The 115,343-nt window shown below is 72.6% G+C and carries 79 protein-coding genes, 2 pseudogenes and 1 riboswitch (1 of these 82 only partly in view); of the genes and pseudogenes, 35 read left to right on the forward strand and 46 right to left on the reverse strand.

Annotated features, from left to right (window positions below):
- A protein-coding gene (gene eccCa, locus ACFV6E_RS08530; protein WP_385460071.1) for a type VII secretion protein EccCa crosses the window boundary here: on the reverse strand, positions 1 to 229 show its start. Its footprint begins 3,761 nt before the window's first position; only the first 229 of its 3,990 coding nucleotides appear in the window; the start codon lies at positions 227 to 229; its stop codon lies off the left edge, out of view.
- 488 nt (positions 230 to 717) lie between these two features.
- On the opposite strand from eccCa, the gene eccD reads away from it, so the two are divergent.
- The 13 genes from eccD (at position 718) to ACFV6E_RS08595 (ending at position 47,544) form a co-directional block, all read left to right on the forward strand.
- Positions 718 to 2,124 carry a type VII secretion integral membrane protein EccD gene (gene eccD, locus ACFV6E_RS08535; RefSeq protein WP_385161800.1) on the forward strand — a complete coding sequence of 469 codons (1,407 nt, stop codon included), beginning with the start codon at positions 718 to 720 and terminating at the stop codon, positions 2,122 to 2,124.
- Between the two features lie 100 nt (positions 2,125 to 2,224).
- A complete protein-coding gene (gene eccB, locus ACFV6E_RS08540) occupies positions 2,225 to 3,892 on the forward strand; it encodes a type VII secretion protein EccB (RefSeq protein ID WP_385460073.1) in 1,668 nt (555 codons plus the stop codon).
- 468 nt (positions 3,893 to 4,360) lie between these two features.
- A complete protein-coding gene (locus ACFV6E_RS08545) occupies positions 4,361 to 4,696 on the forward strand; it encodes a hypothetical protein (protein ID WP_385161796.1) in 336 nt (111 codons plus the stop codon).
- A 103-nt stretch (positions 4,697 to 4,799) separates the two neighbouring features.
- Positions 4,800 to 5,108, forward strand: coding sequence for a WXG100 family type VII secretion target (locus ACFV6E_RS08550; RefSeq protein ID WP_385161794.1), 309 nt, complete (start codon positions 4,800 to 4,802; stop codon positions 5,106 to 5,108).
- A gap of 156 nt (positions 5,109 to 5,264) precedes the next feature.
- Positions 5,265 to 5,735 (forward strand): type VII secretion system-associated protein, encoded by a 471-nt coding sequence (locus ACFV6E_RS08555; RefSeq protein WP_385161792.1) that lies wholly within the window; start codon positions 5,265 to 5,267, stop codon positions 5,733 to 5,735.
- A 131-nt stretch (positions 5,736 to 5,866) separates the two neighbouring features.
- On the forward strand, positions 5,867 to 9,544 hold the full coding sequence (locus tag ACFV6E_RS08560) for an AAWKG family protein (protein WP_385460075.1): 3,678 nt from the start codon (positions 5,867 to 5,869) through the stop codon (positions 9,542 to 9,544).
- 205 nt (positions 9,545 to 9,749) lie between these two features.
- Complete coding sequence (locus tag ACFV6E_RS08565; RefSeq protein ID WP_385161788.1) at positions 9,750 to 10,205, forward strand: YbaB/EbfC family nucleoid-associated protein; 456 nt, start codon at positions 9,750 to 9,752, stop codon at positions 10,203 to 10,205.
- Positions 10,206 to 10,207: 2 nt separating this feature from the next.
- Entirely contained in the window at positions 10,208 to 10,597 is a 390-nt protein-coding gene (locus ACFV6E_RS08570; RefSeq protein WP_385161786.1) for a hypothetical protein, read from the forward strand.
- Positions 10,598 to 10,759: 162 nt separating this feature from the next.
- A complete protein-coding gene (locus ACFV6E_RS08575) occupies positions 10,760 to 44,179 on the forward strand; it encodes a lonely Cys domain-containing protein (protein WP_385460077.1) in 33,420 nt (11,139 codons plus the stop codon).
- An 11-nt stretch (positions 44,180 to 44,190) separates the two neighbouring features.
- Positions 44,191 to 44,841, forward strand: coding sequence for a type VII secretion system-associated protein (locus tag ACFV6E_RS08580; protein ID WP_385460079.1), 651 nt, complete (start codon positions 44,191 to 44,193; stop codon positions 44,839 to 44,841).
- 239 nt (positions 44,842 to 45,080) lie between these two features.
- Positions 45,081 to 46,769 carry a cellulase family glycosylhydrolase gene (locus ACFV6E_RS08585; RefSeq protein ID WP_385460082.1) on the forward strand — a complete coding sequence of 563 codons (1,689 nt, stop codon included), beginning with the start codon at positions 45,081 to 45,083 and terminating at the stop codon, positions 46,767 to 46,769.
- A 140-nt stretch (positions 46,770 to 46,909) separates the two neighbouring features.
- Complete coding sequence (locus ACFV6E_RS08590; RefSeq protein ID WP_385460084.1) at positions 46,910 to 47,167, forward strand: hypothetical protein; 258 nt, start codon at positions 46,910 to 46,912, stop codon at positions 47,165 to 47,167.
- Between the two features lie 35 nt (positions 47,168 to 47,202).
- Positions 47,203 to 47,544, forward strand: coding sequence for a hypothetical protein (locus tag ACFV6E_RS08595; protein ID WP_385460173.1), 342 nt, complete (start codon positions 47,203 to 47,205; stop codon positions 47,542 to 47,544).
- 55 nt (positions 47,545 to 47,599) lie between these two features.
- Here the strand turns inward: ACFV6E_RS08595 and ACFV6E_RS08600 are convergent, their stop codons facing one another.
- Positions 47,600 to 47,785, reverse strand: a complete 186-nt coding sequence (locus ACFV6E_RS08600; RefSeq protein WP_385460086.1) for a DUF397 domain-containing protein — start codon at positions 47,783 to 47,785, stop codon at positions 47,600 to 47,602.
- Positions 47,782 to 48,648, reverse strand: a complete 867-nt coding sequence (locus ACFV6E_RS08605; protein ID WP_385460088.1) for a Scr1 family TA system antitoxin-like transcriptional regulator — start codon at positions 48,646 to 48,648, stop codon at positions 47,782 to 47,784. Before ACFV6E_RS08605 ends, ACFV6E_RS08600 begins: the two co-directional genes overlap by 4 nt.
- A gap of 168 nt (positions 48,649 to 48,816) precedes the next feature.
- Here ACFV6E_RS08605 and ACFV6E_RS08610 point away from each other — a divergent pair.
- Positions 48,817 to 49,257, forward strand: a pseudogene (locus ACFV6E_RS08610) (ATP-binding protein); the annotation flags it as partial.
- A gap of 27 nt (positions 49,258 to 49,284) precedes the next feature.
- On the opposite strand, the gene ACFV6E_RS08615 reads toward ACFV6E_RS08610, so the two are convergent.
- The 5 genes from ACFV6E_RS08615 to ACFV6E_RS08635 all read right to left on the reverse strand — a co-directional run bounded on the left by ACFV6E_RS08615 (position 49,285) and on the right by ACFV6E_RS08635 (position 53,571).
- Positions 49,285 to 50,163 (reverse strand): energy-coupling factor ABC transporter ATP-binding protein, encoded by an 879-nt coding sequence (locus tag ACFV6E_RS08615; RefSeq protein WP_385460090.1) that lies wholly within the window; start codon positions 50,161 to 50,163, stop codon positions 49,285 to 49,287.
- Positions 50,160 to 50,909 carry a cobalt ECF transporter T component CbiQ gene (gene cbiQ / locus ACFV6E_RS08620; RefSeq protein WP_385161770.1) on the reverse strand — a complete coding sequence of 250 codons (750 nt, stop codon included), beginning with the start codon at positions 50,907 to 50,909 and terminating at the stop codon, positions 50,160 to 50,162. The genes ACFV6E_RS08615 and cbiQ overlap by 4 nt, the downstream gene beginning before the upstream one ends.
- A 6-nt stretch (positions 50,910 to 50,915) precedes the next feature.
- Positions 50,916 to 51,302 carry an energy-coupling factor ABC transporter substrate-binding protein gene (locus ACFV6E_RS08625; protein ID WP_385161768.1) on the reverse strand — a complete coding sequence of 129 codons (387 nt, stop codon included), beginning with the start codon at positions 51,300 to 51,302 and terminating at the stop codon, positions 50,916 to 50,918.
- Positions 51,299 to 52,042: an energy-coupling factor ABC transporter permease gene (locus tag ACFV6E_RS08630; protein ID WP_385460092.1), complete on the reverse strand. Its 744-nt coding sequence runs from the start codon at positions 52,040 to 52,042 to the stop codon at positions 51,299 to 51,301. Before ACFV6E_RS08630 ends, ACFV6E_RS08625 begins: the two co-directional genes overlap by 4 nt.
- 29 nt (positions 52,043 to 52,071) lie before the next feature.
- Positions 52,072 to 52,277: riboswitch (cobalamin riboswitch) on the reverse strand.
- 115 nt (positions 52,278 to 52,392) lie between these two features.
- Entirely contained in the window at positions 52,393 to 53,571 is a 1,179-nt protein-coding gene (locus ACFV6E_RS08635; RefSeq protein WP_385460094.1) for a cobalt-precorrin-5B (C(1))-methyltransferase, read from the reverse strand.
- A gap of 49 nt (positions 53,572 to 53,620) precedes the next feature.
- On the opposite strand from ACFV6E_RS08635, the gene ACFV6E_RS08640 reads away from it, so the two are divergent.
- Positions 53,621 to 54,385, forward strand: a complete 765-nt coding sequence (locus ACFV6E_RS08640; protein ID WP_385460096.1) for a cobalt-precorrin-6A reductase — start codon at positions 53,621 to 53,623, stop codon at positions 54,383 to 54,385.
- Between the two features lie 49 nt (positions 54,386 to 54,434).
- Here ACFV6E_RS08640 and ACFV6E_RS08645 read toward each other — a convergent pair whose 3' ends face one another.
- From ACFV6E_RS08645 to ACFV6E_RS08655, 3 genes are all read right to left on the reverse strand, one after another.
- Positions 54,435 to 55,061, reverse strand: a complete 627-nt coding sequence (locus tag ACFV6E_RS08645; protein ID WP_385161761.1) for a precorrin-8X methylmutase — start codon at positions 55,059 to 55,061, stop codon at positions 54,435 to 54,437.
- A gap of 69 nt (positions 55,062 to 55,130) precedes the next feature.
- Positions 55,131 to 55,514: a zinc ribbon domain-containing protein gene (locus tag ACFV6E_RS08650; RefSeq protein WP_385161808.1), complete on the reverse strand. Its 384-nt coding sequence runs from the start codon at positions 55,512 to 55,514 to the stop codon at positions 55,131 to 55,133.
- Between the two features lie 184 nt (positions 55,515 to 55,698).
- Positions 55,699 to 56,556, reverse strand: a complete 858-nt coding sequence (locus ACFV6E_RS08655; protein WP_385460098.1) for a TetR family transcriptional regulator — start codon at positions 56,554 to 56,556, stop codon at positions 55,699 to 55,701.
- A gap of 176 nt (positions 56,557 to 56,732) precedes the next feature.
- On the opposite strand from ACFV6E_RS08655, the gene ACFV6E_RS08660 reads away from it, so the two are divergent.
- The 4 genes from ACFV6E_RS08660 (at position 56,733) to ACFV6E_RS08675 (ending at position 59,853) form a co-directional block, all read left to right on the forward strand.
- Complete coding sequence (locus ACFV6E_RS08660; protein WP_385161757.1) at positions 56,733 to 57,122, forward strand: cell division protein SepF; 390 nt, start codon at positions 56,733 to 56,735, stop codon at positions 57,120 to 57,122.
- 348 nt (positions 57,123 to 57,470) lie between these two features.
- On the forward strand, positions 57,471 to 58,676 hold the full coding sequence (locus ACFV6E_RS08665) for an AAA family ATPase (protein ID WP_385460175.1): 1,206 nt from the start codon (positions 57,471 to 57,473) through the stop codon (positions 58,674 to 58,676).
- Positions 58,677 to 58,793: 117 nt separating this feature from the next.
- Positions 58,794 to 59,105 (forward strand): nucleotide pyrophosphohydrolase, encoded by a 312-nt coding sequence (locus ACFV6E_RS08670; protein WP_385161804.1) that lies wholly within the window; start codon positions 58,794 to 58,796, stop codon positions 59,103 to 59,105.
- A 271-nt stretch (positions 59,106 to 59,376) separates the two neighbouring features.
- Positions 59,377 to 59,853: a DUF6099 family protein gene (locus tag ACFV6E_RS08675; protein WP_385161755.1), complete on the forward strand. Its 477-nt coding sequence runs from the start codon at positions 59,377 to 59,379 to the stop codon at positions 59,851 to 59,853.
- Positions 59,854 to 59,882: 29 nt separating this feature from the next.
- On the opposite strand, the gene ACFV6E_RS08680 is transcribed toward ACFV6E_RS08675, so the two are convergent.
- A complete protein-coding gene (locus ACFV6E_RS08680; protein WP_385460100.1) occupies positions 59,883 to 60,260 on the reverse strand; it encodes a hypothetical protein in 378 nt (125 codons plus the stop codon).
- A gap of 190 nt (positions 60,261 to 60,450) precedes the next feature.
- Here ACFV6E_RS08680 and ACFV6E_RS08685 point away from each other — a divergent pair, with 190 nt between their 5' ends.
- The 3 genes from ACFV6E_RS08685 to ACFV6E_RS08695 all read left to right on the forward strand — a co-directional run bounded on the left by ACFV6E_RS08685 (position 60,451) and on the right by ACFV6E_RS08695 (position 65,879).
- On the forward strand, positions 60,451 to 61,374 hold the full coding sequence (locus ACFV6E_RS08685; RefSeq protein WP_385161751.1) for an LLM class F420-dependent oxidoreductase: 924 nt from the start codon (positions 60,451 to 60,453) through the stop codon (positions 61,372 to 61,374).
- Between the two features lie 258 nt (positions 61,375 to 61,632).
- Positions 61,633 to 63,246: a 3' terminal RNA ribose 2'-O-methyltransferase Hen1 gene (locus ACFV6E_RS08690; protein WP_385460102.1), complete on the forward strand. Its 1,614-nt coding sequence runs from the start codon at positions 61,633 to 61,635 to the stop codon at positions 63,244 to 63,246.
- Positions 63,243 to 65,879 carry a polynucleotide kinase-phosphatase gene (locus ACFV6E_RS08695; protein WP_385460104.1) on the forward strand — a complete coding sequence of 879 codons (2,637 nt, stop codon included), beginning with the start codon at positions 63,243 to 63,245 and terminating at the stop codon, positions 65,877 to 65,879. Before ACFV6E_RS08690 ends, ACFV6E_RS08695 begins: the two co-directional genes overlap by 4 nt.
- A gap of 186 nt (positions 65,880 to 66,065) precedes the next feature.
- Here the strand turns inward: ACFV6E_RS08695 and ACFV6E_RS08700 are convergent, their stop codons facing one another.
- Together ACFV6E_RS08700 and ACFV6E_RS08705 are read right to left on the reverse strand one after the other, a co-directional pair.
- On the reverse strand, positions 66,066 to 66,968 hold the full coding sequence (locus ACFV6E_RS08700) for a hypothetical protein (RefSeq protein WP_385460106.1): 903 nt from the start codon (positions 66,966 to 66,968) through the stop codon (positions 66,066 to 66,068).
- The gene (locus ACFV6E_RS08705) at positions 66,965 to 68,236 is read right to left on the reverse strand and encodes an SPFH domain-containing protein (protein ID WP_385460108.1); all 1,272 of its coding nucleotides are present in this window, start codon (positions 68,234 to 68,236) and stop codon (positions 66,965 to 66,967) included. Before ACFV6E_RS08705 ends, ACFV6E_RS08700 begins: the two co-directional genes overlap by 4 nt.
- Before the next feature lie 171 nt (positions 68,237 to 68,407).
- On the opposite strand from ACFV6E_RS08705, the gene ACFV6E_RS08710 reads away from it, so the two are divergent.
- The 3 genes from ACFV6E_RS08710 to ACFV6E_RS08720 all read left to right on the forward strand — a co-directional run bounded on the left by ACFV6E_RS08710 (position 68,408) and on the right by ACFV6E_RS08720 (position 72,307).
- Entirely contained in the window at positions 68,408 to 69,631 is a 1,224-nt protein-coding gene (locus ACFV6E_RS08710; RefSeq protein ID WP_385161741.1) for an arginine deiminase, read from the forward strand.
- Positions 69,632 to 69,692: 61 nt separating this feature from the next.
- On the forward strand, positions 69,693 to 70,700 hold the full coding sequence (gene argF, locus ACFV6E_RS08715) for an ornithine carbamoyltransferase (RefSeq protein ID WP_385460110.1): 1,008 nt from the start codon (positions 69,693 to 69,695) through the stop codon (positions 70,698 to 70,700).
- A 128-nt stretch (positions 70,701 to 70,828) separates the two neighbouring features.
- Entirely contained in the window at positions 70,829 to 72,307 is a 1,479-nt protein-coding gene (locus ACFV6E_RS08720; RefSeq protein WP_385460177.1) for an amino acid permease, read from the forward strand.
- Here ACFV6E_RS08720 and ACFV6E_RS08725 read toward each other — a convergent pair.
- Positions 72,304 to 72,774, reverse strand: coding sequence for an ATP-binding protein (locus ACFV6E_RS08725; RefSeq protein WP_385161735.1), 471 nt, complete (start codon positions 72,772 to 72,774; stop codon positions 72,304 to 72,306). The genes ACFV6E_RS08720 and ACFV6E_RS08725 overlap by 4 nt on opposite strands.
- Positions 72,775 to 73,126: 352 nt before the next feature.
- On the opposite strand from ACFV6E_RS08725, the gene ACFV6E_RS08730 reads away from it, so the two are divergent.
- Together ACFV6E_RS08730 and ACFV6E_RS08735 are read left to right on the forward strand one after the other, a co-directional pair.
- Complete coding sequence (locus tag ACFV6E_RS08730; RefSeq protein WP_385161733.1) at positions 73,127 to 73,954, forward strand: enoyl-CoA hydratase family protein; 828 nt, start codon at positions 73,127 to 73,129, stop codon at positions 73,952 to 73,954.
- Positions 73,951 to 76,269, forward strand: a complete 2,319-nt coding sequence (locus ACFV6E_RS08735) for a bifunctional salicylyl-CoA 5-hydroxylase/oxidoreductase (protein ID WP_385460112.1) — start codon at positions 73,951 to 73,953, stop codon at positions 76,267 to 76,269. The genes ACFV6E_RS08730 and ACFV6E_RS08735 overlap by 4 nt, the downstream gene beginning before the upstream one ends.
- 20 nt (positions 76,270 to 76,289) lie before the next feature.
- On the opposite strand, the gene ACFV6E_RS08740 is transcribed toward ACFV6E_RS08735, so the two are convergent.
- The 9 genes from ACFV6E_RS08740 to ACFV6E_RS08780 all read right to left on the reverse strand — a co-directional run bounded on the left by ACFV6E_RS08740 (position 76,290) and on the right by ACFV6E_RS08780 (position 84,931).
- Positions 76,290 to 77,576 carry a sulfate adenylyltransferase subunit 1 gene (locus ACFV6E_RS08740; RefSeq protein ID WP_385460114.1) on the reverse strand — a complete coding sequence of 429 codons (1,287 nt, stop codon included), beginning with the start codon at positions 77,574 to 77,576 and terminating at the stop codon, positions 76,290 to 76,292.
- A 2-nt stretch (positions 77,577 to 77,578) separates the two neighbouring features.
- Positions 77,579 to 78,526: a sulfate adenylyltransferase subunit CysD gene (gene cysD / locus ACFV6E_RS08745; RefSeq protein WP_385460116.1), complete on the reverse strand. Its 948-nt coding sequence runs from the start codon at positions 78,524 to 78,526 to the stop codon at positions 77,579 to 77,581.
- Entirely contained in the window at positions 78,523 to 79,074 is a 552-nt protein-coding gene (gene cysC, locus ACFV6E_RS08750) for an adenylyl-sulfate kinase (protein WP_385165618.1), read from the reverse strand. Before cysC ends, cysD begins: the two co-directional genes overlap by 4 nt.
- Positions 79,071 to 80,303, reverse strand: a complete 1,233-nt coding sequence (locus ACFV6E_RS08755) for a glycosyltransferase family 4 protein (RefSeq protein ID WP_385165620.1) — start codon at positions 80,301 to 80,303, stop codon at positions 79,071 to 79,073. Before ACFV6E_RS08755 ends, cysC begins: the two co-directional genes overlap by 4 nt.
- On the reverse strand, positions 80,300 to 80,740 hold the full coding sequence (locus ACFV6E_RS08760; protein WP_385460118.1) for a hypothetical protein: 441 nt from the start codon (positions 80,738 to 80,740) through the stop codon (positions 80,300 to 80,302). The genes ACFV6E_RS08755 and ACFV6E_RS08760 overlap by 4 nt, the downstream gene beginning before the upstream one ends.
- The gene (locus ACFV6E_RS08765; RefSeq protein WP_385460120.1) at positions 80,722 to 81,624 is read right to left on the reverse strand and encodes a sulfotransferase family protein; all 903 of its coding nucleotides are present in this window, start codon (positions 81,622 to 81,624) and stop codon (positions 80,722 to 80,724) included. The genes ACFV6E_RS08760 and ACFV6E_RS08765 overlap by 19 nt, the downstream gene beginning before the upstream one ends.
- A 178-nt stretch (positions 81,625 to 81,802) precedes the next feature.
- Positions 81,803 to 82,645 (reverse strand): PaaX family transcriptional regulator C-terminal domain-containing protein, encoded by an 843-nt coding sequence (locus tag ACFV6E_RS08770; RefSeq protein WP_385165626.1) that lies wholly within the window; start codon positions 82,643 to 82,645, stop codon positions 81,803 to 81,805.
- 26 nt (positions 82,646 to 82,671) lie between these two features.
- Positions 82,672 to 84,501 carry an AMP-binding protein gene (locus tag ACFV6E_RS08775; protein WP_385460122.1) on the reverse strand — a complete coding sequence of 610 codons (1,830 nt, stop codon included), beginning with the start codon at positions 84,499 to 84,501 and terminating at the stop codon, positions 82,672 to 82,674.
- Between the two features lie 73 nt (positions 84,502 to 84,574).
- Positions 84,575 to 84,931: a hypothetical protein gene (locus ACFV6E_RS08780; protein ID WP_385460124.1), complete on the reverse strand. Its 357-nt coding sequence runs from the start codon at positions 84,929 to 84,931 to the stop codon at positions 84,575 to 84,577.
- Positions 84,932 to 85,043: 112 nt separating this feature from the next.
- Between ACFV6E_RS08780 and ACFV6E_RS08785 the strand changes: the two are divergent.
- Both ACFV6E_RS08785 and ACFV6E_RS08790 read left to right on the forward strand, forming a co-directional pair.
- Positions 85,044 to 86,237 (forward strand): annotated as a pseudogene (locus ACFV6E_RS08785) (acyl-CoA dehydrogenase family protein); the annotation flags it as partial.
- Positions 86,238 to 86,527: 290 nt separating this feature from the next.
- Positions 86,528 to 86,926, forward strand: coding sequence for a RidA family protein (locus ACFV6E_RS08790; RefSeq protein ID WP_385460126.1), 399 nt, complete (start codon positions 86,528 to 86,530; stop codon positions 86,924 to 86,926).
- Between the two features lie 10 nt (positions 86,927 to 86,936).
- Here ACFV6E_RS08790 and ACFV6E_RS08795 read toward each other — a convergent pair whose 3' ends face one another.
- Entirely contained in the window at positions 86,937 to 87,146 is a 210-nt protein-coding gene (locus ACFV6E_RS08795) for a DUF5999 family protein (RefSeq protein WP_385165634.1), read from the reverse strand.
- A 338-nt stretch (positions 87,147 to 87,484) separates the two neighbouring features.
- Here ACFV6E_RS08795 and ACFV6E_RS08800 point away from each other — a divergent pair, with 338 nt between their 5' ends.
- A complete protein-coding gene (locus tag ACFV6E_RS08800) occupies positions 87,485 to 87,937 on the forward strand; it encodes a DUF6299 family protein (protein ID WP_385460128.1) in 453 nt (150 codons plus the stop codon).
- Between the two features lie 171 nt (positions 87,938 to 88,108).
- Here the strand turns inward: ACFV6E_RS08800 and ACFV6E_RS08805 are convergent, their stop codons facing one another.
- Together ACFV6E_RS08805 and ACFV6E_RS08810 are read right to left on the reverse strand one after the other, a co-directional pair.
- Complete coding sequence (locus ACFV6E_RS08805) at positions 88,109 to 88,402, reverse strand: DUF6087 family protein (protein ID WP_385165638.1); 294 nt, start codon at positions 88,400 to 88,402, stop codon at positions 88,109 to 88,111.
- A 65-nt stretch (positions 88,403 to 88,467) separates the two neighbouring features.
- Entirely contained in the window at positions 88,468 to 88,962 is a 495-nt protein-coding gene (locus tag ACFV6E_RS08810) for an ATP-binding protein (protein WP_385165640.1), read from the reverse strand.
- Between the two features lie 407 nt (positions 88,963 to 89,369).
- Here ACFV6E_RS08810 and ACFV6E_RS08815 point away from each other — a divergent pair, with 407 nt between their 5' ends.
- The 3 genes from ACFV6E_RS08815 (at position 89,370) to ACFV6E_RS08825 (ending at position 91,492) form a co-directional block, all read left to right on the forward strand.
- Complete coding sequence (locus ACFV6E_RS08815) at positions 89,370 to 90,284, forward strand: hypothetical protein (protein ID WP_385460130.1); 915 nt, start codon at positions 89,370 to 89,372, stop codon at positions 90,282 to 90,284.
- A 177-nt stretch (positions 90,285 to 90,461) separates the two neighbouring features.
- Positions 90,462 to 91,301 carry a helix-turn-helix domain-containing protein gene (locus tag ACFV6E_RS08820; RefSeq protein ID WP_385165695.1) on the forward strand — a complete coding sequence of 280 codons (840 nt, stop codon included), beginning with the start codon at positions 90,462 to 90,464 and terminating at the stop codon, positions 91,299 to 91,301.
- A complete protein-coding gene (locus ACFV6E_RS08825) occupies positions 91,298 to 91,492 on the forward strand; it encodes a DUF397 domain-containing protein (protein ID WP_385165643.1) in 195 nt (64 codons plus the stop codon). The genes ACFV6E_RS08820 and ACFV6E_RS08825 overlap by 4 nt, the downstream gene beginning before the upstream one ends.
- A 21-nt stretch (positions 91,493 to 91,513) precedes the next feature.
- Here ACFV6E_RS08825 and ACFV6E_RS08830 read toward each other — a convergent pair whose 3' ends face one another.
- The 3 genes from ACFV6E_RS08830 to eno form a co-directional block, all read right to left on the reverse strand.
- Positions 91,514 to 91,972, reverse strand: a complete 459-nt coding sequence (locus tag ACFV6E_RS08830) for a PaaI family thioesterase (RefSeq protein ID WP_385165645.1) — start codon at positions 91,970 to 91,972, stop codon at positions 91,514 to 91,516.
- The gene (locus ACFV6E_RS08835; protein ID WP_385460132.1) at positions 91,969 to 92,367 is read right to left on the reverse strand and encodes a nuclear transport factor 2 family protein; all 399 of its coding nucleotides are present in this window, start codon (positions 92,365 to 92,367) and stop codon (positions 91,969 to 91,971) included. The genes ACFV6E_RS08830 and ACFV6E_RS08835 overlap by 4 nt, the downstream gene beginning before the upstream one ends.
- A gap of 232 nt (positions 92,368 to 92,599) precedes the next feature.
- Complete coding sequence (gene eno / locus ACFV6E_RS08840; protein WP_385165697.1) at positions 92,600 to 93,880, reverse strand: phosphopyruvate hydratase; 1,281 nt, start codon at positions 93,878 to 93,880, stop codon at positions 92,600 to 92,602.
- Positions 93,881 to 93,957: 77 nt separating this feature from the next.
- On the opposite strand from eno, the gene ACFV6E_RS08845 reads away from it, so the two are divergent.
- Complete coding sequence (locus tag ACFV6E_RS08845; RefSeq protein ID WP_385165649.1) at positions 93,958 to 94,965, forward strand: winged helix-turn-helix transcriptional regulator; 1,008 nt, start codon at positions 93,958 to 93,960, stop codon at positions 94,963 to 94,965.
- Between the two features lie 96 nt (positions 94,966 to 95,061).
- Here the strand turns inward: ACFV6E_RS08845 and ACFV6E_RS08850 are convergent, their stop codons facing one another.
- The 14 genes from ACFV6E_RS08850 to valS form a co-directional block, all read right to left on the reverse strand.
- Complete coding sequence (locus tag ACFV6E_RS08850; protein ID WP_385165650.1) at positions 95,062 to 95,838, reverse strand: hypothetical protein; 777 nt, start codon at positions 95,836 to 95,838, stop codon at positions 95,062 to 95,064.
- On the reverse strand, positions 95,839 to 97,047 hold the full coding sequence (locus ACFV6E_RS08855; protein WP_385165652.1) for a glycosyltransferase family 4 protein: 1,209 nt from the start codon (positions 97,045 to 97,047) through the stop codon (positions 95,839 to 95,841).
- 52 nt (positions 97,048 to 97,099) lie between these two features.
- Positions 97,100 to 97,831, reverse strand: coding sequence for an HAD family hydrolase (locus ACFV6E_RS08860; RefSeq protein WP_385165654.1), 732 nt, complete (start codon positions 97,829 to 97,831; stop codon positions 97,100 to 97,102).
- Entirely contained in the window at positions 97,828 to 98,673 is an 846-nt protein-coding gene (locus ACFV6E_RS08865) for a glycosyltransferase family 2 protein (protein WP_385165656.1), read from the reverse strand. The genes ACFV6E_RS08860 and ACFV6E_RS08865 overlap by 4 nt, the downstream gene beginning before the upstream one ends.
- Positions 98,674 to 98,698: 25 nt before the next feature.
- On the reverse strand, positions 98,699 to 99,436 hold the full coding sequence (locus ACFV6E_RS08870) for an SDR family NAD(P)-dependent oxidoreductase (protein WP_385165657.1): 738 nt from the start codon (positions 99,434 to 99,436) through the stop codon (positions 98,699 to 98,701).
- Positions 99,433 to 100,683 (reverse strand): AMP-binding protein, encoded by a 1,251-nt coding sequence (locus ACFV6E_RS08875; protein WP_385165659.1) that lies wholly within the window; start codon positions 100,681 to 100,683, stop codon positions 99,433 to 99,435. The genes ACFV6E_RS08870 and ACFV6E_RS08875 overlap by 4 nt, the downstream gene beginning before the upstream one ends.
- Complete coding sequence (locus tag ACFV6E_RS08880) at positions 100,680 to 100,994, reverse strand: acyl carrier protein (RefSeq protein ID WP_385460134.1); 315 nt, start codon at positions 100,992 to 100,994, stop codon at positions 100,680 to 100,682. Before ACFV6E_RS08880 ends, ACFV6E_RS08875 begins: the two co-directional genes overlap by 4 nt.
- The gene (locus ACFV6E_RS08885) at positions 100,987 to 102,078 is read right to left on the reverse strand and encodes a hypothetical protein (RefSeq protein WP_385460136.1); all 1,092 of its coding nucleotides are present in this window, start codon (positions 102,076 to 102,078) and stop codon (positions 100,987 to 100,989) included. Before ACFV6E_RS08885 ends, ACFV6E_RS08880 begins: the two co-directional genes overlap by 8 nt.
- 152 nt (positions 102,079 to 102,230) lie before the next feature.
- The gene (locus ACFV6E_RS08890; RefSeq protein ID WP_385165663.1) at positions 102,231 to 103,682 is read right to left on the reverse strand and encodes an alkaline phosphatase family protein; all 1,452 of its coding nucleotides are present in this window, start codon (positions 103,680 to 103,682) and stop codon (positions 102,231 to 102,233) included.
- Between the two features lie 7 nt (positions 103,683 to 103,689).
- Positions 103,690 to 106,308: a pyridoxal-phosphate dependent enzyme gene (locus ACFV6E_RS08895; RefSeq protein WP_385165665.1), complete on the reverse strand. Its 2,619-nt coding sequence runs from the start codon at positions 106,306 to 106,308 to the stop codon at positions 103,690 to 103,692.
- The gene (locus tag ACFV6E_RS08900) at positions 106,305 to 107,177 is read right to left on the reverse strand and encodes a hypothetical protein (RefSeq protein ID WP_385165667.1); all 873 of its coding nucleotides are present in this window, start codon (positions 107,175 to 107,177) and stop codon (positions 106,305 to 106,307) included. The genes ACFV6E_RS08895 and ACFV6E_RS08900 overlap by 4 nt, the downstream gene beginning before the upstream one ends.
- Positions 107,178 to 107,336: 159 nt before the next feature.
- Positions 107,337 to 108,155, reverse strand: coding sequence for a hypothetical protein (locus ACFV6E_RS08905; protein ID WP_385165669.1), 819 nt, complete (start codon positions 108,153 to 108,155; stop codon positions 107,337 to 107,339).
- Positions 108,156 to 108,231: 76 nt separating this feature from the next.
- Positions 108,232 to 109,206: a UDP-glucuronic acid decarboxylase family protein gene (locus tag ACFV6E_RS08910; protein ID WP_385165699.1), complete on the reverse strand. Its 975-nt coding sequence runs from the start codon at positions 109,204 to 109,206 to the stop codon at positions 108,232 to 108,234.
- Between the two features lie 209 nt (positions 109,207 to 109,415).
- Positions 109,416 to 111,989 carry a valine--tRNA ligase gene (valS, locus tag ACFV6E_RS08915; RefSeq protein ID WP_385165671.1) on the reverse strand — a complete coding sequence of 858 codons (2,574 nt, stop codon included), beginning with the start codon at positions 111,987 to 111,989 and terminating at the stop codon, positions 109,416 to 109,418.
- 209 nt (positions 111,990 to 112,198) lie between these two features.
- Between valS and galE the strand changes: the two genes are divergently transcribed.
- Positions 112,199 to 113,167, forward strand: coding sequence for a UDP-glucose 4-epimerase GalE (galE, locus tag ACFV6E_RS08920; protein ID WP_385460138.1), 969 nt, complete (start codon positions 112,199 to 112,201; stop codon positions 113,165 to 113,167).
- A 6-nt stretch (positions 113,168 to 113,173) separates the two neighbouring features.
- Here the strand turns inward: galE and ACFV6E_RS08925 are convergent, their stop codons facing one another.
- Both ACFV6E_RS08925 and ACFV6E_RS08930 read right to left on the reverse strand, forming a co-directional pair.
- The gene (locus ACFV6E_RS08925) at positions 113,174 to 114,703 is read right to left on the reverse strand and encodes a helix-turn-helix domain-containing protein (RefSeq protein ID WP_385165673.1); all 1,530 of its coding nucleotides are present in this window, start codon (positions 114,701 to 114,703) and stop codon (positions 113,174 to 113,176) included.
- 164 nt (positions 114,704 to 114,867) lie between these two features.
- Positions 114,868 to 115,083 (reverse strand): DUF4236 domain-containing protein, encoded by a 216-nt coding sequence (locus tag ACFV6E_RS08930; RefSeq protein WP_385165675.1) that lies wholly within the window; start codon positions 115,081 to 115,083, stop codon positions 114,868 to 114,870.
- Positions 115,084 to 115,343 lie beyond the last annotated feature (260 nt).

Genomic DNA, 115,343 nt, shown 5'->3' on the forward strand with positions numbered 1-115,343 from the left:
CGGAGCGGCGCATCAGCTGGCCAAGGAGCATGGCACCGGCGGACAGCGCCATGACGCCGATCGCCAGGTACATGAGGACGCCGTTGCCGCTGCCGCCGGAGCGCAGGAACATCAGCATCATGGACACCGACATCAGCGCCATCGGCAAATAGGTCCATATCGCCGAGGTGTCCGGCACCGTCTCGGCGAGGACCGGAGGTTCCTGGAGGGTCAATTGCCCTTCGGGCATCTCGGGTCCGCGCCTGCGGGCCGGTCGGCGAAACAGCACGACACTCAAGGAACAGAACCTCCGGTTTCACTGACTTTCCGGCCCGTGCCGAATACCGGCATACCGGCATAGCGGCGGGTCGGTGCTCCCGGCATCGGGAAAGACCGCACCACGCTGATTCTCCGGGCACCGGACGGGGCTGTGAACGCCGCGTGAAAGTTCCAGGGGAAAGCAGGCGACGGGCAACTCCCTGACGTTCAACTCCGTCCCGGACCAGGGGCCAGGGCCGCAGCACGAATCGGTGGGCGCAGGCAGTAGTCTGCATTCACGGAACGCGCCCTGTCCACGCGGGAGAGGCGGTCGCCGTGCGTACGGGCCCCAATTCCCGTACCCGGCCCCCCGTTCCGGCCCGCACGGGTCTTCCGTACTCTTCGCACATCCCCCTGTTCCGGGGAAGTGCCGGAGAAGTCCTCCGGTAAAGCCCCCCACGGAAGACGAGAGTTCAGCTGATGACCGACAGCGCGGTGGCCGAACTGTGCCGCCTGACCGTACGTGCGCCTAGCGTCTCCGTCGATCTGGCCGTGCCCGCCGACGTGCCGGTCGCCGATCTCCTGCCCACGCTGCTGCGCTACGTCGGCGAGGAGGCCGAGGAGGCCGGACTCGACCACGCGGGCTGGGTGCTCCAGCGGCTCGGCGACGCCCCGCTCGACGAGGAGACCACCCTCACCCGCGCCGGGCTCGCCGACGGCGACGTGCTCTACCTGCGCCCGCACACCGAGGCGCTGCCCGAGGCCCGGCTCGACGACCTGGTGGACGGGATAGCCGACACCGCGGCCAGGAAACTGCACACCTGGCACCCGGGGGCCGCCCGCGGACTGCTCCTCGGCACCGCGGTGGCGATCGTGCTCGCCGCCCTCGTACTGCTGCTCTGGCCCGGGGCGCTGGGCTCCGGCTCGGCCCGTGCGGCCTGCGCCGCCGTGATCGGGCTGCTGCTGCTCGCGGGCGCCGGATCGGCCAGCCGCGCGGTCGGCGACCGGCTCTCCGCGACCGTGCTCGGCCTGCTGGTCGCGCCCTGTCTGGCGCTGGCTGGCTGGCTGCTGCCCGGCGGCGACCTGACCGGACCGGACGCGGCCCGGGTCGCGGGCGCGCGGCTGCTCGCCGCGGGCGCGGCCGGCGCGGGCGGCGCGGTCCTCGCGCTCGCCGCCACCGCGGTCGGCGCCCCCGCCCTGCTGGCCACCGCGGTCGTCTCGGTGGCCGCCGCCGTCGCCGGGGTGCTGTTCGGCTACACAGGGCTGACCGTGCCGGCCGCGATGGCGCTGGTCGCGGCGGTGATCGCGCTCGCCGCCGGAGTGGTGGCACCGTTCGCGTTCAAGCTGGCCGGGATGCGGATGCCCGCGCTGCCGTCCTCCGCGGGCCAGCTCCAGGAGGGCATCGAGCCCTACGCGGGCGACGAGGTCGCCGAGCGCACCGAACTGGCCGGACGCTGGGTCACCGCGCTGTTCGCCGCCACCGGCACCGTCACCGCGGCCACCCTGGTCGTCCTCGCCGAACACCCCAGCCTGCCCGAGGTGCTGACCGCCGCCGCGCTCAGCCTGCTGCTGCTCCTGCACAGCCGCGGCCTGGTGCACATCGGCCAGCGGCTGAGCCTGGCCGTGCCCGGCATCTGGGGGCTGCTGCTGCTCGCCCGCGCCTGGATGACGGACAGCACCGGTGACCTGCGCGTGGTGGTGCTCGCGGTGATGCTGGCCGGCGCGGCCGGACTCGTCGTCGCCGCCTGGACGGTCCCGGGCCGCCGGATGCTGCCGTACTGGGGCCGGGCCGCCGAGATCGCGCACACCTTTCTGGCCGTCGCGCTGCTGCCGCTCACCCTGTGGGTGGCGGGCCTGTTCGGCTGGCTGCGCGGCCTGTTCGGCTGAGCGTCTGCGCACAGGCGCGCAGCACATCCGCGCGAACGCCTGCGCACGGGCGCGGCGCGCACCCGCGAGCGGGACATCGGATACGAGTTGAGGAGAGGCCGTGCAGTCCAAGCGGGACCAGGTACACGCCCACACATTCATGATGGGCAGGCTCAGCTCGGGCCTGCTGACGGCCGACCCGGACGCCCCGGAGAGCCCGCTCGGGCGCACCACCCGCGGTGTCGTCTTCGGCGTCCTGGTGACCGTCCTGATCGGCGCGGGCGCCACCGTCTACGGTCTGCTGCGCCCCGGCGGGAACGACGGCTGGCGCGACGGTGAACACCTGGTGGTCAACCGCGACACCGGCGCCCGTTACCTGTGGACCGGCACCGACGGCGTACTGCACCCGGTGCGCAACTTCGCCTCCGCGCGGCTGATCGGCGGCTCGGACCTGGAGACCTCCGACGTCCGCACCGCCTCGCTACAGGGCGTCCCGGTGGGCTCCCCGGTCGGCATCACCGGCGCCCCGGACGCCGTGCCCGAGTCGGGCCAGCTCGACACCGGCGCCTGGCACATGTGCGTCACCGGGCCCGAAGGGGCGCTGCCCGACACCTCGGGCGCCGTGGCCACCAGCGGAGTGGACAAGCCGAAGGCCACCACCGTGGTCGCCGGAGCACCGCTGGACGCCACCGGCGTCGCCGCCGACAAGGGCGTGCTGGTGAGCGGCCCCGACGACACCGAGTACCTGGTCTGGCAGGGCAGCCGGCTGCCGCTGGACGCCGACTCCGACGCCCGCAACGCCCTCGGTTACGGGTCCCAGGAGCCGGTCCCGGTCACGGCGGCCTTCCTGGACGCGCTGGCGCCGGGGCCCGAGCTGAGCCCGCCCGAGGTCGAGGGACGCGGCGACGAGGGCCCCGAGATCGGCGGCGAGGCCAGCCGGATCGGCCAGCTCTTCAAGGTCAGCGTGCCCGGCGGCGACAGCAGCTACCAACTGCTGCGCAAGGACGGCCTGGTGCCGCTGACCCGGCTCGGCGCCGCCCTGGTGCTCGGCGACCCGGCCACCCAGAAGGACGCCTACCAGGGCAAGTCGCCCGAGGTGCGCACGGTCGGCGCGGACGCGCTGCGCGAGCACCGGGCGAAGGACGCGGGCACGGCCGGCTCCGACGAACTGCCGGACGCGCCGCCGGACCCGCAGACCGTGCCGCGCGGCAGCGCGCTGTGCGCGCAGGTGGACGGCGACGACGGCGGCGCCCGGATCAGCTCGGTGCTGGTCCCGCTGACGGATCTCGCGCCGGTCGCGGTGTCGGCGGGCACCGCCGATCCGCTGGTGGACGCCTGCGTCCCCACGGACGCCACGGTCGTACGGCCCGGACACGGCGCCCTGGTCAGGGCCCTGAACGCGAGCGGCGCCGCACATGCGGGCACCACCTACCTGGTGGCCGAGAACGGCGTGAAGTACCGGGTCACCGGCAAGGAGTCGCTGGCGGCGCTCGGTTACACGGCCGAGGACATCGGCTCGGTCCCGGCGCCGCTGCTCGCGGCCCTGCCGACCGGCGCGGACCTGGACCCGGCCGCCGCCACGGGCACGTCGGAGCCCGGGGTGACGGCGCCGAAGTGCGACACCGGCGACGGGAAGGCGGACGAGCCCGGGAAAGCGGACGCACCCGGGAAGGCGGACGCCGTGGGGGCGCCGGGTAGCGCCGGGGAACCGGGTGCGGGCGGAGCCGGCGCCGGGGCGGACAAGGAAGGCGAGGCGGGCAACACGGGCGCAGCGGACACCTCGCGCTGATTCCGGCGAGGAGCGCGAAAGGTGACGAAGAAAAGGTAAAGGGACGGCCTGTGGAATGCCGCTCGCCAACTCGGTGCATACTGAACCGAGTTGGTGTGGTCACCGTGTTCGGATAAGGCGGCGAAACCTCAGGAGAAGCTCAAAGAATGCGGCGGCCGGAGCCCGTCATATCCCGCGAACGGGCCGTACGGACCTGCGTCCGCTAACCGGTGACCGTTCGCAGGCTCCACGCGCCCGTTTCCTGCCCGTGTTGCCCGGCGAACAGTTCGTGCCCCGGGGCCGTCCGCACGGTCGCCGTGTGTTCATCCTGCGGAAACAAACGGACAACTCCGTTGCCGCGGACGAATTCTGAGGTGCCCGCGAAGCTCAAATCTTCCCCAGCACGCGTTGCGTGGAACGCGTGATTCTCTTTAGCCTCATCGGGTAACGGTGCGACGAGATGCGCCTGCTGAACGAAGGGAGCGCGACATGGCGGACAGCGCCGCAAGGAAAGCGGACTATGCCAAGGGCTTGGGAGGTGTCTCCTCACTGGAGACGGCCCGGGACCAGGTCGAGAAAATCCAGAACAACGTCTCCGAGATCGCCTCGCGTTCCGGCGTCGGCGGTGACGAGGGCCAGGCCCTGCTGAAGCTCTTCCGCAGCTGGAACACCGAGGCTCAGACGGTGGTCGTCCAGATCAGCAAGATGATCGACGCGCTCCAGGAGAACGTCACCTCCGCCAACCGCCTGGCGAAGGAGAACCAGGACCTGACCGAGGTCCTCAACAGCAAGACCAGCCAGGGCGTCTTCGAAGCGCTGAGCTGACCCACCCCACCCCCCACCCGCGGCACGAGCCCCCCTTTCCCCGGTGCGGCCGTGCTCCGCGGGCCGCCGGGCCCAGGCGCCCGGCCGTCCGAGAGGAGACGTCATGGCCGACGGCATCATCGACGTTCAGTACCCCAAGGTCCGCAATGCCATCGAAGAGCTGATGGACCAGACCAAGCAGATCATCAACACCCTCAACCGCCTGGAGGACGAGCTGAAGCCGCTCGTCAGCTCCTGGGAAGGTGCGGACCAGGAGACGTACATCCAGGTACAGGCGGAGTGGGACGCGGCCACCAAGCGGATGGCCCAGCTCCTCGGCGACAACGGCGAGCTGATCCAGACCATCCACGACAACCACTCCCGTGACGAGCGCAAGAGCGCCGACAACTGGGGCAGCGTGCGTGCGCGGTAGCGCTCCGCTGTGACACCGGTGCTTCGGCTGCGGGTCCGTTGTGGCTGGTCGCGCCGTTCCCCGCGCCCCTGATGGGGCGCCCTGACGGGCCCGCCTTCAGCGAGGCGGGCCCGCCAGGTCCCCCCACCCGTCGGTACGAGCAGCAGGAGGCGTCCCATGGCCGACAACAAGGCCGACGTCAAGCATTTCGACCTCAAGCAGATGGAGAACTTCCGGGACAACGAGGTGCAGCCGGTCTACAAGTCCGCGAAGAAGCACCGCGAGGAGGGCGACGGGTCCGGCGTCCGCCCGCTCGGCGACCTCATCGACGGGCACACCACCGAGACCAACCTCGACCAGAGCCAGCAGCTCCTGCGCATCGGCAAGATGACCAAGGACACCCTGGTCTCGGGGCCGACGCTGATCGAGGACATCCGCACCGCGGCCGAGGCCATCGACACCCTGCTCGGTGACCAGATGGACCTCTTCAAGGAGCTGAAGGAAGCGCTCACCGACACCATCGACGAGGCGAACAAGACCAAGGACAAGAACCTGGACGCGATCGACGCGCAAACGCTGCTCCAGAGTTTCGAAGAGGTCGACAGCCTCACCGCCGGCAGCACCGGCGAGACGGACGACGAAGACTGAACCCCTGCCGCGCGTGCCCGCGGAGGCCGGCCACGGCCGCCCGGCACGCCGCGTGAGGAACACCCGGCAGCACACCCCCACGAGAACCCGGTGCGCCGGTGCGGACGACAGCAGACCAGAAAGGGCGCCCGGTGGCCGATCGGTACGATCCGAATTCCGAGAAGAACATAGACAAGTTCGACGGAGCGAAGGACTCGTCGGGCGACACCTGGGCCACGCTGGTCACCCACATCACCGGCTTCCCGGTGCCGGACCGCTCCACGATCTTCGACACGCTCCGCTCCGACCAGGGCGGCAAGCTCTTCCGGATGGACATCCAGAAGCGCAGCCTCAGCTCGGTCGTCAAGGACTCCGGCTTCCTTCAGAACAGCGGCGAAGACTACGACATCTACTTCTTCGACAGCGGCAAGAAGTACCAGATCATGCAGGCCCGGATCGTCTTCGAGGGCCGCGTGAAGTCCGGCGACGAGATCTTCTTCGACTCTCCGAACGCCGACAACGTGGGCGACGCGCAGGTCCGTGAGGGCAACGAGTTCACGGACTACAACAAGGACAAGATGAGCACCATCCCGCTCGCCCGGTACATGAACGGGCCGCGGGCGGCGCTCATGGCGCTCCTCGAGGGCAACACCTCGGACGCCCGCTTCAGCGGCCTCGGCGTCGCCGACGGCGACGTCGTGGACCTGAACTCCTTCGACACCACCGGGCAGTCCTTCGACTACGCCGCCAAGTTCTTCAAGGACACCGCGCCCCTGCTGAAGGAGTGGGAGGACCGCTTCGGCGCGGACGACGCGAGCTGGAAGGGCGAGGCCGCGGAGGTCTTCCGCAACCTGCTGGGCAAGATCCGCGACAACTACGACAACTACGTCGAGACCTTCAACGAAAGTGTCGGGGACGGCGACGCGACCGGCACCGGCAGCACGGTGTACTCGCGCGCCCTGTCCCTGGGCAAGGGGTACCTGAAGGACGCCGCGAACAAGCTCCTCGACGCGTGGCTGGCCTGGGCCAACTCCGACTACTACGACCCGCACCGGGTGCTGCGCTACATGCTGGACGACCTCGCCCAGTGGGTGGACGCGAACAACGTCGCCAAGACGGACATCGAGCAGTACACCAGCCAGTACAACACCACCATCTACCACAGCCCGCACAGCGACTTCAGCCAGGTGCACCCCGACTATGGCGACCTCACCGACATCGCGAACTGGGCGAAGGTCGGCGACGCGGCGGTCAAGCTCTGGACCCAGGCCGTCAACGAGTACCTGGGCAAGCCGGCGGCCACCGTGCAGTCCGCCCTGAACAACCACTTCCTCGACCTCGGCGAGGAGTTCACGGACAACGTGCCCAAGCCGAAGACGACGAGCACGGCCTCCGACGACTACGCGGAGCAGAAGGCCGAAGAGGAACAGGAGGAGATCGACAAGCAGAACGAGGAGAACAAGCAGTACGAGGAGGACCTGCGCAACGAGCAGAACAAGCAGCGGGAGGAGGACAAGAAGTACCAGGAGGAGCTGCGCGAGGAGCAGAACAAGCAGCGCGAGGAGGACAAGGCCTACCAGGAGGAGCTGCGCAAGGAGCAGGAGGAGCAGCGCGCGGAGGACAAGGCCTACCAGGAGAAGCTGCGCAAGGAGCAGGAGGAGGCGCAGGCGGAGGCCGAGCGCCAGGCCGAGGAGCAGGCCAAGGCTCTCCAGGACAGCCTCGGCGGCATCAACGACCCGACCGGGGGCAGCACGGAGGACCTCGGCAACCTCGAGAACCTGCTGAGCCAGAACAACGGCGACAACACCCCGATCACCACCGAGAGCCTCGGCGACCTCGGCGACGTGAACGGCGGCAGCACCACCGACCTGGGCGATCTGGGCAACGTGAACAGCTCGGACAGCGGCGGCTCGGACAGCCTCACGGACGCCAACAACGCCGTCACCCAGTCGCTCGGCAACCTCGACGGCCTCAACTCCGGCTCCGGCGACCAGTCGTCCACCACGGACCAGCTGCCGATCACCCAGTCCCTGGGCAACCTCACCGGGCTCAACGGCAACTCCGGAACCGGCACCTCGGTCAAGACCCCGACCGGCGGCACCACCAGCCGGACCGACGGCGGCGCGCTCACCACCGACTTCCCGAACGGCAGCACCAGCTCCTTCGACCCCGACACCGGCATCCTCACCACCACCAACCCGGACGGTACGACCACCACCACGGACCTGGGCAACGGGGCCGAAGTGGTCAACTCCGACGGTTCGGTGACCTCGCTCGGCGACGACGGCAAGCTGACCACCACGTTCCCGGACGGCACCACCCAGACCACCGACCCCACGACCGGCGAGGTCACGACCACCAACCCGGACGGCACCACCACCACGACGAACCTGGGCTCGCTCGACGGCCTGAACAGCGGTGCGAGCGACGGCGTCCTGGACACCCCGACCGGCGGCAGCACCCAGCTGACCAGCGGCGGCGACGTGACCACCGACTTCTCGGACGGCAGCCACAGCTCCTTCGACGCGGACAGCGGGACGCTCACCACCACCAACCCGGACGGTACGACCACGACGACCGACCTGGGCAACGGGGCGTCGGTGACCAACTCGGACGGTTCGGTGACCTCGCTCGGTGACGACGGCAAGCTGACCACCACGTTCCCGGACGGCACCACCCAGACCGTCGACCCCTCCACGGGCGAGACCGTCACCACCGACCCGGACGGCACCACCCACACCGAGAACCTCGGCAACCTGGGCGGCCTCAACAGCCAGAGCAACAGCCTCACGGACCTGGGCGACCTCGGCGACCTCAACGACATCACCACCGAGTCGCTCGGCGACCTGGGCGACGTCGGAACGTTCAGCACCGACACGTCCGGCCTCGAGTCCCCGACCGGCAGTCACACCGCGCTCGACGACGGCGACTTCACCACCACCTTCTCGGACGGCAGCGAGGCCAGCTTCGACCCGGACAACGGGCTGCTCACCACCACCGCCGCGGACGGCACCAGCACGACCACCGACCTCACCCACGGCGCGAGCGTGACCAACGCGGACGGCTCCACCACCACGCTGGACAACGGCATGCTGAAGACCACGTTCCCGGACGGCAGCACGCAGATCATCGACCCGGACACCGGGATCGCCACCGTCACCGACCCGCAGGGCCACACCGAGACCCTCGACCTGCACGACCTGAACACCGGCGGTGACACCAGCACGTCGAGCCTCCTCGACAGCCTCGACGACATCGGCGGCAGCAGCGGTGGCACCACCAGTGACCTGTCACTCTCCGACCTGGGCCTCGGCAGCGGCGGCACGAGCGCCGCTGCCTCGGGCGGCGGCCTGAGCGGAACAAACTCCTACGGCTCCTCCCTGGACGGCCTCGGCACGTCCGTCACCCCGCTCTCGGACAGCACCGACAGCACCGGCAGCGCCCTCACCCCGGCCACCGCCGCCGCCGGAACCCCCGGCGCGCCCGGTACGCCCGGCAGCCCCGGCATGCCGATGGGCGGCGGCATGGGCGGCGCGGGCGGGGGCTCCGACAAGGGCAACGGCGAGCGGGTGCGCGCCGTCCTGGTCGACGCGGCCGAGGAGAGCGAGCGCCGCAACCGCCGTCGGCGCAGCCCCTGGAACCGCCAGGAGGACAGCGACACCTTCCTGTCCCCGGCCTCCCGGGTGTCGACCACCGGCGGCGGCGACTCCTCCGAGGAGGAGACGGAGCAGCCGGGCCGCGGGTCCACCAGCTCCGCCGGTCATCTGGAGGAGGACACGGACGTCTGGGGCACCGAGGAGGGCGGCACCCCGGCCGTCATCGGGCGGTGAGCGCCGCGCGGTCGCGGGCCGTGGTGGCCCCGCGGCCACGGCGCGGCCACCGCGAAGTAATCAATCCCACCCGGCCCCGGCTTTCGCGACGGGGGCCTGACCAGGCAAGATCAGCAGAGCGGCGGACGGGCCCGGGACCGGGTCCGGCCGCACCGGCCGGACATCCGGACCCGTACGGAGACCGGCACCGAAGGGAGGAGCGGGCGTGACGGAACCGATGGAGAAGCGCCTGGAGAAGGCGATGGCCGAACTCCACCAGGCGCAGGAGGCGCTCGCGCGCACCGAACGCGAGCTGCGCCAGGCGTCGTTCGCGGTGCTCTCCTCCGACCGCGCGGTCCGCGCCACGGTGGGCCCGCAGGGCGAGCTGAGCGGCATCGAGTTCCTGGAGAACAAGTACCGCGACATGTCCCCGCAGGAGCTGGCCGCCAGCGTCCTGGAGGCGGCGAACGCGGCCCGCGTGAAGATGAACCGGCATGTGATGAAGGCGATGATGCCTTTCACCGAGCCCAGCAGCAACGTGCCGGAGCTGAAGGGCTTCGAGCTGGACTGGGAGCGCGTCTTCGGCCCCGAGGTACTGCGCGACGACGACGAGGACACGGAGCGCACCGGCCAGGCCGCACCCGGCTGGCGGGACGCGCTCGGCGACGACGGGGAGGACTGACGGTGGGAGAGCGGTACTACGTCGACCCGCACCGCATCGAGGCGCTGACGGGCCAGTTGGAGGAGATCGCCACCCTGGCCAGGAGCATGACGGAGGAGTTCCTCGACGGACTGGCCCCCACGGTCCGCTGGCCGGGCACGGAGGGCGACTTCGCGGAGAAGGCCAAGCCGCAGGAGCAGCAGGAGCGGCAGACCACCAAGGAGACGATGATGTCCATCCGCGACGCGCTCGTGGGCATCACCGACGCCACGCTCAGCCAGGTCCGGCTGATGGAGTCGACCCGCGACAAGAACATCGAGGGCATCGAGCAGAGCAACAACCGCATCAACACCGACGGGCTGAGCGGTGACACCGGCGGCAGCAGCGGTTCGACCGGCAATGGCCGCCACTGACCCGCGCCCCGCAGGCCGCTCCCGCACTTCGCCGGGAGCGGCCGCCTCGCCCTGCCCGCGCGGCTTCGAGGACCGCCGCCGGGCCGGGCTCCCGTACGGCTCCCGGGCCCGCTGCCGGGACGGGTTCCCCTACGATCCCCAGGGCGGCCGCCGTTGAGCATCATGGCATCGCCCGAGGTCAACGCGATGATCTTCATCCTCACCGGGGAGAAGCTCATCGACGCCGACGAGGACCTCGCCTACGACAGCCGGCAGCCGTACTCGGGCCTCGGCCGCAAGCTCGACCGGATGTCGTCGCTGATCCAGAAGTCGATCCACGACATCGCCGAGGTCATGCCGGACGACCTCGCCAAGTCGTACGCCCAGGCGATGGGCACGCTCACCGACGACGGCGGCAAGAACTACCTGCGTGACTTCGCCGACCAGCTCGACAAGATCGCCGAGGGCCGGCGCAAGACCTCCATGGACATCATGGAGTCCAAGTGGCAGGTCATCGCCGAGATCATCCGGCTGCTCATCGAGATCGCCATCTATCTGGCGATGTCCTTCTTCACCGGCGGCGCCTCGGCCAGCCAGATCATGATGGCCAAGCTGCGCAGCCGGTTCATGATCCTCACCACGCTGAGCCACCTGCTCCAGCGACTGCACATCGCGCCCTCGCTCACCGAGGCGTTCTCCGAGGCGTTCACCACGTTCGCGGTGCGGCTCGCGATGATGAACTTCGCCCCCAACGGCCGCCGCCCGGACGGCTTCGACTGGAGCCAGATCCTCAAGGACGGCGCGTTCGGCGCCGCCGCGGGCGGTCTGACCAGCATCTTCGACAAGTGGGCGAAGAACATCGTCAACAGCTACGACAACAACTTCCTGAAGAACAAGCCGGACCTGGACTTCAAGAACAACCCCAACCTCAAGAACATCACCGACCTCGACCTCAAGAACAACACCCCGACTCCCAAGCCGAACCCGGACACCAAGTACGACACGAAGTACGACACCACCCCGGACACCAAGCCCAACCCGTACACCAGCAACACCCCGGACCTGACCCACAACACCCCGACCAGCTTCCGGGACCTGTTCTCCTTCAACAACAACTTCCGGAACAACCACGAGCTGTGGCGCAACAACCCGCTCTGGCACAACAACTCCTACAGCGGGGGCGCGCTCGCCGGGCACTACGGGATCAAGGGGACGGCCGACTTCCTCGCCGCGGGCGCAGGCGAGGCGCTGGGCGAGATCCTGATCAAGGGCGCCTTCGACGGCGACTGGTCGACGAGCTGGTCCACCTTCGTCGGCGCGGGCCTCAGCAGCCAGGTCGAGCGCTCGCTCGAGAACGTCGCCGTGAACAGCAGCGCCGAGCTGCGCAACGCCCTCAACAACCTGCGCAACCAGCCGCCGCCCACGGTCTCCGGCGGCACCGGCGTCTCCGACCCGCACGGCTCCGGCGACTCCACCCGCTCCGGGCACGGCGACGGCACCGACCGCACGGACGGTTCCTCCCGCCCGGACACCACGGGCGGATCCTCCCGCCCGAACACCACGGGCGGGTCCGACACCGCCTCCCTCACCTCGAACCCGCCCGCCTACACGGACGACCCGCCGGCGTACAGCACCGTGGACCCGCCCGCGTACAGCACCGTCGACCCGCCCGCGTACACGCCGGGCACGCTGCCCGCGACCGCCGCCGAGAACGCGCTGTGGCAGCAGGTGCACAGCGGCCCCGCCGACATCCGCACGCAGGCCCTGAACGACCTCGCCGCCCTGCGCGGCGGCCAGTCGCCCGGCAGCACGGAGATCGGCGTCCGCGACGGTCTGCACGGCAACCTGTCGCAGGTGCCCGAGGTCCGGGTGGTCCCCGCCGGGAACAGTCCCGCCGTCGAGGTCGACACCGACGGCGTCCGCCGCGCCCTCGACGGCTTCGGGACGCCGGTCACGGTGGAGACGCCGATCGGCGGCGGCCAGGACGGTCTGACGACGCCGACGCCGACGCCGACGCCGACGCCCGCGCCCGTGCAGGACGGCGGCGTTCCGGTCACCGGCAACGGCGGCGCGCATGTCTCCGGGACGGGTGGCGGTACGAGTACGAGTACGGGGACGGGCGGCGGCACGAGTACGGGCACCGGTACGGGGACGGGGTCCGGTACGGGCACGGGGTCCGGTACGGGTGCGGCTACCGGTACTGGCAGCGGCGCCGGTGCGCGTACCGGCGGTGCTTCGCAGACCACGGTGGACGGTCCTCCGCAGTCGTCGGACGTCACGTCGGACATCACGTCGGACACCTCCCCGCAGCCGTCGGACATCACGGCGGACGGCTCCCCACAGCCCTCGCCGTCGCAGGGGACCGCCGACTCGCCGGAGACCGGCAACACGTCGGAGACCGGCAACACGTCGGAGACCGGCAACACGCCGGAGGCCGTCAACTCGCCCGACGTCAAGGTGACTTCGAGCCCTCTTACCTCCGATCCCGTTACCTCGGATACCTCGGATACCTCGGACACCGCCGACACGGTCGGCCCCGTCGACGCCACCGGCACCAGTGACGTACCGCCGTTGACGATCGTGGTCTCCGACGTGCCGCCGCCGGGGGAGGGGTCGCCCGAGGCGGCCGCGCTGCTGGACGGTGCCGGGACCGACCGGGCCGTGGTGCTCGGTCCCGCGGCCACGCCCGACGGAGCGGGACGCCCGGTGCGCGCGGCCGTCGAGCTGACCCGCGAGGGGCCGGGCGCCCCGGTGCGGGTCCGTCCGCTCACCGGCCCGCAGCCCGCCGCCACCCCGGACGGCACCCCCGCCGGTACGGACACCGCGAACGGCTCGGGCACCCCTGACGTCACGGACACGGCCGGCACGGCCGACACCGCGTTCCCCGGTTCCGACGTGCTGCTGCCGCTCGCCGACGCCCTCGGGGTGACCCCGCCGCCGGTGTCCCATCCCGTCACCCAGAGCACCACGACGATCGACAGCGGCCCGGTCGCCACCGAGTCGGCCGTCACCGACCCGGCGACGCCCCCGAAGGTGGTCCTGTCCTCGAAGCCGGTCACCGAGTCGGGGCCGGTGCCGCCCTCCTCCGTCTCCGTGCAGAGCGACGGGACCGGTCCCGACTCCACGGTCACCGCCGATCCCGGCACGGCGAAGCTCGCCGCCCTGTCCCGCCCCTGGGCGGCCGAACCGGCCACCGACCTGCACGTGGAGTCGGGCGGGCCGCTCGGACAGGTCCTCGTGCGGCCCGTGGGCGGCGGCGTCGACGGCGGCAACGGGAGCCGTTCCACCACCCCGGCCGTGACCACCGTCGACGGCCACACGGTGCCCGTCGCGCAGTTGCGCCGCTGGGTGCCGGACGCGCCCGCGGGCCCGCGGGCGGGGCGCCCCGTGCAGACGCTGACCATCTCGCAGAGCCCGGCCGAGGACGGTACGGCGCGCAGCGCGGAGCGGCAGGCGCTGCTCGGCCAGGACACCTTCCGCGGGGTGCGTACCGTCTCCGCCTCCCCGGCCCCGGGGACCGTCACCCCGGCGGACGGGACCACTACGGACGCGCCCGCCCGTACGTTCTTCACCGGCCCGCCGACCGCGCTCCCCGGCTCCGGCACCGGGCGGGGCGCCGACTACTTCGCGGGGCACGGCACCGCCCGTACCGTCACGCTCGGCACCGAGGACGCGGCGCGCCCCACCGTGACGGTCAGCGGTGTGCAGCTCGGCGAGGTGCTCAACTCCTGGTCGGTGGAAGGCGATCAGGACCGGCCGCTGGTGCTGTACTCCTGCGAGACCGGACAGCAGCCGCGGATCGCGGGTCTGCCGGTGGCCCAGCACGTGGCGAACCGGACCGGGCGGACCGTGTACGCGCCGACCAGCGAGGTGGGCACGGCCCGCGACGCCGACGGCAACGTCCGCGCGGTGCTCGTCGAGGGCGCCGAAGGGCCCGGCCGGTGGCGGCTGTTCACCCCGGAGCCCAGCGGCGCCGACCTGGACCGGCTGGCCCGCGACGCCGGACTGCACACGGGCCCGGAACCGGCCGACGCCTTCGTGCGGACCCGTACCCTCCAGCAGATCCGCACGCTGCGCGAGGCGCTCGGCCCGGACGCCGAGCAGCAGCCGGAGAACACGGACCTGCTCGCCGGACTGGCCTACGTGGACGGCCTGCGCTGGCTGGGCACGACCGGCACGCCCCGCTACGGCGACGGCCGGATGACTCCGGACCTGCTGCGCCGGATGGTGACCGACTGGCACGCGGGCGGTCCGGCGGCCGGTCCCGGTGCCCGCCCGGACACCGAGCCCATGCCCGAGCAGTACCGCGCGTTCCTGAGAGCCGCGGCCGGACTGCGGGCCGGTGCCGGACCCGACACCACGCTCGACGCGCTGCTGCCCCCGCCGCCGGCCGTCCTGCCGCCGACCACGCTGGTCTCCCAGGACGACGTGCGCGGACTCGGCTACGGGTCCTCGGCACAGGTCGCCTGGTCGCTGTCGGACGCCCCGCTGCCCCTGTCCGAGCTGGGCCTCAGCCCGGAGGACACCGCCGAACTCGCCCGCCGCAGACCCGACCTGGCATCCCCGACGGGCCGCCCGGACAGCATCACCACCACCGGAACCAGCTCGTCCACCGGCTCCAGCTCGTCCACCGCGACCACCGGTTCGACCGGTTCGACCGACTCCGCCGAGTCCGCCCTGGACGTGCCGCCGGTCGGCACGGACACCGCGACGATGCGGGCGGACGGGCTGGCCTTCCGCCGGGTGGACGCGCTGGCCAACGGCGACTGTCTCTTCCGGTCGGTGCTCGACAGCGCGCGGAGCCGGGACGTACCGCCCGCCTGGGCCGCGCGGAACATCGCCGGGCTGCGCGCCCTGGTGCGGGACCGCGTCACCGGTTCCGAACTGGGGGACACCGCGGACACCCTCGTACCCGACCCGGTGTTCAGCGTCGTGGACGACCTGCGGATGCGCGCCCTGGCCGGGGTGACGGACCCGGACGAGCAGCGCCGGATCACCGAGCAGTGGAACGGGATCGCGGACGCCGTGATCACCGACGGCGACCCCGGCCGGTGGCGGGAGATCCTGGCCGGCAGCGACTACCCGGGTCTCGCCCAGGTGGCGCCGACCCCCGCCGACGCGCGGCGGCTCGGCGGGCGCGGACTGCTCGCCGCCGCCGCGGACCGCTCCGACCTGTGGTCGTCGCCCTTCGCCGACACGCTCCCGGAGGCGCTGGCCCACACCCTCGACCTCGATCTGCGCGTCGTGCAGCCCGGTCCGCGGGAGACGGACGCGCCGCGCGTCATCGGGCTGAACCCGGGCGGCACCGGCGGCACCCTGCACGTGGCGTACAACGGGACGGACCACTACGACGCCCTGGTCCCGGCGCCCGAGCCGGACCCCGTCACCGCCACCACCCCGGTCTCCCAGGACCCGGACGGTTCAGACCCGTTCGGGGAGTGGCTGCGCGGCATGGGCGGGATCACCGACCTCGACAGCGCCGCCACCCCCGACCGCGGCGATACGGCGCCGCTGGAGAGCCAGCTCGACCGGTACCGCCCGGCCCGGCTGCTGACCGGCCCGGACGCCCGTCCGCCGGGCCCCGCGCCGCGCACGGTCACCTTCGAGGACGGCAGCACCCTGCCCGCGGTCCTGATCAGTCCGGGCGCCGGTCAGAGGGACGCCGACTCGGTCGGAACGCTGCGGGGTCCGGCCTCCGGGCTGCTCACCGGACCCGGCGTGCTCACCCTGCGCTCGCCCGAACTGGCCGCCCGGGAGATCCTCGACAAGCTGCCCGCGAAACTGCGTGCGCGGTTCGACGAGGCGGAGCTGCTGCGGCTGCTGACCGACCAGCCCGCCGCGTTCACCGCCCCGCGCGGCGCCCGCCTGGTGGGCCGGGAGAAGTCCGGGGTCGGCCTGGAGATGACCGTCGAGGCCGTCCCGTACCACCGCTGGGAACGCTTCTCCGACGCGGGCGGCTCCGCCAAGGCCGACACGATGAGGCGGGGGCAGGCCGGTACGGGCGGCGGGCGCAGTGTGGGCTTCGGGCGCCGGATCGCCGGTGGTCTGAGCATGGGGCCGCCGCTCAACTGGCTGCTGAAGATCGGTGTCTCGCTGGGCTGGAACCGCAGGACGGACTACACCCAGGGCACCACGGCCTTCCATCAGGCCGAGCACCGTGGTCACGAGGGCTCGCACCTGCACCTGGACGACGTCCACTACCGGGTGCGGGTGGAGCGGGTCACCGAGGCGCCGGCCACCACGAGCCGGGACGGCGGCGAGCCGGGCCCGCGCTGGACCCGGGCGCGGGTGCACAGCGCGGAGTTCGGCATGCGGGACGGGCTGAGCTGGCGGCTGCCGGACGCCTTGACGGTGCCCTTCGCCGGACCCCGCCGGGCGCCGGAGACGCTGACCTTCCCGGACGGGGTGGAGCCGCGTCTCGCCGACTCCACCGGGCTGCACCTGACGGATCCGCCGGAGGAGGTGGCGCTGGCCGTCTCCGGTGCGCGGCCGGGCAGTTCGGCGCACCGCACCGTGGTCTCGTACGTCCGTCCCGGGCGGTTGCTCGGGCTGTACGGGCGGCTCACCGGGCCGGTCAGCGGACCCGAGCTGACCCGGGGCGGCGCCCAGCACCCGCTGGGGCACCTGGTCGTGGAGCGGTCGGTGCCGCACCGGGCCACCCTGGTCACCGAGTCGGCCAAGGTGGAGGTGCGCGACCTCGCCCAGACCACGTACCAGAACCAGCGCGGGCACGTCCGCGACACCCGGTTCGGGCTCCAGGTCACCTCCGGGCCCAACTACCAGCTCGTCGGTCCTGAGACCGACGTACGTCTCCAGGGCGGTCCGCTGGTGCGTACGGACCTCGCCGCCGGGCGGGGCCACTACCTGGGCACCGACGCGGCCCGCAAGGTCACCGGGCGGGTCCGCAACCAGCCGATGGCGCTCTACCGGGTGGAGCGCACCCTGATGGTCCGCAAGGCCGGTGAACCGTCGTCCGCGGCGCGGCCGGTGCGGGTGGTCAGCCTGGACTGGATCTCCACCCAGGACGCCCGCCGCCTCGCGGGCTGGGACAGCCGCACGCCCGGCCGGACGGGTCCGGACCCGGACGCCGAGCCGCCGGTGCCGTGGTACCTCACCCGTGAGGACCCGGTGCACCTCGGCGGCCAGGTCCGCGCGGAGGGCTTCCTCCCGCAGACCCCGCAGCCGGCGACCGACCAGCTGACCCCGCCGATGACGGATCAGCAGCAGCCGCAGCCGACGACGGATCAGCAGACTTCGCCGCCGCTGACCGACCAGCAGACGCCGCCCGTCACCGACCAGCAGACCCCGCCGACCGAGCAGTCGCCCGTGCCGCAGGACGGGGCCCCCGCACCCGACCCCATGCGGGCCTTCGCGGACACCGTCCTGGACACCCTGCACCGCTCGTACCCGTCGCTGTTCGTGCCGCCCGCGATGCTGCGGCACCCGCGCCTCGCCCGGCTCTGGTACGGCGACGGGCGGCTGCGGACCGCGCTGCACAACGAGCGGCAGGTCCGCGAGGCGCTGAACCGGCCCACCCTGACGCAGAGCCTCGACGAACTGACCACCACCGGCGTCCCGGTCACCCTCACCGAGGACGGCAAGGTGCGCCGCGGCCACCACACGCTGACCCTGCGGGCCCGGCTGACCGACCGCCGCTACGAGACCACCCTGAACGAGCGGACCCTGCGCAACGCGGTGATCGGCAGCGAGGTCTCGGGCCAGGGCCAGCAGGAGTCGAGCACCTACTCCGCCGGTGTCGAGCTGGGCGTCTCGCCGCGCGACCACGACAAGGTGCCGGGGCCCGACCTGCCGCGCCAGACCGGCAACGTCTCGTTCGGCGCCCGCTACGCCCGTACGTACCAGAAGTCCGGCCGGAACACGACCACGGTCACCCACGACCACCTGGCCTTCCAGACCGGCGTCGACCTCTACAGCTACCAGGTGGAGCTGAACGCCTCCTTCGAGGGCCACCGCCGCCCGCGCGGCTGGACCCGGCTGCTGTCGGCCGGTGTGCTCGGCACGGGTGTCTTCGTCAGCAAGGTCGAGGAGCGCCCGCTGTTCAGCCGGGGCACCGAGACCGTCGGGCGGGTGGAGCTGGCCGTGCCCGCGGCGCACGGCTCGGAGCGGCACGCCCCCGCCGACCCGCCGCCCGCCGGACCGGACACCGCGCCCACGCCCGCGCCGCCCCGGCCGCAGCAGCTCTCCTCCGCCGTGGCGGACCAGCTCCTCGACGGCACCCGTCCGCTGCCGCGCACGGGACCGGCCGACCACGACCTGACCCAGCGGCTGCTGAGCGCCCCGCACGTCGTGCTCGGCGTCGAGGGCGGTCCCCAGCGCCAGCAGCTCGTGCAGGAGACCGCCGACCGCGCCTCGGGCTCCTCCTGGCACGTCGGAGCGCCCGGCGCACCCGTGCGCACCGCGCTGCGCCGGGCCATGGCCAACCTCGGCGTGGCCGGTCAACTCGGCCAGTACCTCGGCCCGTTCGGCTCCCGCATCACCGGACTGAACGGCGCGGGGCCGCTCCAGACCCATTACCTGAAGGCCGCGGTCCGCGGCGAGCTGGACAACTTCCGGGTCATGAGCGACCCGAAGCCGGCCAGCCTCGAAAGCACGGTCGGCAACGAGCACCGGGTCGTCGGCAGCGCGAGCACCGTCTCGCGCACCACGCTCGGCGTCCAGGGCGCCGACATGCCGTTGCAGCACGCCCCCGGCAGGCAGGCGATGGTCGGCTCGTACTCGGGTGCGCTCCAGTACGCCTGGGGCAAGGGCCGCGGCGTCTCGCAGGCCCTCACCCGGGGCCGCAACACCACCCTGGCCTACGCCGGGCGGATGTACCTCGTGGTGGCCGACGCCGTCGAGACCGTCGCGGTGCGGGACCGCTGGACCGCCGCGATGGGCACGGTGGGCACCCGCATGGGGGACCGGATCAGCTCCGCGGCCGGACGGCTCTCCACGGACCTCGGCAACCGCCTCGCCCCGCGCCGGGCCGCCGCCGCGTTCCAGCGCATCCGCGACGCGGTCATGTTCCACCTGCCGATGCAGGACGTCATCGAGGCCGGGCTCGCCCCGGACGGCCTGGGCACCACCACCCCGCGCAACCTCGGCGGCGGCTACCGGCTGCCCGGCTTCCTGCGCGGCCGCCGCTTCCCCACCCACCCCAGCGGCCGGCTCGACGCGAGCCGGGCGGCCCCGCAGCTGCTGAAGCGGCTGGAGAAGCTGGGCGTGCCCTCGCACGACCGGGAGCAGGTCCTCCAGCACCTCTCCCCGGACTTCCTCCAGGCCCATCTGCACGAGCTGACCACCGACGGGCTGACCCTGCCGGTCCACTACCGCTCCTGGTCGAGCCCGCACCGCCTGCCGGTCGGCGGCCGTCCCGGGCAGCTCCGGTTCAAGCTGACGCCGGTCACCACGACGGTGCGGCGGCTGCGCACCGGCTACGAGCTGGAGGACTACCGGACCGTCTCCCGCGACGACGCGGGCAGCGCCGCCCAGGACCGGGGCGCCGACCTCACCTGGGGCGCGGGCGAACGCGCCGCGGAGAGCGGCATCCTGGTCGCCAACCCCTCGGTCCAGGGCACGGCGGCCAAGCAGCGGGCGAGCAGCAGGACCGTGACCGACGGCAGTACCGCGATGCCCAACATCGCCACCACCCAGGCGCACGCGGAGCTCGTCACCGACTACGTCCTGACCGTCACCATGACGGACGCGGCCGGTGACAGGCTCCCGCCGCGCGCCGTCACGCCGGTCGGCAGCCTCAGCGAACTCGTCCCGGCCGGACTGCTCACCCCGGACGGCACCGGCGCCGACGGCGCGCTCACCGAACAGCACGTGCCGGAACCGGACCGCGCGGTGCGCATCCTGACCGCCGAACAGGCCCGCCCCGAGGCCGTCGCCGCCTGGCGCACCTCCCGTCCGGGCACGAGCACCCCCGACCCCGACATCCTGCCCTTCGACGACCTGACCGGCTCCGGCCTGCTCGCCGTGGACATCCGCGGCGCGGCCAACGTACGGGACGCCCTGACCCTCGCCACCGCCCGCGCCGACGGGTACGGCGACGGAGACCTCGGCGACCGGCTCACCGGGAACGTCCTCGACGGACGCGTACGCCACGCCCGCTTTACCCCGCTCACCGGCCTGGGCACGGCACCCGCCCAGGCGCAGCAGGAGGCCACCTCGCAGGGCGGTCTGACGGCCGCTTTCCGCGAGGCGCTGGGCGCGGACGGCTCCCGGCTGCCCGCCCAGAACTCGGCGCGCCTGTTCGGCCAGTCCCACACCGCCGACTCCCGGCTCTACGCGAAGATGCACCGCGGCGGCGCCCGGCTGCTCGCCGTGGAGAGCAAGCCCCGTATGGAGGCCATGCAGCGCCGGAAGACCTCCGACGCGCTGGAGGCCGGTATCACCGACAACGTCGAGCTGTCGGCGGGCACGGCGCCGATGGCGGGCAAGAGCAACGCCGGTGTGACCAACCCCGGCGGTACGGTCCCGGTCGCGGGCGCGAACGACAACGTCGCGCTCAAGGGCGCCGCGGACGTCACCCTCGGCACCCACGTCAAGTACGGCACCGACCGCAGCATGCTGTTCGCGGTGCCGGTGACCTGGCTGTCGGTGGCCGAGGCCGACCACCGCGTCACCGACAGCCGCCCGTTCACCGCGCTCGGCAAGGCCGTACGCGGCCCGCGCGCCGCCGAGACCCAGACCACCGCCCTGGTCTGGCTGCGCGAGGACATGGCCCGCGACTACGGCCTGCTGGACGACAGCACGTTCCCCGAGGAGGCGGGCCAGGCCTGGGACGACATGGCCAAGGCCGCCGCCGACCTCGCCACGACCGAGACGGAGTACTACGACGCCCGCGCGCGGGCCCGGCAGGCGTGGCTCGGCCTGACCCCGGCGGAACAGACCGCGCTCGGCGACGGCGACCCCGGCCTGGCGACCGTCCTGCCGCGGGACGTGGCCCAGTCCCCGGCGGTCGTCGCCTGGCAGGCCGCCCGCGACGAGGCACGGCTGTGGGAGGGACGCGTCGACACCGCCGCCGCGGACCACCACCGGCTGCACCTGGCCGCCTCCCGCCTCACCGCCCACCACCAGGGTTCGGCCGCGGTCCCGGTACGGGACGTGCCGCAGGACTACGCCAAGCCGGACTGGCGTGACCGGGCGCCGAAGCCGTACACGGTCGCCGACGCCACCGACTCCGCCCCGCGCACCCTCACCTCCCCGGACGGCGCCACGGTGCGCGAGGTGCACGCCGTGCCGCACGACGGCGCCTCGTTCTTCCACGCGCTGCTCGCCGTCGCCCAGGACCGGGGACGGCTGCCCCACCTGCTCGGCACCGACCTCGCCGACCGGTTCACGGCCGCCCCTTCGGACCCGGCGGTGACCGCCGAGGCCGTCGGCGCCGCCCGCGACCGGCTCGCCTGGGCGCTGGGCGAGGACGGCAACGCGGACCTGCTCGACGCGCTCGCCCTGGACGTCGCCGACACCTTCACCCAGGCCGAACTGGACTCCGCAGGCGTGGTGCTGACCCCCGCCCAGCAGGCCGAGTTCGACGCCTTCGGCCGGCTGCCGCAGACGTTCTGGCCGACGCCGGAGCAGCGGACGGGGCTGGCGGTCGCCGCCCTGTCCCGCCCGTTCACGAGCGAGCCGGGCCAGGAGAGCCCCGGGGAGCTGGACGGCACCCGGACGCCCGAGCGCCGCGCAGGCGACCACGGCGGCGCCGACCTGCTGCCCGCCCTGGCCGCGCGGGTCCTCGGCACCCCGCTGACCGTGGTGACCGGCGAGGGCCGCGACCAGCTCTTCCTGCCGCACGGCGGCGACCCGGCCGCCGTCGACCCGGCCGCCGACCCGGTGCTGTTCGCCGCCGACGGCTACTTCCACGCGGCCCTGCCGCCGGGCACCCCCGCCCCGGCCACCACGGCACTGCCGACACCGACGGCAACCGCCCCCTCCGATACGGACGCCACGTCCGGCACGGCGCTGCCGACGCCGCTGAACGCCGGTCCCTCCCGTACGGACGCGACGCCTGGCACGGTGCCGACGCTCGCCGCCCCTTCCGGTACGGACGCCACGTCCGGCACCCCGGCCCCGGCCGGCTCCCCGCTGCCCGCCTCGGAGACCCCGGACACACAGGGCACACCCCCCGCGAAGCCGCCCGCGCACCGCAGTCACACCACCGCGCCCTGGCTGCCGCCCGCCGAGGGCGACGGGCCGCGCTACCGCCTCGCCCGCGACGGCGTGCTCACCGCGCCCGACGGCGCCACCTACACGCAGGGCACGCCCACCGGCCGCGGCAACGGCTTCTTCGGCGCGCTCTCCACGGCTCTGCGCGACGCCGCCGCGCAACCGAACCTCGAGAGCCACGAGGCCACCCGGCTGCGGCTGCGCGCCGGTTCGCCGCCCGCCCAGCTCATGCGGCTGAACGGCCTGCCGGGCACCCCGGGCGAGCGGGACTCGCTGTTCACCCCTCCGCCGCTGACCCAGCGTCCGGGCGCTCCCGCGCCCAGCCGGGACGCGCTCGACGGCCAGCTGCGCCGCCACCTCGCCCAGGCCCCCTGGGGTCCCGGGGCCGACCGGGCGGTCGCCGAGTGGGCCGCCGCCGCGACCGGCGTCACCGTCACCCTGGTCGAGGAGAACGGCACCGCCCACACCTACCCGGGCCCGGCCGGTGACAGCGGCCCGCACCTCCGGCTGCGCCGCCGCGGCGGCGACCTCGTCCCGCTGGTGCAGCGCACCCCGGCACCGACTCCGGTGACACCGGAACCGTCCGGCCCCTCGGGCGGCCCGCGACTCACCGGCACGGAGGAGGCGTTCGAGCTCGACACGCTGTCCGGCAACGACGGCACGCGCCGCGGCGGCCGGCCGGTCCCCCCGCAGTCGGAGGCCGACGCGCTGGCGCAGTTCCGGTTCACCGACGACACGGCGACGGCGACGGACGCGCTGGCGCAGTTCCGGTTCACCAACGACAGCGACAGCGAGAGCGACGACACCGACGGCGAGGACGGCGGCCCGGACCTCACGCCCGAGGAATACCTCGACCTCCTCTTCGGCCCCGCCGCCCGGAACGACTACTCGCCCGAGATGCTCATCGGCACGGCGATGTCGCTGCGCGGGCTCGCGCACGGGCACACGGACGCGACGGGCCAGGAGACCGGCGAACTCGGCGCACTGCACGGCCTGGCCAGGAGGGTGCTGCGGCTGCGCGCGAACACCCCGGTCGGCGACGGGCACCTGATGGTCCTCGGCTCGCTCGCGCTCAGCGCCTCGCCGACCGAACTGGCCGACGCGGGCGCCCTCGCCGCGTACCTGAGGCGCCACGACGCAGCCCTGGGCGAGGAGACGCAGTCGTTGCAGGACGACGGCGCGGTGCGGAACTGGACCGGCACCGGGGACCAGGTCCCGCCCCTGGACGCGTACGCCGTGGAGCACGAGGGCGGCGAGCTGAGCGCGTGGCCCGCGCCGTGGTCCGACCCGTACGTGGTCCTCGCCCAGGAGCACGGCGACTCGGTCCGGCTGACCACGCCGCAGGGACCCGTCACGCTGGACGACGCCGGTGAGTTCGCCCGGCTCGTCACCCGTGACCCGGCGCGGCGCGGGCGGAGCGACATCGTGCTGGCCTTCCCGCACGACGACATCGAGTCCCTGGCGCGGCACGTCGCCGACCTGACCGGCGCCAAGGTCTGGTACTCCGAGCACGCCCCGCGCCCGTCCACGGACTGGCGGACCGGCACCGACCGCATCACGCTGGGCCCCGTCGGCGCCGACGTCGGCCCCGGCACGGTGTGGAGCTCCGTCGACCCGGACCAGGACGACGGCAGCGAAGGGGAGAACGCGGGGGACTTCGACGACCTGCTGGAGATGTACGAGCGCGCCGAAGGCATCGACGCGCGCCGGCCCAAGCCGCTCACCACGAAGAACTACGGCGTCGTGGACCACACCGGTGAGGGCGTGCTGTTCCGCAAGCCCGGCGGGGTCAGGGGCGACTGGCAGACCCCGCGGACCCTGCGCGGCACCGAGGACGCCCCCCAGCTCCTGCTGTACCAACAGGGCCACGTCCAGACGCTCCTCACCCAGCGCCCCGCGCTGCACATCTCCGCGGACCGCACGCTCGCGGTCGAGGAGGGCGCCTACGGGCAGCAGATCTTCGCGACGAAGGAGGCCGTCGCCAACGCCTCGGTGAAGCTGGCGCGCGCGGGCCTCGCGGTGCGGCTGCGCACCGACGACGACCTGAGCGTCATCCTGCCCACCCCCGACGGGGGCAGCAGGCGGCTGTACCGCGTGACGCCCGACTTCCTGACCGGTTCGGGCAAGTCCACGGAGGAGGTCTGCCGGGACTTCGCCGACATGCTGGCCGGCAACTCCCGCACCTCGCACATGGTCTTCCGGGCTCCCGGCGGCGGCCCGGCGGTCACCGCGCCGGTCAACGCCTCCGACGGCATCGAGGTCACCGGCACCCACCACCTCGCCGACGCCCTGGGCGACGTCGCGGACGGCGACGTACCGTCCGGCACGGCGGACCCGGCGTGGGCGGCCTCGCTGATCCGCCGGGACGACCGGCCCACCGGCGGCGACGGCACCGGACCGCTGCCGGGGCGCGAGTACGGCAGCGCGCTCAGCCTCGCCGAGGAGACCGACCCGCGCCGCGACGCGCTGTCGGCCGCCGCGCACCGGATCGGCGTCAACGAGCACGCGTGGGCCGACGTCGGCGAGGGCTATGTCGTCCAGTCCGTCGCCGCCCCCGGCGAGCAGGGCCAGCCGAGCCTGGAGCACAACTACGCCAAGCCGAACGGCCGCAGCGGCGGGCACTTCGGCTACCACTTCGTCACCGTCGTCCTGGCCAGCGAGGACGGCAGCCACCAGGTCTCCCTGGAGAACCACGCGCGCCTCTCGCAGCGCAACGCCCGGCACCGCAGGGCGGCCCAGGCGAACCTGGACAACAACAGCCTGGCCGAGCTGCGGGAGACCGCCGCGCAACTGCGCCAGGAGATCGAGCGGCGGGAGCAGGCCGGTTCCGACGAGGGCCTCACGGAGCTGCGCGGCTACCAGGACCTGTCCTTCGCCCTGATCAGGGCGAAGCAGGCCCAGCTGGACATGGCGGACGCGCCCGAGGGCTCGCCGGAGCGCGCGGAGGCCGAGCAGAAGCTGGAGGCCGCCACCCGCGCCGCCGCGAACCGCATGGGCAACCTCGAACCCGTCATCCCCGGCAAGCACCAGTGGTACATGCGGATGTACTCGCGGCGGCCGGGGGAGTCGGCCCACGACACCAACGCGCACCTGCTGGACGAGGGGCCCTCGGCCGAGGCCAACCCGCTCACCGCCGTCGTGCTCCGCGGCCAGCAGGCGATGCCGGTGACCGTCTCCTTCGACAAGGGCGCCCAGCAGACGCCCGAGAGCGCGACGTTCCCGATCCGGCACCTCGCCAAGGTGGTGGCCAGGACGGGACTGTGGAACGCCGCCAACGGGCTGCCGCTGCCGGACACCAGGGTCAGCGGCCCGCGCAACGCGCGCCTCGTCGGCCGGGACCTCACCAAGGTGCGTGCCGACGCGGTCGCCGCCACCTTCCGGCGGGAACTGGCCGACGCCCTCGCCGAGTACCAGAACGGCACCCCGGGGCCGCACCTCACCGCCGCCGACTTCACCGTCGACGCCGTCTCGGTGCGCAGCCGCCGCCCCTCGCTGACCGGCGACGCGGCCAACACCGACGTCGGCATCACGGTCGACGACCACCGCGGCGGACAGCGCCAGATCGCCACCCGCGGCCTGAAGGGCGGCTCCCGCGACGACGGTCTCGACCCGGTGGCGGAGCAGTGGCCCATCGGCCGCCCGGTCACCCTGATGCGGCCCCGCTACGGCGGCGGCGACCCGAGCTTCGTCGTACCCGTCGACGAGGTGCCTGCCTCCGACGTCCCCGCGACCGCCAAGGGCAAGGACCCGGCCACCGACGACACGCGCACGCCCGAGCACTGGTTCTCCTACACCCGCGCCGCCGACTCCCGCCCCGAGCCCTTCCGTTACGAGGTCGCCGACACCGGGCACATCCGGCTGCCCGACGGCACGGAGATCCCGCCGACCGGCTGGACGCGCTTCGGCCACGACTTCGTGCACCCGGCGACGGGCACCCTGCTGCGCGGCGACAGCGGCTGGATCGGCCGCGTCGACAACATGGACACCCTCGCGCTGCTCCTGGCCGACCTGGACCCGGACCCCGTACCGCAGCGGATCACCGCGGACTCCTCGGCCCTGTACGTGGTGCCGGAGCACGGCTCCACCGCCCTGCGCATCCCGCTCCAGGAGCCGGCCCCGCCCGCCCGCGCCCACCGCGACGACCGCCCGCGCGTCGTCGTGCGCTCCGCCTTCGACGTACGGCGCTTCGCGCACGGCGGCGAGACCGTCACCGACCTGACCGTGCGGCTCGCCCTGCGGCCGGGACAGGACGGGCGGACCGGCGCCGACACCGACACCGACACCGTCGCGGCGCGGGTGCGGGACGGCGTGGAGGAGTTCTACAACCGGCCGGGGCACCGGCTGCCGAACGGCGACCGGCTGCACGTCACCGTCGAGTTCGTCTCGCCGGACGAGAACCCCCACCTGACGGTCGACCTCGTCGGCCGGGACCGGCCGATGAACCAGCGCGCCTGGTGGGCCGACGCCGACCCGCAGGACTTCGCGCACGAGCTGGCGCACCAGCTCTTCCTGCGCGACGAGACGAGCGACGCCTCCAACCCCGCGCGGCTCGACGCGCCGGGCAGCCTGCTCGGCCCGTTCCGCGAGCAGGCCCCCGAAGGGCTCGCGCAGGGCGGCCTGCGCCCACGCCACCTCCAGGTGTGGGCCGCGGTGGCGGGCGACGTCGAGCCGTACACCCCGCCGGAGGGGGCGAGCTGGGCCGAGGCGCGGGCGAACGCCCCGGCGGAGCTGCGGGAACCGGCCTGGACCGACCCGGTGTCGCTGCCCGAACCCTCCCCGGAGACCGGCCCCGACGGCGCGGTGCCGCCCCCGCTGCCCCCCGACCGCACCCTGTCCACGCTGCCCGAGGCCACCGACGAGTCCGAGGACGAGTCGGACTCCGACGACGAGGACGAACAGCCGCTGTGGGCCGACACCGGCTGGCTGAACACGGTGTTCGGGCCCCAGTGGAGCGGCATTCCGGGTGACCGGCTGCGGGAGACCTCCGAGGCGCTGTTCGACCTCGTCGAGGCGGAGGCGGACGGGAGCCGGGAGCCGCAGGCGCTGCACCAGGCCCTGATCCGCGTCACCCGCCACGTCCTGCACATGGGTGCCGGGGCCCGGCCGGGCCCCGCGGACGTCCAGCTCCTCGGCTCGCTGGCGCTCGACGCCTCCTCGGACGACCTGGACAGCGCCGACGACCTCGCCCGGTACTTCATCGAGCGGCAGATCGAGACCGGCCGCGGCGCCCTGGACGCGGGCACACTGCTGCGCGACCGCGCGGGCAACCCCGCCGGACGCGACTTCACCCGCGCCGGGCAGCCCGCCCCCGCGGCGGACTCCTACGTCGTACGGGGCCGCAGCCGGGTCCTTCAGCGGCCCGCTCCCTGGCGGAACCCGTACATGGTCGTGGCCACGGCGGCCGGCGGCGCCGTCGAGATCTCCCTCGCGCCGGGCCGCACCTTCCGGGTCAGCGACCCCGTCGAGCTGGCCATGATGATCTCGTACGACGGCGGGCGGCCCCGCGGCGCGGACATCGTCCTGGCGCTGCCCCCGGAGTTCGCCGCGCCCGTCGCCACCCTCGTCGCCGGGACGACGGGCCGCCGCGTCTGGTACCCCGAGGCGCCGACCGGTGTCGCCACGCACCCGACGGCCGGGTCCCGCCTCATGCTCGACCTGAACAACGGCGGCGACACCGCCTCGGGCTGGGCCTCCGTCGACCCGCGCGCGGACGACGGCCTGCCCGGCGCCCGCGACGTCAGCAGCGACAGCGACAGCGACCTCGACGCCGGTCAGGAGCCCGACAGCGACGACGAGCAGTCCAGCAGCGACGGGGACGCGGAGTTCGACCGCCTGGCCGACCAGCTCGACGCGGAACGGCGGATCGAGGAGCGCCGCACCCGGCCGCTGACCACCCGCGACTACGGCGTCATCGACAAGCGCGGCACCGGCGTCCTGTTCACCCGGCCGCTCCCGCGCACCGTCGGCGACGTCCCGACCGGGGACGGCACCGGACCCGACGCGTCCCCGCTCGTCCTGCCGCGCCAGGACCAGGGCACCGTCCCCATGGCCGACCGGCCGCCGCTGCACATCTCCGAGGACCGGACGCTGGCGCTGCTCGCCGCCGACGGCACCACCGGCCGCAGCCGCCAGGTGTACGCCACCCGCGCGGCGATCGAGCGCTCGTCGGCCCGACTGGCCGCGGCCGGGGCGGGGATACGCCTGAAGGCCGACGAGTCGACCGGCGTGCTGCTGCCCAAGGACGACGGCTCCTACGGCGAGCCGCTGTTCCGGGTGGAGCCCGAGTTCCTGACGGCGTCCGGCGGTTCGGAGCACGCCTTCACCCGGGACTTCGCGCAGATGGTGGCCGGCACGGGCACCGCGCCCCTGTCCCACGTCGCCTTCCGCGGCCCCGGCGGCGACACCGTCGCCACCGCCCCCGTGAACGGCCAGCACGGCCGCGAGGTCACCGGCACCCACCACCTGGCCGAGGCGCTGACGGAGGTCGCCGAGGGCACCCGCCGTCCCGGCGACGTCAACCCCCGCTGGGCGGCCCGCCAGACGGGCCGGGACCAGCGCTTCACCGGCGGTGTGGTCGGCGCCCCCACCCCGGGCGAGCGCTACGGCCGCGCCCTGAGTCACGAACCGGCGGACAACCCGCTGCGCACCCCGCTGGCCGCCGCCGCCCGCCGCATCGGCGTCAACGAGTTCGCGTGGGCGCAGGTCGGCGAGGGCTATCTGATCCAGTCGGTCAGCACCACCAACGCCGGCGGCGCGCAGCTCTTCACGCACAACCACGCCAAGCCCGGCGACCGGGTCGGCCCGCACGCCCCGTACCACTTCGCCCAGGTCGTGCTGGCCAGCGAGGACGGCACGCACCAGATCACGCTGGAGAACGAGACCCACTCCCGGAGCGAGATCCCGGACGGGCAGCTCGACGACATCGTCGACGACAACCTCGACCGCTACGGCGAGGACGACCTCAACAGGCTGGCGGACGGGGCCGAGCGGCGCGCCGCCGAGGCACGCCGCACCGGCGCGGACGAGAGCGCGGCCGACCGCCTGACGGGCTTCGCGCGGGTGGCCAGGGCCCTGGCCGAGGTCCGTGCGGCGGAGCAGCTGCCGTTCTACTTCGACGAGGACCGCCCCGAGCACGCGCTCGCGGTGCGCGAGGCCGACCGGGCCCGCGACCGCGCCAAGGAGGCGATCCGCGCCGCCGCGCCGGTGATCGCGGACAACGACCAGTGGTTCTTCCGGGCGTACAGCAAGCGGCCGGGCGAGTCGGCGCACGAGGTCAACGCGGCGCTGCTCGCGGAGTCCGCGCCCGCGGTCGCCAACCCGCTGACGACGGTCGTGCTGCACGGCCACACACCGCGCCCGTACCAGCGGACGATCCGCTTCGCGGCGGAGCAGCACACCCTGCCCGACGGCACGGACGCCACGATCGACGCCCTGGCCAGGACGCTGGCCCGCGCGGGCCTGTGGAACCGCGCGCACGGACTGCCGATGCCCGCCGTCACCGTCACCGGGCACGGCAACCGCTCCCAGGCCAGCGGCCGCAAGCGCGCCGAGGCCGTCGGCCGGGCGCTCGGCGCCAGGCTCGCCCAGGTCCTGGCCGCCTCCCAGACCGGCACGTCCGGAACGCCGCTCGCGGTACGGGACTTCAACCTCACCCTGGACGCCAAGCGGGTGCGCAGCGCCACCGACCCCGGCCAGGGGCGCGTGGTGACGGTCGACATCGACGACCACCGCCAGGTACCGCGGACGCCGTCGGGCTCCACCACGCCCGCCGGGCCGCCCGCCGGTCCCGACGCGACCGCGCCCCCGCGGCCGACGACCGCCGAGCCCGCCGCCACGACGACCGCCGAGCCCACCGTCACGACGACCGGCGACCGGGCGGGCGCGCGGCCCACGGCCACCGGAACCGCCACCGCCACCTCCGCCTCGCGCGCCGCGTCCCGCGCGCGCAGCCGCTCCCCGCAGCCGAGCCCGGACCGCCGCAACAGCGACGCCCCGTCGTGGGTCCTCGCGCGCATCCGCTACGCCGAGGAGTCCCTCGCCTTCGACAAGCGCCTCGGCGACTACCTGGCCGAGCACGAGGCGGTGGTCGCCGAGTACCGGAAGATGGCGAACGCCGCCTGGGCGACCGCGCGCCAGCGGCACCCGCGCGACCTGGCCGCCTTCGGCGACAACAGCAAGTACAAGGCGGGCGTCGTCGGCACCACCCGTCCGGCGCTCCAGCAGGTGCTGCGCAGCGGCAACCTGCGCGAACTGGTGGCGTTCCTGTACGAGGGCATCTCCAGCGACTTCGTGCCGGACATGCTCGGCGGCCGCGAGGAACAGCATCCGGAGATCGCCGCGGAGCGGCCGAGCCGGCGGCGGCGCGACGCCTACGCCGAGTTCGAGACCCGCGCCGCGGACATCATGCGGTCGCCGGACCTGACGCCCGCCGAGAAGAAGGCGGCCGTCGAGGAGCTGGAGCGGTCGGTGACGATCGCGACGCGTCCCGAGGACGCGCGTCCGCCGCTCAGCGAGGCGGAGCGCCGCATCGCGGTCACCGACAACGGGCTGACCTGGATGCCCGCGACCTCCGTGTACGACATCGCGATGAGCGCCGACTTCCAGGGACGGTCGGAGGACTCGGGCGGTCTGGTGGCGACCGGCACCGCCGGGTCCACGTACCGCTTCCTGCTGCACGCCGCGCGGATGCGCGACCAGTGGGGCGTCGACCTGGACCTCGGCCTGATCCGGGCCGGGATGCTGGGCATCTCGCTGACGGTGGACCACCACACCTTCCACGAGGTGATGCGCGGCGCCCAGCTCGCCCTGGACGACGTGGCGGGCCACGACCCGGCCCTGGACTACACGGACAACTGGGGCCGGTACTGGAACATCCACCCGTTCACCGAGCAGGAGCTGCGGGACAACGTCGCGCGGGACGGCCGCTTCCCCGACGAGCACGCCCAGGACCTGCTCGACGAGATCGAGCGCGGGCCCGCCACCGGCACGAGCGCGCGTGCGGGCGGCACCGGCACGCGTGCGGGCGGCTCCGGCACCCGCACCACCGCGCTCCCGCACCGGCCGGCACCGGGCTCCCGCACCGTCCACACCCGGCCCGTCGCCGCCCGGCCGAACCGCCCGGTGCCGCAGATGCCCAACCCGGCGGGCACCACCGCCACTGTCCAGGACACCACCGCCCCGCCCCAGGACGTCTCGCCCGACGACGCCGAGCAGCACCGCGAGGCGCTCCTCGACGCGCTGCACGGCCTCGGCTCCCTGGACGGCGTCGACCGAGAGCGGGCCGCCGACGCGCTGGAGCGCCTGGACCGGATGCGGGCCGCGGACCCCGCACTGCGCGGCGGCTTCCTGAACCTGGACGCGCTGGTGCGCCGGGTGCTGCTGCTCGGCCCCTCCGACACCGTGAACGCCGCGGCCCGCGGCGCCCTGGTACGGCTGACGGCGGCTCCCACCTCGGCCGGCGTCACCACCCTGACCGCGCTGTCCGCCCACTACCTGGCCCACCGCGGGGCGTTCCACCCGGACTTCCGGCTCACCGACGCCCAGGGCCGCCCGCGCGGCTGGAACTGGACCGGGCGGACGCTGCCCGCCGACTTCGACACGGGCAGCACCGGCCGGATCTCGCGCACCCCCGACGGCACGACCGGGCACAGCGGACCCGAGGCCGCCCCGTGGCGCCCCACGTCCGGCCACCCCGACCCGTACCTCGTGCTGCTCGCCGAGCGGGACGGCGCGGTCGTGGTGCGCGGGCTCGGCGGGTTCGCGCGGCCCGTGCCGCCCGCGGTGCTGCACGAACTCATGGCCCTCGACCGGAACATGGCGATGCGGCCGGGACCGCTGCTCCTCCACGTCGACCGGCCCGCCGGCGCCACCCTCGACCTGCCGCGCGGGCTCGCCGACCGGCTCGGCCGCGAGGTGTGGGCCACCACCGGCCGCGCGGACATCGGACACCTGCCGGGCACCCCGGACCGCTCGATGCTGCTGCTCCTCGACGAGGTGAAGCAGGCGCCCCACGGCCAGTGGCTCGTCAGCACCCCCGCCCCGGCGCCCGCCTCGCCCGACGGGACGGCGGACGACGGGGTCACCGCAGTCTCCGTCGCCCACGACGGCCACCGGTCCACGGGCTTCATCTCGATGGACCCCACCGAGGACAGCGACGGAGGCTGGAAGCGGACGCTGGCGCACAGCCGGCTGGGGACGGTCACCGCCTACACCCATCTGCGCAACGCCTACGACACCGGGGGCGCCACCACCGTTGTGCCCTGGGTCCAACTCGGCCTGCCCGCACCGTACTTCCCCATGAACCACGGCCTGCCGGGCATCGGCGTCTGGCACACACCGCAGGGGGAGCGGCGCGAGGACGGACCGGCGTACGCCCGCAGGCTCGCCCGCCGCCGCAGCCTGGCCTCGCTCGCCCCCGAGCACCCCGTGGCCCTGATCGTCTGCTACGCGGGCTCGGCCCCCGGCATCGGCGACACACCGGGACGCCACATCGAGGGCCCGCCGCCGTTCGTGCCCGACCCGCTGGCGTCGGTCGCGGTCGGCCAGCACACGGCCAACGAGACGGGCCGTACGGTGTTCGCCACCGGCCTGATGAACTCCGTGGGACAGGTCAGGACCGGCGACCCCGCGACGTACATCAGCCTGTGGACCGACGCACGGGGCCGCACCTACGACTGGGTCATGTTCCGCCCGGAACCGGCCGGTCACGCACTGGACGAGCGGGCCCGCGAGGCCGGGCTGCACGACGGCACCGGACCCGCCCCCGAGGCCGTGCGGGAGCGGACCCTGCGTCTGGTCCGGGCGCTGCGCCAGGTCTTCGGCCCCACGGTCGACGAGACCCCCGGGTACCCGGAGCTGCTGCGCGGCATGGGCGCCCTCGACCTGATGCGCGAGGCCGACCCGCAGCTGAACCGCGACGGCGCGCGCCAGTTCACCCTGGACCTGTACGAGCAGATCCTCACGAGCCACCGCACGGGCGGGCTCCGCCCGGGACCGGCACCGGCGTTCACCCCGGACGACCACCGGAGCCTGCTGACCGAGGCGGCCCGCCGGTGGGACAACGGGCCCCGGGGCCCCCTGACCGACTGGCTCGGACTGCCGCAGCTGACCCACATGCTGGCCGGTCTCGCCGTCTCCCCGCACCGCGAGGACATGGCCCGGCAGGTCCTCGGGCTCGACGCCGGGGAGCCGGTGGGCGAGGCCGAGTGGTCGCGGCTGCTGTGGGCCTCGTACAAGGTCGCCGCGGTGACGTCCGGCGCGGACCCCGGCCTGTTCGCCGCCGTGGTGCTGCACCTGAGGGCGCCCGATCCGGCGCGCGCCGACGAGGCGGTCCTCGTGGCGCGGCAGGCGGTGGCGGCGGGCCGCGACCCGTGGCAGTACCACGAGCTGGCCGCCTACCACCTGGAGAGGGAGGGCGCGCTCGACTCCGACCGGCTCCTGACGGACGACGACGACACGTCCTGGGGCCGGACACTGGACGGCGCCACCAGGCCGGAGGGCACCTTCGACCCCAAGGTGATCACCCTGCTCGGGTACGCGCCCGACGGCTCGCTCGTACCCGTCGGCACCGAACCAGCGCCCTGGGCGGCGGACCCGTACCGCCCGGCGCCCTTCGTGTACGTCGCCGACGGCGACGCCGACGGGCTGCGGACGCCGGAGGGCCCGGTGCCGTACCGGCAGTTCGGCGAACTCGTCTTCCGGGACCCGAAGTTGCTCGCGACGGACGGGTACGCCGAGGTCGTCGCGGTGGTCCCGCACGGCAGTCCGGTCGGGGGCCGCCCGGTCGAGGGCAGCCTCCCCGGCGAGGGCGCCCGCAACTCGGCCCGCAACTGGTGGACCACGCACGGCGCCACCACGCTCCACCACGACCCGGCGACCGGCACCTACACCGTCGCGATGCTGCCGGGCCCGGACGGGCAGCCCGCCACGACGGGCACCTGGGGACGGACGACGCCCCCCGAGGGCGATCTGTCGAACCCCACGGCCACACCGGCGGCGACCAACGCGCCGGTGCGCGCTACGACCGTGACCGCGCCCGTGACCGGGTCCGCCGACGCCGTCGCGGGGCCCCTCGCCACCGCCCGGGACGCACACGCGCGGGCGCTGACCGCGCTCGCCGACGCCGCCGCCGAGGCCGCGACGATGCAGCGGATCAGCGGCGACGAGACGGTGGTGGCGGACGCCTGGGCCGCGGTCGACGCGGCGCGCGGGCGGCTGGAGGCGGTCGAGGCCCGGCTGCTGGACCTGGGCGTCACGCCGGAGGAACCGGGTGCGCCGCGAGGCGACGAGAACGAGGCTGCCGCGGCCCCGGTCGTCCCCCGGGACGCCGGTCAACGCCGGTGGATCGCCGATCAGTTGACCGAGGCCGACCTGCCGCCGGGCCTGCGGGCCGCCGAGGGCGAGACCGTCGGCGAGGCCGAGCTGACGGCCGCGGGCATCACGCTCTCCGTCGGCCTGCGCACCGAGATGATGCTGCGCGGCGACGGCCGGCTGCCCGCGGACGCGCTGTCACCGCTTGATCTGGCCCGGGTGCGGATGACCGGCGAAGGACCTTGGACGGACGCGTCGGACACGGCCGCCGCGAACGCCTCGCGGCGGCTGTGGGCGCGGGCGTACGCCGACTTCGCGGACACCGCACCCGAGGGCACGGACGAGGCCGACGCCACCCGTGCCTGGGCCGCCGCCGTTTTCCTGGTGCTGCCCGCCGAACCGCACGCGGTGCTCGCCGACTCCCGGTACGCCGGTGACGGCTTCCGCGACGCCGTACGGCAGGTCGCCGGTCACCTGCTGGCGGACGGGACGGACACCGCCTCCGCCGCCGAGCTGGCCGACACCCTCCGCGCGGGACTCGGGCTGCGACCGCGCTGGACGGGACCCGGAGGGGACGCCAGGGGGACCGGCGAGGGAACGGCGCCGGTGCGGGCGCCGCTGCCGCAGTCGGGCAGCGGCACCGACCTGCCCGACCTCGACATGCCCGACTTCGACTTCTCCGCCTTCGACACGTCGGCGATGGACGGCGTCGACTTCAGCGACTTCGACATGTCGGCCTTCGACACGTCCGCCCTGGACGGCATGGACGCCATGGACGGCATGGACCTCGACGGCTTCGACTTCGACCTGTCCGTACCGGGCCCCACCGCTCCTGACCCGACCGGCCCGGACACCGTCGCTCCTGACACGACCGCTCCGTCCGTGACCGCCCCGTCCGCGACCGCGCTGGACACCGGCAGCGGACTGGTCTTCGCCGCGCCGGTCACCGCCGCGCCCGCCCGGCCGCTCGCCCCCCTGCCCCGGCTGAGCCTCGTGCCGTTCGCGCCGGGGCGGACGGACCCCTCGGCCGACGCGCGAGGCAGCGTCGAGCGGCTGGCGTTCCAGGTGGCGCGGGCCGGTCTGCGCAACCGGCGCGCGCAGGTGCCGCTGCCGGCCGTCGACATCGCCGGGTACGGTGCCGACGCCCGCGGAGCCGGTACCGCGCAGCAGCGCGAACAGGCCGCCCGGCAGCGGGGCGACGAGCGCGCGCGGGCCGCCCACGAGCTGTTCGCGCAGCGGCTCGGCGACGCGCTGCGCACTCTCCAGCAGAACCTGCCGGCGGGTCAGCCGCGACTGTCCGTGCGGGACTTCAGAATCACCGCGCGCGGGCGCGCCCGGCTGCCCGGCGAGGGCGTCACCGCGCACCTCGCCCAGCCGGTGCACCGCACCGACCTGGGCCGGCAGGCCACGATCACCCTGGCCTCGCCCGGACACGCGGCGGCCGTCGAGGCCCTGGACGCGGTGCGCCGCGCCGACCCCGCGCTGCGCGCCGGTGCCCTCGACGTCGACGCGGTCGCCCGGCGGATCCTGCACCTCGGCCCGCACGTCCTCGTCGACCCGGAGATGCGCCGGGACCTGTACACGATGGTCGAGCGGGCGCTCCGGGCCGGGCGGGCGTCGAGCGTGGCCGCGCTGACGGCGTTCCACCTCCAGGACGAGGGGGTGCTCGCGGCGGACCGCGCCCGGCACGTCTCCTCGGGCGGCAACCGGGTGCCGGGCCTGAACTGGACCGGGTCCGACGTCGCGGAACTGGACAGCCTGTTCGTGGCGGAGATCGAGTCCGGGCCCGCGTCCGCGGCCGCCCTGCCGATGACGGACCTCGCCCCGTGGCCGTGGGACGTCACCCCGTACACCGTCCTGGCCGACGGAAGCCACGAGACCGTGACGGCGCTGCTGCCCGACGGGACGACGCGGGACCTCGACACCGACACGTTCGCCGAACTGGTCGCGGCCGACCCGGCGCTGCGGAGCCTGCCGGACGGCGCCCCGATCGTGCTGGCCGTGCCGTTCGCGGGCGACCGGTACCTGGACCTCCCGCGCAAGCTCGCTGAGCGCACCGGCCGCACCGTGTGGGTGCACAGCGGCCTGGCGAAGCGCAACCCCGACCCGGCCGCGCAGACCACCATCGCCGTGGTCCGCCGGGACGGGATGCCGCACGGCTCCTGGCTCCCGGTCCGCCCCGGCCTCGCCCCCGACCCCGACGACGGCGCCCCCGCCTGGCACCGCGACGTGCTGAGCCAGCCCATCGTCAGCACCTCGACCGGGCGGCAGATCGGCCGCAGTCTGCACGACGCCGGTGAACTCGCCGAGCGCGAGGACAACTTCAGCCGCCTCGATCAGATGACGGAGTTCGTCCACCTCAACCCCGCCACCAATACGTACTCGGCCAAGCTCCCGCTGGACGACCCCGGGCCGAAGGACAAGGCGTACCACCTGGCGGGCCACGGGCTGCCGGGCCAGCTGATACTGCCGCTGGCCGGGGGCGGTTCGCGGGCCGCGGGGCGGCGCGAGGCGGGCGAGTGGCTGCGGCGGCGCAAGAGCCTGTCGAGCCTGCCGAAGGACCACTGGGTCGACCTGGTGGTCTGCCACACCTCGGCCCCGCGCGACACCGCCGTGCAGGACCTCTCGCAGACCAGCGGCTACCAGCCCGTACCGTTCGCCGCCGATCCGCTCGCGGACGACTCGGTCTCCATGGGCCAGCACCTGGCGAACGTGACGGGCCGCACGGTGCGCCTGTCCCACTCCGTGCAGGGGGCGGGCACGTACCAGGGCGATCCCGTACGGGTGCTGTGGACCGACGCGCGCGGCCGCCAGTGGTGGTGGGAGACCAGCCGTCCCGAGCCCGGCGAGGCCGAACTCGACCGGCTGGCCGGACAGGCCGGGTACGACGGCGGGCCGTCGCCGGAGACCCGGGCCAGGACGCTGCGCCTCGTCCGGGCCCTGCGGGCGGTCCTCGGCCACGACGTGGAGGACGCCGCCGACTACGCAGAGCTGCTGCGCGGCGCCGCCTCGCTCGACGCGATGTGGCACGCAGACCCGGACCTCGGCCCGACCGGCCCGTTCACGCCGGAGGTGCTGCGCCGGGTGGTCGCGGCGCACCCGGCCGCCGCGTCCGGGGCGGACCGGCAGGCCACCCGCCGTGTCCTGACCTCGGCGGCCCGTGTACGGCAGACCGCCGACACCCTGCCGCTGAGCTCGTCCGTCCGCCTGGCGGCGCCGCTCGCGGCGGCCCGCTGGCTGCGGGACACGACGGCCGTGAACGAGGCGGCCGTCGCCGCGCTGAAGCTCTCCGGACCCGACGCGGTGGGCGAGACCGAGCGGGCGCGGATGTTCTGGGCGCGGGTCAGGGCCCTCGAGGCACCGGCCGGGGCCGGCGGGCCTGACGCGCTCACCAGGCGGGTACTGCACCTCGACCCCGCCGCCGGCGTGGACGGCACACAGCGCGGCGAGGCGCTGTCCCTGCTGACCCGCGGCTTCGCGGCGGGCCGGGCCATGAACGACCCCGACGTGGCGGCCGCGTACGCCCTGGAGGCGGGCGGCGCCTTCCGGCAGACCGGGGCGCTCATGGGCATGGGCTCGGCGACGACTCAGGGCCGCGACTGGAAGAACGGCCAGGACTGGAAGGACGGGGCGAGCTTCAAGCCCGAACTGGGCAAGGCCCGGACGCCGGACGGAGTCGCCGACGCGCCGTGGGCCGGCCAGGACGCGTCCGGCAAGGACCGGCCCGCCCCGCACCCGGTGCTGGCGTACGTGGACATCGAGGACAGCGGCCGGCTCCAGGTGAGTTTCGACGGCGTCTCCCGCGGGGTGTCGGCCGACGAGTTCGCCGAACTGCTAGCCGCCGACGCGGAGTTGAACCGCAAGGACTTGACCACCCCGGTCCTGCTGCTGCTCACCGGGATCGACGGGCCCGCGCCCGGCATCGCGGAAGCGGTCGCCCAGCGGCTCGGCCGCAGCGTGTGGTGGAGCCGGTTCCCGGCGGACCTGTCCGGGAAGGACGACGCGGGCACCTCGGTGCCCACGCTCGTCGCGCCCTTGATGAGCACGGACGTCCCGACGGCCGCCGACTGGCAGGAGGCGCGCCCCACCGACCCGGCCGGCACCCAGGAGGCCCCGCGCTCCGTCGCACCGCCGCTGCCGGCCGCACCGCTGACGGCCGCGCCACAGGCCGCGCCGCAGACCGGGGACGAGGTCGGGGAGCGGACCGGGGACGAGGTCGGGGATACGGCAGAGGACGACGGGACGCCGGAGTCCGTGGCGGCGGACTCTGTGACGGCGAGGGCCCAGGAGGTCCCGCGCTCCGTCGCACCGCCCCTGCCGGCCGCACCGCTCACGGCCGCGCCACAGGCCGCGCCGCAGACCGCGCCGCAGACCGCGCCGCAGACCGGGGATACGGCAGGGGACGGGACGCCGGACTCCGTGACGCCGGACTCCGTGACGCCGGACTCCGTGACGGCGAAGGCCCGTTCCTCCGCCGGTGACCCCATGGAGGGCGTCGAGCTGACCTCCGCACCGGAGCCCGCCACCCCGGTGACCGCCCCCGCCCCCGTGCCGGTGCTCGCCGCCCCGGCCTCCCCGCCGCTGCCCGTCCTGCCCTCGCGGAGCCTGGTGGCGTACGGGCGGGACGCGACGACGCCGTCCGCGAACGGCGAGGAGACCATCAGGCAACTCGCGCACCAGGTGGCGCTCGCCGGACTGCGCAACCGGCGGGCCGGTGCGGCGCTGCCGCGCGTCGAGGTCACCGGCTACGGCGCCGACGCCCAGCAGGGCGAGGGCCCGCACACCCTCGGCCCCGGCGCCCTGGGCAGGCGGCGCGCACAGGCCGCGCAGAACCTGTTCGTGCGGCAGCTCACCCGCGCGCTGAACGACCTCCAGCAGCACCTGCCCGCGGGCGCGCCGCGGCTGACCGCCCAGGACTTCAGGGTCAGGCCCCTGGCGATGACGAAGGTCCCGGACGACTGGACGGGCACGGGCGCGCTCGCCGGGGTGAGCCGGGCCGCGCTCGGCCGGCAGGCGACGATCCGCGTCGTCCAGGCGCCGGACGCCGCGGCGGTGCAGACGCTGGACGCCCTGCGCCGCCAGGACCGCGCGCTGAGCCGCAGCCCGCTGGACGTGGACGCGCTCGCCGCCCGCCTGCTGCACCTCGCCCCCGGCACGTCCGTGGACCAGGACACGCGCAGGGACCTGTTCGCCCTGGTGGACCGGGCGGCCTCGGCCGGCCGGGCGACGAGCCTGCCCGCGCTGGGCGTGTACCACCTGGCGGAGCTGGGCCTGACCGACCCGGGCCGCGCCCGCCACTTCACCGTCCAGGGCCGCCGCGTCCCGGGCCTCAACTGGGCCGCGGACGCCGACGCGGCGGCGGAGCTGGACGCCGCCGGCAGTGACGTACTGGAGGACAACGGGCCCGGCCCGTACGACGTCCTGGAGACACGGCGGACCCCCTGGCCCCAGGGCGTGACCCCGTACGTCGTGGCGGCCGACGGGCGGCACGACCGGGTGGCGGCGCGGCTGCCGGACGGCTCGACGCGGGACCTGGACGTCGACGAGTTCGTGGAGCTCGTCGCGGCGGACGTGACCCGGGAGGGGCTGCACCCGGACACCCCGATCGTGCTGGCCGTCCCGTTCGCCGGGGACCAGTACCTGGACCTGCCGCGCCGGCTCGCGGACCGCACCGGGCGCACGGTCTGGGCGCACAGCGGCGAGGTGACGCTCAGCTCCGACCAGGGCACGAGCACCATCGACACGATCCGCCGTCCCAAGGCCCCGCAGGGCGACTGGGTCCCGAGCGAGCCGGGCCTCGCGCCCGACCCCGACGACGACGTGCCGGACTGGTACGGCGAGGTGGTCACCCGTCCCATCGTCAGCGCGCTGACGGGCAAGCAGATCGGCCGCGCCTCGCACCAGCCCGAGGAGTGGGCGACCAGTTTCGAGGACGACGACCGCCATCTGGATCAGATGACGACGTACGTCCACTTCTACCCGGCCACCGACCGGGTCTCCGCGGAGCACGAACTGCCGCGTCCGGGCGCCGAGGACACCGCCTACCGCCTGGACATGCACGGCTCGCCCGGCTACCTCCACCTGGCGATGCGGGACGGCACCGTCAAGGCGGTCGACCAGCGGGAGGCGGGGCCGTGGCTCAAACGCCGCAAGAGCCTGTCGAGCCTGCCGAAGGACCACTGGATCGACTTCGTGGTCTGCTGGAGCGGCGCGCCCAGGGACCGCGCCGTCCCCGCGGCGAACACGGCGAGCGGTGCCTACCGGGGACCGTTCGTCCCCGACCCGCTGAGCGACCTCTCCATGGGCCAGCAGCTCGCGAACTCCACGGGCCGCACCGTCCGGCTGTCCTACAGCTCCCAGGGCACGCGGGACGAGAAGGGCCGGTACATGCGGACGCTGTTCGCCGACGCCCAGGGCCGCCACCGCTCCTGGGCCCTGTTCCGGCCCGACCCCTCGACCGCCGAGCTGGACCGCCTCGCGGAGATCGCCGGACTGAGCCCCGGCGACGGTGAGGTCACGGACGAGATGCGCACCGGGACGCTGCGCCTGGTACGGGCCCTGCGGCTGACCTTCGGCCATGACGTGGACGAGGCGCCCGACTTCGGCGACCTGCTGCGCGGCGTGGCGGCGGTGGACCACATGTGGCGCAGCGACCCGGACTTCGACAGCGCGGGCCCGTTCACGCTGGACCTGCTGAACCGGGTGATCGCGGCGCATCCGGAGGCCGCGTCCGGGGTGGACCAGCAGGCCGTGCGGCGCGTACTGGCCGAGGCCGCGGAGCACTGGACCATGTGGCCCGGCGACGGACTGGTCAGCTTCGTGGACCTGCCGTCGATCGAGGCCGCCGCCGGGTGGATGCGGGACGGCGACCCGGAGGACGAGGCCGTCACGGCCCTCGACCTGTCCGGACCGCACAAGGTGGGCGAGGCCGAGCGGTCGCGGATGTTCTGGGCGCGGGTCAAGGCCGAGGAGACGCTGAGCGCCCCCGGCGTCAACGAGAACGCGCGCGTGGCGAAGATCCTCCACCTGCGCCCCGGCACCATGCCGGGCGGCCACCGCGAGACCCTGCGCGAGACGCTGACCCGCGCCTTCGCGACCGGCCTCGACGTCTTTGACCCGGACGCGGCGGCGGCCTTCGACCTGGACGAGTCCGGGGTGTACGCCACCAGCGACGTACGGACGACCCTGGACGGCAGGAGCGGGGACGGCCGCGACTGGACGTCCGGCGGACAGCCGGCGTCGACGGTGGACCTGACCCGGTTCGGCACGCCTTCCGGGACGGCGGACGCCCCGTGGCAGGGACGGCGGAAGACCCCGGCCCCGTACCTGGTGCGGGTCACACCGGACGCGAACGCCCCGGACCTCCTGGAGCTGTCCTTCGACGGCGAGAAGCAGTCGGTGCCGGTCGGCGAGTTCCTCGAACTGCTCGCCCAGGACTCCACCTTGTCGGACAAGGACCTGGACACTCCGGTCGTCCTGGCGTTCTCGGATTCCGACGGCGACCCCGGCGACCTCGCGGAACGGATCGCCCAGCGCCTCGGCCGGACCGTGTGGTGGACCGAGTTCCCGGTGAGCCTGTCCGCCACCGACGGCTCCGGCGACCCGGTGCTCACGCTGCACCCCTCGGCGGACGGCGACGTGCCGGGCGCCGACGCCTGGGAGAAGGCGCGCCCGGCCCAGGCCACGTCGCCCGGGGACGCCCCGCGCCCGGTCCAGGCCCCGGTACCCCGGTCCGGCCGGTCCGAGGGCCAGATCCTCGAATCGTTCCCGTCGCTGACCCTGAACGACGACTCGGACTCCGATTCCGACGCGGACGACGATCCGCGTCCGCTGCTCTCGCGGGACGACGACTCGGACGACGACCCGCGCCCGCTGCTGTCCCGGGACGACTCGGACTCGGATTCGGGCTCGGAATCGGAGGATGAGCCGCAGCCGCAGCCGCAGCCGCAGCCGGAGCCGCAGCCGCAGCCGCAGCCGGAAGAGCCGGAGGAGGCGGCTTCCGATGGGTCGGACTCCGATGACTCGGAATTCGGGGAGGGCCCCCAGGGACAGGGCCGGACACAGGGACGTACGTCCGGACGCACCGCCCCCGACTGGGTCCTGGCCCGCGTCCGCTACGCGCAGGAGGCCCTGCACTTCGAGCGGCGGCTGGCCGAGTACCTGGGCGAGAACGAGCAGATCAACGAGGAGTTCGGCAAGGTCGCCCGCGCGTTCTGGCACATCACCCTGCACAACCGCCTCGACTACCGGCTGTTCGGCAGCAACAACGAACTGTCCGCCGGCGCCGTCGGGAAGTCGTACGAGGACCTGGCGCGGGTGGTGGACTCCGGCAACCTGCGTGAACGGGTGACGTTCCTGTTCAACGGCGTGGCCAAGGACCTCGTCCCGCACCTCATGGGAGGCGTCGAACCGCAGCACCCGGTGATCGGGGTGGAGCGCCGCGACCGGCAGCGGAGCCAGCTGTTCCTGGAGTACCGGCGGCAGGTGGCCGAACTCCGCGCGGCGGAGCTGGACCCCGAGGACGAGGCGCAGGAGATGGAGGAGCTGGAGGCGATGCTGCGCACGCCGCTGCGGCCCGACGAGGTCCGGCCCCCGCTGAGCCTCGCCGAACAGCGCATCGCGGTCCGGGACGGGGCCCTGCTCTGGTCACCTGCCAGTGCGGAGCACACGCTCCCGATGGCCGCCGACTTCCAGGGGCGTTCCGAGGACTCCGGCGGTCTGGTGCTGACCGGCACCTCGGGCAGCTCCTACCGGATCATCACGCACGTGGCCCGGCTGACCCGGCTCGCCCGGGTGCCCGTGGACCTCGGGCTCATCAGAGCCGGACTGGCGAGCATCATGGTGGGGGTCGGCCACCACAGCTTCCACGAGGTGATGACCGGCGCCCAGCTCGCCCTGGACGAGTCCGACCCCACGGTGGCCTCGGTCTACGTGAACAACTGGGGCCGGTACTGGGACGTCTACCCGCTGACCGAGGAGGAACTGCGGACCCACGTGGCCCGCGAGGGCCTGTTCCCGGACGAGCACGCACGGGCACTGCTCGCTCGCCTGGAGGCCCGCCGGGCCCGCCGGAACCGCCGGGCCCAGCAAGCAGACGCAGCAAGTGAGATCAGCAAGTGAGGACAGGAAAGATGACCGAGCCCGGTGCCGAGGCGCCCGCCGCCGACCCCTTGGACCCCGCGCCGCCCGAGGAGTTCGTCGAGGCCGCCAGGCTGGCCCCCGACCACTGGCTCTACCTGACCGACCCGGCCTGGCAGGGAGAGGGGCCGCCGCCGGAGTGGGCGGTGGTCGGCCAGTGGCGCTCCGACTCGGCGGGCGAGATCGTCGAGTGGGAGGACAACGCCGGGTACCGGCCGTCGCCCGAGGCGATGGGGTGGCCCGAGCCCGCCGACGACGTGGACCGCGCGATCCAGCTCGCCACGACCGGGTACGGCCCGGCCGAGGACGTCACCACGGCCCTGGCCGCCGCCGAGGTCGCGGTACTGGTCACGGCGGCGGGCGAGCCGGTGAGCGCGTCGGCCCCGGACGGCACGGCGATCGTCCCCGTCTACACCTCCGCCCGCTACCTGCACGGCGCCGGCCCGCTCGGCCACGAGCAACTCCCCGTCGCGGACCTGCTCGCCCGGATCCCCGAGGGCCACAGCCTGTGCCTCAACAGCACGGCCCCGGTCAGCATGGTGCTGGCCACGGACGGCCTCGCGGAACTGCTGGCGGAGCAGGCACCTGGCAAGACCCCTGAGGCGGCACCTGAGAAGACTGCGGAGGAGTCGCTGCCGGAGTGACCGGCGGCCCTGGCGCCGTGGCACGACCGCCCCGAGGCGCGGCCGTGTCCCGTGGCGCGGTTGTGCCCCCCGGAGCCGGGGACTCCGTCACATCCCTTGACGTGTTCCTGATCGAGCTGGCTTGATGGGAGCGCTCCCACATAGTGCACCCCATGCACCCTATGCACCCCATGCACCCCCAACGCACTCTCATCGCACCCCCATCCCTTGCTCCCCTCGCCTCACTCCCTGGAGCCGCAGTGAGATCACCGAGAAGCACGACGTACGCGAACCCGGCGACCGCCTTACTGGCGGCCCTGGCCACGCTGGCCACCCTCGTCGGCCTGCTGGCCCTGTCGCCGCCCGCCGCCCACGCGGCCACCGCCCAGACCCGGTCCCAGGTCCAGGACCCGGAGATCGCCGCGACCGGTCTGCACATCAGCAACGGGCGGCTGGTCGAAAGCAACGGCAACGATTTCGTGATGCGTGGCGTCAACCACGCTCACACCTGGTACCCGAGCCAGACCCAGTCGCTGGCCGACGTCAAGAAGCTCGGCGCCAACACCGTGCGCGTCGTCCTCTCCGACGGCTACCGCTGGTCCCGGAACAGCGCCGCAGACGTCGCGGCCGTCATCGCCAACTGCAAGGCCAACCGCCTGATCTGCGTACTGGAGGTGCACGACACCACCGGTTACGGCGAGGACAGCGCGGCGGGCACGCTCGACCACGCCGCCGACTACTGGATCAGCCTCAAGGACGTCCTGGCCGGCCAGGAGAACTACGTCATCATCAACATCGGCAACGAGCCCTGGGGCAACACCAGCCCGGAGGGCTGGACCGCGCCGACGACCGCGGCGATCCAGAAGCTGCGCGCCGCGGGGCTCCAGCACACGATCATGATCGACGCGCCCAACTGGGGCCAGGACTGGCAGGGCGTCATGCGCGCCAACGCCCAGACCGTCTACAACGCCGACACCACCGGCAACCTGCTCTTCTCGATCCACATGTACAGCGTCTTCGACACCGCGGCGGAGATCACCGACTACCTCAACGCCTTCGTGTCGGCGAAGCTCCCCATCGTCATCGGCGAGTTCGGCGGCCCCGCCGACGCCTACGGCGATCCTGACGAGGACACCATGATGGCCACCGCCGAGCAGCTCGACCTCGGCTATCTGGCCTGGTCCTGGAGCGGCAACACCGACCCGATCCTCGACCTCGTGCTCAACTTCGACCCGGCGCAGATGACGTCCTGGGGCGAGCGCATCTTCCACGGCGCGAACGGGATCGCCCAGACGTCCAAGGAGGCCACGATCTTCGGGGGCTCGACCCCGGACACGCAGGCCCCGACCGCCCCGGGAACCCCGACGGCGTCGGCGGTGTCGTCCTCCTCGGTCACCCTGTCCTGGCCGGCGGCCACGGACAACACCGGTGTCACCGGCTACGACGTGGTCCGCGTGAGCGGCAGCACGGAGACCGCGGCGGCCTCCTCCACGACCACGTCGGTCACGGTGTCCTCTCTGGCGGCCGACACGTCGTACACCTTCGCCGTGTACGCCAAGGACGCGGCGGGCAACCGCTCGGCGCGCTCGGCCACGGTCACGGTCAAGACCGCCACCGGTTCCTCCGGCGGGGCCTGCTCCGTCGCCTACCGTGTCACCAATTCCTGGCCCAGCGGCTTCCAGGGCGAGATCACCGTCCGCAACACCGGCACCGCCACGATCAGCGGCTGGACCCTGGGCTTCGCCTTCTCCGCGGGCCAGACCATCAGCAACATGTGGGGCGGCACCCCGACCCAGACCGGCTCCGCCGTCTCCGTGGCCGCCGCGTCGTACACCGCGACGATCCCCGCGAGCGGTTCGGTCACGATCGGCTTCACGGGCACGATGACCACCACGAACCCGTCGCCGACGGCGTTCACCCTGAACGGGGCGGCTTGCGCGGTCGCCTGACCGAAGCGCCCCGAGGGGCCGGCGGGGAGGGGTCCCCGCCGGCCCCTCGGGGCGTGCTGTCTCTGGGCGAAAGACTGGACGGGCTGTACGGGTACGTACCCGTACCCGTACCCTGGTGGGATCCGATCGAGGAGGTCACCATGTCCGACGCTAACGTCCGCATCCCGATCGAGGCCCGCGACAGACTCGCCCGGATAGCTTCCTCCGAAGGCATGTCCCTGCGGGGCTACCTGTCGCATCTCGCCGAGACGCTGCTGACGCCGGAGGAGCGCGCGGAGCGGGCCGAGCAGGCCCGTGCCGCTCTGCGGGAGTGGAACGGCTACGACCCGAGCGAGCGGGAACAGGCCGCTCTCGACGCGGAGCTGGACCGACGGCTGAGCGAGGCAGGACCGAAGTGACTGAGCCCACGCACATCGTCCTGGACGGTACGGCGATGGTGGCGGCCGGGACGGGTAACGTACTCGTCTCCCGGTTGATCCATCGCGCCCACACCGAGGCGGGTTGGTTCCTCTACGCCCCGGCCTGCGCCCTCGTCGAGGCGGACCGCGTCCGGCCGGGCACTGCGGAGCATCTTGCCGCGCTCCCGGGCGTCACCGTCCTCGACCTGGACCTGCCCGCCGCGTTGGCCCTGGCCCGGGAAACCTCATGGGGCCCTGCTCACACGCGATACGCGGCCGAGCCGACACCGGAGCGGCCCAGTGGTGCGGTGGTCGCCACGACCGAGCCCGAAGCCTGGAAGGAACAGGCCGTTCGGGTCATCGACCTCAGGCCCTGACTCCTTACCGGCCTGCCCAACCGGTTACCAGGGTGACTGAGACCAACGCCTCGGCTCACACCCCGGTGGCGTACGGGAGGAAGGCGGACCAGGCGGTGGCCGTGAGCGCGAGCCGGGGTCCCTGGGGGGCCTTCGAGTCACGGACGTGGACGGTGTGGGGGGAGGTGGCTACCTCGACGCAGTCGTCGCCCTGTGACCCGCTGTAGCTGCTCTTGAACCAGGCCAGTTCCGGCGTGTTCATAGCGCTCCTCGCATTCGCTTCAGCAGGCCCACGGAGTCTTCTGGAGTCAGGGCCTGTGAGCGCATCTTGGCATAGCGCTGGTGGAGCCGGCTGATCGCTTTCGAGTCAGTGACGAGACGCCCGTTCTCCTGTCCTTCCGAGTACGCGAACCACTGGTTGTCCGGCGTCTCCGCCAACCGCATAGGGCCGTCCAGCCCGGCGTGCACAGGTTGTTGCAGCGGCATCAGTTGGAACTCCACGTTCCACTGACGCTCGACCACGAGCAACAGGTGGTCGTACAGCTCCCGCGTCACCTCCTCGCTGCCGGTGTGCCGCTCAAGCACCGCCTGCTCCACGATGAAGCTGAAGGCCGTCGGCGGTTTCCGGCACGTGGACAGCAGGTCCTGCCGGTTGATTCGGGCCGCGACCCGTTGATCCAGTTCCTCCGAGTCCGGCAACGGAGGCACGCTGAGCGACACTGCTCGTGCGTACCCGGCGGTCTGCAACAGACCGGGTACGACGCGGCACTCGTACGTATACAGACTCACCGCCTCCGCCTCCAGCCGCGCCCACTGCCGGAACCAACTCGCCAGCCCAGGCTGTCGCGAAAGATGCCGCGCCGCGCCCCGCAGGATGCCGCACGCGTCGAGAACGTCCTCGGCGCGTTCGACGAAGTCGCGTTGCGGGAAGCGGCGGCCCTGTTCGATGGAGGCCACCGTCGGGAGTGAGTAGCCGACCCTCGGGGCAAACTCCTCCTGCGTCAGGCCCGCCCGCTTGCGGAAGCCCTTGACGACCTCGCCGAAGGTGCGGAGGCTGTCCGACACCTCCGGCTCGCCGCCACCCCCGCAGCCGGAACCGCTCGTCCCACTCGTACCGTCCGCCATGCCAGGACACCTCCCGCACGTCCGCCGCGTCACTCACGCCCAACCCACCCAACTCGGCCAGCGTCACGGTCGGTTACCCGTACTGTCCAGCGGTTCCGCCCCTACGCCGCCCCGGCGTACGGGTTCATGACCTGGTGCGAAGGGGCGCATTCGGGCGAGGTTGAGGCCATGACGTCCCGCTCCACGCCCTGGCCGCCCGTTACGGTCCGTGTGTTCACGCAACGGTTCAGCTCCACGCCGCTCGGCGCCCGCTTGGCCCGGCACCTCGCGCAGTACCGGCTGCACGACTGGGGGGTCCCCTACGACTCCGACCTCTCCTGCACCGCGGCGCTGCTCGTGGCCGAACTGACCGCGAACGCCGTCACCCACGGCCGCGTACCGGGACGGGACTTCGAGCTGCGCCTCGGCCTGGACGCGTACACCTTGGGCATCGACGTCTCGGACGCGCGCGGTGAGCGCCGGCTTCCGGGGCCCGGGGAGGTGACCGTGCCGCCGGACGGCGCCGGTGGCGGGCGGGGCCTGCTGCTCGTCGAGGCGCTGGCCGACCGGTGGGAGGTACTGGAGCGCGTACCGATCGGCAAGACCGTGCGAGTCGAGCTGGATCTGCCACCGACCCACGAGAGCCCGCGCGGCGCGTCAGCCCGGCCGCTCCACCGGCGTGTACGGGAACAGGGCGGCGAGTTCTTCCGGGGTCCCGGGACCGGCGGCCGTGTCGCCCAACAGGCCCTGTTCACGCAGCAGCCGGGTCACGGCGACGCCCCACGGGAGCCGTAGCCCGGCCCGCGCCAGCAGGTCGGTGCGGGCCAGCATGACGGCGGCGGGTCCGGTGTGCGCGCCGGAGGCGGTGAGCAGGGCGACGTCGTCGGCCCAGCGCAGGGCGAGGTCCACGTCGTGGGTGGCCATGACGACGGTGGTACCGGTGGCGCGCAGCCCGTCGAGCGTGCCGAGCAGCCGCTCCTGCCCGTCGGGGTCGAGTCCGGCGGTCGGCTCGTCCAGGACCAGTACCCGTGGGCGCATGGCGACCGCGCCCGCGATGGCGGTGCGCTTGCGCTGCCCGTAGGAGAGGAGGTGGGTGGGCCGGTCGGCGAGGGCGGCGATGTCCAGGGCGGTCAGCGCCTCGTCCACGCGCGCGCGGACCTCGTCGTCCGGCAGACCGAGGTTCAGCGGCCCGAAGGACACGTCCTGGGCGACGGACGCGGCGAAGAGCTGGTCGTCCGGGTCCTGTACGACCAGTTGCACCGTCGTCCGCAGCCGGGTCAGGCCCTTACGGTCGTACGTGACGGGTCGCCCTTCGACGGTCAACCGGCCGTCGCCCGGCCGCAGCCCGCCGCTGAGCAGCCGCATCAGGGTGGTCTTGCCGCTGCCGTTGCGGCCGAGGAGCGCCAGGGCACGCCCCTCGCGTATCCCGAAGTCGAGCCCGCTGAACACCGGCGGCCCCTCCTCGTACGCGAAGAACGCGCCCCGCAGCGCGACGAGAGCGGGCTCGCCGACGGACTCCCGGGCGGGCTCGTTCATGACAGGGGCCTTTCCAGTACGAGGGTCAGTGCGGCCACCGCCGTGAGCAGGGCGAGGCTCGCCGCGGTGAAGGGGACGGAGACGCGGGCCTCGGGCACCAGGACGCGCAGGGTGCCGTCGTAACCGCGTCCCGCGAGCCCGGTCTGGAGCCGCGCCGCCCGGTCGAAGGCCCGGACGAACGCCGTGGCGCCGAGCCCGGCCAGCGACCGCCAGGCGGCCGCGCGCGTGGTGTGCCCGAGCCGCGCCGCCTGCGCCTGACGGATCCGGCGCACCGAGTCCAGGAGCAGGAAGCTCATGCGGTACGTCACCAGGGCGACGTCGACGACCGGCGCGGGCACGCCCGCCCGCACCAGGCGTGGCAGCAGGTCCGCCATGGGCGTGGTGAACGCGAACAGCAGGACGCCCAGGGAGGCCGCCGAGGTCCGCAGCAGCAGCTCACCCGCGCGCACCGGCCCGCCGTCGGCGAACGCGACGAAACGGCCCGGCCCGCCGACCTGCACGAGCAGAGTGACCGCCCCCGTCACGCAGAAGCCCAGCGGCACCCGGTACGCGCGCCACAGCCGGCGGCCCGGCACGCCCGCCGGACCGAGCAGCAGGACGAGCGCCGTGACCAGGACGAAGGCGGCGCCCGGCCAGGCCGGCAGGGAGATCGCGAGCACGGTCAGACCGAGCCCGAGGACCGCCTTGTCCACAGGGTGGCGGCGGCGCCAGCGACTGCTGTACGCCGCCGCGTCGATCGGCAGCACGGGGGATCAGGCCCGCCGCCCGGCCGTGGTGTCCTCCGCGGCGGCGCCGGGCCCGCTCTCCCGCTCCTCCGGGAGACCGTCCTGCGCCCGCGCCCGCTGTTCGCCCTGGCGCCGCCCGCGCCGCAGCCCGAAGTAGTACGCGAGCACGCCCGCGCCGATGGCCGCCTGGAGGGCGAAGAGCGCCGACTCGATCTCGCCGGACGGCGGTTCGTACAGCGGCGAGAACCACGGCTCGTAGTCCGGTTCGAGCTCGGTGATCGCCGTCTCCGCCTGGGCGTCGGCACCGGCGAACGGCTCCTCCTTGCCGTCGCCGAGACCGAGCACCAGCGGCAGCACGGCGAGCGCGACCACGACGAGCAGCAGCAGGAGGTTGATCTTCGTGTGACGCTTCACCGGGCCACCGCCTCGGAGCCGGAGCCGGAGCCGGAGCCGGATCCGGGACCAGCACCCGTGCCCGTACGGTTTCCGCCCTTGGCCAGGAGCACGCCCAGCCGGGTCAGTTCGCCCTTGCTCGACTGGACCAGCAGCCGCATCACCAGCACCGTGAGCAGGCCCTCGCTCACCGCCAGCGGGATCTGCGTGACGGCGAAGATCGCGCCGAACTTGCCGAGCGCGCCCGCGAAGCCGCTGCCCGGGTCGGGGAAGGCCAGGGCGAGCTGCACGCTGGTGACGCAGTAGGTGGACAGGTCGGCGACGAACGCGCCGAAGAACACGGCGACCATCAGCGGGACGTCGAAGCGCCGCAGCAGCCGGTAGGTCCCGTACCCGGCCCAGGGGCCGACGATCGCCATCGAGAAGACGTTGGCGCCGAGCGTGGTCAGGCCGCCGTGCGCGAGCAGCAGCGCCTGGAAGAGCAGCGTGATGGTGCCGAGGACCGCCATGATCGGCGGACGGAACAGGATCGCGCCGAGCCCGGTGCCGGTGGGATGTGAACAACTGCCGGTGACGGACGGCAGCTTGAGAGCCGACAGGACGAACGTGAAGGCACCGGAGGCACCCAGGAGCAGTGTGCTCTCGGGGTGCTCTCTGACCTCACGGGTGAGTGACCGGACTCCGTGGACGACGAACGGCGCCGACGCGACGCCCCAGGCGACCGCGTGCGCCGGAGGCAGAAAACCCTCGGCTATGTGCATGACTCAGCAGACCCTCTCCAGCACCTCGTGGATGGTTGAAGTGCCTTGGCCGGTCTCCTGGCTGACGGGTACCACATCCGTGCTCCGCCTTCCCGGGTCCGAGGACCCAGTGGCTGCCCGTTGGATCCTGTCGACGACAGGTCCGAGGGCCGGAGCCGGACTTCCCGATCACAGTGGCGAGGGCCGCACCGGCATCACACCGGATTTCCCGTGCACCAAGGCGTGGTGACAGTAGTCCCCGCAGGCGGGGAGCCGCAAGAAGCCCTCGGGGGCGTACGGCGACGCCCGCCCGCGCAGCCCGGACCGCCCGGCGGACCGGGCTCGCGACAGGGGCTTCCGTCAGGTACGCCCTAGCGGACCGAGCTGCGGCCCACGATGCCGCCCGCCCGGTCGATGCAGATCACGTCGACCGCGACGGGCGCGCCCCGCAGCACGGCCAGTGCCTCGTCGCGCGCCGCCGTCGCCACCAGATCGCCGAGCGGGACCCCGGCCGCCGTGCAGAGCTGGAGCGCGGCGAGCCCCGTGTTGGCCCCGGCCACCCGCGCGGCCAGCGCCTCGTCGGCGCCGCCCCGGCGGGCCAGTCCGGCGAGGAAGCCCTTGTCGACCTGCGAGCGGGCGGAGTGCAGATCGAGCTGCCCGGCCGCCAGCTTCGACAGCTTGGCGAAACCGCCGCAGACCGTGAGCCGGTCGACAGGATGGCGGCGTACGTACTTCAGCACCGCGCCCGCGAAGTCGCCCATGTCGAGCAGCGCGTCCTCGGGCAGCCCGTGCACCGCGACGACGGTCTTCTCCGAGGTGGAGCCGGTGCAGCCCGCCACATGCGTGCGTCCGGCGGCGCGGGCCACGTCGACCCCGCGCCGGATGGAGTCGATCCACGCCGAGCACGAGTACGGCACGACGATCCCGGTCGTACCGAGGATGGACAGGCCGCCGAGGATGCCGAGCCGGGGGTTCCAGGTGGAGCGGGCGATCTCCTCGCCGTGGTCGACGGAGAGGGTGATCTCGACGTCGCCCCCGTCGCCGTACCGGCGGGCGACCTCGGCGACGTGGTCGCGCATCATCTGCCGGGGGACGGGGTTGACGGCCGGTTCGCCGACGGGCAGCGGCAGTCCGGGCCGGGTGACGGTGCCGACGCCGGGGCCCGCCCGGAAGACCACGCCCGAACCGGCCGGCAGCCGCCGCACCGTGGCCCGTACCAGCGCGCCGTGCGTGACGTCCGGATCGTCACCGGCGTCCTTCACGATCCCGGCCATCGCGGAGCCGTCGCCCAGCTCCTCCGCCGCCAGCGCGAACGCCGGGGTCTGCCCCTTGGGCAGCGTCACCGTCACCGGATCCGGGAAGTCACCGGTCAGCAGCGCCGTGTACGCGGCGGTGGCGGCGCCCGTCGCGCAGGCACCGGTGGTCCAGCCGGGCCGCAGCCCGGTGTGCTTGAGTTGGGCGCCGCGGCCGCCCTTCGCCGCACCGCCGCTCACACCGCACCGCCGCTCACACCGCACCCCCAGGGGAGGTCCCACCGCAGATGACTGCATCGCAGATGGCTTCACCGCGGCCGACGAACGAGGAGAGGCGGGCGTCGCCGTGCACGTCCTGATCCTCGGCGGTACGACGGAGGCGCGCCGGCTCGCCGAGATCCTGGCCGCCGAGGCGCCGCACCTGCGCGTGACGACGTCGCTCGCCGGACGCGTGGCCGCACCCCGGCTGCCGCCTGGCGAGGTCCGCACGGGCGGCTTCGGCGGCGCCGGGGGACTGGCCGGGTGGCTGCGCGCGGAACGGGTGGACGCACTCGTCGATGCCACTCACCCCTTCGCCCGGACGATCGGTTTCCACGCGGCCGAGGCGGCCGCCACCACCCATGTTCCCCTGCTCGCCGTGCGGCGGCCCGGCTGGGTCCCCGGTCGGGGCGACGTCTGGCACGACGCGGCCTCGCCCGCACAGGCGGCGGCGCTGCTGCCCGCGCTGGGCCGCCGGGTGTTCCTGACCACAGGGCGGACGGGCCTCGCGGACTTCGCGGAGCTGGACGGCCTGTGGTTCCTGGTCCGTTCCGTGGACGCGCCCGAACCTCCGCACCCCCGGCACATGGAGGTGCTGCTCGCCCGCGGGCCCTTCGCCCTCGACGGGGAGCGCGAGCTGCTGCGCCGGCACCGGATCGACGTACTCGTCACCAAGGACAGCGGCGGAGAAGCCACCGCGCCGAAGCTGACGGCGGCACGCGAGGCAGCGGTACCGGTCGTGATGATCCGGCGCCCGCCGGTCCCGGAGGGCGTGCCGGTGGTGCCGGGACCGGAGGAGGCGGCGCGCCGGCTCCTCGGCTCACTTCACGAGGCCAAGCCTGTCACTTCGTGACGTCAGTCCTTCTCGTCACTTCATGATTCCTTCTCGTCACTTCATGACGTCATTCCCGCTCGCTGGCGATCGCGTTGACGGCCGCCGCCGCGATGGCGCTGCCGCCGCGCCGGCCGCGGACGACCAAGTGCTCGACGGCCGAGGGGTGTCCGGCGAGCGCGTCCTTGGACTCGGCGGCGCCCACGAAGCCGACCGGCACCCCGATCACGGCGGCCGGACGCGGCGCGCCCTCCTCGATCAGCTCCAGGAGCCGGAAGAGGGCGGTGGGCGCGTTGCCGACGGCGACGACGGCGCCGTCCAGCCGGTCGCGCCACAGCTCCAGGGCGGCGGCGCTGCGGGTGGTGCCCAGCTCGGCGGCGAGCCCGGGGACGGCCGGGTCGGACAGGGTGCAGATCACCTCGTTGTCCGCGGGCAGCCGGGAGCGCGTCACACCGCTGGCCACCATGGACACGTCGCAGAGGACCGGCGCGCCCGCCCGCAGCGCCTCGCGCGCGCGGGCCACCACGTCAGGCGTGTACGCGAGATCACGGACGAGGTCGACCATCCCGCAGGCGTGGATCATGCGCACCGCGACCTGGGCGACGTCGGCGGGCAGACCCGACAGGTCCGCCTCCGCGCGGATGGTGGCAAAGGACTCGCGGTAGATGGCCGCGCCGTCCTTCTCGTACTCGAACACCCTGCTCCTCGTCGTCCGTCCGTCGTGCTTCGCCCACCATTGTGACGTGCGGTGACGTGGGGCCGGGGCTCAGTACCTGCCGCCGGTGAAAGGGTCGTCCAGCAGCTCGAAGACCGGCTCGCCGCGGATCGGGTCCTCGGCGACGGTGAGGCGGACCCGGCCGCCCGGGTGGATGGCGATGAACGGTCCCTTCACCCGGCCGCGGACCGTGAAGCCCTCCGCCATCTCCACGAGGGAGACGTTGCGCGCGGCGGGGGTGTTGCGCCGGACCACCGTGGTGCGGCGCACCACGCCGAGGCCCTCGCTGCGTTCGGTGCGCAGCTCGCTCGACGCGCAGACCCGGCAGAGCAGCCGGTGGTACTGGGTGGTGCCGCACCAGCGGCAGCGCTGGTAGGCGAGCGGTTTCTCGCGCCGCCCGTCGGGCGGCGCGGAGGTGTCGCTCTCGGCGGCCAGCACGTCGGCCGCGTTCCCTGTTGCCGGGTGGAACACGATGTCATCTCCCTGCGCTCGGCCGGAGTCTGAGGTGCTCGGTCCCCCGGGCACGTACCCCAGGTTATGGCACTGAGTGCCAGCAGTAAAGGCACTCGGTACCCCGCGATGCCCGGCGGCATCTTCCCGAAGGTCCGGGCGGCTGCGATCAGCCGTCGGACCAGGCCGCCTCGATCTCCCTGACGACCCGCCACATCGGTGCCCCGCGACGGGAGACGACGACCACGATGTCCTCGGCGGCCTGTCCCGCACCCGGGCCCGTCGCCGTCTCGGCCGTCCCCGCGTCGGCCGCTTCCGCGTCGGCCGCTTCCGCGTCGGCCGCTTCCGCGTCGGCCGCTTCCGCGCCGGCCGCCGGGCCGTCGGCCGGCGCCGCTTCGCCGAAGCTGCGGCGTACGTACGCCAGCGCCCGGTCCACCTCGGCGTCCGCGTCGCCCCTGCCGTCCGCCCGGAGCCAGGAGCGCAGGGCGTTGTTGTGGGCCGCGACCACGGCGGCGGCGATCACGTCGGCGTGCAGGATGCCGTCGGGGCGGTCGCGGAAGCGGCCGCGCAGATGGTCGGCGAGGGCGCGCTCGTACCGCCAGACCACGGAGAGTTCGTACGCGCGCAGCCCCGGCACCTGCTTGGTCAGCCGGTAGCGCTGCACGGAGAAGGTCGGGTTCTCGGCGTACATCCGCAGCACGAGCCGGGCCGCGTCGCACACCCGCCGGACCGGGTCGTCCGGGCCGCGGTCCGCGCCGTGGTCGTCGCCGGGGTCCGCGTCGAGGAACTCCTTCATCTCGGCGAGGCAGCGTTCGTGGTCGGGGAAGACCACGTCCTCCTTCGACGGGAAGTACCGGAAGAACGAGCGCCGTCCGACCCCGGCGAGCGCCACGATGTCGTCCACCGTAGTCCGCTCGTAACCCCGCTCCAGGAAGAGCCGGAAGGCTGCCGCGACCAGGGCGTCTCGCATCGGCGGCCGGGGAGAGGCCGCCCCGGCCGAGGGGCCCCGGCGGGATGTCTCGCTCATGCCGGGAAACTAACACCGCCGTACCGGGGTGACACTGAGTGCCCGATCCCGGGGGAACTGGGTGCCACTCCAGGCAGAAGCGGTCGCTGACCGTGTCGCTGTTCGGCCGAACGGGTGACCATGCGTAAGAATTGACCGGTGCAGACAACCAGTGCGAGCCAGGACGGGGATGGCCAGTGAACAGCCACGACGTCACCGATGAACAGTGGGAAGGGCTCGCCCAGGTCGTTCCGTTGCGCGGCCGGGACGCATGGCCCTCGTCCGTCGGCCACCGGGCGCTGCCCGAAGCGGCGACCGAGGCCCGGCGCCGTTTCGTGGTCCTGCGTGTCAACGTCTTCGCGGACGCCCGCGAGGTCGCCGAGACGCTGATGGCGGGCATACCGGTGCTGCTCGACCTGACGAGCGCGGAGACCGAAGTCGCCAAGCGCGTACTGGACTTCAGTACGGGCGTTGTCTTCGGTCTGGCGAGCGGGATGCACCGGGTCGACCGGAACGTGTTCCTGCTGGCGCCGCCGGGGACCGAGGTGCGCGGCCTGATGGAGGGCGCGGGCACCCCGGGCCCCTGAGGGCCCTGGGTGGCAAGTGAAGCGTGAGAGGCGTAGGGGGCCGTCCTGGTCGGGTGATCGGACCGGTGCACCGGCCGGGCGAACGGGATCGACCGGGCGCGATCCCCCGATCGTAGGAAGGCCCCTGCGGCGAAACGGTTCGCCTGACGGCCGAGTCCTACCGTCCGGCCTATGAACGCGTCCTTCTTGTCGCCTCTGTCTCTCGTGTCGCCCGTGTCGCTCGTGCCCCCTGTGCCCCATACGTCTTCTGTGTGCGCGGACGCGGAGGCGCGCCCCGACCGGCCGGGCGCCTCCGGGCCGAGCCCCCGGGAGGGCGCCGTACCGCAACCGCGCCCGGCAGCGGCGGCGATGTCCGGCCGGGGCGAGGAGGGGGCGCCGGTACCCGGACCGCGCCCGGAGCAGGCGCAGGTCCCCGAGCGGGCGCAGGTCCCCGAGCCGAGTTCCGACCGCCCCGCCGTCACGCAACTGCGGCTCTCCGCCTTCGCCGGACACCGCGGGCGGACCGTCGAACTGACCCCGCTGACCTTCCTCACCGGCCCCAGCGGCAGCGGCAAGTCCACCGCCCTGCGGGCGTACGAGGCGCTGGCCCGGCTCGGCGCGGGAGCCGGTCTCGCCGAGGTGTTCCCCGATCCGCTGTCCTGCGTGCCCGAAGGGGCCCGCCCGGACGCCCAGCGGCGGCGCGGCTTCCGCATCGGCTGCACGGCCGACGGACCCGAGGGGCCGGTACGGCTCGACATCGCGGTGCAGGCCGACCCCGAACTGCGCATCGTCGGCGAACGGTTGACGGCGGGCGGGCTCGTCCTGCTGGAGACCGCGCTGCGGGACCCGGGGCGGCCGGTCGTCCAGGCGGCCTGGCACACGGCGGGGACGTCCCCGGTGACCCGGGGGCCGCTGCCCGACGACCGCCTCGGCACCGCGCTGCTGCCGCTGCGGGTCGCGGGCAAGACCGCGGGCCAGCGCCAGGTGCTCGCCGCCGCCGAGCAGATGGTGGTCGCGTTGCGCTCCGTCTTCGCCTGTGATCCGCGCCCGGCGGCCATGCGGACGCCCGTGCGGTTCGGCGGCGGCCGGCTGCTGCGGGACTGCGGCAACCTCGCCGACGTGCTGTGGCGCACCCGCGCGGAGTGCGCGCGACGGCACGGGCTGCTGATGGCGGCGGTCCGCGCCGGATGCGCGGGTCCGGCCGACGACCTCCTGGCCGAGCGGCTGCCCGACGGCGCGCTGCGCGGACTGCTCGACCGCGGCGACGGCCGCCGTACGGATCTGCGGCTGCTCGGGGACGGGGAGCTGCGGTACCTCGCCCTGGCCCTGGTGCTGCTCACCGGTCCCGGTGTGCTGGAGATCGACCGGGCGGGCGAGGTGCCGGACGCGTTGCAGGCGCTGACGGTGGTCGCCGACGGGTTCGACCACTGTCTGGACCCGCGGCAGTCGGCGGAACTGCTGCGGCTGGCGGCGCGGATGTGCGAGCGGGGGCACCTCCGGCTGGCGGCGGCGGTGAGCGACGCGTCGGGCCTGGCGGACGTGGAGGGGGCGACGGTGGTGGAACTGGGGGTGTGAGCGCGCCGGTTCCGGCGGCGCAGCCGGCGCGCTCTCCTGGATGGCGGTCCGCAGGGCGGCGGGGCGCGGTGCGGAGGCGGTGATAGACCTGAGGGCGTGAAGGAACTGGACGTCGCGATGTTGCAGCGCCGGCTGGCCGAGTTCGCGGCCGCCCGGAACTGGCAGCCGTACCACACCCCCAAGAACCTGGTCGCCGCCCTCAGCGTGGAGGCGTCCGAACTCGTGGAGATCTTCCAGTGGTTGACTCCCGAGGAGTCGGCGCGGGTGATGGACGATCCGGACACCGCCCCGCGCGTGGCCGACGAAGTGGCCGACGTGCTCGCCTATCTGCTCCAGCTCTGCCAGGTGCTCGGCGTCGATCCGCTCGCGGCGCTCGACGCGAAGATCGACCGGAACGAGCGCCGGTTCCCGGTGCCGGACGGGCCCTGACCAGGAAGCAACGCCTCCGCTCGGGCTCCCGCCGTCCGTGCACCGTGCCTCCGGCATACGTCCGCGGTACGTCCGTCGTGCGTCTGCCACGTGCCGACGACAATTCCGACAGTCACTCTATGTAGTTACGAAGTTGTCCACACTCAAACTGTTGTCCACAGATTTCGGACTACCTCTGGCTTTTCGTCTCGACCGCCTTCACTCTGGGTAGTGAACAAGGGAGTTCGGGAGAACGTGCGAAAGCGCGTCGGGAGAGAGACGGGGGCAGCGCATGGACGCGATGCAGCTCATCGTGACAAGCAGGCGTGCCCTGGCGGGGAGCGCAGAGATGCCGGACACCCTGGCGGAGGTATGGCAGGCACAGGCCCTGGCGCAGGCGATAGGCAGTCGCCTGGCGGTCTCGGGCCCGCCTGAATTACGGGGCGAAGCCCTGGGTCTGACGGAGCTGGCCGGCCGGGGGTGCGGCGTCCTGGACCCGCCGTCGCTCGCCGTCGGCGATCTGCGGGCCGCCCAGCTCACCGATCTCGGCGATGCCCGGCAGACGCTGCTCGATCTGGGCTGCCTGCTCGGCGAGGTCGGCATAGCGCTCGTGGGCGTGGCCTGCGCGGCCGATGACGAGGGGAGGTACTGGCAGTGCATGGAGGCGATCGACGCGGCGGACGAGTCGCGGGACAGAGTGCTGGAGATGCTGCGGCGGCTGGCGGTCCGCGAACAGGACGTGGTGGAGCGGGACCGCGCGGCCGGCTGAGGGGTGCGGCCGGGCGCCGGCGGCCGGTGTCAGGCCGGGTCCCGGTCGTCCGCGGACACCGGCCGGGAGACGGAGGACTGCAACTGCGCGTCCAACTGGTCGAGATCCGCGTTCAGCGCCGCCATCAGCTCCTCCATCCGGTGCAGCAGCCCCCGCTGGAGAAAGGTCTGGGACGACGGGTCGGCCACCGCCTCGGGGGCCGGTTCGGTGACCTCTTCGGCCTGGTCCGGGGATTCGGCCTCGGCCTCGTCCTGAGACGCGGACCGCGGCGCGGCGGCAGATGCGGTGTGCGGCGCTGCGGGAGTTGTGGTGTGCGGCGCGGCGGGAGTTGTGGTGTGCGGCGCGGCGCGGCGTTCGGGCAGCGCTGCGGCGCGGTACGGGGGGTGCGGCTGGGCTTCCTGAGACATGGCGGCGGCCTCCTCTGCGCCGGGCGGTCCGGCTCCGTCCGAGCCAACGACGGCCGCCGATCCCGGTCACTGAACCGCACCGCGCCTCGTCGGCGGCGGACGGATATTCACCCGACCGTGGACCGCGTGAGCGCGGCGCGGAGACGGCACGGATGGGGCCGACCGGCGTCCGACCGTGCAGGATGGGAGCATGGATCTTCGCATCTTCACCGAACCGCAGCAGGGCGCGACCTACGACACTCTTCTCACGGTCGCCAAGGCCACCGAGGACCTCGGCTTCGACGCCTTCTTCCGTTCCGACCACTATCTCGTCATGGGCTCGGCCGACGGCCTGCCCGGACCCACCGATGCCTGGATCACCCTGGCCGGTCTCGCCCGCGAGACCAAGCGCATCAAGCTCGGCACCCTCATGACCGCCGGTACGTTCCGGCTCCCCGGTGTGCTCGCCATCCAGGTCGCGCAGGTCGACCAGATGTCGGGCGGACGGGTCGAGCTCGGCCTGGGCGCGGGCTGGTTCGAGGAGGAGCACAAGGCGTACGGCATTCCGTTCCCGAAGGAGAAGTTCGGGCGCCTGGAGGAGCAGCTCGCGATCGTCACGGGGCTGTGGGCGACCGAGCCCGGCAAGACCTTCAGCCACCACGGCACCTACTACGACCTGACCGATTCGCCGGCGCTGCCCAAGCCCGCGCAGAGCAAGGTGCCCGTGCTCATCGGCGGCCACGGTGCGACGCGCACGCCGCGGCTCGCCGCACAGTACGCGGACGAGTTCAACATGCCCTTCGCCTCGATCGAGGACAGCGACCGGCAGTTCGGCCGGGTGCGCGCGGCGGCCGAGCAGTCCGGACGCGACGGCGACGACCTGGTGTACTCGAACGCGCTCGTGGCCTGTGTCGGCAAGGACGACAGCGAGGTGGCCCGCCGGGCCGCCGCCATCGGCCGTGAGGTCGACGAGCTGAAGGCCAACGGACTGGCGGGCTCCCCGGCCGAGGTGGTCGACAAGATCGGCCGCTACGCCGAGATCGGCTGCCAACGCGTCTACCTCCAGATCCTCGACCTGGACGACCTCGACCACCTGGACCTGATCTCCTCGCAGGTCCAGTCGCAGCTCTCGTAACGCCGGTGCCGCGACGGAGCCGGCGGACCGCCCACGGCATGGGTCCGCCGGCCCGGCAGACGGCGCCGTCCGGCCCGCGGAAAATCGCGGGTACCGCTCACGCGTTCTCTGTACGTTGTGAGCGCAGAGCAGATGACCGCAGCTCAGACAGCCAAGCCGGCCGGGTCGGCCCGTACGCCGAGACGGTTCCGGCGGTCGGCACGGCTGAGGCAGCTCGGACGACTCCGTCGCACATGTCGCACATTGAGGCCACCCACCGTGTTCCTGACGATCAGTACCACCGGCACCCCGGAACGCCCCGCCACCGACCTGGGTTTCCTGCTGCACAAGCACCCGGACAACTCACAGGCGTTCTCCACCTCCTACGGCAAGGCGCACGTCCTCTACCCGGAGGCGTCCGCCGAGCGGTGCACGGCCGCGCTGCTGCTCGAGGTGGACGCGGCGGCACTGGTCCGGCGCGGCAAGGGCAAGGGCCGGGGCGGCGCCCCCGACGCGGCACTCGCGCAGTACGTCAACGACCGCCCGTACGCGGCCTCCTCCCTGCTCGCCGTCGCGCTCAGCGGCGTCTTCTCCAGCGCGATGAAGGGCCAGTGCACCGCACGCCCCGACCTGCCCGGGCAGCCGCTGCCCCTGCTGATCGAGGTGCCCGCGCTGCCCGCCCGCGGCGGCGCCGACCTCGTGCGCAAGCTGTTCACGCCGCTCGGCTGGACCGTGGTCGTGGAGGCCGTGCCGCTGGACACCGCGTTCCCGGAGTGGGGCGACTCGCGCTACGTACGCCTGGTGCTGAAGTCCGACGCGCTGACGCTCGCCGAGGCGCTGCGGCACCTCTACGTCCTGCTGCCGGTGCTCGACGACGCCAAGCACTACTGGGTGTCGGCCGACGAGGTCGACAAGCTGCTGCGGGCCGGCGAGGGCTGGCTGCCGGACCACCCGGAGCAGCGGCTGATCACCAGCCGGTACTTGTCGCGCCGCTGGTCCCTGACCCGCGCGGCGATGGAGCGCCTCGAACTGGTCCGGCTGGCCGAGACCGACGACAGCGCGGTCGAGGAGATCGACAACGCGGTGACGGAGGACGGTGGCGGGGCGGAGGACGTGACGGACGCCGCGGAAACGCCCGAGGGCGGGGCCACCGCCGGAACGCCCGCCGGCGCGGAGGCCGCCGGTACGCACGACGGTGAGGGTGCCGCCGGTACGCGCGACGACGAGGCCGACGTTCCGCTCGCCGTGCGGCGCCGGGACGCGATCCTCGCCGCGCTGTCCGCGGCCGGGGCCACGCGGGTGCTCGACCTCGGCTGCGGGCAGGGCCAGTTGGTGCAGGCGCTGCTCAAGGACGCGCGGTACACCGAGATAGCCGGTGTCGACGTGTCGATGCGCGCGCTCACCATCGCCTCGCGGCGGCTCAGGCTCGACCGCATGGGCGAGCGGCAGGCCGCGCGCGTCAAGCTCTTCCAGGGCTCGCTGGCGTACACCGACCACCGGCTCAAGGGGTACGACGCCGCCGTGCTCAGCGAGGTGGTCGAGCACGTGGACCTGGCCCGGCTGCCCGCCCTGGAGTACGCCGTCTTCGGCTCCGCCCGGCCCGGGACCGTGCTGGTGACGACGCCGAACGTCGAGTACAACGTGCGCTGGGAGACCCTCCCGGCGGGCCACGCGCGCCACGGCGACCACCGCTTCGAGTGGACACGGGAGGAGTTCCGCGCCTGGGCGGCGGCGGTCGCCGAACGGCACGGCTACGACGTACGGTTCACGCCGGTCGGCCCGGACGACCCCGAGGTGGGCCCGCCCACCCAGATGGCCACGTTCACGCTGATCACCAACAGCACCGGCAACAGCAAGACCACGAAGACCCCGAAGGAGGCGAAGGCGGCATGACGCACGAGACAAGCACCACGCACGAGACAAGCACCACGCACGAGGCAGTCGGCACGGGCGGGACCGGGAAGGCGCGCGTCCTGCCCGTCACCGACCTCTCCCTCGTGGTCCTGATCGGGGCGTCCGGTTCGGGCAAGTCCACGTTCGCGCGCCGGCACTTCAAGCCGACGGAGGTCATCTCCAGCGACTTCTGCCGGGGCCTGGTCGCCGACGACGAGAACGACCAGAGCGCCAGCCGCGACGCCTTCGACGTCCTGCACTACATAGCCGGCAAGCGTCTGGAGGCCGGCCGGCGCACGGTCGTGGACGCGACCAGCGTGCAGCAGGAGAGCCGCAAGCAGCTGATCCAGCTGGCGAAGGAGTACGACGTACTGCCCATCGCCATCGTGCTCGACGTGCCCGAGGAGGTCTGCGCCGAGCGCAACGCGGCGCGCACCGACCGCGCCGACATGCCGCGCCGCGTCATCCAGCGCCACACCCGCGAACTGCGCCGCTCGCTGCGCCACCTGGAGCGCGAGGGCTTCCGCAAGGTGCACGTGCTGCGGGGCGTGACGGAGATCGAGCGCGCCGAGGTCAGCACCGAGAAGCGGTACAACGACCTGCGGCACCTCACCGGTCCGTTCGACATCATCGGCGACGTCCACGGCTGCGGCGCCGAGCTGGAGACCCTGCTCGGCAAGCTCGGATACGCGGACGGCGCGCACCCCGAGGGCCGTACGGCCGTCTTCGTCGGCGACCTCGTCGACCGGGGCCCGGACACCCCGGGTGTGCTGCGCCGGGTGATGTCCATGGTGGAGTCGGGCGCCGCCCTGTGCGTGTCCGGCAACCACGAGCAGAAGCTCGGCCGCCACCTCAGGGGCCGCCAGGTCCAGCACACCCACGGACTCGCCGAGACCGTCGCGCAACTGGACGGCGAGAGCGAGGAGTTCCGCGGCCGGGTGCGCACGTTCGTGGACGGGCTGGTCAGCCACTACGTGCTCGACGGCGGGCGGCTCGTCGTCTGCCACGCGGGCCTGCCGGAGAAGTACCACGGCCGCACGTCGGGCCGGGTGCGCTCGCACGCGCTCTACGGCGACACCACCGGCGAGACCGACGAGTTCGGGCTGCCGGTGCGCTACCCGTGGGCGGAGGACTACCGGGGCCGCGCAGCCGTCGTCTACGGACACACCCCGGTGCCCACGGCGACCTGGCTGAACAACACCATCTGCCTGGACACGGGCGCCGTCTTCGGCGGCAAGCTGAGCGCGCTGCGCTGGCCGGAGCGCGAGCTGGTCGAGGTACCGGCCGAGCGGGTCTGGTACGAGCCGGCCAGGCCGCTGGCCTCGGAGGCGCCCGGCGGGCACGAGGGGCGCCCGCTCGACCTGGCGGACGTGCACGGCCGCCGGGCCGTCGAGACACGGCACGCGGGACGGGTGGCCGTCCGGGAGGAGAACGCCGCGGCGGCCATCGAGGTGATGAGCCGCTTCGCGGTGGACCCGCGGCTGCTGCCGTACCTGCCGCCGACCATGGCGCCGACCGCGACCTCGCACGTCGAGGGCTACCTGGAGCACCCGGCCGAGGCGTTCGCGCAGTACCTGGAGGACGGTGTCGGCCGCGTCGTGTGCGAGGAGAAGCACATGGGTTCGCGCGCGGTGGCGCTGGTCTGCCGGGACGCGGGCGTGGCACGCGAGCGGTTCGGCGTCGGCTCCGCGGGGCCCGGGGGCGGCGCGGCAGGACAGCCAGGAGGACCGACGGGCGCGCTGTACACGCGCACCGGCCGCCCCTTCTTCGACGACGCCACGGTCACCGAGCTGATCCTCGGACGGCTGCGGACGGCGGTCACCGAGGCGGGGCTGTGGGACGAGCTGGAGACCGACTGGCTGCTGCTCGACGCCGAGCTGATGCCGTGGTCGCTGAAGGCGTCGGGACTGCTGCGCACCCAGTACGCGGCGGTCGGCGCGGCGTCCGGGGCGGTCTTCCCCGGTGTGCTCACCGCCCTCGAAGGAGCGGCGGCGCGGGGCGTCGACGTCGGCGGCCTGCTGGCCAGGCAGCGCGAACGGGCCGTGGACGCCGCCGCGTTCACGGAGGCGTACCGGCGCTACTGCTGGCCGACCCAGGGCCTGGACGGCGTACGGCTCGCGCCGTTCCAGCTCCTCGCCGTGCAGGGCCGCAGTCTCGCCGCGCTCCCGCACGACCAGCAGCTCGCGCTGATCGACCGGCTCGTCGAGCACGACGGCAGCGGCCTGCTCCAGACCACCCGGCGGCTGTACGTGGACACCGGCGACCCGGAGTCCGTGCAGGCCGGCGTCGACTGGTGGCTGGAGATGACCGGGCGGGGCGGCGAGGGCATGGTCGTCAAGCCGGTGGGCGCGGTGGCGCGCTCGCCGCAGGGACGGCTCGTGCAGCCCGGCATCAAGTGCCGGGGGCGCGAGTACCTGCGCATCATCTACGGCGCGGAGTACACACGGCCGGAGAACCTGGCCCGGCTGCGCGGGCGGTTCCTGAACCACAAGCGGTCGCTGGCGATCCGCGAGTACGCGCTCGGGCTCGAGGCGCTGGACCGGCTCGCGGAGGGGGAGCCGTTGTGGCGGGTGCATGAGGCGGTGTTCGCGGTCCTTGCGCTGGAGTCCGAGCCGGTGGATCCCCGGCTTTAGCGCGCGGCGGTGGTGCCGGATGCCGGCGGTGCTGCCGCCGGGCGGTCGTCGGGCGGCTGCGGGGCCGCTGTGGCTGGTCGCGCAGTTCCCCGCGCCCCTGACGGGGCGCCGCCGGGCCCTGCGGATCCAGGGCGTGTTGCGAAAGTTGCGCCCTTCGGGCGAACGACGGGACTTTCGCAACACGCCCTAGACCACCAACCTCAACCGCCCCTCCGCCACCCCCACCCGCACCGTCTGCCCCCAAGTAAGTTCCACCGCGTCGTTCTCCATCCCGTCGCCGAAGGCGATCAGGCGGTCGGACTCGACGGTGAGGCGCAGGTGGGAGCCGCGCGGCAGGCCGCCGCCGACCAGGGAGGTGCCGGTGGCCGGGGACGGCCATGCCTCGCGGACGAACCACAGCAGCGTGTCGTCCGTGGGACTCGGTAGCGGGTGGGACGCGCCCCGTTCCTGCCAGACGGACCGCAGCCACCCGCTCGCGCCCGTCCCCGTCCCCACCAGGACGCCGGACGAGGCCTGGGGCTCGACGACTCCCCTGTCGCCGTCGAGCCCCAGGCGGTAGCGGGCCGTCTGGTGGCCCGCCGCTCCGAGGTAGATCTCGTTGAGCGCCAGCAGGCGCTGGGTGTCGTCCGCCACGGCCTCGACCATGGTCAGGTCGTCGGTCCGCGCGCCGCGCCCCGCCGCGGCGGCGCGGATCAGCGCGCCCGCGTCACCGGCCCGGTGCCGTACCAGCACGCCCGCGTTGCGCCCGGGGTCGGTGTCGATGCCGACGACCGGCTGTCCCGTCAGGTACTTGGCGACGTTGGCGACCAGGCCGTCCTGGCCCGCCACCACCACGACGTCCTCGGCCGCGAAGAGGAAACGGTCCAGGTCGGCGCGTTCGACGGTGGCCTGGCGCCAGGTGAGCGGGACGGCGGCGGCGACCTCGGCGAGGGCCCGCCGGGTCCGCCGGGAGCGTTCCGCCACCTCCGCGATGTCGCGTCCGCGGGAGGACAGGAAGAAGGCCGCCTGCCCGTGCGTGCCGTGCCGGGCAACCAGCTCCTCGTATTCGGTGGTGCGGTGGACCAGCACGACCCGCGGCGCGAGGCTCACGCCCGCCGCCCCGGCTCGGCTCCCGGGCCGCCACCCGGCCCCGCTCCCGGACGGCCGCCAGGACCGCTGCCCGGGCCGTCGCCCGGCCCGGCTCCGGGACCGCTCCCTGGGACCGCCCCCGGGCCGCCGCCGGGCTCTGTCCCCGGGCCGCTGCCGGGCCCCGCCCCCGGATCGCCACCCGCCCCCGGACCATCGCCCGGTAGGGCTTCCGCCCCGCCCAGCCGGGTGAGCAGCCCCGTCAGCACGTCCGGGGACACCGTCACGCTGCCGATGCGGGGCAGGTTCTCGGCGAGGCGGGTGCCCGTCAGGGCGTGCAGGGTGCGGACGTCGACGTCGGCGTGTACGCGCAGCCAGGCTTCCTGGGCGCGGGCCCGTGCCTCGCCCACCTCGCGCGCGGCCTGCGCCTCCGCCCCGGCGAGCCGGACGGCCCGCGTCGCCTCCGCCTCGGCGAGGCGTACCGTACGGGCGGCCTCGGCGTCGGCGAGGCGGACGGTACGGGCCGCCTCCGCCTCGGCCCGTACCGCGTCCGCCGCGGCCTTCTCCTCCGCCTCGCGGCGCGCGTTGGTGCCCCGCTGGTCGACCAACTGCTCCTCGCGCCGGGCCAGTTCGATGCGGCTGGCGAGTTCGTTCTCGGCGATCGCGCGCTCCCGCTCGACGGCCACGGCGCGCCGCTCGTACGTCGCCCGGTCCGCCTCCTGCTGGACCTGCTCGCGCGCCGGGGTGCGCAGCGCCCGCTCCACCTCGGGCTCCGGACGCAGCGCCACCACCCGCACGGCCACCACCTCGATGCCGGTGGCGGGCAGCCGGGGCTCGGCCGCGAGGCCGCTCGCGACCCGTTCGCGCACCGCCGCGACCCCGTCCACCAGGGCGGAGGCCAGCGTCGTACGGGCGAGGACGTCGAGGGCGTGCTGCTGGGCGGTCTCGGTCAGCAGGGTGCCGAGCTGTTCGAGCGGGGCCCCGCGCCACACCCCGGTGTCGGGGTCCACGGAGAAGTCGAGGCGGCCGGCCGCGAGGGCGGGGTCACCGATCCGGTAGGTGACCGTCGCCTGCACCGCCACGTCCTGGAAGTCCGAGGTGCGGGCGTGGAACGTCATGGCCAGCTCGCGGTCGTCGACCGGGACCTCGGAGAGCGCCGCGTGCAGGGCGCGGTACCAGAAGCTGAGGCCCGGCCCGTCGTGCACCAGCCGGCCCGACCGGTGGTGCCGTACATGGGCGGTCGGCGCGCCGCGCAGATGCCGCCAGCCCAGCCGCCGGGTGATGTCGGCCATGGAACACAACCCCCTCGTCGTCACGGTGCGGACCGGACCCGCGACCGTTTCTCGTCACTAAGACGATAATCGGCCGCCCGTCTTATCGTCAAGTAGATGAGAACGGAAGGCGGAGACGGTGTTCACGTCGATCGACGGGTGAACGCGGGGCCGGCTGGCCAGGATGGAGACATGGGATTCCATGTCGACTCCGAGGCCGGGCGGCTGCGCCGCGTCATCCTGCACCGGCCGGATCTCGAGCTGAAACGGCTCACTCCGAGCAACAAGGACGCGCTGCTCTTCGACGACGTGCTTTGGGTGCGCCGGGCGCGCGCGGAGCACGACGGCTTCGCGGACGTGCTCCGCGACCGCGGGGTCGCCGTCCACCTCTTCGGCGACCTGCTCTCCGAGGCCCTGGAGATACCCGAGGCCAGGACGCTCGTCCTGGACCGGGTCTTCGAGGAGAAGGAGTACGGGCCGCTCGCCACCGGGCCGCTGCGGGCCTCCTTCGAGGCGATGACCGCCCCGGATCTGGCTGCCGTCCTGGTCGGCGGCATGACCAAGCGCGAATACCTGGAGGGGTACCCGGAGCCGTCCTCCGTGCGCTTCCACGCCATGGAGCCCGACGACTTCCTGCTCGGCCCGCTGCCCAACCACCTCTTCACCCGGGACACCTCCGCCTGGGTCTACGACGGGGTCTCCATCAACGCCATGCGCTGGCCGGCCCGGCAGCGGGAGACCGTCCACTTCGAGGCGATCTACCGGCACCATCCGCTGTTCCGCGACGAATCGTTCCGGTTCTGGTCCGAGGGGCAGGCGGACTACCCGGCCACCATGGAGGGCGGCGACGTCCTGGTGATCGGCAACGGCGCGGTGCTCGTCGGGATGAGCGAGCGGACGGCGCCGCAGGCCGTCGAGAAGCTGGCGCTGAAGCTGTTCGCGGCCGGTTCGGCGCGCACCATCGTCGCCCTCGACATGCCGAAGCGGCGGGCCTTCATGCATCTGGACACCGTGATGACGATGGTCGACGGCGACGTCTTCACGCAGTACGCGGGGCTCGGCATGCTCCGCTCGTACACCATCGAGCCGGGCGTGGGGGAGACGGAGCTGAAGGTCACCGACCACCCGCCGGAGCACATGCACCGCGCCATCGCCGCCGCCCTCGGGCTCGACCGGATCCGGGTGCTGACCGCCACCCAGGACGTGCACGCGGCCGAGCGCGAGCAGTGGGACGACGGCTGCAACGTGCTGGCCGTCGAGCCGGGCGTGGTCATCGCCTACGAGCGGAACGCGACCACCAACACGCACCTGCGCAAGCAGGGCGTCGAGGTCATCGAGATCCCGGGCAGCGAGCTCGGCCGCGGCCGGGGCGGCCCGCGCTGTATGAGCTGCCCGGTCGAACGGGACGCCGTATAGAAATGTTAGTTGTCGTATATAATTCCAAAGGTACCTGTCTTCGTAACCCTGGAGCGCCCCCATGGCGACAGTCCCGACCGCCCTCGCCGGCCGCCACTTCCTCAAGGAGCTGGACCTCACCGCGGACGAGTTCCGCGGTCTGATCGAGCTGGCGGCGGAGCTCAAGGCGGCCAAGAAGGCCGGGACCGAGACCCCGTACCTGCGCGGCCGGAACATCGCGCTGATCTTCGAGAAGACCTCCACGCGCACCCGCTGCGCCTTCGAGGTCGCCGCCGCGGACCAGGGTGCCTCCACCACCTACCTCGACCCGGCCGGCTCGCAGATCGGGCACAAGGAGTCCGTGAAGGACACCGCGCGGGTGCTCGGCCGGATGTTCGACGCGATCCAGTACCGGGGCGACAGCCAGGCCGGTGTCGAGGAGCTGGCCGCGTACGCCGGTGTGCCGGTCTACAACGGGCTGACCGACGACTGGCACCCCACCCAGATGCTCGCCGACGTGCTCACGATGACCGAGCACACCGACAAGCCGCTGGACGCGGTCGCCTTCGCCTACCTCGGCGACGCCCGCTTCAACATGGGCAACTCCTACCTGGTCACCGGCGCGCTCCTCGGCATGGACGTGCGGATCGTCGCCCCGCGCGCCTACTGGCCGGCGGACGAGATCGTCGCCCGCGCCCGCAAGCTGGCCGAGGTCTCCGGCGCCACCGTCACGCTCACCGAGGACGTCGCCGAGGGTGTCCGCGGCGCCGACTTCGTCGCCACCGACGTCTGGGTCTCCATGGGCGAGCCCAAGGAGGTCTGGGACGAGCGGATCACCGCCCTGGCGCCGTACGCGGTGACCATGGACGTGCTGCGGGCCACCGGCAACGCGGATGTGAAGTTCCTGCACTGCCTGCCCGCCTTCCACGACCTCGGCACCAAGGTCGGCCGGGAGGTCCACGCCAGCCACGGCCTGGACTCCCTGGAGGTCACCGACGAGGTCTTCGAGTCGGCGCACTCGGTGGTCTTCGACGAGGCGGAGAACCGGCTGCACACCATCAAGGCGGTCCTGGTCGCGACCCTCGCCTGAGACCCTCCCGCGCAGCGCGCGCCCCGCACACCCCGTACGATCCTGGACGGGCCCGGAACCACCCCTTCCGCGGCCCGTCGCGCGGCCCACCCGGCCGCCCCGCACCACCGGAAATGAGCACCACCCGCATGTCCGCCGTCCCCACCGGCCCCGGCCCCCGCACCGGCCCCGGTTCCCGCACCGGGCGCGTCCCGCGCGTCAAGTCCCCCGCCGCCCTCGTCGCCGAATCCGGCGCGGACCTGGAGGGGCACGGTCTGAAGCGGACCATGGGCCTCTTCCAGCTCGTCTGCTTCGGCGTCGGCGCCATCGTCGGCACCGGCATCTTCGTCGGCCTCTCCGACTCGGTCGCCCAGGCCGGGCCCGCCGTCGTCGTCTCGTTCGTGCTCGCCGCGATCACCTGCGTGTTCACCGCGTTCTCGTTCGCGGAGCTGGGCGGCGCCATCCCGGTCTCCGGCTCCTCCTACTCCTTCGCCTACGCCGGTCTCGGCGAGTCCACCGCCTTCCTGGTCGGCTGGTGCCTGCTCCTGGAGTACGGCGTCTCGGTGTCGGCCGTCGCGGTCGGCTGGAGCCAGTACGTCAACGAACTGCTCGACAGCCTGACCGGGTGGCGGCTGCCCGCCGTGCTCTGCGCGGGCCCCGCCGACGGCGGCGCCGTCAACCTGCCCGCCGTCGTGGTGATCGCGCTGGCCGCCGTGCTGCTGGTGCGCGGCGTGCGCGAGAGCGCGCGGGCGACCGCGGCCATGGCGGTGCTCAAGCTGGCCATCCTCGTCGTGTTCTGCGCGATCGGCTTCAAGGCGTTCCAGGACGGCCACCTCACGCCGTTCTCGCCGGCCGGGCTCGGCGGCATCGGCGCGGGCACCACGGCCGCCTTCTTCTCGTACATCGGCTTCGACGCGATCACCACGGCGGGCGAGGAGGCCAAGAACCCGCGCCGCAACGTGCCGATCGCCATCCTGATCTGCATCGGCGTGGTCACCCTGCTGTACTGCGCCGTGGCCCTCGCCGCGATCGGTGCCGTCGGCGCGGACGAGGTCGGCGGCCGTCCCGCTGCGCTGTCCTACGTCGTCAACCAGGTCACCGGCTCCGCGGTCGGCGGCGGGATCGTCGCCTTCGGCGCGGTCGTCGCCATCGCCTCGGTGGTCCTCGCGGTGATGTACGGGCAGACCCGCATCCTGATGTCCATGTCCCGCGACGGGCTCGTGCCGCGCGTCTTCGAGCGGGTCTCGCCGAAGACCTCCACGCCGGTCGCGGGCACCGTCGTCGTCGCGGTCGTCTTCGCGGTCCCGGCGGCCTTCTCCTCGCTCGACGCGGTCGTGAACCTGACCACGATCGGCACGCTGGCCACCATGGCGGTCGTCAACGTCGCGGTGATCGCGCTGCGCCGCCGCGAGCCGGGCCTCGCCCGCACCTTCCGCGTCCCGCTCTACCCCGTCGTACCGCTGCTCGGCATCGCCTTCTGCCTGTACCTGATGTACGAGACGGGCTGGACGACCTGGCTCCAGTTCGCCGGGTTCCTGCTGGCGGGAGCGCTGGTGTACGCGGGCTACGGGCGCCGTCACTCACGGCTGGCGGCCGCCCGGACGGCGACTGCCGACGTGACCGGCTAGGGGAGCGAAGGGCGCGGCGCGCGGCGCTGGGCCGGGACCGCCGCGAGCCGGAACCACACCGCCTTGCCCGTCTCGGTGAGGCGGTGGCCGCAGGACGAGCTGAGGGTGCGGATGAGCAGCAGCCCGCGCCCGTGCTCCTGCCAGGGGTCGGGTTCGCCGAGCGGGTGCGGGACGGTGAGGTCCCCGGGCGGCGCCGGGTCCGGATCGTGCACCTCGACCTGACAGCCGGACGGCCGCAACTCCACGACCAGCTCTATCGGGCCGTCGCCCGCCGTGTGCTCCACGGCGTTGGCGACCAGCTCCGCCGTCAGCAGCTCCGCCGTGTCGCTGTCCGCCGCGTGATCGAGATCGGCCAGCGCCGTACGGACCAGTGCACGCGCGACCGGCACGGCCGCGGCGGTGTGCGGCAGCGCGATACGCCAGGAGGCGGCGGCGGGGGGCGGCTCGTGCAAGGCGGGTCCGTTCATCAGCAGGTCATCCTGCTTTCAACATAGGAATGGTACGGCGTGGCCGAACAGGGGCGCTCGGCGGGCACCGGACGGGACCTTCGTCCCGCGCCGGGCTGCCTACCCGAGTGAACGCGGGACCCCCGTCCGGCAGCTCCCGCCGTTACCGCCCTGTGGAGGATCCGTGACGCCGTCACGGGACGTCGCGTCCGGACGCGGTCTTATCGCGCACTCGTGACGACAGTCACAGACCAGTGATAGCTTCGTGAGGGGGCACGCACAGCCGCGTCCGCCACGCATCGCGGCCCGCACCGGGCCGCCTGCGCCCCCGAGTCCGTACGTCCGCCGCCCCCGACCGAGGAGGCCGTACGTCATGAGTCCCTTCACCGGCTCCGCCGCCCGCACCCTTGACTGGCGGCACGTGACGTGCCGGATCGCCGACGGGGTCGCGACGGTCACCCTCGCCCGCCCCGACAAACTCAACGCGCTCACCTTCGGCGCCTACGCCGACCTGCGCGACCTGCTCGCCGAGCTGTCCCGCGAGAAGTCCGTGCGCGCCCTGGTGCTCGCCGGGGAGGGCCGCGGCTTCTGCTCCGGCGGCGACGTCGACGACATCATCGGCGCCACCCTGGAGATGGACACCGGCCGGCTCCTCGACTTCAACCGGATGACAGGACAGGTCGTACGGGCCCTGCGCGAGTGTCCCTTCCCGGTGATCGCCGCGGTGCACGGGGTCGCCGCGGGCGCCGGCGCCGTCCTCGCGCTCGCCGCCGACTTCCGCGTCGCCGACCCCTCGGCCCGGTTCGCCTTCCTCTTCACCCGCGTCGGCCTGTCCGGCGGCGACATGGGCGCCGCCTATCTGCTGCCCCGCGTGGTCGGCCTCGGCCACGCCACCCGGCTGCTGATGCTGGGCGAACCGGTCCGGGCGCCCGAGGCCGAGCGGATCGGACTCATCAGCGAACTCACCGAGGAAGGCCGCGTCGACGAGGCGGCCCAGGCGCTCGCCCGCCGCCTCGCCACCGGCCCGGCCCTCGCGTACGCCCAGACCAAGGCCCTGCTGACCGCCGAACTCGACATGCCGCTCGCCGCCGCGGTCGAGCTGGACGCCGCCACCCAGGCGCTGCTCATGCACGGCGAGGACTACGCGGAGTTCCACGCGGCCTTCACCCAGAAACGGCCGCCGAAGTGGCGGGGGCGATGACGGTGACCGGGGCGATGACCGTGCCCGGCGCCCGGGCCGCGCGGGCCCGGCGGATCGCCGTCGTCGGCGGCGGACCCGGCGGGCTCTACGCCGCCGCCCTCCTCAAGCGCCTCGCCCCCGGCCGAGAGATCACCGTCTGGGAGCGCAACGCGCCCGACGACACCTTCGGCTTCGGCGTCGTCCTCTCCGACGAGACCCTCGGCGGCATCGAACACGCCGACCCGGTGGTCTACGCGGCGCTGCGCGAGGAGTTCGTGCGCTGGGACGACATCGACATCGTGCACCGCTCGGAGCGCCACACCTCCGGCGGCCACGGCTTCGCCGCCCTCGGCCGCCGCCGGCTCCTCGCGATCCTGCACGAACGCTGCCGCTCCCTCGGCGTCGAGCTGCGCTTCCGCACCGAGGCGCCGCCCGTGGCCGAACTCGCCGATGCGTACGACCTGGTGATCGCCGCCGACGGCGTGCACAGCCGGGTCCGCGAGACGTACGCGGAACACTTCCGGCCCGCCGTCACGGAGCACCGCTGCCGCTACCTCTGGCTCGCCGCCGACTTCGCCTTCGACGCCTTCCGCTTCGAGACCGCCGAGACCGAGCACGGTGTCATGCAACTCCACGGCTACCCCTATGCGGCCGACGCCTCCACCGTCATCGTCGAGATGCGCGAGGAGGTCTGGCGGGCGGCGGGCTTCGCGGACCTGGACGTACGGGAGTCCGTCGAGCGCTGCGCCAAGATCTTCACCGACGCGCTCGGCGGCCGGGCCCTGCGCGCCGGGAACTCCGCCTGGACCACCTTCCGCACGGTCGTCAACGGTCACTGGTCGCACGGCCACGTCGTCCTCCTCGGCGACGCCGCGCACACCGCCCACTTCTCCATCGGCTCCGGCACGAAGCTCGCCGTCGAGGACGCCCTCGCCCTCGCCGCCTGTCTGGAGGAGCAGCCCACCACCGGCGAGGCGCTGGCCGCGTACGAGGCGGAGCGGCGCCCGGTGGTCGAGTCCACCCAGCGGGCGGCCCGCGCCAGCCTGGAGTGGTTCGAGAACCTGGGCCGCTACCTCGACCAGCCCTCGCGCCGGTTCGCCTTCAACCTGCTCACCCGCAGCCGCCGCGTCACCCACGACAACCTGCGGCTGCGCGACGCGCGCTTCGTCGCCGCCGTGGAGCGCGAGTCCGGCTGCCCGCCGGGCACGCCCCCGATGTTCACCCCGTTCCGGCTGCGCGGACTGACCCTGCGCAACCGGGTCGTCGTCTCCCCGATGGACATGTACTCGGCGGTGGACGGCGTCCCCGGCGACTTCCACCTCGTGCACCTGGGCGCGCGGGCGCTGGGCGGGGCCGGACTGGTCATGACCGAGATGGTGTGCGTGGCCCCCGAGGGCCGGATCACCCCGGGCTGCACCGGCCTGTACACCCACACCCAGGCCGAGTCCTGGCGGCGGATCACCGACTTCGTGCACACCCGGGCGCCCGGCACGGCCATCGGCGTCCAGCTCGGCCACTCGGGACGCAAGGGCTCCACCCGGCTGATGTGGGAGGGCATGGACGAACCGCTGCCCGACGGCAACTGGCCCCTCGTGGCCGCCTCCCCGATCCCGTACAAGCCGGGCGGTCGGACGCCACGGGAGCTGACCCGCGCACAACTGACCGATCTGCGCGAGCAGTTCGCGGCGGCGGCCTGGCGGGCGGCGCGCTGCGGCTTCGACCTCCTCGAACTGCACTGCGCCCACGGCTATCTGCTCTCCGGCTTCCTCTCGCCGCTCACCAACCGGCGCACCGACGCCTACGGCGGCTCGCTCGCCCGGCGGCTCCGTTTCCCGCTGGAGGTCTTCGACGCCGTACGGTCCGTGTGGCCCGAGGAGCGGCCCATGACCGTGCGGATCTCCGCCACCGACTGGGCCGAGGGCGGCACCACCGGGGACGACGCGGTCGGGATCGCGCGCGCCTTCGCCGCGCACGGCGCGGACGCCGTCGACGTCTCGGCCGGGCAGGTCGTCGCGGATGAGCGCCCCGAGTACGGCCGCTCCTACCAGACGCCGTTCGCCGACCGGATCCGCCACGAGGCCGGCGTCCCGGTGATCGCCGTCGGCGCGATCTCCTCCTGGGACGACGTCAACTCCCTGATCCTGGCCGGGCGCACGGACCTGTGCGCGCTCGCGCGACCGCACCTGTACGACCCGCACTGGACGCTGCACGCGGCGGCCGAACAGGGCTACTCGGGTCCCGGCGTCGCCTGGCCCGAGCCGTACGCGGCGGGCAGCCGGCCCCCGCGCACCGGACGCACGGACGCCCCCAGGCCCCGGCTCACGCTCGGAATCTGAGGGCGTCGGGCACCGGGCGGTCAGTCCAGTACGGCCATGCCCGCGGTGAGCGTCGCGCCGTCCGCCGGGTCGACCAGCAGGAACGCGCCGGTACGGCGGATCCGCGCGTAGTCGTCGAGCGCCAGCGGCTCGGCGGTGCGCAGGGTGACGGAGCCCAGGTCGTTGGCCGTCAGCTCGTCCGCGCCCGCGAGGTCCTTCACGATCGCCTTCACCGTGCGCGTGGTGTGCCGGACCAGTACCCGGTCGCCGACCCGCAGCGGCCGGTCGGCGAGATGGCAGACGGCGGCCCGGACGTCCTGGCTCAGCGACGGCACATCCGTGCCCGCGGTGATCAGGTCGCCCCGGGAGACGTCGCGCTCGTCGGCCAGCCGCACGGACACCGACTGCGGCGCGTACGCCACGTCCGCCTCGGTGCCGAGCACGTCGATGCCGGTGATCTCGGAGGTCTGCCCGGAGGGGTGGACGGTGACGCGGTCGCCGACCCGCAGCCGCCCGGACACGAGCTGGCCCGCGTAGTGCCGCACGCCGTCGTGCCGGATCACGTACTGCACCGGGAAGCGCGCCGGAGCGTCGTCCGGGTCACCGGCGACCTCCACCGTCTCCAGGAACTCCAGCAGCGCCGGGCCGGTGTACCAGTCCATGTGCGCGGACCGCTCCACCACGTTGTCGCCGCACAGCGCGGAGACCGGGATCGCGGTGAACCCGGGCAGGCCGAGCTCGGCGGCATGGCCCGCGAAGTCCTCGACGATGCGCTGGAAGTCCTTCTCCTCGTATCCCACGAGGTCCATCTTGTTGACGGCGAGGACGACGTGCGGGACGCGGAGCAGGGCGGCGACGGCGGCGTGCCTGCGGGTCTGCTCGACCACCCCGTTGCGGGCGTCGATCAGGACGACGGCGAGGTCGGCGGTGGAGGCGCCGGTGACCATGTTGCGGGTGTACTGCACGTGGCCGGGGGTGTCGGCGAGGATGAACCGGCGCCGGGGCGTGGCGAAGTACCTGTACGCCACGTCGATGGTGATGCCCTGTTCGCGTTCGGCGCGCAGGCCGTCGGTGAGGAGGGCGAGGTCGGGGGCTTCCTGGCCGCGGCTGGCGGAGGCGCGCTCGACGGCTTCGAGCTGGTCGGCGAGGACCGACTTGGAGTCGTGCAGGAGGCGGCCGACGAGGGTGGACTTGCCGTCGTCGACGGACCCGGCCGTCGCGAACCGCAGGGTGTCGACGGCGGCGCCGGTCACGGTGGTGGCGGTGCCGGTCACGGCGGTGCTGGTCACGGTGGTGGCCGTACCGGTCACGGTGGTGGTGCTGGTCATGGTTAGAAGTACCCCTCGCGCTTGCGGTCTTCCATCGCGGCCTCGCTCATCTTGTCGTCGGCGCGGGTGGCGCCGCGTTCGGTGAGGCGGGAGGCGGCGATCTCGGCGATGACGGCGTCCAGGGTGGTGGCGTCGGAGTCGACGGCGCCGGTGCAGGACATGTCGCCCACGGTGCGGTAGCGGACCTGGCGCTTTTCGACGGTCTCGCCGTCCTTGGGGCCGCCCCAGTCGCCGGCGGTCAGCCACATGCCGTTCCGGTTGAAGACTTCGCGTTCGTGGGCGAAGTAGATGCCGGGCAGGTCGATGTGTTCGCGGGCGATGTACTGCCAGACGTCGAGTTCGGTCCAGTTGGACAGGGGGAAGACGCGGACGTGTTCGCCGGGGGCGTGGCGGCCGTTGTAGAGCTGCCACAGCTCGGGGCGCTGGCGGCGCGGGTCCCACTGGGAGAACTCGTCGCGCAGGGAGAAGACGCGTTCCTTGGCGCGGGCCTTTTCCTCGTCGCGCCGGCCGCCGCCGAAGACGGCGTCGAAGCGTTCGGCCTGGATTCTCTCGGTGAGGGGGAGGGTCTGGAGGGGGTTGCGGGTGCCGTCGGGGCGTTCGCGGAGCACACCGCGGTCGATGTAGTCCTGGACGGAGGCCACATGGAGGCGCAGCCCGTGGGCGGTGACCACACGGTCGCGGTAGTCCAGGACCTCGGGGAAGTTGTGTCCGGTGTCCACGTGCAGCAGCGAGAACGGTACCGGCGCGGGCGCGAACGCCTTCAAGGCGAGGTGGAGCATGACGATGGAGTCCTTGCCGCCGGAGAAGAGGATCACCGGCCGTTCGAACTCGCCCGCCACCTCGCGGAAGATGTGCACCGCCTCGGACTCCAGCGCATCCAGATGCGACAGCGCGAAAGTCCGCTCGGCGGCCGTGGAAGCCGTGGAAGCCGTGGAGGCCGCGGAGGTCATGCGAGCCCCCTCTCCGACAGCAGGGCGTGGACGGCGGCCGCCGACTCCTCGGGGCTCTGGTCCTGCGTCCGCAGCGTGAGCGCCGGGTCGAGCGGCGGCTCGTACGGGTCGTCGACGCCGGTCAGACCGGTCAGCATGCCGGCGGCCTGGCGGGCGTACAGGCCCTTCACGTCGCGCTCGCTGCACACCTCGACGGGCGTCGCGACATGCACCTCGAAGTAGGGGGTGCCGCTGGTCTCGTGGCGCTTGCGGACGGCCTCGCGGCTGTCGGCGTACGGGGCGATGACCGGCACGACGGTGAGGACGCCGTTGCGGGCGAGCACCTCGGCGACCAGGCCGATGCGCTGCACGTTGGTGTTGCGGTCCTCGCGGGAGAAACCGAGCCCCGCGGAGAGGAAGCGGCGGATCTCGTCGCCGTCGAGGACCTCCACGCGGTGTCCCTCGGACCTCAGCCGGCCGGCGAGGATGCGGGCGATCGTGGTCTTGCCCGCGCTCGGCAGCCCGGTGAGCCAGATCGTGGCCCCCTGCGCCCTGGACGTGGTGGTCATGCGTGCTGTCCTTTCGCGGCACCGCTGCGGCGCCGTTGTTCGTGGAGTTCGGTGAAGAGGGCCTCCCAGCGCGGGTGCACGGCGTCCGGCCCGTAGGAGGAGGCGGTGAGGAGGGCGGAGACGCCCAGTTCCTCGCGCAGCCCGTCGTCGCCCATCAGCCGGCCCATGGCGTCGGCGAGCGCGTCCGGGTCCTCCGGCGGCACCAGCAGGCCGTCCACGCCGTGGGTGAGCACGTCCGCGGGCCCGGTCGGGCAGTCGAAGCTGACCACCGGCAGCGCGTGGCTCATCGCCTCGATCATCACCATGGGCAGTCCCTCGAAGCGGGAACTGAGCACGTAGAACGACGCCTTGGCGAGTTCGTCGTCGAGCCGGTCGGTGTGGCCCATCAGGAACACGTGGTTGTAGAGGTGGTGCTCCTCGATCAGGGCGCGCAGCTCGGCCCGCTTCTCGCCGCCGCCGTAGATGCGGAGCTGCCAGTCCGGGTGGGCGCCGACGAGCTTCGCCCAGGCCGGGATCAGCATGTCGAAGCCCTTCTGCGGGGCGAGCCGGCCCGCGGCGACCGCGACCTTCGACTCGCGGGGGCAGGCGGGCACCTGGTCGAGCGAGTGCACGGCGTTGGGGATGCGCACCACACGGGTGCCGGGCAGGAGCTGCGCGTACTCCTCGCGGTCCCGCTCGGTGAGCACGGCGACCGCGTCGAAGCGCGGGTAGGTCTGCTGGATGCGCCGCTGCACGTCGCGCCGGTGCGTGCCGTGGTTCATGTGCTCCTGGGCGATCCTGACCACCCCGCCGGTGGCGTGCTCGGCGGCGAGGAAGTTGAGCGCGGGCCGGGTGGTCACCAGGACGCCGTCGGTCAGCGAACGCAGATACGCGATCAGCCGGTCCTCGACGTAGCGGTTGAAGTACCGGTAGCCGAACTCGCCCTCGGGGATGTGCTTGGCGGGGGCCTCCAACTGCTTGCCGCGGCGCCGGTCGCGCAGCTTTCCCAGCAGACCGCTCCGCGGGGTGTGGGCGTCCTCGCGCAGATCGACGACCGTGGAGACCTCCACCCTGGGGTCCAGCGGGAACTGCACGTCGTCGCGGCGGCGCACCGCGCTCACCAGCTCGACGCTCCAGCCCGCCGCGACGAGGGAGTTGGCCTGGTTCATCACCGTGCGGATGGTGCCGCCGCGGCCGTACGCGTGCAGGAGCAGGTAACGCACCTTCGGCAGGGGGTGACGGTCCGTCATGCGCCGCCCCCCTGGGTCTGCGTGCGGCACTCCAGGGACAGGTTGTCCTTGACCGTGTAGTACGGGCGGACGCGGAGGGTCCCCGTGCGCTGTTCCGGGAAGACCATGATCTTCTTCTTGCCGCGGATGTCGTCGAGCTGCCGGCCCGCGCGCAGCTCCACCTCGCCGTCGGTGAGGTGGATGTCCCACTCCTCGAGCGCGGCCGGGTCCTCGGTCGTGAGGTCAACGATGGGCAGCTCGCTCTCGAACCGGTCGCCCGCGAGCCGTGCCGCGTACCGCAGCCGCTGGTCGGCGCGGGCGCGGCGGACCAGCAGCAGCCGCCAGTCCTCACCGGCCCGGACGGTGCGCCCGTGGATGTGCCCCACGAGCCGGATGCGGCCGTCGCGCGGCCACACCTCCGCTATCTCGGCGTGCGGCTTCACGAGGTGTAACCCCATGCCTCGCACATCGGGCGCAACAACGGGGGGATGTCGTCGTCGCCGGGCAGCGCTCGGCCCGCCTGCACGGAGCCGGTGCGGATCTTGTCGCGCCAGTCGCCGAGCCCCTTGACCACCTGGGAGTCGTCGCGCTTGCCGTAGTCGAGCATGGCCGGTTCGAAGTCGACGCCGAGGAACGCGCACAGGCGCCGCATCTCCTTCTCCGGGTCGGCGGTGATCTCCTCGTAGCGCACGGTGTGGCCGCCGGTGAGTCCCTTGCGCGCGTTGTCGACGGCCTTCATGTAGCGCAGCGCGTCGGCGGCGGCCTCCTCGTAGCTGCGCTTGTCGGGGTCGCCCTCGTGCCAGGACTGGGCGATGGAGACGGGGTGGCGCAGCAGGAAGACGAAGCGGGCGTCGGGCCAGCAGTCCTTGATCCGCCGGTAGACGAACGCGTTGCTCGGCGTCTTCTCGACCAGGAAGTCCTTGCCGGACTTCGTCAGCTCGCGGTGCAGGACCCGGTCCCACAGCAGATGCTCCAGGTCGCCGCGCTCCAGGTCGAGGGCGCTCATGGCGCGCTGTGCCAGCTTGCTGCCGTAGTCCACCTCCAGGCGGCGGATGTGCGTCTCGTGCGGGGAGTGCAGTCGCGAATGGGCGTTGAGCAGCATGCGCAGCAGGGTGGAGCCCGAACGCACGGGTGACATGATGAAGACCGGTTGCCGAAGCAACCGGTCCGTCGCCAGCTCCTCCGGAGCGGGACATCGGTACACCGGCGTGGGCCGCTTGCCGGGTTTCGCCGCCACGGGCTTGGGCTTGGCGGACGTCACAGGTGCGGCCGGAGCGGCCTTACGCACCTGGAGGCCCGTGGTGGCGGTGAGCGCCCGGTTCAGATTGCGCATGAGACTCATGCGTCGGAACGCTAGGTAAGAAATCTGAGAAGACGGGTTGAACAACCTGAGGGTTTCCTTAGCGCCCCGCTATGTGACCGGTCTCACGTTTCACAAGGTGTTCCCGTCGTCACCTTGGGCACTCACGGGACGACGAAGCGGCGGGATCACGGAGTGACGGGACGACGAAGCGGCGGGATCACGGAGTGACGGGGCCATGGAGCGGCGGGACCCCCGCGAAGAGCGCCCCGGCGTCCCGCAGCCGCCCGTGCAGCGCCCGGAAGACCGCGGCCGACCGCACCCCCGCCCAGTCCCCGGGCAGCAGCTCCGCCGGGAGCCCCGGATCGGCGTACGGCAGATGGCGCCAGGAGTCGAGGGCGAGCAGATAGTCGCGGTACGCCTCCTCGGGCGGGGTGTCCGCGCGCTCCTCCCAGGCGCGCAGCACGCGCGCGTGCCGGTCGAGGAACGCCTCGTGCTGCTTGGCGATGGCCGCCAGGTCCCACCAGCGCCCGACCGCCTCGGCGGTCGGCGCGAACCCCAGGTGCTCGCCGCGGAACAGGTCCACGTACGTGTCGAGCCCGAGCCGCTGCAACGCGTGCCGGGTCTCCTCGTACAGGCGCGCCGGTGCCACCCACACGCCCGGGGCCGCCGCGCCGAAGCCGAGCCCGGCGAGGCGTGAGCGCAGCACGTGCCGCTTCTGCCGCTGCGACTCCGGTACGGAGAACACCGCGAGGACCCAGCCCTCCTCGCGGGCCGGTGCCGCCGCCGCGTACACGCGCCGGTCGCCGTCGTCGAGGAGCTGGCGGGCGTGCGGCGGCAGCGCGTACCCGGCCGAGCCCCCGGCCGTCCGCTCCGGCACCAGCAGCCCCCGCCGTTTGAGCCGCGACACCGACGACCGTACGGAGGGCGCGTCGACGCCGACCGCGGCGAGGAGCCGGATCAGCTCGGCGACGGGCACCGGACCGTCCACGAAGCGGCCGTAGGCGCCGTAGAAGGTGACGATGAGGGACCGGGGGGCGTGCTGCTCGGACACGATGATCATTTTAGGGGTCCTGGAACGGTCTCAGCTCATTCCTGCCTGCCGTCGGGCACGCGCTCGCCCCGCGGGCCGGGTACCTGCCCGCCGTCGGGTCCGCGCTCGCCCTGTGGGCCGGATACTTGCCCGCCCTGCCTGCTGCCGGGCAGCCGTCCGCCTTCCGTGCGCGGCGGTCCGCTCTCCGTGCGCGGCGGTCCGCTCTCCATGCGCGGCCGTCCGCCTTCCGCGTGCGGCCGTCCGCCCTCCGTGCGCAGCCGGAAGCGCTGGAGTTTGCCCGTCGCCGTGCGCGGCAGCGCGTCGAGGAAGACGAACTCCCGGGGACACTTGTAGGGCGCCAGCTCGGAGGTGACGAAGGCGCGCAGCGCGTCCGCGTCCCGGTCCGCGCCCGCCCGCGTCACCACGTACGCCACCGCCACCTGCCCGCGCTCCGCGTCGTCTCGCCCCACCACCGCCGTCTCGGCCACGTCCGGATGGCGCAGCAGCGCGTCCTCGACCTCGGGCCCCGCGATGTTGTACCCGGCCGAGACGATCATGTCGTCGGCGCGGGCCACGTACCGGAAGTAGCCGTCAGGCTCCCGCACATAGGTGTCACCGGTGAAATTCCAGCCGTCGCGTACGTACTCCCGCTGCCGCGGGTCGGCGAGGTAGCGGCAGCCGACCGGACCGCGCACCGCGAGCAGCCCGGGCACCCCGTCGGGCACCGGCGCGCCCGAGGCGTCCGTCACCCGCGCGTGCCACCCCGGCACCGGGACCCCCGTCGTGCCGGGCCGTACGGCGTCGTCGGCCGCGGAGATGAAGATGTGCAGCAGTTCGGTGGCGCCGATGCCGTTGATGATCGCCATGCCGGTGCGCTCGTGCCAGGCGTGCCAGGTGGCGGCGGGCAGGTTCTCCCCGGCCGACACGCAGCGGCGCAGCGAGGCGGTGTCGTACCGGTCCAGTTCGTCGAGCATCGCGCGGTACGCGGTCGGCGCGGTGAACAGCACCGACACCCGGTGCTCGGCGAGCGCGGGCAGGAGCTCGCGGGGGCCGGACCGTTCGAGCAGCAGCGAGGCGGCGCCGGCCCGCAGCGGGAAGATCACGAGCCCGCCGAGCCCGAAGGTGAACCCCAGCGGCGGACTCCCGGCGAACACGTCGTCCGCACGCGGCTTCAGTATGTGCCGCGAGAACGTGTCCGCTATGGCCAGCACGTCACGGTGGAAGTGCATGCACCCCTTGGGCCGCCCGGTGGTGCCGGAGGTGAACGCGATCAGCGCCACGTCGTCGGCGGCGGTGTCGGCGGCCGGGTACGGCCCGGCGGGCGCGTCCGCCGCGCGCCGCAGCAGATCACCGGGCCCGTCACCGCCGTACGCCGTGATCCGCAGCCCGGGCGTCTCCGCCGCGACCAGATCGTCCACCGAGCGTGCGTCGCACAGCGCGTGGCTCACGCGGGCCATCGCGCACATCGTGCCCAGCTCGTGCGGACGCTGCTGGGCCAGCACCGTGACGGCGACCGCGCCCGCCTTCAGCACCGCCAGCCAGCACGCGGCCAGCCACGGGGTGGTCGGCCCGCGCAGCAGCACCCGGTTGCCCGGTACGACACCCAGCTCCCCGGTCAGCACATGGGCGATCCGGTCGACCCGCTCCCGCAGCAGCCCGTACGACCACACGTCGCCGCTTCCCGTACGGAACACCGGCCGCCGCGCGCCGTACCGCTCCACCGTGCGGTCCAGCAGCTCGACGGCGGCGTTGAGGCGGGCGGGATACCTCAACTCGGGCAGTTCTGCTGTGAGTCGGGGCCACTGTTCGGCGGGCGGGAGGTGGTCGCGCGGGAAGGCGTCGACGTGGGCCGTGTACGGCGCCGGCCGGTCGTCTCTGGGGTCCATGGCGGTTCGCCCCCTTGTGGTGGTGGGCTCGCACGAGGAGCGTAGGGCGAGCGTATCGTGTTGGTGACGACAGTCAACGGGCCGCGATATTGCCGTGCGGCGGCCCGGGGGGAGAGGGGGCGGCTGAGATGGCGTTTCCGGAGATGAGGGGGTCTGCGGGGTCTGCGGCGGCCTCGGAGTCCGCGGCATCGGCGGTGTCCGCGACGACTTCGGAGCCCACGGAGCCCACGGAGCCCCCGGAGTCCGCGGCGCCGGCGGCGTTCGCAGTGTCTGCGGAGTCCTCGGCGGCCCCGGCGTCCTCGGCGTCCTCGGCGTCCGCAAAGTCCTCGGCATCCTCAGCCGCGTCCGCCGCGTCCGCCGCGTCCGTGAAGCCCGTGAAGCCCGCGGCGTCCTCGGCGTCTTCGGCGGCCCAGGCCTCCGCCGCGGACACCGCGAAGTCCGCTGCGGCCTCGGAGGCCGCGGAGCCTGCGGCGGTCTCGGAGCCCGCCGCGTCGGCGGTGTCCGCGGCGGCCTCGGAGTCCGCGGCGCCGGCGGCGTTCGCAGTGTCTGCGGAACCCTCGGCGGCCCCGGCGCCCGCGGCGTCCCCGGCGTTCGTGCTCGACCCCCGGCAGGAGCGCTGGTGTGCTGAGCTGCGCGTCCTCGCGGTGGAGCGGCTGCGGCCCCTGGAGGGTGGCGCCGGGGCCGGCCGGGTCAACCGCCCGCTGCTCACCGCCCTCGGTGAACTCGGCCTGCTCTCGCGCCTGTTCACCTCGGGCGCGCTCGACCTGTGCCTGATGCGCGAGTCCCTGGCCCGGGTCTGCACCGAGGCCGAGACCGCGCTCGCCCTCCAGGGCCTCGGCGCCCACCCGGTGCACGCGTACGGCACCGACGCCCAGCGAGCCCGCTGGCTGCCCGGGGTACGCGACGGCACCACCGTCGCCGCGTTCGCGCTGAGCGAGCCTGGCGCGGGCTCCGACGCGGCGGCCCTGGCACTGCGGGCCGAGCCCGTCGGCCCTGGCGCTTCCGGCGTTTCCGGTGGCTCCCGTGGCTCCGGCGGCTGGCGGCTCACCGGGGAGAAGTGCTGGATCTCCAACGCCCCCGAGGCCGACTTCTACACGGTCTTCGCGCGCACCGGCCCGGAGCCGGGCGCCCGCGGTGTCACCGCCTTCCTCGTCCCCGCCGACCGGCCGGGCCTCACCGGCACCCCCCTCGACCTGCTCGCCCCGCACCCCGTCGGAGCGCTCCGCTTCGACGCCGTACCCGTGACGCCCGACGACGTCCTCGGGGAGACAGGCCGGGGTTTCCGGGTCGCCATGCACACCCTCAACCTCTTCCGGCCGAGCGTGGGCGCCTTCGCGGTCGGCATGGCCCAGGCGGCGCTGGACGCGACGCTCGCGCACACGTCCCGGCGCGAGGCGTTCGGCGGCCGGCTGCGGGACCTGCAAACGGTGGCCCACCAGGTCGCCGAGATGGCGTTGCGCACGGAGGCGGCCCGGCTGATGGTCCTCGCGGCGGCGGCCGCGTACGACGCGGGCGACCCGGACGTGCCCCGGCGGGCGGCGATGGCGAAACTCCTCGCCACCGAGACCGCGCAGTACGTGGTCGACGCGGCGGTCCAGCTGCACGGCGCCCGCGCCCTGCGCCGCGGCCACCTCCTGGAACACCTCTACCGCGAGGTACGCGCACCGCGCATCTACGAGGGGGCGAGCGAGATCCAGCGGGAGGTCATCGCGCGGGAGCTGTACAAGGCGGCCGACGCGCAGGCGGAGGACGGGGCCGCGGACGGCGACGGGGCCGTGGACGGCGATGGCGACGGGGCCGTGGACGGCGACGGGGCCGCGGGCGGCGACGGCGACGGGGCCGCGGACGGCGACGGGGCCGCGGGCGGCGATGGCGACGGGGTCGGAGACGGCGACGGGGCCGCGGGCGGCGACGGGGCCGGAGACGGCGAAGGGGATCGTGGCGGTGCCGCGGACGGTGACAGGACCGGCTACGGGGCCGGGGCCGGGATCGGGGCCGGGATCGGGGCCGGGAACGCGGAGGACGTATGACGGCCGAGCGCGTGAATCCGCCGGAACTGGCGCCGCCCACCGGCTTCTCGCACGTGGTGGTGGCGACGGGCGGCCGTGTCGTCTTCCTGGCCGGGCAGACCGCGCTGGACGCCGGGGGCAAGGTGGTGGGGGAGACCCTGCCGGAACAGTTCGCGACGGCGCTCGGGAATTTGCTGGCCGCGCTGCGGGCGGCGGGCGGGACACCGGCCGACCTGGCCCGCGTCACCGTCTACGCCACCGATGTCGGGGAGTACCGCAGGTGCGTCCGCGAACTCGGCGTTGTCTGGCGGCAGTTGGCGGGCCGAGACTATCCGGCGATGGCGGTCGTGGGTGTCGTCCGCCTCTGGGACGAGCGGGCCCTGGTCGAACTCGACGGCTTCGCCGTGCTGCCGTAGCGGGCCGAGGTCACGCGGCGACGGCGAGCTGGTCGGCGGGGACCCGGTGCGGAGCCACCACGCTGCCGTCGGGGAACAGTTCCCCGGTGTCGTCGAAGACGATCACGCCGTCGCAGCGCAGGCTCCAGCCCTGCTCGGGGTGGGCGGCGACGATGTGGGCGGCCGCACGGCCGGAACGGTCCGAGGACTGGCGGGAACCCGAGGACTGGTGGGAACACATGGCACACCTCCGCGTCGGAAGCTCGGATGCGATGAACTGGCCGGCGGCGCTGTCGTCGCCTCGCATGGGTAGACCATCCTCCCGGCGCGAACTCATCGGAACCTCCGGCCGAGAAGCGTGACAACACGCGGACAACACCCGGACGCGCCCGCGACGGTGCGGGGCCCCCGCCCGACGGCACGGGCAGCGACAGGTCCGGTCTGTCGCGAGAAGTCACACCGCGCCCCCGGACTCGCCACCGATGGGGTGACGTTCACGGCCCCCGGCCGGGCGGCCCGGTACCCCTGGATATTCCTTCCGTATCCCGTTCCCCGTTCCGCACTCCAGGAGGTACTTCCGTGCCCGTGTCACCCATGTACGTCACGTCCCTGCGCCGGTCCGCCGGCGCGGCGGCCGGTGCCGCGCTGCTCCTGCTCACCGCGCCCGCCGCCCGGACCGCCGCCGCCCCGCGCGAGTCGGTCACCGTCGACCCGGTGGGCCGCATCGCCCCGGACGGCACCATCACCCTGACCGGCACCTACCGCTGCTCGCACACCACCGGCGTCGTCTACGTCAGCTCGTCCCTCGCGCAGGGCGACCTCCGGGTCAAGCACGGCGTCGGCGGCACCCGCGCGGTCTGCGACGGCACCCTGCGCCGCTGGGCCAACTCGGACCGCCCCGAGAAGAACCGCTACAAGCCGGGCAAGGCCCACGTCGAGGCCACCCTGATGGAACTGCGCACCACGTCCGGCCTCCCACTGCCGCACTTCCACGCGGACCGGGAGCGGGACATCACACTCACCAAGAGCTGAACCGCCCGAGGCCCGCAAGAACTGAACCGCCCGGAGGCCGCAAAGCGGAACGGTACTGCGGCAGCGAAGGCCGAATACCCGGGGCTGATGAAAGCCGGTTCCGTGCCACTGCACCACTCCTCACGCGTTCAGAAGGCCCGCGAAGAGCTGGGCGGTCGTCTGCGCGAGGCCCTACTCCTGATCGGTCGATTCGCGGGAGTCGAGCCCGTGAGCCCAGGCAGTGGCTGCTGCGAGGTCGGGGGCAGTGCCGACAGGGACGTAGCCGAAACCGTCCCACTCCTCCAGGGCCCTGGGCTCCTCGGGCCGACAGTGGCCGGCACCGCCGTGCAGCGGCCGGTGACGCCGGTACTGGTCCATCGGGGGACGGCGCCGCTTGGTGTACGCGGCGAGCGGGTCGTCGGCATCGACGCGCGGGAGCGCGCGCGACGGCTGGTTCGGCGGCCCGGGACGGCTGTGCTTGCCCATAGGCTCGATGGTCTCAGGCCGCGATCGTGGTCGGCCGGGCGACATGGTGCGAGTACAGGGCGGCGTCAGGCGACCGGGTCGGCGGGCGGGCGGTCCCATTCCGCCCACACGGTCTTCCCGGGTCCCTCCGTCCGTGGCACCGCGCCCCACCGGTCCGCCAGCGCCGCCACGAGCATCAGCCCCCGGCCGGACTCGGCCTCGCCGGGCGGCTCGCGCAGGGACAGCAGCGGCAGCCGCTCGGCGCGGGTGTCGGCCACCTCCACGCGCAATGTCCGGCCCGTCGCGATGAGCCGTACGGCGAAGTCCCGTCCCGGTACGTGGCCGTGGCGCACCGCGTTGGCGGCGAGTTCGGCGGTGACGAGCGTCAGGCACTCGTTGGCGGCGGAGCCGTAGCCGTGCCCCCACGCGTCCAGGCGGTGCGACACCAGACGGCGGGCGAGACGCGCTCCGCGGGGCGTGGAGCTGAAGCGCATCGCGAACTCACGGTTCGTAGCGCCGACTTCGGAACCGTCGTAAGAGGTGGCGGCCGTCGTCGCGGTCGGGAAGGACTTGCTGGTCATGGCACCCACGGTGCCGGGTCGTTCCAGCGGCGGAACAGGGGTGACGCGCACACAGCGGAGCCCTGTAGGCGGAGGCGGTACGGGTGTGTGCGAGGTGTAGGCGGTGCGGGCGGTATCCGGGCGGAGGCGGGGGAGTTGGTAGCGGGACGTGGACGCCGTGACCGGGACGCGGGGTTCCGCGACCCGGTGACGCGCGACGTTCTTCTAATGCCTTGGGGAAACTACCGACCGCACCAAACCCCGCCTGTACGTCGCGATTTGGTGCGTCACTCGTTCGAGTGCCGGAGGCGTCGAGCAGCCGTACGGGTGGGGTACGGTCGCCGCACACAACCACACACAGAAACGGCCCCCGGCAGGACGGCAATCCCGACGAGGGCCTGACCAAGTAGGAAGTAAGCGGCTTCCCCATGGCTGATCCGCAGTCTAACGCGGCCCTGCCCGCGCACACGTTGCCCGACCCTCTCGCGCTCCCTCCGGACGCGCCCAGGGCGGGCGTCCTTCACGTACGGCATCGCCACACCGAGCGCTACACGGTCGTCGGCAATCACCTCGCCCAACACCCCGGTCTTTCCGCTGTCGCCATCGGTCTCGGTGTCCACATCCAGTCACTGCCGGACGGGGCCTCGGTCACCATCAAGACGCTGGCGGCGCGCTTCCCGGAAGGAGAGGTGACGATCGCGCGGGCGTTGCGGGAGCTGGAGGCGGCTGGCTATCTGCTGCGTCGCAAGGTGCTGCTCGGAGGTGGGCGGATCGCGACGCGTACGGTCTTCGTAGACCGGCCGGGGGCGACTGCGGCGGTACGGGCGCCGGTGCGGGGCTCTGCACGTGCGTCGGCTCCCGTTCCCGTTCCCGTTCCGGCTCCGGCTCCGGTTCAGGCGTCGGTGCACGTGCCGACGCCGAAGCCGACGCGGACGCCTGTGCCGTCGGTGGGGAGTGAGTCGGCGGCTCCGGGGGCGGCTGACCTGCTGGCGCGTTTGCGCCTCGCGGACGCCCGGCTGCTGCTGTCCGTACGGGACGTGCACCGGCTGGTGCCTGGAGTCGAGGCCTGGCTCGGGCGTGACGCGACACCGGACCAGATCGCGCGCACGCTGACGGCGGGGCTCCCGCCCGAAGGCACGCCGATCCACCACCCGGCCCGCTTCCTGGAACACCGCCTGCGTACGTTGCTGCCGCCGCCGTTGCCGGTGGCGCCGCCCCGCGAGGCGGTCCCGGAAAAGCCGGCGCCGATGACCAACTGCGACGGCTGCGACCGTGGCATCCGTACGCACGATCCGGACGCTCTGTGCCGGGACTGTCGCCGCCATCGAGAGCGCGCCGCCTGAGTCACCGACTTCACCAGACTCACCGGGGTCATGGGTGGGCGGTGGCGGGACTTGTATCGGTGAATTTTCGGCGTTCGCCGGTGTCGTGACCTCGGGCTTTCTAGCGTCAGTGGCAGCGGGCGAGTGAGAGAGGTGAGCGAGCGGGTGAGTGAGATGGTGCGGGGGCCCGGTGATGCGATGGGTCCCGACAACGAGGCGGAGGCGGCCGGGTCGGCGGTGCCGGGAGCGGGCATCCTCCGGGTGTTCGGTCGGCAACTGAAGCGGTTCCGGGTGCGGGCCGGGTTGGAGCGGGTCGAGTTCGGGCGGCGTACCGGCTATTCGCCGTCGACGATCGCGGCGTACGAGCAGGGGAAGCGGGTGCCTCCGCCTCGGTTCATCGACGCGGCGGACGAGCTGTTGGACGCGGGCGGGGTCCTGGGTGAGATGAAGGAAGAGGTGGCTCGGGCGCAGTTCCCGGCGTTCTTCCGGGATGCGGCGCGGCTGGAGGCGGAGGCGGTTGAGCTGCACGTGTACGACACCCACTTGATCAACGGCCTCTTGCAGACAGAGGACTACGCACGTGCGGTGTTCAAGATGCGTCGACCGCTCTTGGACGAGGAGACGATTGAGCAGAGGGTCGTCGCTCGGATGCTCAGACAGGAGATCTTCTCGCGGTGGCCTGCACCGCTGATGAGCTTCGTCATCGAAGAGACTGCTTTGCGCCGCCCCATCGGAGGCGCCGACATCCACCGTGGGCAACTTGAGCAGGTCCTGCTCATCGGGCAGAACCGCAACGTTGAGGTCCAAGTAATGCCGTTGCAGAGGGAGGATCACGCGGGTCTCGCGGGGCCGTTCACGCTGATCGAGACCGGAGCGGGACAGCGCATTGCGTACGCGGAGGTACAGAAGAGCAGTTCCCTGTACACGGAACGGACACCAGTACGGGAACTGGAAGCGCAGTATGGGATCATCCGGGCTCAGGCTCTCACTCCACGGGAGTCGATGGCCTTCGTTGAGGGGTTGTTGGGAGCGCTATGAAGGGCACGACGGACCTGACTTGGGTCAAGAGCACGTACAGCAGTGGTGAGGGTGGCCAGTGCGTCGAGATAGCCGCTCGCCCTGACCTTGTCCACGTACGAGACTCCAAGGACATCACCCGCCCCGGGCTGGCCGTTGGCCGTGGTGCCTGGGCAGCCTTCGTGGGGCTGGCCGTTCAAGGGACCGGTTGAACAACGGGCTCATGATGACCTTCACGGCGACGGGCTCGCCGAACGGCCGGGCAGCGGCCTGATGCGTGCCGTCGCCGTGGCCACCGCGACCGGCTTGCCGTCGGGGGCCAACAACTCACCGGACAGGAAACAGACTTCGTTGCCGCGGTGGACGACCCGGCCGTGTCCGACGAGCCGGCCCGGCCGGGCCGGGCGCAGGTACTGCACGTGCAGGTCCAGGGTGGGGGCGAACTGGCCGTCGGGCAGGGTCGCCACGAGCGCCGGGCCCAGCGTGTCGTCGAGCATGGCGGCCAGGAATCCGCCCTGGACGACTCCCGCGGGGTTGAGGAAGTCCTCCGTGGCCTGGAAGGCCACCTCGATGGTTCCCTGCCCGGGATCGACCGAGATCAGCTTCCAGCCAAGCGTCTTGGCCGCGGCCGGCAGCGGTGCCCGGCCGGCCAGGACGTCCCAGAACGGACCGCATCTCTCGTTCTCGGTCACCGTCCGGGGCCTGGGACAGCCGGGGACGAGGGCTCCAGGTCACCGGCGAAGACGATCATCTGGTCGATCCTCCCGGCCCGCAGGTGAACCACGTCCGTCCCCCGCAGCTGCGGACCGCCTTCGGGCGTACGGAGGGCCCACTGATACCGGGCCCACTCGCTGGGGGCGTCCACCTCTGAGCACCGGCTCATGATGCCGGGCCCGGACGGGTGCTGACGCATCTCCAGTACGAACCGCTCCACCGTCTCGATGCCCTGGTTGCGGCCGAAGGGTCCCCAGAACACGACGTCCGAGGTGAGCGCCTGGCTCAGAAGCTCGGTCACGTAGGTGTCGGAGGAGGCGTTGAAGGCCGAGAGGAATAGGTCGATGGCTTCCTGAGCCGAGTGCTCCCGCATACCCCTGTCCTACCAGACCGTATGACGACCCGGCAGTCGGGCAGTGGAAGCGGCCGCCGGCGCGCACGTCGTTCACGTGCGGGACTCCAAAGACATGGCGCGCCCTCCGCTCCCTCGCCCCGGGTGCCTGGACGGCGTTCCTGGGGTTCGCCGGGGGTGTCGGTGAGCGCGAGCGCCACCCCTCGGCTGACGAGAGCGCGGCGGTACCGAGGGGACAAGCAGGCACCCGGCGTCAACGCCGCAACCCCAGCGCCTCCGCCCCCGCGTACCGCGCCTGCGCCCCCAGCTCCTCCTCGATCCGCACGAGCTGGTTGTACTTGGCCGTGCGGTCCGAACGGGACAGGGAACCCGTCTTGATCTGGCCGCAGCCGGTGGCGACGGCGAGGTCGGCGATCGTGGTGTCCTCGGTCTCGCCGGAGCGGTGGGACATGACGACGGTGTAGCCGGCGCGATGGGCGGTGGCGACCGTGGCCAGGGTCTCGGTGAGGGTGCCGATCTGGTTGACCTTGACCAGGATCGAGTTGGCGACGCCGTCGCGGATGCCGGCCCGCAGCAGGGACTCGTTGGTGCAGAAGACGTCGTCCCCGGTGAGCTGCACGCGCTTGCCGAGCCGGGCGGTCAGGTCGCGCCAGCCGTCGTGGTCGTCCTCGGCCATCGGGTCCTCGACGGAGGCGACGGGGTAGCGGTCGACCAGTGCGGCGAGGTGGTCGGCGTGCTCGGCGGGGGTGCGGCGGACGCCTTCGCCCGCGTAGTCGTAGACCCCGTCGTGGAAGAACTCCGAGGTCGCCGGGTCCATGACGAGGGTGAAGTCGGTGCCGGGCTTGTAGCCGGTGCGCTCGATGGCGTGGACGACGAAGTCGAGCGCCTCCTCGGCGGTGCGCAGGTCGGGCGCGAAGCCGCCCTCGTCGCCGACGTTCACGCTGTGGCCGGCGGCGATCAGGTCCCCGCGCAAGGTGTGGAAGACCTCCGAGCCCATCCGGACGGCCTCCGCGAAGGTCGACGCGCCGATCGGTGCGATCATGAACTCCTGGAAGTCCAGCGGATTGTCGGCGTGCGCACCGCCGTTGACGATGTTCATCATCGGGACCGGGAGCAGGCGGGCGTCGACCCCGCCGACGTAGCGGTAGAGCGGCAGGCGGTGCGAGGCCGCGGCGGCTTTGGCGGTGGCGAGCGAGACGCCCAGGACCGCGTTCGCGCCGAGGCGCGCCTTGTCCGCCGTGCCGTCGAGCGCGATCAGTGCCGCGTCGACGGTCGCCTGGTCGTCGGCGGACAGGCCGGTCACGGCGTCGGAGATGGCGTCGTTGACGGCGTCCACGGCGCGCCGTACGCCCTTGCCGTGGAAGCGGGTGGGGTCGCCGTCCCGCAGCTCCACGGCCTCGCGCGCTCCGGTGGAGGCGCCGGAGGGCACGGCCGCGCGGCCGAGCGATCCGTCCGAGAGTTCGACGTCGACCTCGACGGTGGGGTTGCCCCGGCTGTCGATGATCTCGCGTCCGACGACCCGGCTGATGACGATGGGCACGCGGCTCCTCCTCGCTGTTAAGTTTCACTCAGAAACAAAGTGAGTTCCGAAAAGGAACCTACTATGGACCCATGAGGATGCACAACGCTGACGAGACCTGCGGCATCGCCCAGGCCGCCGTGATCCTGGGCGACTGGTGGAACGTGCTGGTGCTGCGCGAGGTCGCCCGCGGACACGTACGCTTCGACGCGCTCGCCGCCGAACTCGGCCTCTCCCGCAAGGTCCTCACCGAACGCCTCGGCAGGCTCGTCGCCCATGGGGTGCTGCGCCGCAGCCTCTACCAGCGGCGACCGGTGCGGTACGAGTACCTGCTCACCGACGCCGGTTCCGCGCTGCTCCCGGTGCTCGTCGCCATGCAGGACTGGGGCGACCGGTGGGTGCTCGGCAACGGCACCCTCACGGCCACGGCCGCGGAGGACGGAGCCGAACACGCCCGGGTGCACGGCCTGGTCGGCACCCGCCTGCCGGACGGCCTCGACCTGCCCGGGACGCCAGGCCTCGCCCCGCCCGGCACGGACGGCTCCGGCGTCTCCGGTGTGGACGGCTCCGGCCTGCCTGGTACGGACGGCGCCGACCTGTCCGGCACGGCCGGCTCCGACCTACCCGGCACGGACGGCGCCGACCTGCCCGGCACGGACGGCTCCGGCGTGCCCCTCATCCCGCCGGGCACCCCCGCGACCGTGCTCTTCACCTACCCCGGCACGGGTACGGAGTGGGGCCCGGTCCCCGGTGCCGCCGGCTGCACCCTGGAGAACCGGCTCTTCCGTGACGCCTGGCCCGACTTCCGGCGGGCGGGCGTGGCGCTGCGCGGGATCAGTACGCAACTCCCGCACGAACAAGCGGAGTTCACTCGGGCCGAAAGTATCCCGTACCCGCTGCTCTCCGACGCCGGACACCGCCTGGCGGCGGCCCTGCGACTCCCGGTCTTCCACGCCGCGGGCCGCCTGCGCCACAAACGCCTGATCCTGATCGTCGACGCCGAACGCACCGTACGGCACACGCTGTTCCCGGTCGCGGACATCCCGCGGGCGGTGGGGGAGAGCCTGCGGCTGGCGGAGATCTGCGCATCGGCGGCCTGAACCGAGTGGAGAGCGGGTCCGCTCCGGGCACTCCGGAGCGGACCCCGCGCGTCGCGGTCGGATTCTCGCCTGCTGTAGCCGCGGAGCGGCAGTGAATCAGGTGCCTGAAACCTCGTATCCGAGTTCGGCCGCCTCGACCGACAGGAGGAGGCTGATCTCCTGCCGGTCCGTCTCTGTGAGATACCGGCGGGAGGCGTGACCGGAGAGGCCGCGTTGCGGGTCCACGCAGGCTCGCATGGAGCTCAGCTCCTCCGGTTCACGCTCGTATCCGTCGAACGCGAGGAGCGTACGGTTCAGCAGCTCGCCCATGCGCACGGCGCTGCTGCCGGGGTCGGCCAGAAGACTCTCCCAGTGCAGGACGAGGACCTCTGTTCCCTGGGCCTTCAGGTCACGGATCACATCGAGGGTGCTGAGCCAGAAGGCACAGTGTTCCGCCACGGACAGGGGACGCCAGTTGCTGGTGGTGGCCTCCCGGCGGCGGCCGGAGGCGACCACGTCGAACGGATGACGGACGGTCACCATGGCTTTTTCGCAGTGCCGACGCAGCAGAGTACCAAGGGGTTCCGGGACGGCGGACAGACCGCCGCGCTCCCATGTCACCGGTTCCTTCCAGCCCACGAGCCCGGGGACAGGGGTCTCCAGGCCCTGGCTCGGCCAGGCGAGGAACTCACGTTGCCTGACCTTGTCGAGCCGGTCGGCCCCCGACCTGGCGTACACCTCGAGCGCGGCCAGGGCCTCCTCCGGAGAGCGGTGCCTGAGATCCGCGAGCACCTCGTGGACGCAGTAGGCGTCTTCCAGCTGTGTCAGCCAGTCACTCACATACGTGGTTCCGCTGCGCGGGGCGCCGGTGACGAAGAAGAATTCCTTGAGCATTCACGTGCCCTTCGCTGGTGTCGGATGGTGGGGCCCCTCGTTCGAGACCGCCGCGGTGCGCGCGTAGAGCGCCTCGGTGCGCTGGACCCATCGATCCACCCCGTAGCGCTCCTCGGCGACCGCCCGGATGGCCTCACCGTCCATGCGGCCGTCGGCCGTCGCCTCCAGGGTGTCGCGCAACGCGCGGGCGTACGCCTGGACGTCCCAGCAGGGGACGAGGACGGCGGACTCTCCCCCCACCTCGCGCGCGAACCCCGTGTCCCAGGCGACCACGGGCAGGCCCCGCAGGTTGGCCTCGGCGAAAACCAGCCCGAACGACTCGTACCGGGAAGGCATGGCGCAGACGTCGCTGGTCCAGTACAGCTCGTCCAGTTGCTCCTCCGTGACCTCCGGGCGCCAGTCGACGCGGTCGCCGTACCGGCGCTTCAGTGCTGCCCCGTACCGTTCCCAGGCGCTGCCGTTGGCGTCCGCGAGATCGTGGCCGACCAGAACGATCCGCGCCGCCGGGGTTCCGGCGAGCAGCAGGCCGGCCGCCTCCGCGAAGAGGTCGAAGCCCTTGCGGCCGCTGAGCCGTCCGACGAACAGCACGGTGCCGCCCGAGCGCCTTGGGCGGCCGGTGGGCACGGCGACGCCGAAGGGCATGATCGCGGTGCTCCGGCGGAGCCGCTCCGGCAGGTGTTCCAGGTGGCTGGTGGTGGGGGCGACGACCACGTCGCTGTTCACGAGACAGATCCGCTCCGCACTGCCCAGCACCCAACGGCCGAGCTGGTCACGGGCCCGGTCACGCCAGTGACCCTCTTCCTTCGGGACCTGCGCGATGCCGGTCGTGGCGCGCAGTAGCTGCGGGGCCACCTTTCGCAGCGAGTGCACCGCACCCAGGGCCCTCCAGCTCGCGAATTCGACGACGTCGAACGGCCGTCGGGCTTGCAGGAGGGCGAGCGTCCTGCGTACCCGCACGCTTCGCCTCAGATCGCTCATGCCGGGCAGCGATCCAAGCGGTCCCGCGCCTCGCGGCCCGTCCTCCAGCCAGTGGACGGTGAGGTTCTTCCGTACCGTCCCGGACTCCGCGTCCGCGGGTCTGCGGTCGCAGGCGACGAGCACGACCACTTCGTGGCCGCGAGCCACCAGACCACGGGCAAGGTCCCAGGTGTTGCGGCCGATGCCGCCGACCATGGGCGGATAGGCGGGCGAGACGAGGCATATGCGCATGGGTCGCAGGACCGGTACGGCCTCTGCGCTCGCGGTCCCGGATTCGGTCCGGTCAGCGTTCGGCATGGGGTACCTCCAGCAAGGCGAGTAGTCCGTGATCGACGCGGGGCAGCCGTCCCAGCAGCCCGGGAGCCGTGAGACGGCAGGAGTGCGGACAGCCGATGTGCACGGCTCTGCCGAGGCCGGCGCGCAGACCGCCCAGTACGTCGTTCTCCCAGGAATCGCCGACCACGACGGACCGGCCGGGCGGCACCCCCAGACGGCGCAAGGCTTCGTGAAACGCGGCCCGATCCGGTTTGGTGCGCCGGACGTCCTGAGAGGTGACGACGGTGTCCACGGCCTCGGCCAGGCCGAGCCTGGCGCACTTGCCGGATTGGATGGTGGCGGGGCCGTTGGTGACGATGCCGATGCGGACACCGGCGGCGCGCAGGGACCGCAGCGCCTCGGTGACGCCCTCGACGAGTCGCACCTCCGCGGCCGTCGCATCGGCGCAGCGGGCGACGGCCGCACACAACTCCGGCGAAGGCGCCCGCCAGGGCCGCAGTGCGTGGCGCAGCCGGCGCTCACGGTACTCGGCCACGGGTACGCGACCGGTGTCCACCTCGACGTGATGGCGTGCCAGGTGATCCCGGAACCGGGCCTGGAACTCGGGCAGAGCCCCTTCGGGCACATGCGGGAGCACCAGTTCCGTCACGCGCTGCCGCTCGACGGCCGCCGCCGACGAGTAGTCGATCAGCGTGTCGTCGAGGTCGAACAGCACGGCCGCCCAGCGACCGCCCGTCATGTTCCCGACCCGTGGCCGGTCACGGCCTCGACGAACTCGGCGAGTGTCATGTCCGCCTCGCTGCACGCGTTCGCCCGCAGGAACCCCCACTTGCCGTAGAAGTGCCGCCAGGAGGAGATGACATTGTCCGCAGTCCGGAAACCGGGTGCGTCCTTCTCACCGTGCGCCCGATGCTGGATGACGGCGGACGTGGCGATGGCGAGGGAACGGCCATCGAGCTGACGCAGCTCCAAGCTGTAGTCGAGATCCTCACCACCGATCCGGTACGCGGTGTCGTGCCGCAGGTCCCGGGCCACCTCACCCAGCACGGCCATGGCGCGGTGACCGGCGAACTCGACCGCGACGGTGCCGGTCTCGCGCCCCACCCGCTGCCACTCCCACTCCCAGCAGCGCACCGGCGGGCCGCTGGTCGCGGACAACTCGGTGAATTTCAGCTCCCGCTGGCCGCTGTAGACGAGCTCGCCCTGCCAGTGCTCCACGGAGCCGCATGCCGCGTGGCGGCCGGCCCGGAGCACCTCGGTGGTCCGGCTCACCCAGCCCGGTTCGAGGATGACGTCGTCATCAAGGTGGACGACGACGTCCGGGACGCGCCCCTCGTCGAGTACGAGGTCCTCCAGCAGCCGTTTGCCCTGCATGAACACGTTCTCAGGACTGCGCACGTACCGGGCCTCGTGAGCCAGACACGTGGCCTGAAGGAGCGTGCTCTGCTCAGGCCGTGACGCGTTGTCCAGCACGGTGATGTCCATCGTCCCCGAGTGATCGCGCTGAGCCCGGATGCTCGCGAGCAGGCTCTCCAGCCCTTTCGGACGCTCGTAGGCAAGTACCAGGAAATGAATGCGCATGCTTATGGACCTTTCTCATGTCCGCTTATGCCGCCGCTCCGCCGTCGACGCGGAGCACTTCCGCCGTCATCGCTGCCGCCGCAGGCGACAGCAGGAAGGAAACGGCGGCGGCGACATCGGCCGCCGACGTCTCGTGCGGCAGCATGGAACGCCGCTGGATGCGGCGGCGTGACTCGTCGTCGAGTCCTTCGCTCATGTCGGTGTCGATGAAGCCCGGGGCCACACAGTTGGCGGTGATGCCCCAGCGGCCGGCCTCCGCCGCCAGAACACGTGTGAATCCCTCCAACGCGGCCTTGGTGGCGCTGTACGTGCCGAGGCCGCGATAGGGCCGTTGTGCGCAGACGGAACTGATGCTCACGATCCGCCCTGTGCGGGCCCGCATCATGGCCTTGATCGCGGCCTGGCTCAACACCATGGGCGCCATGAGGTTGACGGCGAGCATGGATTCCATTCCCGTGCGCGGGAGGCCGGCATGCAGACCGGTGAAGGCCACAGCCGCGTTGTTGACCAGTCCGTACGTGTCAGGACAGGACCGGATGCGACGGGCCACGGCGTCCAAGCCATCCCGGGAGCCGAGATCGGCCGCGAGGAAATCGGCACGACGTCCGTATTGCGAGGCCAGCTCTTCGTAGGCGTCGGTACGTTTCCTGGCCACCGCCACCACGTCATAGCCGTCCCGCAACAAGGCCCGGCTGATGTCCAGGCCGATGCCACGCGAGGCACCGGTGACGAAGACGGTTCCGTGGGCCGATGAGGAACTCACAGCTGGACCTTTCCGGATTCGGCGACTGCCAGGCTTTCGACGAGCCTGATCCGCTGCGGACGCTCGTGGGCCTCCAGCAGGTCGGTGGCGTACCGCTTGAGCTCACGGATCACCGTGGGGGGATCGCGACGGTCCCGCACCACTACGTCCGCGGCGACCACTTGGCCGAGGAGCGGGCTGCGCAGCCCGAAGGCCCGCGCGGCCAGCACCGATGTGTGCTGTTGCAGGACCTGTGCGACACGGTAGGGGTTCGCCTTCAGACCGCCGACGTTCACGAACACCCCGTCCCGGCCCACGATGTGCACGCGGCCGTCGGCGATGCGCACCAGGTCCCCGGTCTCGACGTAGGGGGCGCCCGGGGCGAGGGACACCGACAGCCGTTCGTCGCGGACGTCGAAGGCGGCACCTCCTGGGAGCCGGACGCCACGCAGGGCCTCGGGCAGACCCGCGCGCCCGTCGGTGGTGTGGATGACGGTTCCCAACTCGGTCGTGCCGAAGATCTGCTTGATCCGCCGGGGCGTGACGATCTCCCGCAACAGGCGCAGCAACGACGCGTCAGCCGGCTCGCCGCCGAGCGTCACCGTGTCCACCTGCCGGAACCGATCCGTGTCCTGCGTCGCGATGGCGGCCCGCCGCCAGAAGGACGGAGTGGCCGCCGCGACCGTCAGCGGAACGGCGTCCGGCGGGGGCGAAGCCAGCTCCGCCGGACGGACGAACTCGATACCGGCCGCCCGGCCGAGAGCCTGGCAGGTGGCCGAGACACCGGCGAAGCTGTGCGAGGCGTAGCCGATCGCCCAGTGCTCCCGGCCGCTGCCCCACTCACCGGTCGCGAGCCTGGGCCACGGCCAGTGCGTCGGCTTCGGCTCACCCGTCGTACCGGACGACAGCAACCACAGTCCGGAGCCGTCGGCCTTGGGCGCGGAAGCCGCCGGGCCGGACAGCCGCCGGACGGTGAACCCGGCCGGGGCATCCGCCGGTTCCACCACGACGTCCATACCCAAGGAGGCCAGGGTCGTGTCCTGGGCCCCGGAACCGGTGATCAGTACGTTGGTGTCCATACCGCGAGCAGCGAGGAGCAGGGTCACCAGAGCCAGTCCGCCGGGCACCCTGGCCGCGACGGCGGTCGGGCGGGCTTCTTCCAGCCGTCTCCGGAGATCGTCGGACCGCCGCCTCAGCTCGCTCCAGCCGACGACGTGGTCCGCCTCCCGCAGGACCGTGGGGACGGCCCGAGCCGTTCCGCTGGTCATGCCGGTTCCGCCGGACCGAGTGCGGCCCAGAGGTCCGCGAGGGTTTCCAGCCGCGTGCCGGAGCGGAGTTCGAGCAGTGTGCCGAGACGCTCCTCCAGTTCCACGATGATCTCGGCGATCAACAGGCTGTCCAGACCCATGCTTTCCAGATTCGTCGACTGCGGGCCGACGAGGTCGAACGGGGGTATCCCGCGCTCCTCCTGCGGCAGGTGTACGGCCAGTACGGCGGATACCGCCTCGCGCATGACGTTCCCCGGAAGCGTCGGCGGGACCGAGGTCGGCCGGGCAGGGGTGATCTCGGTTTCAGACACGGCTGTTGGCATCCCTTCTCCAGGCATCGAAGATGTCCCGGTACTGCGAGGCGAGGTTCTTCTCGGCGTCGGACAACGGTCCGCGCTCCAGGTAGTACGGGGGGATCGGCGGAGCACCGGTACGAATTCGGCAGAAGCCGCCGCGCAGGGGAACCCGCTGTGGCGCGGTAGCGCCGTCCTGTCGGGCAACGGCCTTCGGTGGACTGATGTACGTCAACCGGAATCCTTGCCCGAGCAGAGTCTTCTGTGCCGCTACGGACCGCTCGTCGCTCAGATCGCACACCGCCACCGTGCAGGCCTCACCCCGGCCGACGGCGGCATCGGCCAGGGCGGGCAGCGGGTCTTCCACGTCGACGTGCACCGCACGGGGGCCGTGGGGAGAACTCGTCGCGGCGGACGACCGCGGGGCCTGTGGCTGCTTCAGCGCGAGGGGGGCCGCCGTCCGCGTACGGACGTCCACGCTGAAACCGTTCAGTTCGCACAGACCCGTCACCAGGTCCGCGGAGGCGGCGTCGCTCACGTACACCGGGCCGCCGGAGGCGAAGCCGCCGGGCACGGCCTCGTCATCCAGGCTCAGCTCGCGGTAGTCGAGAACCTCCAGCACTCCTCCGGCCATCACGTAGAACGGTGCGATGCCCCAGTGACGCGATCCGATCGCCCGCGTGTGCAGGCGATGGATGGCCGCCCCGCCGGGGATGCCCGGAGCGGAGGGCCGGTTGCGCGGCACACAGGAGATGGTGTGGAAAGTTTCGCCCGGACGTGCACCCGCGAGGACGCGGCCCAGATCCCACATGATGGCCGCCGCCGCGCCGGCCGAGTCGGACTGGGTGCTGCCGGTGCGGGCGACCTCGATGTGACCGGGCCCGTAGAGCTCGCCGCCGGGCAGCGTGGTGTGCGTACCGAGAGACAGCCCGTCCAGAACGGCGTCGTCGGGGCAGCCGTCCGTCCGGAACAGCTCCGCGGCACGGGCCACATCGTCCGGTGGGCCCCAGAACAGCACGCGTTCCGCGCCGCTCGCGATCCGTGCTGCGAGGCGCTCCTCCTCGAACACGTCGGTGTGGTAGTCGCCGTTGTAGCAGCGCATCAGAACACTGCGCCGGAGGCGGACGCCCAGCAGGGGGTTCTTCCGACAGACACGGGGATCGAGCCACGTCGCGGCAGGTTCCTCCGCCGCTAGACGGCGCAGGGCCGCGGCCCGGTCGTCTCCGGTCGCGTGCCGGATCACCCCGCCGCGCATCACAGGTACCCCATCTCGGCGAGGCGGCGCAGCATGTCGGGCGACTCCGCCTGCTGGGCGGGCGCCCCGTCGACCTGGTCGGGCCAGTGCAGACCCGTGTCGACGGTGTGCCGCACACCGAGTTCCGCGAGGAGCGGGCTCAGGGGGATGCCTCCGGGAACGGGTATCCCCTGCGCCGCGCACAGCACCGAGAAGACCTCGGCCATGTCGAGCGCACGATGTGCCGTACGGTCCGGCGAGTGCGGGAAATCCACACCGTGGGCGAGGAAGACACCGTCGATCCGGTGACCGCTGATGAGCCCGCCGGGCTCCGTGAAGAGTCGCCCCGGCAGTCCCGGCCGGGGATGGATGCCCTCGGCGGGCACGAGGATGAGATCGGGGCCCAGGTCCCGGTGGGGGCCGTCGTAGATGTCCTCCGCCACAATGACCCGGCGGAACACCGGCCGGCCGGTGTCCGGTACGCGCACCTCGGTCAGCCCGTCGCGGAGCTGCCGCAGGAACTGCGGGTACTGCTCGGCCGGAACGCCGTACCCCTGCCGGTCCTCCCGGTTGATGTATACGGCGATCTCCGGCTCTTCACCGGCGTAGGCCCAGGACGTGCGCATGTCCACTTCGGAACCGTTGTCGTGAGGCCGTGCCCAGCCGCGCTCGACGAGCCACTCGTCGGTCTGGAACACCTGTCGCGACGGCCCCGCCCCATGGTCGCTGACCACCAGCACGTTGTCCCAGTCGTTCTCGGTGAGGAGACGGCCGAGCGCCGCGTCCGCGAACTCGTAGGCATCCAGGACCGCGCTGCCGGAGCCGTCCGCATGGTCCCAGAAGAAGTGCTGCATGCGGTCGGTCACCGTGACGACGTGGACGGCCAGGTCGGCTCCGGACGGCTGCGCGAAATCGACCGCGGCGGTCAGATGATGGCCACCCACCTCGAGGATGTGCCGGCGGAGTTCGGCCGGACGGTCGACGAACGAGAGCCCCTTCTCGATCTCGTACCGGTAGCCGGGGACCTGTCCCTTCAGCCGCTGCGCAAGTTGCGGCGGCCAGGTCTGTCCCGGCGCGTCCTCCAGCGACAGCGTGCCGCACACGAACACGCCCTCGGTGGGCGGGGCCGGGTACGCCATGGGGAAGTTCGTCACCGACACCCGGCCGCCCTGCTGTTGCACGTACCACCAGAGGAACGCCTCTTCGAGGTGGCGGGTCGAAACCAGCGGACGGCTTCCGCGTTCCGCGTCGAAGCGACCGCGCCAGTGGTACACGCCGTGCTGGTCGGGCCGGAGACCCGTCATGCACGTCGTCCACGCGGGACCCGTGAAGAAGGGCAGGGTGGATTCCAGCGTGCGCACCGTGCCCGATGCGTACAGGTTCGCCAGAGCTCCGTCCGGGTGCTCCCTCACATAGGGGTCCATGACGTCGAATGTGGCGCCGTCCAAGCCGACGACCAGCAGTTTCTTCACGTGTGACTCACGCTCCTTCCATGCTGCCGCCGAACCGGCGCAGGTACTCCGATATGGCGTCGGCCGCGGCCGCGGCCTGCTGCCGGACCTCCGCGGGGCCGCCTGTCCCGACGGAGAACCGCAGGAAGGGGTCCGATCCCTGCGCCATGGCAGAGGCCGCGGACACGCGGGTCGTCGAGAAACCGAAGCTGAGACCTTTGACGAGCGGCACCCCGCGCGTGCGGGCGTTGGCCAGCATCCGCTCGATGACTGCTTCCAGACCGTCCCGGTTGTTCAGGCCGGCGCGCCGGAACTCCACCGTCAGGACCGCACCGCCGTGCGCCCAGCCGCGCTCGGCCCAGTCGTCGACGCAGCCGATGTGGATCTGCTGGGCGATCCGGGAGTCGGCGCTCAGGACGTCGGCCATGACGCGGGCGCCGGCCGACATCCGGACCATGCGGGCCAGGTAGGCGTCGCGGCCGGCCCGCGGGAAGCGGGCGATGGCGTCCGGATAAAGGATGGTGCCCGTGTTGCGCCTGATCGTCCTGGCGGCGGCCGCGAGATCGCTGGGCACCACGCAGACCCCTGCCATCTGCAGGTCGAGTCCGAACTGGGCGTATTTGCTGGCACTCTCGTAGTAGAGGACCCGTGGATGTCCCGGCTCGCGGAACAGGTCGAAGACGTCCAGCGCGCCCGAGACCATGGTTCCGTCGATCACCAACCAGCGGTCGGCCCAGCCGTCCCTGTTCGCGGTGCGCTCCGCGAGCCGGCGCAGGTCCACGACGGGCAGGCCGGCCACGTTGTTCACCGGATCGGCGAACAGGACCTTGGCGTCGTGCTCCTCGACGGTTCGGATCAGGGTGTCGGCGTCGTAGTCCCCGGCTCGGACATGCCGCAGGAACCGCAGCCCCTCCAACTGCTCAGCGGCCTCGAAATAGATGTACGGCGCGCAGACGACCGTGTCTCCCGGTTCGACGACGTGGCGCAGCAGCAGGCTTTCGATGACCTGGTAGGAGGCCATGCCGCTGGAGGTCGCAAGCAGGTCGACACCCTTGCTCGGCAGCCCGAGCATCTCGGTCAGGCCCAGTTCCAGCGTCCGCAGGTCGTTCGTTCCGTAGCGGGCGTAGTTGACGCCGCCCGCGGCCTGCGCGGAGGTGTCGTAGAAGTTGACCCGCCGGCTCTGGTCGTATGCGGGGCTCGCCCATTCGAGTCCGTTGGTCAGTGTCTCGCGCACCCGCAGCAGCAGGCGCAGGGTGTCCTCCTGGGCGCCGGGCGTGACATCGGGCAGGCCGGAGTCCGGCACGCGCAGGGAGCGGGCCAGCTCTTCCGCGAGGTTCTGCAGACGGTCGAGGGCGTGGTGCGGGACCTCGGCCGCGGGCAGGGCGACGGCTTCGAGGTAGCGCCGGTGGTCCTCGGTCCTGGCGGCAGGTTCCCCGAGTGAGAGCGAGTGCTCGGCCCAGCCGCTGTCGCCGGACGGCTCGGCGGACGTGGTGTCCTTCGCCGGTTCGCGGGAGGTGTCCGACGGATCCGTCGCCGTGCCGGCCGGCGCCTCCCCGGGCGTACCCGCGACCTCGGTCTTCTCCAGGACGGGCAGGTTGCGTCGCAGGCCGAGGCCGATGCGCAGCCGCTCGTCGTGGACCTCGGTGACGATCGCACGGGCAAGCGCGGACGAGGAGATGTTGCCACCGGAGAGGATGAGCAGTGTGCGCTTGGTGTCCGGGGGGACTTTGCCGCTCAGAAGGGCCGCGGCAGCCGTGGCACCCGCCCCCTCGACGAGCAGGCTCTGCTCGTGCAGAAGCGCGTAGATCCCGAGGACGATCTCGTTCTCCGAGACAGAGCAGACCTCGTTCAGCAGCCGGTCCAGCACCTCGGCCAACGGATTGGCGAACGTGTGCTGTACCGCGAGGCCGTCCGCGTAGGTCGGCGGTGTGGCCAGGCGCAGACACGTGTCAACGGACTCCCGGCCGAAGGGGCGGTTGAACACCTCGGGGTGGGTGGCGATGAGCCGGGTTTCCGGCGCTCGCGCCACCGCGTAGGCGCCGATCCCGCTCAGCAGACCGCCACCGCCCAGCGGTACGACGACGGTATCGAAGTCGCCCGCGTCCTCGACGGCTTCGGCCATGCAGGTGCCCTGCCCGGCCGCGACGTTCCAGTCGGCGTAGGGCGAGACGAACGGCAGGCCATGCCGCCGCGCGTACTCGACCGCGTGGTCGGTCGCGTCCTTGAGGTCGCGGCCGACGACGGTGACTTCGGCGCCCGCGGCCGCGATGCGCCGGACCTTGAGTTCCGATGCCGTCGTGGGGACGAAGACCCGGCTTCGCTGGCCGAGCTTCTTCGCGGCGAAGGCCAGGCCCAGGCCGTGATTGCCGGCCGAGGCGGTCACCGACGTCTGACCGGGCTCGAAGCCCGCCAGGGCGTTCAGGGCCCCTCGGGCCTTGAAGCTGCCGGACTCCTGCCAGCACTCCAGCTTGGCCCAGACCTCGCGCTCATCGGTGTCCAGCCACGGCAGGCGCACCGTAGGCGTACGGACGGCATGCGGAGCGATCCTCTTCCGTGCGTCACAGACGTCGGCGGCCAGCGAGGACACGAGGGAGTCGGCAGCGGAGGACTGGGTTGCCCCGGGTATGACGGAGATCGCGGAAGTCATGCCACTACTCCCATCGCGAGAGGTACTTGGAACAGTGCGGGATGGAAGTACGGCCCGTGGCCGAACATGCCGTCCTCGCCGAAGAGTTCGCCGTGGTCGGCCGTGACGATGACGAGCAGGTCCTTGGGCAACTGCTCGATCACGGCACCCAGTCTCCGGTCCGCTATCTCCGCGGCACGTATCTGTGCGGCCTTCATCTCGTGGTAGTCGTCGGCCGAGAACGTCAGCCGGTAGCCGTCCTCCGGCCCGGACGAGCCGTCGGCCAGGTCACGGCCTGCGACACCATGGGCTCCTGGGATCTTCGGCAACCGGGACTTGGGGAGCATGAACGGGTAGTGCGTCTCCGCGGCGTTGATGAACAGCAGATTCGGTCTGTCGTCGGCGAGTTGGATGCTCGAGACCTGAGCTCCCAGACCGCTGCCCTGCGGCGACAGTTCGTAGTCGGGGAAGCCGTGGCGCAGACCCGCCTCGGGCCGCAGGACGGGCATGGAGACCCGGGCGTGTGCCGACCAGCCGCAGCGCTCGGCCATGGTGGCAAGGCTCATCTCGGGGTGGAAGTTGCTCGCGTGCTTGTCGTCGCCGCCGAGGACGTGGGACCAGAAGAGGAAGTCGTCGCGGTACGTGCCCGCCGCGGCCCGGCCGGGTGCGGCGAGCCAGGGGAGGAGCCCGGAGAAGAGACAGGAGTGGCTGGGCAGGGTCCAACTGGCATAGCTCATCCGTTGTTCGGAGAAGGAGCAGACCTCGTCGATGACGGGTGTCCGCGCTTCCTGGAAGGTGTCCCAGCGCAGGCTGTCGAGTACGACGACGAGGACTGTGCGTGGTGTACCGGACTCGGCGGCCAGTTGTACGGGGGAAGGGGAGGTGGTCAACAACGGGAGGTCCTTTCGCCGCCTGGAGCGTTCACCGCGCGGTACCGGATGCGTCCGGAACTGAGCTCGGAAAATGTATGGAGGCAGGCTGATCTCATGACGGTCTCCCTCACTGGTTGAATGTCGTTCTACGGACGTCTGCCGTGGCCCGGCCGACGGTCAGTCGGTTACGGCGAAGCCGCCCAGAAGCTGCCGCAGGGGCAGGGTGTTCGGTACGTCACCCACGTCCCGCAAAGGCACCGCGACGTGTCCGCCGAGCAGGGCGACATCGGCGACCAGCGGCTCGCGACCGAGATGGCCGTGCAGCCGGTCCACCGCGGATGCGGCCAGGGTTCGCAGGGCCGGTGACGCGGCCAGCGCCGGGTGGGTCAGCCACGCGCCGTCCCGGTGCAGGAGCGGGGCGATCCGGCGGGGCGGCGCCAGTGTGCCGGACGCCTTGGCCGACCTGCCCGAATGGGGGAGCCATGGGTAGACGTCGCGGGCGTGGATGACATCACCTCGTACCGGCCCGGGGAAGAAGACCTCGGCCACGGCATCGGTCCGCGCGGCGAGCAGCTTTTGAGCACGCTCGGTCGCGACCGCAACGAGGACACGTTCCACGGTGATGCCGGACCGGGCGAGGCCGTTCAGCACCCCGACGAGGGTGTCGCCAGTGTAAGCCGCGTCGTCGACGAGGGCCACTCGGACTTCGGGATCCGCCAGGGGCAGACCGGACAACCGCCCCAACCGCCCCTCGATGTCCAGGACGAGCTGTCCGTGAGCCGCCAGGCGTCGGTGCGCACGGACAGCGTGATACCTGGTAGCGCCCTCGCCGGGCGGGGGAGTGAACAGCTTGTCGAGTACGACGACATCGGTGTACCCGGTCAGCCGGGCGGTGGCCCACTCGGTGAACAGGCTGTGATCGACGACGTCGAAGTGGTGTCGAGCCGCGAGACCGGCCAGTGTCCTGGCCAGGGCCTCAAGGTTTTCGGCCAGCAACTTCCTGCCCAGGGAACTGAGTTGAAGAGAGGCTGATCGGATGTCGTCGATCAGTGAGATCGGCTCGCATCCCATGTCAGCGGGCAGTCGCCCGGTCGGGCGCGTCGGCTTCCTCGGTATGGCCCTGACGGAACCAGTCTATGGTCCGCCGCAGCCCCTCCTCGACGGTCACCTTCGGTTCCCAGCCGAGAAGGTCCCGGGCGAGGCCGATGTCGGGGCGCCGAACGGTCGGGTCGTCCTGCGGCCTGGGGACGAACTCGATCGGAGAGTCCGAACGGGTCAGCCGTCGCACTTCGTTGGCGATCTCCAGCACGGTCATCTCATGCGGGTTGCCCAGGTTGACGGGGCCGTGGCTGCCCGATTCGAGCAGGCGGACCATGCCCTCGACCAGGTCGTCGACGAAGCACACCGACCGCGTCTGGTTGCCGTCTCCCGACACGGTGAGAGGGGTGCCGGCCAGCGCCTGCCGGATGAACGTGGGTATGGCCCGGCCGTCATGGGCGCGCATCCGGGGACCGAAGGTGTTGAAGATGCGGACGATCGACGTGTCGACCCCGTGGTGCGTCCTGTAGGCCGTGGTCATCGCCTCGCCGAAACGTTTCGCTTCGTCATAGACGCCCCGCGGCCCGACGGGGTTGACGTGCCCCCAGTAGTCCTCGGACTGGGGGTGGGACTGCGGATCGCCGTAGACCTCGGAGGTGGACGCCAGCAGGAAACGGGCCCCTTTCTCCTTGGCCAGGCCCAGCGCGTGATGGGTCCCGATGGAGCCCACCTTCAGGGTCTCGATGGGCAGTTGGAGATAGTCGATCGGGGACGCCGGTGACGCGAAGTGCAGTACGGCGTCCACGTCTCCCACCACGTGGATGTAGTCCGTGACGTCGGTGCGGACCAGCCGGAAGGACTCGTGGGCTGTCAGATGCGAGACGTTGTCTGGCGTGCTGGTAAGGAAGTTGTCGAGGCAGAGCACTTCGTAGCCGCCTTGCAACAAACGCTCACACAGGTGTGACCCAAGGAAGCCCGCTCCGCCCGTGACGACAGCTTTCTTCACTATTCCCCCGTTGGTCAATCATTCAGCAGTGCGCGGAACCCAGTCACCATAACTGATCATCGGTCATCTGCCGAGAGTGATCGACAGATGTCTCAACGTGCTGCCTCGCTTGCCTCAACCCGCCTTGACCTGCGGTTATCCGAATACACCTGTGGGCTCCAGCACGTGAGTGATGGAGCCCACAGTGGGGACGAGTGTCTTGCGCCGGCCGGTTACTGGGCCAGTTCGACGTCCACGGTCAGCTCGGTGCTGTCGTCGGCCCGAAGGTCCAACTCGGCGACCACACCGGCCGCTTGAATGTCCGAAGCCACCATCCGCATGTTCTCCAACGCCGCGGCGGGGGCGTGGACCACCGCTCGGGCGACCTCCGCGCGCATCGAAACCTTCGCAGTGGACTTGGCCTTGCGGATGACGGTGATCGTCGAAGCGGCGGCGTCGGCAAGGTCAGGACGACCACCGGCAGCGGCTTCCTCGATTTCGTCGACCGTCGGCCAGGTCGCCAGGTGCACGGTGGAGTCGTGGGTCCACGACCACGTCTCCTCGGTCGTGTAGGGGAGCACGGGTGCGAACAACCGAGCGACGATGTCCAGCGCCTGCCGCAGCGTGGCACGTGCGGACTCGGCTCCCTCGTCCGACCCCTTGCCGTACGCACGCTCCTTGACGAGCTCCACGTAGTAGTCGCAGAAGAACCAGAAGAACCGCTCGATGGCGTCCAGGGACGACGTGTAGTCAAAGCCCTCCAGCGCCTCCGTCGCGTCCTTCACGGTCGCGGTCAGCTTCGCCAGAAGCGCCTTGTCGAGCGGATCGGTCGTCCGGGCACCAGCGCTCGGGGCAGGCAGTGAGAGCACGAACTTGCTCGCGTTCAGCAGCTTCATCGCCAGCCGCCGACCGATCTTCATCTGCTGGGGATCGAAGGCGGTGTCCGTCCCCGGGCGTCCGCTGGCGGCCCAGTAACGGACCGCGTCCGCACCGTACTCGTCCAGCAGGTGACCCGGGGTGACCACGTTCCCCTGCGACTTGGACATCTTCTTGCGGTCCGGGTCGAGGATCCAGCCCGAGAGCGCGGCGTGCTTCCAGGGGGTGACGCCCGCCTCGAGGTGGGACCGCACCACCGTCGTGAACAGCCAGGTGCGGATGATGTCGTGGCCCTGGGGGCGCAGGTCCATCGGGTACACCTGCTCGAACAGCTCGGGGTCGGTGAGCCATCCGCAGGCAAGCTGGGGGCTGAGCGAGGAGGTCGCCCAGGTGTCCATGACGTCGGGCTCGCCCGTGAAGCCGTCCGGCTGGTTCCGCTGGTCCTCGGTGAAACCGGGCGGGCAGTCGCTGGACGGATCGATCGGCAGCATCGACTCGTCGGGAACGATCGGCTTCGCGTAGTCTGGCTCGCCGGCCGCATCCAGCGGGTACCACAGCGGGAACGGCACACCGAAGAACCGCTGCCTGCTGATCAGCCAGTCGATGTTCAGACCCTTGACCCAGTCGTTGTACCGCGACTGCATGTGCCCCGGGTGCCACTGGATCTCGGCGCCGCGGGTGAGCAGTTCGTCGCGGTGCTCGACGGTCTTGATGAACCACTGCCGACTGCTGACGATCTCCAGCGGCCGGTCGCCCTTCTCGAAGAACTTGACCGCACGGGTAGTGGGTCGCAGGTCACCGACCAGGCTGCCGGCGGTGCGCAGTTCCTCGACCAGGATTTCCCGGGCGGTGTGCACCGTCTTGCCGACGATCTTGGAGTAGAGCTCCTGGGCGCTCCCGGCGTCCTCGCTCGGCAGCTCGCTGAAGTCCAGCGGCAGGAGCCGGCCGTCACGTCCGATGACCGTGCGGGTCGGGAACTTGAACTCGCGCCACCACATGACGTCGGTCATGTCGCCGAAGGTGCAGATCATGGCGATGCCGCTGCCCTTCTCGGGATCGGCGGCATGGTGCGCGACGACCGGGACACGGACGCCGAACAGGGGCGAGACGACCTCTTCGCCGAAGAGCGGCTGGTAACGCTCGTCGTCCGGGTGGGCGACCAGGGCCACGCAGGCGGGCAGCAGCTCGGGGCGCGTCGTCTCGATGTGGACGTCCTGGTCACCGTGTTTGAAGGCGACCCTGTGATACGCGCCCGAGACCTCCTTCTCGACCACTTCGGCGTTGGCGACCGCGGTCTGGAAGGTCACGTCCCACATCGTGGGCGCCTCGGACTGGTACGCCTCGCCGCGCGCGACCGAGCGGAGGAACGCGGCCTGCGAGACCCGCTGCGCCTCCTTGCCGATGGTCGTGTACTGCGTCGACCAGTCGACGGACAGACCGAGCTTGCGCCACAGCTCTTCGAAGACCAGCTCGTCCTCGGCGGTCAGCTTCTCGCACAGCTCGACGAAATTCTGGCGCGAAATGCTGACCGCGGGAGCCTTCTTGGCCTTGCCGGTCCGCTCGGAGACGGGGGTCGGCGGAGTGAACGCGGAGTCGTACGGAAGCGACGGGTCGCAGCGCACGCCGTAGTAGTTCTGCACGCGGCGCTCGGTGGGCAGGCCGTTGTCGTCCCAGCCCATGGGGTAGAAAACGTGCTTGCCGCGCATCCGCTGGAACCGGGCGAGGATATCGGTGTGGGTGTAGCTGAAGACGTGGCCCACGTGGAGGGAACCGCTGACCGTCGGGGGAGGGGTGTCGATGGAGAAAACGGCATCTCGGCTGCCCGGACGGCTGAAGCGGTATACATCCGCGTCACTCCAGTACGGCGACCACTTCGACTCCAGTCCATCGAGCGAAGGCTTCTCCGGTAGTGGAGATCCATAGCGCGTCACGCCGACACACCCTTCCCAGTCAGTTCAACATCTTGAGGCGAGCCCCGGAACGGACGCCGGTGACGGCAGTCACATCACTTGGAGTCATCAGCGATACTGACGAGTCACAACTCGACCACCTCCTCAGTGTAGGGGGCCGCGGAAGCAGTGGTCGTCCGGTTTCCCCGGGACGCGGACGCGGGGACGCGACTGAGAGGCGCCGTCAACCAGTGAGCAGCGCAGCGAAGCGAATCCTCGTGACCGGAGGTGCCGGCTACATAGGGGCGACCGTCGCCGCACGGCTGATCGACCGCGGACACGCGGTCACTGTGCTGGACGATCTGTCCACAGGGTTCCGGCAGGCCGTACCGGACGGTGCCGAGTTCGTCGAGGGCCGGATCCAGGACGCCGCCGAAGTACTCGACGGCACCTACCACGCGGTGCTCCACTTCGCGGCCTTCGCCGAAGTGGGGGAGTCCATGAAGGACCCCGAGAAGTACTGGGACAACAACGTCGTCGGTACGTTCGCGCTTCTCCGCGCCATGCGCCGGGCCGGTGTGCGCACCCTCGTCTTCTCCTCCAGCTGCGCCGTCTACGGAGAGCCGCCCGCCGGCGCGATATCCGAAAGCACGCCCACCGCTCCCGTGAATCCCTACGGGGCGTCCAAGCTGGCCGCGGATCACATGATCGCCGGGGAATGCGCCGCGCACGGTCTCGCCGCGGTGTCCCTGCGGTACTTCAACGTCGCGGGGGCCGTCGGCTCCCACGGCGAGCGCCACGATCCCGAATCACACCTCATCCCCCTGGTCCTCCAGGTCGCGCAGGGGCGGCGCGAGGCCGTCTCGATCCACGGCGGCGACTACGCCACCCCCGATGGAACGTGCGTCCGCGACTACATCCACCTCGCCGATCTCGCCGATGCCCACGTGCTCGCGCTCGACGCCGCCAGGCGGGGGGAGCACCTCGTCTGCAACCTCGGCAACGGCAACGGCTTCTCGGTGCGGGAGGTGGTCGAAGCGGCTCGTAAGGTCACCGGCCACCCGGTACCCGCGGTCGTCGGGCCGCGTCGCCCCGGCGATCCGGCGGTACTCATTGCCTCCTCCGCCCGCGCCCGGGAGCGGTTGGGCTGGACTCCGCGTCGCCCAGACCTGGACGAGATGATCCAGGACGCCTGGACCTTCATGCGTCGGGAGCCGTGACGGGCCTCAGATGTCCCGGAAGATCTCGATCTGCGCCCCGATCGTGTTCAGGCGTTCCGCCAGGTCCTCGTAGCCGCGGTTGATGACGTACACGTTGCGCAGGACCGAGGTGCCCTCGGCCGCCATCATGGCCAGGAGGACGACGACGGCGGGGCGCAGGGCCGGCGGGCACATCATCTCGGCGGCGCGCCAGCGGGTCGGGCCCTCGACCAGGACGCGGTGCGGGTCGAGGAGCTGGAGGCGGCCGCCGAGGCGGTTGAGGTCGGTCAGGTAGATCGCGCGGTTGTCGTAGACCCAGTCGTGGATCAGCGTCTTGCCCTGCGCGGAGGCCGCGATGGCCGCGAAGAACGGGACGTTGTCGATGTTCAGGCCCGGGAACGGCATGGGGTGGATCTTGTCGATCGGCGCTTCGAGCTTGGAGGGGCGCACGGTGAGGTCCACCAGACGGGTGCGGCCGTTGTCGGCGAAGTACTCCGCCGTGCGGTCGTGGTCGAGGCCCATCTCCTCCAGGACCGCGAGCTCGATCTCCAGGAACTCGATCGGCACCCGGCACACCGTCAGCTCGGACTCGGTGACCACCGCGGCGGCCAGCAGGCTCATCGCCTCGACCGGGTCCTCGGAGGGCGAGTAGTCCACGTCGACGTCGATCGTCGGGACGCCGTGCACGGTGAGCGTGGTGGTGCCGATGCCCTCGACCCGTACGCCCAGGGCCTCGAGGAAGAAGCAGAGGTCCTGGACCATGTAGTTCGAGGACGCGTTGCGGATGACCGTCGTGCCGTCGTGCCGGGCGGCGGCCAGCAGCGCGTTCTCGGTCACCGTGTCGCCGCGCTCGGTCAGCACGATCGGGCGGCCGGGGGTGACCGAGCGGTCGACCTGGGCGTGGTACAGGCCCTCGGTCGCGGCGATGTCCAGGCCGAAGCGGCGCAGCGCGATCATGTGCGGCTCGATGGTGCGGGTGCCGAGGTCGCAGCCGCCCGCGTACGGCAGCTTGAAGGTGTCCATGCGGTGCAGCAGCGGGCCGAGGAACATGATGATCGAGCGGGTGCGGCGGGCCGCCTCCTCGTCGATGGAGGCCATGTCGAGATCGGCCGGGGGCACGATCTCCAGGTCCACGCCGTCGTTGATCCAGCGGGTGCGTACGCCGATGGAGCCGAGGACTTCGAGGAGGCGGTAGACCTCCTCGATGCGGGCGACCCGCCGCAGCACCGTGCGGCCCTTGTTGAGCAGCGTGGCGCACAGCAGCGCCACGCACGCGTTCTTGCTCGTCTTGACGTCGATGGAGCCGGAGAGGCGGCGTCCGCCGACGACGCGAAGGTGCATGGGACCCGCGTAGCCCAGAGAGACGATCTCGCTGTCCAAGGCTTCACCGATTCGGGCGATCATCTCAAGACTGATGTTTTGATTGCCGCGCTCGATGCGGTTCACGGCGCTCTGGCTGGTGCCGAGAGCCTCGGCGAGCTGCGACTGCGTCCAGCCACGATGCTGGCGGGCGTCACGGATGAGCTTGCCGATACGTACGAGGTAATCGTCTGCCATGGGGCCGAGGCTATCTCAGATATGAGATCACGCATCACGAGGGGTCCAGCCAGGTGACGAACCCTCAAGTCCGGCCACGCGGGGAACCTTCAAGTCCGGCCACGCGGGGAACCCTCAAGTCCGGCCACGAGGCGAACCCTCGGTACCGGCCAAGTGGCGTGCCCTCAGCCGCGGTGTCCGCGGCGCTTGCGCGCCGTGCTCGTCTTGCGCCAGCCGAACGGCCCCGGCAGGTCCATCGACGTGGTGCGCCGTCCGGTGCTGCTGTGCGTGTGACGCGGTCCGTGGCTGCCGCCGCCGGTGGTGATGGACCACGAGTGGCGGTTGATGTTCAGCCGCACCCCGGGGAGGATGCGGAAGCTTTTGCGGAACGTGAGTGGCATGGGTGTACCCCCCTGGTGGCGATCACGCCGGGTGATTTCCCGGTGAACACCGCGTACCCCGAAGACGCGCGGACATGACCCGGAGGCTCCCGGGCATGACCAGTCGACGGGCATGTACTAGAGTTATCTCGACATCGAGATATCTGCCGAAGGCGCCCCGCAGCCGCCACCCTGGGTTAGGTGTACCTAACTTAGCCTTACCTTAGCGGATCGGCCAATCGTCGTGGCGGCAGGATTGCGGTGGGTACGCGCACATATAT

Origin of the sequence: Streptomyces sp. NPDC059785 (assembly GCF_042732375.1) — a bacterium.
Classification (GTDB): Bacteria; Actinomycetota; Actinomycetes; order Streptomycetales; family Streptomycetaceae; genus Streptomyces.

What these genes read in the sequence shown, in the direction of transcription:
- ACFV6E_RS08680 (WP_385460100.1), bottom strand. Translation starts at nt 60,260, where the DNA reads ATGTCTCAGGAAGCCCAGCCGCACCCCCCGTACCGCGCCGCAGCGCTG.
- ACFV6E_RS08605 (WP_385460088.1), bottom strand. Translation starts at nt 48,648, where the DNA reads ATGGCGGACGGTACGAGTGGGACGAGCGGTTCCGGCTGCGGGGGTGGC.
- ACFV6E_RS08555 (WP_385161792.1), top strand. Translation starts at nt 5,265, where the DNA reads ATGGCCGACAACAAGGCCGACGTCAAGCATTTCGACCTCAAGCAGATG.
- ACFV6E_RS08850 (WP_385165650.1), bottom strand. Translation starts at nt 95,838, where the DNA reads ATGCTCAAGGAATTCTTCTTCGTCACCGGCGCCCCGCGCAGCGGAACC.
- ACFV6E_RS08820 (WP_385165695.1), top strand. Translation starts at nt 90,462, where the DNA reads ATGGGTCCCGACAACGAGGCGGAGGCGGCCGGGTCGGCGGTGCCGGGA.
- ACFV6E_RS08705 (WP_385460108.1), bottom strand. Translation starts at nt 68,236, where the DNA reads ATGGCCGACATCACCCGGCGGCTGGGCTGGCGGCATCTGCGCGGCGCG.
- cysD (WP_385460116.1), bottom strand. Translation starts at nt 78,526, where the DNA reads ATGACCTCCGCGGCCTCCACGGCTTCCACGGCTTCCACGGCCGCCGAG.
- ACFV6E_RS08725 (WP_385161735.1), bottom strand. Translation starts at nt 72,774, where the DNA reads ATGAACGGACCCGCCTTGCACGAGCCGCCCCCCGCCGCCGCCTCCTGG.
- ACFV6E_RS08550 (WP_385161794.1), top strand. Translation starts at nt 4,800, where the DNA reads ATGGCCGACGGCATCATCGACGTTCAGTACCCCAAGGTCCGCAATGCC.
- ACFV6E_RS08805 (WP_385165638.1), bottom strand. Translation starts at nt 88,402, where the DNA reads ATGGGCAAGCACAGCCGTCCCGGGCCGCCGAACCAGCCGTCGCGCGCG.
- ACFV6E_RS08580 (WP_385460079.1), top strand. Translation starts at nt 44,191, where the DNA reads ATGACCGAGCCCGGTGCCGAGGCGCCCGCCGCCGACCCCTTGGACCCC.
- cysC (WP_385165618.1), bottom strand. Translation starts at nt 79,074, where the DNA reads ATGACCACCACGTCCAGGGCGCAGGGGGCCACGATCTGGCTCACCGGG.
- ACFV6E_RS08635 (WP_385460094.1), bottom strand. Translation starts at nt 53,571, where the DNA reads ATGCAGTCATCTGCGGTGGGACCTCCCCTGGGGGTGCGGTGTGAGCGG.
- ACFV6E_RS08740 (WP_385460114.1), bottom strand. Translation starts at nt 77,576, where the DNA reads ATGACCAGCACCACCACCGTGACCGGTACGGCCACCACCGTGACCAGC.
- ACFV6E_RS08545 (WP_385161796.1), top strand. Translation starts at nt 4,361, where the DNA reads ATGGCGGACAGCGCCGCAAGGAAAGCGGACTATGCCAAGGGCTTGGGA.
- eccD (WP_385161800.1), top strand. Translation starts at nt 718, where the DNA reads ATGACCGACAGCGCGGTGGCCGAACTGTGCCGCCTGACCGTACGTGCG.
- ACFV6E_RS08760 (WP_385460118.1), bottom strand. Translation starts at nt 80,740, where the DNA reads ATGGGGTTACACCTCGTGAAGCCGCACGCCGAGATAGCGGAGGTGTGG.
- ACFV6E_RS08865 (WP_385165656.1), bottom strand. Translation starts at nt 98,673, where the DNA reads ATGCGCATTCATTTCCTGGTACTTGCCTACGAGCGTCCGAAAGGGCTG.
- ACFV6E_RS08675 (WP_385161755.1), top strand. Translation starts at nt 59,377, where the DNA reads ATGGACGCGATGCAGCTCATCGTGACAAGCAGGCGTGCCCTGGCGGGG.
- ACFV6E_RS08590 (WP_385460084.1), top strand. Translation starts at nt 46,910, where the DNA reads ATGTCCGACGCTAACGTCCGCATCCCGATCGAGGCCCGCGACAGACTC.
- ACFV6E_RS08810 (WP_385165640.1), bottom strand. Translation starts at nt 88,962, where the DNA reads ATGACCAGCAAGTCCTTCCCGACCGCGACGACGGCCGCCACCTCTTAC.
- ACFV6E_RS08795 (WP_385165634.1), bottom strand. Translation starts at nt 87,146, where the DNA reads ATGTGTTCCCACCAGTCCTCGGGTTCCCGCCAGTCCTCGGACCGTTCC.
- ACFV6E_RS08925 (WP_385165673.1), bottom strand. Translation starts at nt 114,703, where the DNA reads ATGGCAGACGATTACCTCGTACGTATCGGCAAGCTCATCCGTGACGCC.
- ACFV6E_RS08775 (WP_385460122.1), bottom strand. Translation starts at nt 84,501, where the DNA reads ATGGACCCCAGAGACGACCGGCCGGCGCCGTACACGGCCCACGTCGAC.
- ACFV6E_RS08845 (WP_385165649.1), top strand. Translation starts at nt 93,958, where the DNA reads ATGAGGATGCACAACGCTGACGAGACCTGCGGCATCGCCCAGGCCGCC.
- ACFV6E_RS08670 (WP_385161804.1), top strand. Translation starts at nt 58,794, where the DNA reads ATGTTGCAGCGCCGGCTGGCCGAGTTCGCGGCCGCCCGGAACTGGCAG.
- ACFV6E_RS08655 (WP_385460098.1), bottom strand. Translation starts at nt 56,556, where the DNA reads ATGAGCGAGACATCCCGCCGGGGCCCCTCGGCCGGGGCGGCCTCTCCC.
- ACFV6E_RS08695 (WP_385460104.1), top strand. Translation starts at nt 63,243, where the DNA reads ATGACGCACGAGACAAGCACCACGCACGAGACAAGCACCACGCACGAG.
- ACFV6E_RS08615 (WP_385460090.1), bottom strand. Translation starts at nt 50,163, where the DNA reads ATGAACGAGCCCGCCCGGGAGTCCGTCGGCGAGCCCGCTCTCGTCGCG.
- ACFV6E_RS08770 (WP_385165626.1), bottom strand. Translation starts at nt 82,645, where the DNA reads ATGATCATCGTGTCCGAGCAGCACGCCCCCCGGTCCCTCATCGTCACC.
- ACFV6E_RS08730 (WP_385161733.1), top strand. Translation starts at nt 73,127, where the DNA reads ATGAGTCCCTTCACCGGCTCCGCCGCCCGCACCCTTGACTGGCGGCAC.
- ACFV6E_RS08720 (WP_385460177.1), top strand. Translation starts at nt 70,829, where the DNA reads ATGTCCGCCGTCCCCACCGGCCCCGGCCCCCGCACCGGCCCCGGTTCC.
- ACFV6E_RS08710 (WP_385161741.1), top strand. Translation starts at nt 68,408, where the DNA reads ATGGGATTCCATGTCGACTCCGAGGCCGGGCGGCTGCGCCGCGTCATC.
- ACFV6E_RS08790 (WP_385460126.1), top strand. Translation starts at nt 86,528, where the DNA reads ATGACGGCCGAGCGCGTGAATCCGCCGGAACTGGCGCCGCCCACCGGC.
- ACFV6E_RS08860 (WP_385165654.1), bottom strand. Translation starts at nt 97,831, where the DNA reads ATGACGGGCGGTCGCTGGGCGGCCGTGCTGTTCGACCTCGACGACACG.
- ACFV6E_RS08815 (WP_385460130.1), top strand. Translation starts at nt 89,370, where the DNA reads ATGGCTGATCCGCAGTCTAACGCGGCCCTGCCCGCGCACACGTTGCCC.
- ACFV6E_RS08575 (WP_385460077.1), top strand. Translation starts at nt 10,760, where the DNA reads ATGGCATCGCCCGAGGTCAACGCGATGATCTTCATCCTCACCGGGGAG.
- ACFV6E_RS08765 (WP_385460120.1), bottom strand. Translation starts at nt 81,624, where the DNA reads ATGAGTCTCATGCGCAATCTGAACCGGGCGCTCACCGCCACCACGGGC.
- ACFV6E_RS08630 (WP_385460092.1), bottom strand. Translation starts at nt 52,042, where the DNA reads ATGCACATAGCCGAGGGTTTTCTGCCTCCGGCGCACGCGGTCGCCTGG.
- ACFV6E_RS08595 (WP_385460173.1), top strand. Translation starts at nt 47,203, where the DNA reads ATGGTGGCGGCCGGGACGGGTAACGTACTCGTCTCCCGGTTGATCCAT.
- ACFV6E_RS08825 (WP_385165643.1), top strand. Translation starts at nt 91,298, where the DNA reads ATGAAGGGCACGACGGACCTGACTTGGGTCAAGAGCACGTACAGCAGT.
- ACFV6E_RS08875 (WP_385165659.1), bottom strand. Translation starts at nt 100,683, where the DNA reads ATGACCAGCGGAACGGCTCGGGCCGTCCCCACGGTCCTGCGGGAGGCG.
- ACFV6E_RS08855 (WP_385165652.1), bottom strand. Translation starts at nt 97,047, where the DNA reads ATGCGCATATGCCTCGTCTCGCCCGCCTATCCGCCCATGGTCGGCGGC.
- ACFV6E_RS08885 (WP_385460136.1), bottom strand. Translation starts at nt 102,078, where the DNA reads ATGCGCTGCTACAACGGCGACTACCACACCGACGTGTTCGAGGAGGAG.
- ACFV6E_RS08930 (WP_385165675.1), bottom strand. Translation starts at nt 115,083, where the DNA reads ATGCCACTCACGTTCCGCAAAAGCTTCCGCATCCTCCCCGGGGTGCGG.
- argF (WP_385460110.1), top strand. Translation starts at nt 69,693, where the DNA reads ATGGCGACAGTCCCGACCGCCCTCGCCGGCCGCCACTTCCTCAAGGAG.
- ACFV6E_RS08600 (WP_385460086.1), bottom strand. Translation starts at nt 47,785, where the DNA reads ATGAACACGCCGGAACTGGCCTGGTTCAAGAGCAGCTACAGCGGGTCA.
- ACFV6E_RS08685 (WP_385161751.1), top strand. Translation starts at nt 60,451, where the DNA reads ATGGATCTTCGCATCTTCACCGAACCGCAGCAGGGCGCGACCTACGAC.
- ACFV6E_RS08895 (WP_385165665.1), bottom strand. Translation starts at nt 106,308, where the DNA reads ATGACTTCCGCGATCTCCGTCATACCCGGGGCAACCCAGTCCTCCGCT.
- ACFV6E_RS08835 (WP_385460132.1), bottom strand. Translation starts at nt 92,367, where the DNA reads ATGCGGGAGCACTCGGCTCAGGAAGCCATCGACCTATTCCTCTCGGCC.
- ACFV6E_RS08735 (WP_385460112.1), top strand. Translation starts at nt 73,951, where the DNA reads ATGACGGTGACCGGGGCGATGACCGTGCCCGGCGCCCGGGCCGCGCGG.
- ACFV6E_RS08755 (WP_385165620.1), bottom strand. Translation starts at nt 80,303, where the DNA reads ATGACGGACCGTCACCCCCTGCCGAAGGTGCGTTACCTGCTCCTGCAC.
- ACFV6E_RS08665 (WP_385460175.1), top strand. Translation starts at nt 57,471, where the DNA reads ATGTCCGGCCGGGGCGAGGAGGGGGCGCCGGTACCCGGACCGCGCCCG.